This window comes from Paenibacillus sp. FSL H8-0175, from assembly GCF_045040615.1.
In the GTDB taxonomy this organism is placed as follows: domain Bacteria; phylum Bacillota; class Bacilli; order Paenibacillales; family Paenibacillaceae; genus Paenibacillus_AQ; species Paenibacillus_AQ odorifer.
Genome location: NZ_CP150299.1, coordinates 7,033,696 through 7,149,038, shown reverse-complemented (window position 1 = coordinate 7,149,038; position 115,343 = coordinate 7,033,696). Strand labels below are relative to the sequence as shown.

The window sequence follows — 115,343 nt, the reverse complement described above, 5'->3', positions numbered from 1 at the left end:
GAACTTGCAACGTGAAAATTTAAACGCAATGGAAATCGCAGTTGCTTATCAAGGTTTGATGGATCAATTTTCACTCACACAAGAAGAGCTATCACTTAAAGTTGGAAAGTCCAGATCACACATCGCTAACTTCCTAAGATTGCTTACTTTACCGGAAGAAGTAAAAGAATATGTTTCACGTGGAACAATGTCTATGGGACATGCACGAGCTATTGTTGCCCTGAAAGATCCGGAAGTTATTAAACAATTGGCTGAACAATGCGTGGAACAGCAATGGAGCGTAAGAGAGCTTGAAGAAACAGTGAAAAATCTGGATCGAAAGCCAACGAACGGTACGAAGATTAAAGTTGTTAAACGTGATCCCTATATTGATAATGTAGAGGAAGTATTACGTGAACGGTTTAAAACAACGGTTAAGATAAAACAAGGTAAGGAAAAAGGGAAGATTGAACTGAATTACTACAGTGCGCAGGACTTAGAAAGATTGTTAGAATTATTGGGTAACTAAATGGGTATCTATGCCAAGAACATATCCTGAGCTATCCGTAATCGGATGAGTAGGGGTATGTTTTTTCAAAATATAAGGATGTATAAAGTGCAGCTGAATATTATCCTTATATTTTCTTCAGATAAGGTTATTATCAATAAAGGGCGACAACGTTGTTTCTTCTTAATGAAAAAGAGTATGAGACGAGGAGCGGGGTTATGGAAGACTTCGTATATTTGGATCATGCGGCTACGTCCTGGCCTAAACCTCCAGAGGTGGCAGCTGCGATGATGAATGCTTTGCAGTCGGGAGCAAATGCTGGCAGAGGGAATTATTCGCTGGCCATGGGAAGCGGACGGGTGTTGGTGAGAGCCCGGAGTTTGCTGGCGGAGTTGTTTGGGGTTTCTAATGCACAAGACATAGCGTTTACCCAAAACACTACGATGGCATTAAATATGGCGATTAGAGGTACGCTCAAAGCAGGGGATCATGTAATCTCTACAATGACTGAACACAATTCTGTGCGGAGACCTTTGGAATATTTGCGTAAGTCACTGGGGATAAGTGTTGATTATCTGAGGGTGGATCGAGCAGGGCAATTGGATTTGAACGAATTGGGCAAAACGTTTCGACCAAACACTAAAATGGTAATTTGTAATCATAGCTCCAACTTATTAGGTAGTATACTTCCCATTGGTGAAATCGGAGATCTAGCTAAAGCAAAGGGTGCTATATTTCTAGTGGATGCTGCTCAAAGTGCAGGCTCGCTTGATATTGATGTGAAAAAGATGAATATTGACTTATTAGCTTTTCCTGGGCATAAAGGATTGCTTGGACCACAAGGGACTGGTGGGCTCTATATATCACCTGAATTGGATCTTGAGCCCTTAATGCATGGAGGGACAGGCAGTCAATCTGAGAATAGTGAACAACCCTCTGTTCGCCCAGATCGGTATGAAGCGGGAACGCAAAATGCGGTAGGAATTGCTGGTTTACTAGCCGGTGTTCAAAAGGTAAAATCGATAGGGACAAACGTTATCCACGAAAGAGAGTGGAAGCTGACTCAACTGCTGATGGAGGGCTTGTCCCATATTCCAAACATTAAACTATTAGGGCCCACATTAGGGGCTCCGAGAACTGGAATTGTGTCGTTTGTAGTGGATGGGGAAGAATCGGCGAATATAGCCCACCGTCTAGATCGTGAGTATAAAATAGCCGTCAGAGCGGGTATGCATTGTACCCCACTGGCACATAAGGCTGTTGATACACTAGAAAGTGGTGCTGTTCGGGCGAGTGTAGGCGTAGATACAACAGAGCATAATATAAGCAGAATGCTAGCTGCTATGGATGAGTTATATGGCTGATGCCCGCAGCAGATAAATAAAAAGGATGGTCCATTCATGTCTGAAATGAATCAATTAATTAATGAACAGTTGCAGTGGTTTGTGTTTGGTTTCGTAGTAATTATGCTAGTATTGATAGTGACTGTAATCGCCCAGGGAGCTAAGCTGCGGACTATACGGCGCAAATATGAGGCCATGATGGCAGGAAGCGGTGTGGAGGATCTGGAAGGCCTTCTGGTTGATCTGAAGAACCAAAGCGACATGCTGGAAGAAGAACAACGTGAGCAAAAAGCGTTGATAGAAGCTACCCAAGTCAAAATCCGCGGCATGAAGTCAAATATCGCTCTGAAGCGTTATAATGCCTTCGGTGAACGTGGTAATGATTTGAGCTTCTCGGTGGCTTTTCTGGATGACGATAGCAGTGGCATTGTATTAACCAGCCTTCATAATCGTGAGAACTCATATATTTACTCCAAGCCTATGCAAAATGGGGAATCACAATATGCCTTATCGCCTGAAGAAAAAGAAGTTATAACTCTCGCGTTGCAGCAGAAGTAGCATGCAGGTTCCATTGTTTTAAAGCAGAATATAGACTTGTAGCGATAATATCAGATAATCGCATGACTAGACTTAGCCGTGTATTCTGCAATACGAAATACTCCATAAAGCCGCCGACATTAACGATTCCAGTCAAATGGATATCTCCAACCGGCGGCAATTGTTTATTTACGCCAGCTCCTGGTCTGAGGGGACCTTCAACGACTTGGATGCAGCCAACACTAGTAGAGTGACCTAAGCAGGCATCTATTCCGATGACAAACGGGTTATTATATTTCTCATTAATTAGAGACAAAGTCTCTTCAAGATTGACGGCATGAACCGGTTCTTCAAGGGTACCGTATAAATGAAACAATGGACTATGAAAACGGGATAAGGCAGTACCAACAAGAGGACCGAGAGAATCTCCGGTGGAGCGATCAGTGCCTACACAGATGACGATAATTTGAGTCTCTGGACGCGTGCGTGAAAAGTGAAAAAGTAGCCGATGAGTAATTGCGGAATAGATATCGGGATCTGTATGTGATATTTTTAAACAGGACGTTTCTTGCGCTGCTGTAGCCTTGGATAAGGAGTTCATACCATCTTCCTTTCTAAAGGTGATTCTATTTGTTGGTATCTAGTATATGGATAGAAGAGGGGTTTTATACTCCAGCAGCAAGAGATAGGACGATAAACCTATGGAGAGGCTTGACGTATATGCAGGATGAGATGTTAATAGCGTTTGACTCCACCCAGCAGGCGCTTCGTGCTGAAATGCTGCTTGAGTATGCTGAAATAGAAATTGATATATTTCCAACTCCGAAGGAGATCACCGCAGGCTGTGCAATTTCAATTCAGTTTTTTCAAAATGCGCTGGAAGAGGTAAAAAGAATTATAGTTGAGCAGGAAATAGAAATACGCGGCATCTACGGAAAACACAACGAGAACTACATACTGATTTAGGGGTAGGGAGGAGTACATGCGATGAATATGTGGATACTGGAGGCTGATACACCCGGTGCGGATACATTAAAAGATGCCATTCGCTTTAAAGATAAGGTGTGGAATTGGTTTACCGATGCTGATATGTGGGCGGATGTATTATTTGCGGGTCTACGGATTCTTGTTATTTTTCTCTTAACCCGGGTTATTATTAAAATTGTTTCTAATATTATTGATCGTTCGCTTGAGCGTAAAACCGGTGGCAGACTTCTGTCCAACACACGAAGGTTTACTACGGTTGGGGAATTGATGAAAAATGTAGTGACAGTTATCTGTAATTTTGTGATGATCATGCTCGTGCTTTCTGAGTTCCACTTCGATTTGGCACCATTGTTGGCTGGAGCGGGTGTGCTTGGTCTAGCAGTGGGTTTTGGGGCACAAAGTTTGGTGAAGGATGTTATTACAGGTTTCTTTATTATTTTAGAGGATCAATTTGCAGTGGGTGATGTAATTCAAACGGGGACCTATAAAGGAACGGTAGAATTAATCGGACTGCGAACAACCAGACTGTTAAGCACAACTGGAGAAGTATTTATTATCCCGAATGGATTAATCACGAACGTAACCAATTATTCTCTCTCGAATGCATTGGCTGTAGTTGATGTTCCTGTAAAAATGGAGCGGAGCTTGGAGGCCACGCTAGGTTTGATTGGAGAAGCGCTAAAAGGAATAGAAGAGCGTAACTCTAATGTTCTTGCTTATCCTAATGTGCTCGGTATACAGTCCATGAGTACTTCGGAATATGTAATTCGTATAGCGGCTAGCTGTTTACCTAATGCAAAAGAGGTTGCGGAGAGACAGATTCAGAATGATATTAAGCAGGCACTAGAGAAACTAAGCAGTCTAGAGCAGGCCCAAGCTGCTCAAGCCGAAGAGGAAGCGCGTTTGAAGGCAGAAGAAGAAGAAGCAAAGGCTGAAATTGAACTGGCAAAAACAGAAAATGAGCAGGAAGTATCGGATACGCCTGACACTGGATCAAGACGCCAAATCGCAGCTACACAAGAGGGGAAAAAGGGGGAAGGGTAGTGGAACGTAAAGTTTTTCAGCTTGGAGATATTGTACAGATGAAGAAACAGCACCCTTGCGGTTCTAATGAGATGGAGATCATTCGTATGGGGATGGATATCCGCATTAAGTGTACAGGATGTCAGCATAGTGTTCTGATTCCCCGGGCGAAATTCGAGAAGAATATGAAGAAGGTACTGCGTTCTGCAGAGGGAAATACAGACAATAATTAAGCTTGCAAATGGCATGTCTGCATGATACAATTATTTTTGCTGCGGAGAGGTACCCAAGAGGCCCAAGGGGGCTGACTCGAAATCAGTTAGGCGTGTCACAGCGTGCGTGGGTTCGAATCCCACCCTCTCCGCCACTTCAGCATAATATAACATTTTAATGAATCCTTCGTTCCTGTAACGGAGGTTTTTTTGTGTCCACTGAGCTGTTTGCAAAAGATCATAACATGCAAAAAGAAGGGCCCTTTCGGGTCCTTCTTCAAGAGGCAGTACATCAATGATGTTGGAATTTCTCTGTATATAGCGACTAAAGTGATTTAGGCGTTGCTGAGGTTACTGCTTTTTAGACAATAACCCACTACTATTCCCAGCTAACAATAGATGCTGAATCAGATATCCTGTGATTGTGTTCGTCTACGACGGCCAACGGAACCACACCTCTCTTTTGTACTGCCTGAGTATAGTATGTGTAATGTCGTTTTTTTTATACACATTTATTTTTATTTAATGTACACGTGCTTTTTCAACCTTTTTCCACTTCCGATTTTTGTTACTGGTCTCGGGGAAGGTGTCTCCTTTTTCCATTTTAATATGCTGTGGATTCTGAATTTCGGTATGGAAGCTTCGCGCTTCACCTACCTCTGTATACATGCCTGGATTGGGGGCCTTGTCGCCTTTTTCATATTCTGTCTTTTCGCCCATCATTATCGCTCCTTCCTTAAGTGCAGATGAATTCACCGATTATTGTGCGCAGGTAGGGTTTTTTTCATGTAAAAAGAGGGTGGAAGGTTGTCCGGTATTAATATTGCTTGCACTCTGCTGCTCGTTTTGGTATATTAATCAGGTGCGAGTCTATGTTTGTGCTCGTTCCTTGCTCCTGACGTGATTAGGGGCCTCAGACCATAAGGAGGTGAAAATTATGCGCAAATATGAAGTGATGTACATTATTCGTCCTGACATTGAACAAGAAGCTGTTCAAGCAGCAGTCGATAAATTCCAAGGCATCATCTCCAATGGCGGGGAAATTACAAAGCACGAAGTGCAAGGTAAACGCCGTCTTGCGTATGAGATCAAGAAATTCCGTGATGGCGTTTATGTTTTGGTTAACTTCAATGCAGAACCTGCAGTAGTTACTGAATTAGAACGTCTTATGAAGATTTCTGACGAAGTTATTCGTTATCTCATTACGAACGACGTTGCTTAAGATCTTGACAAGCTTTGTAATGAATCGCTCTAAAGGAGGGGACCAGAATTGTTGAACCGTATCATTTTGATCGGACGGTTGACCCGTGACCCGGAACTTCGTTATACTCCCGCTGGTGTTGCCGTAACTCAATTTACGCTTGCCGTAGATCGTAACTTTACGGGCCAGAACGGTGAACGTGAGGCAGACTTCATCCCGGTTGTTACCTGGAGACAGCTAGCAGAAACCTGTGCCAATTATTTGCGCAAAGGTCGTCTGACAGCAGTGGAAGGACGCATCCAAGTGCGGAACTATGAGAATAACGAAGGTAAACGTGTATACGTAACTGAAGTTATTGCTGATAATGTTCGTTTCCTGGAATCTTCACAAAGCCGTGAAGGTGGAAATACTTCAAGTGGTGCAAGTAGTATGCCTGAAGAGCCAGCATATGGTGGCGGTGGTAACGCTGGACGCGGAAATAACAACAATAATTTCTCGCGTAACAACAATACTCAAGATCCTTTTTCGGGCGATGGTAAACCGATTGATATATCGGATGATGATTTGCCATTTTAATTAGGAAGGACTGAAAAGAATATGGCTTTTAAACCAAGAGAAGGCGCTGACAACGACAAAAGACCAGCACGTCGTGGTGGACGCAACAAGCGTAAAAAAGTTTGCTTTTTCACTGTGAACAAGATTACTCACATTGATTATAAAGATACTGAACTTCTTAAGAAGTTCATCAGCGAACGTGGAAAGATTTTGCCACGTCGTGTAACGGGTACAAGTGCAAAATACCAACGCGCTCTTACCATTGCTGTAAAACGCTCGCGTCAAATCGCGTTGCTTCCTTACACAACGGAATAGGACGTTTTATAGAAGCAGTCGGGAAACCGGCTGCTTTTTTGTTGTGAAAAGCCAGCGTGTGGATTACGTTGACGTTCCATCTGGAATGTGTTAAATTACAGCTATCCTATAACAAAAGGGGAAATATTGATGTTGGTGACCGTTCTTAACTAGCAATTTCATAACACTGGATTAGGAAAGCTTTAGCAGGCTCGTCTTTTGGCGTTTACGTGCTCTATTTGAGTTCGTTTCGCGCAGAGGTCTGTTGTTCCTAACAGTGGATGATTTAGTTAAGAACACACGAAGCGTCATATGGCCTCTTTACGGCTGTTGTTCTCTTTGTAATTAACCGTGCTCTTAGAGCACGGTTTTTTTGTTTTTCGGCCACCCTGGCTTTTATGGGGACCTTAAGACGCCAGAGAACAATAGCTCAAAAAGAAGGGCAAGGACTGCCATAGTGGCATTCTTTGTCCTTTTTGCGTTAGGGAGATTTAGTTCCAAAAAAGTTAGATCAATAAGGAGGATTTGCTGTGAATTTACAAAGTCTAAACACGTTGGAATACGAAATTATTAAAACCGAGCTTAGCCGTCATGCGGTATCTTATGTAGGAAAGAAAACTGTAGAAGAGCTTATGCCTATGACCTATTTACCTTCGATTCAAAGAGCGATGGAGGAAACGTCTGAAGCTAAAGAACTGCTCGAGCGGGGGTCCAGTGTACCGATTCCTTCATTGGAGGGGATTGAGTGGATCATGTCACTAATGGGGACTGGATATTTGTACAGTGAGCAAGACTTCACTGCAGTGGCTACATTTCTAAAGAGCTGTAGTCAATTGCGCAAATATATGGCTTCTAAAGAGCAAAGTGCTCCCCGGATTGCTGCTTATGCTTCCTCGCTGCTGGAATTAAATCATGTGCGGGAAGCAATTGATCGTTGTATCCGCTTTGGGGCGATTGATGATGGAGCTAGTAAGGGGTTAGAGCGGGTTCGTAAACGGATTGGCGTAGCTAAAGAACGTCTTCATAAAAAAATTGACGGGATCATGTCGCGCCATCAATCGATTTTGCAAGAGAATATTTATAGTCAGCGTGGTGGACGTTACGTTATCCCCGTAAAGCGGGAGTATCATAAGCAAATAAAGGGATCGGTACTTGATCAATCCACAAGTGGACAGACGGTGTTCATCGAACCAGATGAGATCGCCTCCATGCAGATTGAGCTGGATTTGTTATTAGGAGAAGAGGCGCGTGAAGAAGCTGTGATCCTCAGTATGCTGACCAGCATGGTAGAACAGGAACAAACTGCACTGCGCCTAAATATCGAGGTTACAGGTACCTATGATTTTATTTTTGCCAAAGCAAAATATGCACGAACGCTGGGAGCATCTGAGGTTACTCTAAATGATAGGGGTTTTCTAAGGATGAACGGAGGCAGACATCCCATGCTGCAGGGCATGATTCCAATTAGCCTGGAGATAGGGAAGGGATATAGATCCCTAATCATTACAGGTCCAAATACAGGCGGGAAAACGGTGGTGCTCAAGACCCTCGGGCTGCTGACCCTCATGGCTCAATCCGGGCTGTTGATTCCGGTCGAGAAGGGGAGTGAGTTTACGGTCTTTACGGATGTGATCAGTGTAATCGGAGACGGACAAAGTTTGGCCCAATCACTGAGTACATTTTCGGCACAAATGAAGAGTATTGAGGGAATGCTGAGAGATGCCTCTAAAGGGGTGCTGCTGCTCATTGACGAGCTGGCGGCAGGTACAGACCCTGGTGAAGGAATCGCCCTCTCAATCGCCATTCTGGAAGAGCTGAGCCGTAAAGGGGCCAATATTATCGTCACAACCCATTTTAATGAGCTAAAAGCCTTTGCCGCTGCGACAGCCGGTTTTCAAAATGCACGAATGGAATTCGACAAAGAAACGCTGCAGCCGTTGTATCGTCTGACTATCGGAGAAGCGGGGGAGAGTTACGCTCTGCAAATTGCCAAAAAGCTGGGTATCCAGGATAACGTTATCAAGCGTTCGTGGGAGATCGTTGAGGCGCAGCAGCAAAGGCTGCAGAAAGGTGATGGGTCGGCATGGGCAAGTCTTTTTAGCAAAGAGGGGGAGAAAGGGAAGACTGCACCTGTTATAGAGGATTTTGAAAAAGAAGAAAAGTCTGCGGAATCACTGAGCGATAAGGAGAAGCAGACCCAATATGAAATTGGTGATGCCGTCCTTGTAACTTCACTGGGGCGGATAGGCATTGTTTATGAGAAAAAAGATCACTTAGGAATGGTCGGAGTGATGATCCAGAAGCAAAAAATGCGGATTAATCATAAACGTTTAAAGCCATATCTATCCAAAGATGAGCTATATCCTGAGGAATATGACTTTGATATAATTTTTGAGAGCAAGGATACCCGTAAAAAGCGGAAATTGATGCAGCGTAAGCATGTCGAAGGCCTGAGAATTACGCATAAGGATGAAGAATAATGTAATAAAAGGATCTGCCTATGAGGTAGGTCCCTCTTTTTTTATAAATACTATGAAATATGCGTAAATTCAAGCAGGAGTATAGGCCTAAAGCTTAGAAGTTATTGTAACCATTCTAAAACTTTGTTACAGTAAATATTTATTCCATAGCTTATATGTAGATATACGTTCAACTAGAGAAGGGAAGGAACACATGAAGAATAAGAAGATATGCGGGTTCTTGTTAACAATGCTCGTGATGACTACTGTATTGTCAGCATGCAGCAGAGCAGGTACCAGCAGTAATTCATTATCTTTACATCACAATGAGGTGGTCGAAAAGCCACAGACTGGCGGAGTAGTTACTTATGGATACTCATCGCCGTTTATGGGCTTCTTTGAGCCTGCTTTTTATGAAGGTGAAGATGACTTTCATGTGCTGGAGTTTATTACTGAGGCCATGTTTACGATAGATGATGATTTATCAACGGTTCCTAATATCGCCACTTGGCAGGAGTCCGAGGATCATAGAATATTTACCTTTAAAATTAAACCGGGAATCCGTTGGCATAATGGAGATGAACTGACCGTAGAGGACTGGAAATTTGCGATGGAGACTATTGCTAGTCCAGACTACACCGGATCGCGTTATTATAGTGTGGAAATGATTCAAGGTGCAGAAGCCTATCATAAAGGTGAGGCGAAGAATATAACAGGTCTTAAGGTTATAGATCCTTATACTTTGAAAATAACAATGACAGCTGCCCGCGTAAATACGATTGATAATCTATGGCCGTATCCGATGAATAAAAAATATTATACTGGAGTCGCTGTTAAGGATATGCCTGAGAGTGATCAGATGCGAAAAAATCCGATTGGGATTGGCCCCTTTGAGGTGAGCCTTATTGAACCTGGCCAGCGGGTCGAGATGAAGCGCTTTGATCAATACTATAAAGGTAAGGCTTTATTGGATGGTGTGTTGTATAAGGTATTTGATGACAAGGAAATCATCAGCCTGTTTGAACAAGGCGTAATTGATATAGAGAATGCCCCACGAGATACTTATGAAAAGCTGAGCGAACTCGATAATATTAATATTTTACAATCAAATGAGCTTGCTTATGAGTATATAGGGTTTAAATTTGGGTATTGGGATAGTGAAGCTGAAAAAATCGTAATGGATAACCCTAAATTTGCGGATAAAAGATTACGTCAGGCGATGTATTATGCACTTGATCGGGAGGGGATCATTCAATCATTTTCTCATGGGTTAGGCAAGCCTATAGAAACTCCGGTTTCCAGTGCAAGCTGGGCGAAGATCCCTGACAGTCAGATTAACACGTATCCCTATGATCCGGAAAAAGCGAAGCAGCTGCTTGATGAGGCTGGTTTTGTAGATGTTGATGGAGATGGGCTGCGTGAGGATCAAAAAGGAGAAAAGTTAGTTATTCATTATGATTCTATGCTAGGCAGTCATTCAGCGGAGTTACGAACTGCTGCTATTCTGGAGGATTGGCGAAATGTGGGACTCGATGTGCAGCTTAATGGTGGGGCGTTAAAAGAGCTCAATACCTTCTATGAAGCAGTAGAGGCTGATGATCCGTCCATTGAGTTGTTTAACGGGGTATGGGGATTAGCTAATGATCCTGATCCTTCAGGTCTCTGGAGGGAGAATGATTTGTGGAACTACCCACGTTGGTCCTCGGAGCGGAATGAAGAATTGATTCGCGATGGCACAAGTATGAAGGCATATGATAGAGATTATCGACAACAAATCTATTATGAATGGCAGAAGCTAGTGAATGAAGAGGTTCCAATGATCTTTTTTGCAGAAAGAGAAAGCATTACTGCTGTCAATAAACGTCTACAAGGTGTGCGTGTTGACTCTTTGGGCTCCATAATTGAGCCTAATAAATGGTGGATAAAGGACTAAATTAAAAAAAATAAAAAAAATTACGCAAAAAGTGAAATCAAATTGCTGTTTCATTCGTCATATATATTATGGAGGATGACAACGATGAAGAGACGGATATTGATATGGGCTGGTGCAGCTTTGATAGTCGTTGTCTTAATTACGGTGTGGAGGCCTATCGAGCTGGGCTTTAAACCGGATATTGACGCGGGTTCAGCAGTGCTGCTAGATATGGATAGTGGAGATATATGGGTTAATATCAACGGCGATGTGCCTATGCCACCGGCCAGTGTGTCTAAATTAATGACTGAAATGATTGTGCTGGATCACATAACCTCTGGAACCCTTAGGTGGGAGGATAGAGTCCCTATTAGTGCTTACGCCAGTCAAATGGGAGGTATGAGTCTCTCATTAAAACGAGGAGATTTCTATACAGTAAGGGAGCTATTCGAAGGCATCACCATCTATTCTGCTAATGATGCTGCAGTTGCATTGGCAGAATATATGGCAGGATCAGAGGATTCTTTTGTACTTATGATGAATGATAGAGCACGTAGTTTAGGTTTATCTCCTAATACTGTATTTACCAACGCCTCTGGATTGTCGAGCAAGGATCTTGGTATCATTCGTCAGCCTACGCATATCGGTGGCCAGACGATGATGACAGCGAGGGATACAGCCAAATTGGCAGCTGCGCTAATCCATAATCATCCTGATGTACTGAATATTTCCGGTCGTACACAGATGCAATTAAAGGATAAAGGGTTATATGTTAGTAATAGCAACCTTATGCTTCCAGGTATGGGCGGCGCTTACGCATACGATGGAGCAGATGGGTTGAAGACTGGATATGATAGCCAGACGGGATATTGTATTGCGGGATCAGCCCAGCGAGAGGGGCACCGGCTTATTGCGGTCGTTATGGGGGCAGAGACCTATGGCAGCCGATTTGAGGGTGCTGCTAAATTGTTCGATTATGGGTTTTTCCGCGGTTTACATTATGGAGAACGGGTAAAACATATTATACATGCCCTTGGAATTCGAAGTTAAATTTGGAGCATCATACCAGTAATTATTACTTGGTATGGTGCTTTTTCCCTATTCATGTCGGTATTTGTTGTTTCTTTTTATCCATTTAGTGATTACAATAGAAATATTGTTTTATCCCATATTATTTTAGAAACGCAAAAAAACTTTTTTCTATAATTTAGAATGACCCGAATTTCCTGAAAGGGGGGACAATAAGATAATGGAATAAGGGACAGTAAATTCGCCGCCGAGAGAAATAAAACCATGACTGCCTGAGAACGATCAGGAGGCATTGTAAATATATGGTATGTGTAATTATTCTACAATAAAGAAGGAATCAAAGATGAAAAAAATAAAGAAAAGATACATTGCGCTAATTGTTCTCGTCGTTGTTATAGCGGGAGGCTTTCTGTTTCGGAATTCTTTGGCCGTATTAGCCTTTGACCTCTTTTTGTCCGATCGGGTAGAAAGCAAGCTGAAAGAAGAATCTTACCAGCCACTTAAGGATGAGAATAAGGTTAAGCCAGAGCCGGTTGTATACAAAAGCGATCCATTCTCGCTGATGCTGCTCGGGACTGATCAACGCGACAATGAAACCGCACGTTCAGACACTATGATGTATGCTGTTGTTCGCCCTGAGGATTACAAAATTCTGCTTATTTCTATTCCACGTGATACGTATACCGAGATTATTGGGCATAACGATAATAAAAAAGATAAGATTACCCATGCTTATGCTTTTGGTGGGCAGCAAATGGCTAAGGATACTCTGGAAGCACTGCTGGAGCATGATATTCAGTATTATGCCACCATTAACTTTCAAGGGCTCAAGGATGCCGTTGATGCTATTGGAGGCGTTCCGCTGCCAATCAAGAAGGATATTGTAAACAAGGGTAAGGACCATGAAAAGTTTACGATCGAGGGTGGAAAGTCGAATTATAACGGTCAAGAAGCACTCAACTATACACGCTACCGTGAAGATAGTGACTTTAACCGGACCAAACGCCAACAGGTTTTTATTGATGTCGTAGCTAATAAAATGTTATCGATCAGCCAAATCGGCAATATTCCTAAGCTGCTGGATATTATGGGCGATAATTTTAAGACTGATATTGAGCCTTCAATGATTATTAGTCTGGCCAAGAAATTTATGGGCGGCAAAGATATGGATATCTCAAGCTTTACGGTAATGGGCGAAGGAAAACGTATTGACGGACTTTATTATGATATCGTTGATGAAGAGGACTTGCGCGAAGCTAAGGCGCTGATTGATAATTGGATGAATGCAGGAACACCTGTAGATCAACTGATTGAGCCGGGAAAAGCAAGTAATGCACTCGAGCCCAAAGCAACAGCAGTTACGCAGTAATTCTAATTGGAAAGCTAAACTCATATAAATAAATTGCAGCAGCCATAAACATTCTCATGGCTGCTGCTTACTGTCTTCATGTTATAATGAGTTGGAACTATTATTTAGCTGCTACGTATAATCACATTGGCATGGCAGTAAAAGGAAGTTAAAGAACCGTAATTCCTTCGGAACTCTTTGAGGAGGATCAAGAGATGAATATTGCATTTTTTTTACTTCCGAAACAGGAGGTGGCCTGCGTAACGCTCGATTCTACGCTGCGCCAAACGCTTGAGAGGATGGAGTTTCACCGCTATACAGCAGTCCCGATTCTTAACCGTAATGGAGAGTATGCTGGCACGGTAACGGAAGGTGATCTGCTCTGGTACATGAAAGAGTCGGAGGGTAAGGTTTCGTTTGAGAACGCTTCAAAATTTTTGCTGAAGGACGTTCCATTACGTATGAATAACAAGCCGGTCTCGATTGATGCGGATATGGAAGATCTAATTAATTTGGCTAAGGTGCAGAACTTTGTACCTGTGGTCGATGATATGAACCGGTTTATTGGAATTGTTCGCCGGAGTCAAGTCATAGAATATTGCGAGAAATTTGTAACAAGACAATCACAGGAATCATTATAGTCCCAGTGTATTCGCGGTTATAGAAGCTATCGGAACAAGGCCTGTATTTCCGGCGATAACGGAATGCGGGTCTTTTTTAAAGAAAGCTCCTCTCCAAAAAGAGGCATAGTCAGTATGGATTGAAGCATACTTAAGGGGCGCGGGGCGTCCAGTGTGACACCGAATTTTTTATGCTATAATGGAGAATAAAGCTTTTTGCCGGAGGTAGAGAGACGTGCCCAATGTGCCGAAGGATCTGGATGTAGCCAAGCGCGCCAAGGTAATTGAATGGCTGAAAACCGAAGTGATTGATCAAGTTTCAAGGTTATTTAAAGCGTTATGGGAAGGCAGTACTACCCGTGTCGGTGACAGTCTGGCTAGCTTGATTATGAGCTCTTATATTTTGGGCCGCAGACTAGGGATTCCTTATCGTTCTTTAGATGACTTGCTACTGGAGAAGCTTAGAAAGCACAAGCAGGAAGGGCATCAACTGGAAGATTGGTACCAAGATATATCTGCTTTAGAAGAACATATGCGTAAGAGGTGAATACTGTTGAAATTTCGCTGGTCATCTGTGGCTTGGAGCGTAGCATACTTACTTTTGCTGCTTAGTTTAACGACTCCACTCCTCATCATCACTACCCTGTTTATGATTGTTCCGGCAGTAGTGTTGTTTACTACCCTGAACACGAGACAATTTGTGCTGCATGTATTGCCGGTATTGCTGATTGTAGGCTTGATTACACCAATTTATCTGTTGATAGCTGCGTATTTCTTAATACCGGCTCTGGTTATGGGGCGCTGGTATAAAAGACATGCCCCGGCCATGTCTACCGTGATCGCAGGTACGGTTACGATTCTTGCACAGTTCCTGCTGCTTTTGCTGCTGGGTACGGCATTATTTAATTTTGACCTGTCTACCTATGTGAACGATGTATTGCAAATGGTTAATTCACCTCTGTCCGAGCTCGGAACTACCAATCCTCTGCTCACTGATATTGGATTTTCAACTGAGGATGTAAACAAGATAAGTCATATGACGGTCCAAATGATCCCTATGACTCTAATCGTAAGCTCCTTCATGATTGCTGTGATTACGCATTCTATTGCCCGCCCGATTCTGAACAGTATGAATTATGCAGTGCCTAAGATGAAGCCTGCACGTGAATGGAGACTTTCGAGATCGTTTATTTGGTACTATCTGATTGGTGTTGTTCTACAGCTCTTCTTCTCAGGGTCGGAGAACAATTTCATCCTCATGATTTCTGCCAATCTTCTGCCATTGCTGCGAATTGGCTTTATGATTCAGGCCATCGGATTTTTCTTCTTCCTGGCGCATGAACGCAAATGGAACAAGATGTCTGCCGTTTTGTTAGCGATACCGGTTATTTTACTGCCGCCGCTGCGCATTATTGGTATTATTGATCTTGCGTTCCCACTGCGGGAGTATGTGACCAAATCGAAACGATAGGGTGAGAGTTCATGCCTAAATTTCTGCAAAGACGCTGGCACGGCTATCATACCGTATGGGCGTTCATGCTGCTGTTGGTCCTTATTATAATTGTCAGTGTTTATAACTGGGCGCTTGGGGTCGCCGGCCTGTTTCTGTCAGGTACTTTATGCTTCTATATGTTGAAAGCGGAGATCTCGTTCCGCCGTAATCTGGTGGAATATATTAATGGGCTATCTTTCCGCATTAAGCGGGTAGAGGGCGAAGCAGTCAGCATGCTGCCGCTTGGAATCATTCTGTTTAGCGAGGATCGAACGGTGGAATGGAATAACCGCTATGCCGGCGATATTTTCGCACGCAAGTCTTTAGTTGGGGAATCACTGCAAGAATTATTGCCTGATATGCAGTCTTTTTTCACAGGTGCTGCAGCGGGTAAGCGGGAGGTCGCCAAAGAGGGTGTGCTCCATGACACCCGCCTTGAGATCACCGTGGATGAACGATTTTATCAAGCTGTCATTATTCCGAGTGAGCGTATTCTTTACTTGTATGATATCACTGAGCTTGTGGTGTTACGTGAGCGGTATGAGGATGAGAAGCTGGCAATCGGCATAGTGATGATGGATAACCTGGATGAATCCGCTCAAGGGATGGATGATCAACAGCGAACCTCGCTGATTGCTAAGGTGACGAGTGAAATCACTGAATGGAGTAAGCAGTTTGAGGTTTATCTGCGGCGGTTGTCCTCGGAACGTTATCTAATGCTGCTTAATCATCGTAGCCTGCAAGCGTTGGAAGAGAGCCGCTTCGTGATTCTAGATGAAGTCAGAGAAATGACTGCTGATCTTAAGGTACCCATGACACTGAGTATTGGTCTGGCCTTTGGCGCAGACTCAGCAAGTGAATTAGGGGCATTGGCCCAATCCAGTCTAGATATGGCGCTTGGCCGAGGTGGTGATCAGGCAGCTGTAAAAGCAGGCCAACGGTTATCCTTCTACGGCGGCAAGAGTAATGCTGCTGAGAAGCGTACCCGAGTGCGGGCGCGGGTCATTGCGCATGCTTTGCGGGATCTGATGCAGGAGAGCGATCGTGTGCTGATCCTCGGTCATCGGACACCGGATATCGACGCTGTGGGTGCTGCAATCGGCCTGTTAAGGGCTGCGCAGATGTATAATGTAGAGGCTAGCATTGTGATGGAGACTCCTAATCCATCGATAACTAACATGATGGAGCAGATTCGTAAGGATGATGAGTTGTATAAGTCATTCATCACAACGGAGCAATCCCTACAGATCATGACAGAGCATACCCTGCTTATTGTTGTGGATACACATAAGGCGTCTATGACGATGGAGCCGCGGCTAGTGCAATATGCCAGCAGAATTGTAGTGGTGGATCATCACCGAAGAGGTGAAGAGTTCATTAACGATGCTGTATTGGTGTATTTGGAGCCTTACGCTTCATCGACTTGTGAGCTGGTGACAGAGCTGCTTCAGTATATTCATGAGAAGGTAAAGATCAGTCCGCTGGATGCTACAATGTTGTTAGCGGGGATCACGGTGGATACGAAGCATTTTGCGCTTCATACGGGGTCGCGTACCTTTGAGGCCGCAGGCTTCCTGCGCCGGAATGGTGCCGATACCGTACTTATTCAGCGTATGCTCAAGGAGGATTTACAGGAGTATATTTCCAAAGCCGAAATTATCAAACATGCGCGGATGGTGTATGACCAAATCGCGCTTGTAGTTACGGCACCAGGCATGAAAATTCCGCAGCTTCTTATTGCTCAGACTGCGGACACGCTGCTTGGGATGACCAACGTAGTTGCTTCATTCGTCATCAGCGAGCGGCCTGACGGCCTGATTGGCATTAGTGCCCGATCACTAGGACGTATGAATGTACAGGTCGTGATGGAGAAATTAGGCGGCGGAGGGCATCTGTCCAATGCCGCGGTACAGCTTGAAGGAACATGTAAAGAAGCAGAAGCCAGATTACTGCAGGTGCTGGCTGAAATCGAATCGAAAGAGGGGTTATTCGAATGAAGGTCATATTCATAAAAGATGTTAAGGGTCAAGGTAAAAAAGGTCAGGTTAAAGAGGTATCCGAAGGTTATGCTTCTAACTTCTTATTGCCACGTGGATTGGTTCGTCCGGCAACGGAAGGTAACGTGAAGACGCTGGAGAATCAAGCGGCTGCTGAACAACGCCGTAAAGATAACGAAAAAGAAGAAGCACAGCAATTGGGTAAGAAGCTTGACGAGCTAACACTGACAATGAAAGCAAAATCAGGTGAAGGCGGACGTTTATTCGGTGCTATTACAAGCAAACAGATTGCTGAGACACTGGCTTCCACCAAAGGAATTACTATTGATAAGCGCAAGATTGAATTAGGTGAGCCAATTCGCCATATAGGAGTATTTCAAGTAAGCGTAAAATTGCATACTGAAGTAAAGGCCACACTTAAGGTTGAGGTAACGGAGGAGTAACATGGGTGGAGATCTCTTTTTCGATCGGGTTCCCCCGCAGAATCTTGAAGCCGAGCAGGCGGTAATTGGTGCGGTTCTGTTGCAGGATGAAGCGCTCATTACTGCAATGGAACGGGTGAATACCGAAGACTTCTACGATAAAGCGCATCAAATGATTTTTGAGGCGATGGTGCAGCTCGGAGAAGAGAGCCAGCCGATTGATCTTGTTACACTTACGTCCAGACTGCAGGACAAAGGTGAGCTTGAAGATATTGGTGGGGTTAGCTACTTAGCTAAGCTGGCGCATGCCGTGCCTACTGCTGCTAACGTAGAATACTACGCCCAGATTATCGAAGAGAAAGCCATGCTGCGCCGTTTGATTCGCACAGCCACGCAAATTGTGAGCGAAGGTTATACTGGCGGTGAAGATGTAGCCGATATGCTGAGTGATGCAGAGCGGCGCATTCTTGAAATCTCCAACCGGCGGAGCGGCAGTGGATTTATTGCGATCCGCGATGTCTTGATGGAAGTGTTCGACAAGGTTGAGTTGCTTCATCAAAATAAGGGGGGTACCTCAGGTATCCCAACCGGATTTGTGGATTTAGATCATATGACTAACGGATTCCAACGTAACGATCTGATCATTGTTGCGGCTCGTCCATCTGTTGGTAAGACTGCATTCGCCCTGAATATTGCACAGAACGTGGCAGTACGTGCTAAAGAAACTGTTGCGATATTCAGTCTGGAAATGTCAGCGCCACAGCTGGTACAGCGGATGATTTGTGCTGAAGCCAACTTAGATGCCAATATTATGCGTACCGGTGACTTCAAGAGTGATGATGATTGGTCCAAGCTGACGATGGGTATTCAGTCTCTATCTGAAGCGGAGATTTATATCGACGATACACCAGGTATCACGGTAACCGATATTCGTGCAAAGTGCCGGAGACTGAAGAAGGAAAAAGGACTTGGCATGATCGTCATCGACTACTTGCAGCTCATTCAGGGCCGCGGTAAAGGCGGAGAGAACCGTCAGCAGGAAGTATCGGATATATCTCGTACACTGAAGCAGATTGCTCGTGAGCTAGATGTGCCGGTTATTGCCCTGTCGCAGTTAAGCCGGGGTGTAGAGCAGCGCCAGGATAAACGTCCAATGATGAGTGACTTGCGTGAATCGGGTTCTATCGAGCAGGATGCCGATATTGTTGCGTTTCTGTATCGTGATGATTATTACAATGCGGATACGGAGAAGAAGAATATTATTGAGATCATTATAGCTAAACAGCGTAATGGTCCCGTAGGCACGGTAGAACTGGTCTTTCTTAAAAATTTCAACAAGTTCGTTAACTACGAGCGAGCACATGCGGAACCATTTGCTGGTTAAACCTGACATGTATAATTCCCGAACGATTGCACATTTCTTTGTGTAATCGTTCGTTTTATTTGACTTTGAAAAAAACCGCTGTTACACTGAGAATTGTCCTTTAGCGGGTTAAATCTGCTTGGCGTCCGGAGGGCCACGTACATAAGAATGACGTATAGGGTCCATATTATGAAAAATAATGGTGCTAAGTAGCACCTACGGAGGAATGAACATGTCAACGGTAGTCGTCGTGGGAACACAATGGGGAGACGAAGGTAAAGGGAAAATCACTGACTTTCTAGCGGAAAGTGCAGATGTGGTCGCCCGTTATCAAGGGGGCAATAATGCCGGTCACACGATTCTGATTGACGGTGAGAAGTTTAAGCTCAGCTTGATCCCTTCGGGTGTATTTTATAAAGAGAAAACTTGTGTAATTGGTAACGGAATGGTTATTAATCCGGCTGCCTTGATCCAAGAAATTAATTATATTCACGAGAACGGTTTTGATACTAAGAACTTAGTGATCAGTGATCGTGCTCATGTCATTATGCCATACCATATGGTGCTGGATGCTCTCGAAGAAGACCGTAAGGGTCCGAACAAGATTGGTACTACACGTAAAGGTATCGGACCTTGTTATATGGATAAGGCAGCACGCAACGGTATCCGTATTGCTGACTTGATGGACGCTGAGGAATTCGAACTGAGACTCCGCCCCTTGATGCAAGAGAAGAACCAAGTGATTACGCAGGTCTATGGTGCCGAAGCTCTTAACGTAGAAGAGATTGTGACTCAATACCTGGAATATGCAGAAGTGCTGCGTAATTATGTAACAGACACCTCTGTTATTCTTAATGATGCCATTGATGCGGATCGCAAAGTGTTGTTTGAAGGTGCGCAAGGAGTAATGCTTGATATCGATCAAGGCACGTATCCGTTTGTTACTTCATCCAACCCATCTGCCGGTGGGGTGTGCATAGGTTCTGGTGTGGGACCGTCCAAAATCAAACAGGTTATTGGGGTTGCAAAAGCCTATACCACTCGTGTTGGAGATGGCCCGTTCCCTACAGAGCTGAATGATGCAACAGGTGATTATATCCGTGAAACAGGTCATGAATATGGCACAGTTACCGGACGTGCACGCCGTGTAGGCTGGTTCGACAGTGTAGTTGTGAGTCACGCTCGTCGTGTAAGTGGAATCACAGGGCTATCTCTTAACTCGCTGGATGTACTTAGCGGACTTGAGACTGTGAAGATCTGCACAGGCTACAAATACCGTGGTGAGGTAATTACTCATTACCCTGCTAGCCTCAAAATGCTGGCAGAATGTGAAGCGGTATATGAGGAGCTTCCAGGCTGGAGCGAAGATATTACTTCTGCAAAAACGTTGGATGATCTTCCAGCAAATACACGCAGATATGTTGAACGTGTATCTGAGCTTACAGGTATTCCGATTGCTATCTTCTCAGTGGGTCGTAACCGTGAGCAGACGAATCAAGTATTGCCAATTTATATCTAAAATCTAGTTATAATAAGGAGCCCCGTTAGAGGCTCTTTTTTTTGTTCTGAGGACTATATCTCTCTCTTTTGGGGCCTAGATTTATACCTAGACGTTTCCCAAGGCCGGTTCTAGTCAATACTGGATGTATAGAAGAACATGTACATGATCTACCAGATAGACTTGAACATAGGTGAGAGGAGAAATGAAGATGAAGATCGTGAAGCGTGCACTTAGCGTATGTCTGATTGTGGTACTTGCCAGCACTCTTTCAATTCTAACAACGGGCGTGGTTGTAAATGCTTATATTCAGTCGGTACTGGCTAGCTTCGATATTAAAGTGAATACTCCCGGTCCGGGATTTGGAGGAATGATTCGGAGCATCATTGGCATGGATAACAAATCTGACTCGGATACAGCCAATAAAGAAGTAACCACAGGGAGTACAGTTAGCAAGGAGACCGACAAAAGCACGGATTCGCCAGCTAAAGGCAAGGGTGAGCCCGTAGATGATAATACTCCGACTGATGCCTTACCAGTTATGGGGCAAGTTACAACCGAAAGTTCAGCTGATAACGGAAGCGGAAGTGTTGGTGACCAACAATTAGTAATGACACCTGAGGCACTCAGTGACTTCAAAGATAATCTTCCATCGGAAGAGAAGGTAAATATATTCAATATTTTGATGTCCAAACTACCCCAGGATGAGATGGCAAAAATTTCAACAGCGATGGAGGATGGATTAACAGAAGATGAGGTTAAAGAGCTGCAACAGGTAATTGCAAAATATGTTGATGCAGACGAATATGAGAGCATAATGAAAATGCTTACACCAACTACAGAATCTACGCAATAGCATTTGTAATTGTCACTTTATAGACACATGAAAAAGGTTAAAATTTCATATTTGCGCAAAAAACCCGCCAAATACGCGGGTTTTTTGTTATGTCTAAAGTTGAAATTTTTCTCTAAGCTATGGTACAGTAAACAAGGACCTCAAGAGGTTAATTTTTTGTAACCTCCTTAACAACCTTTTTATAGGTTCATTAGAAGCAGGAATTAAGCACTAGTATACGCAGAAATTTACATGGACGTAATCTATATAATCGAGGTCGTACAATTAGCTTGGCCGCTTTTGTCGGAAGTAAAAGCGGACTGAAAGGGAGAGTTTCATGAAGGGATTTAAGTTCATGCGTCGGATGAGCAAGCTGCAGGATGGACATCCAGCAGCATCCGAGGCGAATGTTCAACAGAGCCACAATTTCGATCACGACTCCAAACACTTTCAACAAGAGAAAGGTACTCGCAGATTTCGGCGTGCTTGGATTTTGGGATCTGTCGGCCTTGTGCTTCTAGCTACGGTGTTGGTTGGAGCAGAGAAAAAGTATGTAGCCGCTAACACGGTTACCTATTATCAAGTGTTGGTGAAGGGTGAAGAAGTCGGAAGACTTACCGATCAGACGCAGCTTAACCAGCTATACGATAAGAAACAACGAGAATATCAGGAGAAATATCCGAATTCAACCATGGTGCTGCAAACAGAGGGCATAACAATAGAAGAGCAGAAGGCATACAAGCCAGAAGTTGATAGTGAGGCGACACTTACTAAACTAGATGGAATGCTGAAAGCTTATGCGGTAGGCGTGCAATTGATGGTAGATGGCAAGGCCGTTGGCATAGTTAAGGATCAGGAAACTGCTAATGCTGTGCTCGAAGGGGTAAAAAATCATTATGTCCCACAAGCAGAAGTAGCAACGACGGCTAGTAAGCTAACAAGAACGGCTGCTTCCAGCTCATCTGCTGCAAAAGCGAAGGCTCCAGAGCAAGTAGAGTCGGTAGAGATTAGCGAGGATATTTCTATCGTTCCTATCAAAGCAGATCCTAATAAAGTGTTGGATGTGGAAGCGGCGGTCCAGACACTTACCGAAGGCAAAGAGGCGCCTCTTCTTTATACCGTTCAAGAGGGCGATACGATTTCGGGGATTGCCAAACGGTTTGAAATCACCCAAAAAGAGATTTATAGTAACAATCCTAACGTGAAAGAGCTGACGTTGAAGATTGGAGATACACTGAAGCTGAAGGTACCCCAACCAGATGTTACAGTAGTAACTGTGGAAAAAGTGACTGAGCAGATAGTGACTGAGCCGGAAGTGGTTGTGCGTTCGAGCGATCAGCTAGCGGCAGGCAAAAGTAAAGTGGTTCGCCCAGGGCAAACTGGACTTAAGGAAATGGAGTATCGGGTAACGAAGGAAAATGGTACGGTTGTCCAAGAAGAATGGTTAGGCCAGACCGTTATAAAAGCCTCGCTGCCAGAAGTTGTTTATCGGGGAACGAAGGTTGTTGGTGAAGGAACAGGCATGTTCAGTTGGCCGGTAAGCGGCGCAACCCTGACAAGTAGCTTCGGTGAGCGTTGGAGCCGTGCCCATAAGGGTATTGATATGGTATCTAGCAATCGGAATATAAAAGCTTCTGATGCCGGGACCGTAATCTTTGCAGGGGTGCAGAGTGGATACGGGAATGTAGTTATTGTGGACCATCGCAACGGATATCAAACCTATTATGGTCATTTAAAAAGTATCTCGGTTTCTACAGGCCAACGTTTGGAGCAGGGTGGCAAGATTGGCGTAATGGGCAGCACCGGACGTTCGACGGGTACACATCTGCATTTTGAGATTCGGAAGAATGGCACTGCTGTAAATCCAATGAAGTATTTGCAATAATTCATACTTAATCCTTTAACTGCTCGATTTTAATCGGGCGGTTTTTATTTTTTTTAATCTACGAGTGACGGCAAAGCCGGTTCTTTTTGCTGGGCAGGGGGATTGCTTATTTCGTAGGATGTGACGGTTAGACAGGTATGTTAAAATAAAGGAATGATCATTAAGTAAGGATAGGAAGGTGAAGCTGGGACATGCAGATGGGAACGATTCTGGTAGTAGATGATGAACAGCCTATTGCTGATATATTGAAATTTAATTTAGAAAAAGAAGGCTACGAGGTTATTTGTGCTTTTGATGGCAACAGTGCAGTGGAGCTGGCATTGTCCAAAAGGCCCGATCTTATGCTGCTTGATCTTATGCTGCCCGGCAAAGATGGCATGGACGTCTGCCGCGAGGTGCGTTCTGCGCACTTGGACATTCCTATCATTATGCTTACAGCCAAGGACGGAGAGATTGATAAGGTACTTGGCCTGGAGCTTGGTGCTGATGACTATGTGACCAAACCTTTTAGTACACGTGAATTGCTGGCCCGAGTTAAAGCCCAGATGCGGAGACAGCATAAACCGTCACCACAGGGGATGGCGAGTGAACCAGCAGAGAATAAGCAGGGCATTTATCATTTTGATCTGTTTATAGATACAGATATGTATATGGTCTATAAGGGCGGGGAGCCACTTGACTTGACCCATCGTGAATATGAGCTGCTCTACTATATGATCAAACATGCCGGTAAGGTGATGACTCGGGAGCATTTGCTGCAGGCAGTGTGGGGATTTGAGTATTTCGGTGATGTGCGGACCGTTGACGTGACGATCCGTCGTCTAAGAGAGAAAATTGAGGAGAACCCCAGCAAGCCCGAATATATTTATACTCGGCGTGGACTTGGCTATTTGATGCATAGCCCTAAAAATGGAGGACTGTGATGAAGTGGCGGTCCTTTATCCGGACAATTCAGGCAAAACTTATTATTATTTACGTGTTGCTGATTCTGATAGCTATGCAGTTGATCGGGGTTTATTTTGTCAGCTCGATGAAGAACTCGTTAACAGATAATTTCACCAAGGACCTTAAAGCACGTGCTGAGATGTTGTCCATCCTGACTGCTGATAAATTTGGTAGTGAGGCTGGAACGGCTGATGAGGAAACGGCTGTGGAAAGTCTGCGCGGGATGGTCAATAATCTGTACATTAACGGGGCTGAAATTCAGGTACTGGATGCCAGCGGCAAAATCATCACCACTTCTGTTCCCTCGCAGAATGACTATGTCGGGCAGCGTAACACCCAGACAGTTGTGAATCGGGCCTTGCAGGGCATCAGTGATAACGAGGAATATATTATTGCGGATGATAATGTGCGGAAAAAGGTTGTGGCTAAGCCTGTGCTCTCGGGGGACAAGGTAGTGGGCGCAATCTATATTGCTGCTGACATGAAGGATCTATACGCCACGATGGGCCGGATCAATAGTGTATTTATCTCAGGTTTGCTGTTAGCTCTAGCGTTAACGGTTGTTTTATGCGTCATTCTGGCGCACACTATCACGCAGCCTATTAAGGAAATGACGAGGCATGCTACGGCGGTCGCTGAAGGCCGATTCAATCGTAAAATGCCCGTATTGGGCAATGATGAAATTGGACAACTCAGTCAGGCGTTCAATTATATGACCGGTAGATTGCGGGAAGCACTCTCGCAGAATGAAGAGGAGAAGGAGAAGCTTACCTCTATTCTGACGAACATGAGTGATGGTGTTGTGGCTACAGATGAGAACGGAGTAGTGATTCTGATGAATCGGCGGGCAGCGTTGATGCTCGGAAATGAAGGTCCGTTGCCGGAAGGCGCTCCTCTAGATAAACTGTTGGGCTTAGATTACGAACAAAGCGGATCTCTGGCTAAAGGCAATGCCCAATCTGCAATGCTTCATCTGACCCATATGGGTGGAGAAGATTCTAATATCGTAAGAGTGACGTTTACTCCCATTCATCGTCGTGAGGGGGGCATTGCCGGCACAATTGCTGTGTTGCAGGATGTCACCGAACAGGAGAATCTGGAGGAATCACGCCGGGAGTTCGTGGCGAACGTTTCGCATGAGCTAAGAACACCACTTACCACTATTAAAAGCTATGTTGAAGCACTGGATGATGGAGCACTTGAAGATCCGCAGCTGGCGGTTCGGTTTGTTGGGGTGATTCGCAACGAAACGGAACGGATGATTCGTCTGGTTACGGATTTGCTGCATCTTTCCCGTCTGGATTCCAAGGAAGCTCTTCTTCGAATTCAGCAGACGGATATTACCGAGATGCTGGAGGATGTGGCGGATCGTTTTTCTTTTCAAATTCGGCAAAAGCGTATCGATATCAGTACAAGGGTCCGCAAAGATGTTACTACGGCGTGGCTTGATCGTGATCAAATTGACCAGGTCTTGGGGAATTTGGTCTCCAATGCGCTGAAATATACGCCAGAAGGCGGTACAATTGAATTGGAAGCGTTGAAGAATGAGGATGGAATGCTCTCCATTTCTGTACGTGATTCGGGGATAGGGATTCCGAAAAAAGATATCGAGCGGATCTTCGAACGATTTTATCGCGTGGATAAGGCACGTTCGCGGAACATGGGAGGCACGGGACTTGGCCTTTCCATTGCCCGGGAAATTGTGAAGGCACATGGAGGCTCCATTTCCCTGCAATCCGAGCTAAATGAAGGTTCAAAGGTAACCTTTACCCTGCCTTTGAACGAGCAAAGGGGGAGTGAGGCGTGAAGGAACGAATCAAATCATGCATTCTAGCCTTGCTCGTGCTCGGAAGCCTGGTTGAAAGCTATTATTTGATCTACCGCTTGCCTGGTGCTGATTCTGCGGTGCTTTCTGAGAACCTGTATGTGAAGACAGATAATATGGGTCCGGAAGAGAAGGTAGAGAACCTGTTATACCCTGACAAAATGATCATCCATATGGGGGAAGGCAAGCATACGCTTTTTTATCCGGACTCTACGTTCTATAGCTTGATCATGAATCGCTTAAAAGGTCGTGGCTTCGAAAGCTTTCAGCGGCACTCGGTACAGGATTATGATTGGGATAAGATCCGCAATGAGAATCCTGGGATTGAGCTTTCGTTCGGAGCGGGCATTCCGGTAACGTTATTGCAGCGGGTGATGCAGTTATCGCCAGATTCCCTTTTTGAAGGAGAAAGCATCGATCGCATTTGGATCTATAACATTAAGAACGATTCCAAGGCCCATGCTATTTTCTTCAGTACGAGAGGCGACATCATATACGAAGCGGCAAAAGCGGATTTAACGGTTCAGGATGTGCAGCAGCATGTCGATTTTGGTAAGAATTGGACGCCTTACAAGACCGTAAGCGGGGATTATTATGTGCCAGACAGTAAGATTTCTCTGGTTCAGGTAGACATGCCTTCCGGGATGTACACCATAGAGCAAATGCAGAGTAATCTTTTCTTCGATGTTGGAAGTACTAGATATATCCGGGAGAAAAACGGCTCGGAGATTTATACGGACAGCAAACGAAGCCTTCAGGTGGACCAGGGTAAGAACTGGATGAGCTATAGCGACCCTGCGGCTCTTCCAGCTGGAGAAAGTACCCCTGCCAAGGATGCTTTGGAAGCTGTAGAATTTGTGAACCAGCATGGCGGATGGAATGGGACTTACCGTTTGGAGGCTACAGAGGAAGGCAGACAGGAGAGAAAGGTCTCTTTTCAACAATATTATGGCTCCTACCCGTACGGCTCCTATCCGATAATGAGCCATTCATCATTACAGTATGGTGTAATAAATCTGGAACTGCAGCAGGGAACAGTATCCTCTTATGAACGTTCTCTAATCTATATAGATGAAAGTAAGGCCGTAAAAAAGGTAGTGGAGCTATCTGGAGGTGCGGATCTGGAGTATAGGTTGTCTCTGGTCAGTAAAACTTCGGCAGTGAAGGATTTAACGCCTGCTTATGTGCCTGAGGTGAAGGAAGATCATCTGGAGCTGATACCTGTCTGGAAAGTTACACTTAGTGATGGTAGCGTGCTTACTTTGAATTAATGGGCAAGTGGTTCATATAACATTTAGGAGGTTCGGGTATGGATTGGGGAAGAGCTAAAAATGTACTGATTTGCGCCTTTTTAGGTCTGAATCTGCTGCTATGTTACCAGCTGTGGGTCGATTTACGCGATCAGGTTAGTGCTAATCTTGATTTTACTTCCCTGTCTGCTGAGACCCAAGCCGTAATGGAGCAGAAAGGGATTCGTGTATTGTGTCCCATTCCGGCTTCTACCCCGCAGCTTCCTAACATTACTTATCGTTATTCTGCTGAAGAGCAGACTGAACCACCAATTAAATTAGATGTACCTATAGACAGCAAGCTGATCTATTCTTCCTTCTCAGAGCTTAGCAAGGCGCTTGAGGATAAGATTCCTGACATTTCCAATTATCGCTTTGATTCACAGGAAAGTGAGGTTGGGAAGTTCGTTCTTCATCCGCTGGTTCAAAATCAGTGGTCGTTGTTCCGTGTTAGGCTAGAGTTGATTAACAGTGATCAAAAAATCGTAGCTTACCGCTGGCCGAAGATTGAAATAGGGACAAGCAGCAGCGATAAAGAACAGAAGGTGCTTCCAGCATCGCAAGCACTTAGTAGTTTGATAGAGAAGTATTTCCCGGCAGATTCCGTAGTGAAGGAGATTGAGCTGGGGTATTACGGTGAGCTGTTCAACTCGGAAAGTCAGGTAGCTTCGCCGATGTGGCGGTTTATGCTGGAGAACGGCAATGCCTATTATGTGGATGCTATTAGTGCGGACATCATCAGTCCTAAGACAACAGAGTAGAAGGAGTAAGGAAAATGGGGATTTCATTTACAGTACTGTCCAGTGGGTCTACCGGCAATGTAACGGTGGTACGAAACGGGGAGACAACACTTATGATTGATGCAGGTTTTAGTGCCAAGCGGATCGATGAGCTGTTGGCCATGCGTGAACTAACGGGTAATGATATAGACGGGATTCTAGTTACACACGAACATTCCGATCATATCAAGGGACTCGGGGCCATGGCCCGTAAATACGATCTTCCGATTTATGCGAACACCAATACCTGGGGAGCTATCGAGAAGGGAATTGGTAAAATACCGGAGTATAACCGTATGATCATGGAGTCTGGCCAGCACAAGGATTTCGGCAGTATGCGAGTAGAATCCTTTGCGATTTCTCATGATGCGGCGGAGCCAGTGGGTTACAATTTTTATGATGGAAAAGAGAAGTTATGTGTAGCTACAGACCTGGGCTATGTTAGTGATAAGGTAAGAGATGCAATTTCAGATGCAGATGTATTGGTGCTGGAGGCGAATCATGATATCGAATTGCTGAGAATGGGACGTTATCCGTGGAATACGAAACGGCGCATCCTAGGCGACATGGGTCACCTTTCCAATGAGGCAGCTGGAGCTGCGCTTAGCGAAATTCTTACAGGGCGGACCAAACGGACCTATTTGGCGCATTTAAGCCGGGATCACAATATGATGGATTTGGCAAAAATGTCGGTACGCGGCGCAATGGAGGATCGGGGCTGTTTTTTCAAAGATAGTGAGTTCAGACTGTGTGATACGTATTATGATCAACCTACGCCATGGGATAAGCTGAGCCAGTCATAAGCTGATCAAGTTCAGCGGTCTTGCGATCTAATTCTTGGCGGGAGATTAGGCCTTTTTCAATCATCAATTCGATCATTGCGCTAAAGGCAAGGGTCATGTGGTAGTGTTCATCCTTTAAGTCACCAAGCTTACCGATAAACTCGACTAAATCCATACTTGTTGAAAAAGAACTCATAATTAATCCTCCTTTAATAGTGTGAATATATAGTGTAATTAGAACTGAAAACTGTAAAAAATTCGCAGGTGTTTTAGCTGAGGAAAATCCCGAATTGCAGGTTGCCTGTGATACAATTAAAAGCGTGATGAGCAAAGCTAAAATTTTAGGGACACTTCTATTTTATTGTAGTCTTTTAAGTTGCAAAATATTCCTAATAGAGAAGATATATTAAAAGATTATCATAATCTAACGATTGATCGAAACTCTTGTGGGGTTAATGGATAAAGTGAAACTTTTTAGTGATATTTGGAGTCTAATGGTTACAGAGGTTTGGTTCGGACGTGGTTGCTATAGGTTCAGGTCTTACCAACAGTGAACGCTTGGCAATAGAAGGGGGAGATTTTCGGTGGGATTGTTTGATGATGATTTCTATTCAACTAAAGTTTCGCGGTCCAGAGGGGATGAAGCATCAAAGGGATCGTTTGCTAATCGTAGACATTCTGTACGCAGATCGCGTAAGGGTTTATCTACCTGGCAAATATCCGCCGTTTGCTCCTTAGTCAGCGCTGTGGTGGCAGTTTTGTTATTCAGTATGTTTACAGGCCAGATGAGTCATGAGACTGCTCAGAAGCCGGTTGTAGCAACTGGAAATGTTGCCCCAAGCAGCAGTGATCCATTTGACCGGATTATTCAAGCTGCTGCCACGGTTCGCCCTGCAGTAGTAAGTATTATCAATCATAAAGAAGATAATGAAGAATTAAACATTCTGGATGAGTCTGCACTAGGCTCAGGAGTGATCTATAAAAAGACAGGGAATAAAGCATTTATCATTACCAATAATCATGTCATTGAAGACTCCGGTAATCTCGAAGTAGTTACAGTGAACGGAGAGACTCGTAAGGCAACACTCGTTGGAACGGATAAAGTAAGCGACATTGCGGTACTCTCTATTGATGCCAAAGGAATCGATACCATCGCGCAGCTCGGTGATTCCTCTAAGCTTCGTCTAGGTGAAACGGTCATTGCTATCGGTAATCCGCTAGGACTTGGTGATACATTGACCTCGGGGATTGTTAGCTATACTGAACGGATGGTTCCCGTATCCCTTAATCAGGATGGAGTATATGACTGGGAACAAGAAGTGATACAGACCGATGCGGCGATTAATGAAGGAAACAGTGGCGGCGCATTAGTGGATCTGGATGGCAAGGTCATTGGAATTAACACAATGAAGATTTCAGATACGGGTGTAGAGGGTCTGGGTTTTGCAATTCCTGCGAATCATGTGATAGATATCGCTAATGAGCTGGCTGAAAAAGGACATATTGCCCGTTCGTACTTGGGTGTATATTCAGTTGATTTGAACAATCCGTACGTTCCACTAGCAGAAGATCAACGCAATGAATTGAACCTGCCGAACAGTGTTAAGGATGGAGTAGTTGTTCTAGAAGCCGTTGGCCCTGCGAAGGAAGCTGGACTGCAATTCAATGATGTCATTACCAAATTTAATGATCAATCAATCATATCTACCCTTTCTCTTCGCAAGTACTTATATAATCATACGAAGATCGGTGATGATCTGAAAATTACTTACTATCGAAACGGCGAGGCCAAACAGGCAACAGTTAAACTTCTTGAAAAACCACAGGAATAATATGCTGGAAGTCGGTATATAATGATATAGCAGTTACGACAAGTAGAGCGGACTACCCCTTCGATTCCGAGGGGGTACCTTCTTGAAAAAGCGGATAAAAGTAACGTTTTTGGAAAAGCTATTTTTCTAAAACCATGATAATTATGCCAGAAAAAGGATCTATTTAGGGAATAAACACTAAGTGGCAGCCCTTACATTGGAAGGTAATACTTATTAGGGCAAAAACGGATATATTCGGATGCTTGCTTGCCTTTGCTAATCAGGTGTGGTAATATGATATCAATCATACATTTAGTCCCTAATTCTCGCATTGAAAAGGGCTGTCATATTTGGTAATACAACCTTTTTCAATGTGTGAATTTTTTCTTTGTTTGAAGATAAAAAGAACATATTAATTTAAATTTGTGGAGGTAACACACATGCAAACAGGTACAGTTAAATGGTTCAACGCAGAAAAAGGATTCGGATTTATCGAAGTTGAAGGCGGAAGCGACGTATTCGTTCACTTCAGCGCAATCACTGGCGACGGCTTCAAAACTTTGGACGAAGGCCAACGCGTTGAATTCAACGTTGTTCAAGGCAACCGTGGACCACAAGCCGAAAACGTTGTAAAACTGTAATAATAGAAGAAACCGTCCCAGCTTGTGAAAGTTGGGACGGTCTTTTTATATCTAGTTACTCACTATTGACTTACAGGATGGGAGGAACGGCAATGAACTACCGGAAGAAACCTTTGGAAGAAATACCGGAAGAAAATACCGCAATTTGGGCATGTACCAATGAGGGATGCAACGGATGGATGAGGGATAATTTCGCATTTGAACATGCGCCTTCTTGCCGTCTATGTGACTCTCCAATGGTTCGCAGCACGAAGATGCTACCCCAATTGCTTAATTCGAATGGCGATCTCAAATCGCTGAAGAAGGGTATTTCCATCTAACCAATACCTAAATGAGTCAAGCATTTAATAGAACGACGAACCACTCAAGACGGGTAAACCGTCTTATTTTTTTTGCTTTCTTTATGCTAAATTGTGATCTTTGTCACAAATCATTTGAATTTCACCGTTAAATGACTATCTTTATGTGACATTTATCACAAAAAGAAGTTTAAATTTTTGACAGAATATAATTAACGAAAAGGGGAGAAGGAAGGGACAAATATGGATACAGTAATGCTGTCGCGTATACAATTTGCGTCGACGACAATATTCCACTATTTCTTTGTACCGGTATCAATCGGACTAGCGCTCTTGATTGCAATCATGGAGACAATGTACGTTAGAAAAGGTAATGAAGAGTACAAAAAAATGGCGCAGTTCTGGGGAAAGCTATTCCTCATCAATTTTGCAGTAGGGGTAGTTACAGGGATATTGCAGGAATTTCAGTTCGGGATGAACTGGTCCGATTATTCACGTTTTGTTGGTGATGTATTCGGGGCTCCACTTGCAGTTGAGGCATTGGCAGCCTTTTTTCTGGAGTCTACTTTTATTGGGATATGGATATTCGGTTGGGATAAAGTGTCCAAGCGAGTACATTTACTGTCCATCTGGCTGGTAGCATTCGGTACGATGTTATCTGCATTCTGGATTCTAGCGGCTAACTCTTTTATGCAGCATCCTGTGGGTTTTGCGATAAATAATGGACGTGCAGAAATGAACGATTTCTTCGCGCTTATTACGAACGGACAATTGCTGGTTGAATTCCCACACACCGTACTGGCTGCTTATGCAACAGGTGCTTTTCTTGTAACAGGTATTAGTGCTTATAAAATATTGAAGAAACAAGAGGTTTCTTTCTTTAAGAAGTCTTTTCAGATTGCAGCCATCGTAGGGATTATTTCTTCTATTGGTGTAGCTGTTGCTGGTCACGCCCAAGCGCAATATTTGGTTGAAACTCAACCAATGAAAATGGCAGCTTCCGAAGGACTGTGGGGTAAGAGTGGTGACCCGGCACCTTGGACCGTATGGGCAAACATTGATCCAGAGAATCAAATCAGTACTGGAGAATTTCAAATTCCTTATATGCTGAGTTTCCTTTCATACAGTAAATTTTCCGGTGAAGTTAAAGGTATGCTTGAGCTGCAAGCGGAGTATGAGCAAACCTATGGCCCCGGTGATTATATTCCACCTGTACGTACGACATTCTGGAGTTTCCGGATCATGGTTCTAGCAGGAACGTTAATGATTGTATTGGGAATGTATGCTATGTACTTAATGTGGCGCAAAAAAATGGACCGTCCGAACACTTGGTTTATGCGGTTTATGTTATGGGGCTTGTTGCTTCCTCCGATTGCGAATACAGCCGGTTGGGTTATGACCGAATTCGGGCGTCAGCCATGGACGGTATTCGGACTGATGACAACGGAAGACAGTGTGTCGCCTAATATTACAAGTGGTCAAGTTCTGTTCTCCGTGATTTCTTTTACAACGATTTATTTAATTCTAGGATTAGTGTTGGTCGGATTGTTTATTAAAGTGATTAAAAAAGGTCCTTATGCAATGGATAACGATCACGGCGATTCGAATGATCCATATAACGAGGAGGGTTCCCATGATATCTCTTAATGAATTGTGGTTTGTGCTGATTGCAGTTCTGTTTATAGGGTTCTTCTTCCTGGAGGGTTTCGATTTCGGCGTAGGGATGGAAACACAAATTCTCGCTAAAAATGATACAGAGCGCCGTGTTCTGATTAACTCGATCGGACCCTTCTGGGATGGGAATGAGGTATGGCTTATCACAGCTGCGGGTGCAATGTTTGCGGCTTTCCCCGAGTGGTATGCAACGCTGTTTAGTGGATTCTATATACCTTTTGTATTTGCCTTATTAGCTCTGATAGCGCGTGGTGTCGCTTTTGAATTCAGAGGTAAACGTGATTCATTGGCTTGGAAAAGAACTTGGGATGCTTGTATCTTTATTGGCAGCTTCCTTCCACCATTCCTCTTAGCAGTAGTATTTGCAAGCTTTATCAAAGGATTGCCTATTGATGGGGATATGCAAATGTATGCAGGGTTCACAGATATCGTGAATGTGTACACTGTAGTAGCAGGGCTTACTGTTGTCCTTCTGTGCCTGGTGCATGGTCTTATGTTCACAACACTGCGTACAGTGGGGGATCTACAGGTTCGCGCTCGCAAGTTGGCTCAAAAATTGCTAATCCCGCTCGCAGCTTTATTTACTGCTTTTGTGATTATGACTTATAATATGACGGATATTTTCGAGCAACGTGGAACGATTCTTATGATTATTGTAGCCCTGGGAGTTATCGCCTTTGTACTGTCCGGTTACTTCATGACGAAGAAGAAGGATGGCTACGCTTTTGGAATGACAGGAGCGGTAATGGCGCTTTCGGTAACTTCTATCTTTGTAGGATTGTTCCCGCGTGTTATGATTAGTTCAATTGATCAAGCTTTTAATTTGACGATCACTAATGCGGCTTCGGGCCATTACTCTTTGAAGGTAATGACGATTGTGGCACTGACTATCCTTCCGTTCGTATTGGGATATCAAATTTGGAGTTACTTTGTTTTTCATAAACGGGTTCACGAGAAGGAGCATCTTGAATACTAATGGATAAAAACTTGCTTGGGTATAAAGGAATTAAGCCAGTCTTTCTGATTGTAGGCTTCCTTACCCTGGTGCAAAGCTTGTCCATACTTCTGCTGGCTAAATCGCTGGCAGAAGTCATCTCTGCGCTATTTGCGGGAGAACCTCTGAAGGAACAATGGGGCACTGCGCTATTGTTCCTTCTTTCATTTCTTGTGCGCCATGCTTGTGCTATGCTGATGAGCCGTGTCTCTTACCGCTTCGCGGAAGCAACGGGCAGCACTATGCGGAGGGAAATGATGGACAAGCTCTTCCAGCTTGGCCCTAGAATGGTGGGCGGGCGTGGAACCGGGGATCTTGTTACACTGGTGCTGGAAGGCGTAACTAAATTCCGCACGTATCTGGAAGCGATCATTCCTAGAATGGTAGGGATGTCTGTTACACCGATCTTGGTGCTTATTTACGTCTTTACGATGGACACTACGAGCGGGATTATTCTTACGGTAACTATGCCGATTATTATTGTTTTTATGATTTTGATTGGGATGACGGCCCGTAAGCAAATGGATCGGCAATTGAAATCGTATCGCACATTATCTAATCATTTCGTAGACTCATTACGTGGGCTAGAAACATTAAAATTTCTAGGACGCAGTCGTAGTCATAGCGACAGCATTGCTGCTGTCAGCGATCGTTATCGCTCGGCGACCATGCGTACGCTGCGAGTGGCCTTTTTGTCATCGTTCGCCCTGGATTTCTTCACTATGCTGTCTGTAGCTTCTGTAGCGGTAAGTCTTGGTTTGCGGCTTGTAAATGAACAAATGACATTGGTTACGGGCTTAACGATTCTAATCTTGGCTCCGGAATATTTCCTGCCTGTCAGATTGGTAGGTTCAGATTTCCATGCTACTTTGGATGGGAAAGAAGCCGCTGAAGCAATGAAGAGCATTATAGATCAAGATGAGGTGAAGGCTGAAGTAATCGTCCCTAACGGTGATCTATCTGTCAGTTCTGCAGCAAAAACATCGGAACAAATATTCACTTGGCATGAGAATAGCGTGCTCACATTAAATGACGTTAGCGTGAAGTATGAGGAAGCAGGGCTTTCTTCGCTGGAAGCGCTGAACCTGCAATTTAAAGGAGCTAGCAAAATTGGGATTATCGGAGAGAGCGGGGCCGGTAAATCTACTTTAGTGGATATATTAGGGGGCTTCTTACACCCTACTTCAGGAAGTATCACGGTTAACGGTACTACGGTTAGTGCATTAACGGATGAGGCTTGGCGAAAACAGACCTCGTATATCCCGCAGCGTCCGTATATTTTTAGCGGCACGTTAGCGGATAATATACGTTTTTATTACCCTGAGGCTTCTATGGAGGCTGTTGCCGCGGCAGTGAAAGCTACTGGTTTATCGGGGCTGGTGGATACTCTTCCGCATGGCTTAGATGAGATGATTGGTGGCGGCGGCCGTTCGTTCAGCGGTGGCCAGGAGCAACGGGTGGCATTAGCCCGGGCACTGCTTAGCAGCCGTCCGATTATGCTTCTAGACGAGCCAACGGCGCATCTGGATATTGAAACGGAATATGAGCTGAAGGAGACGATGGTGCCCCTTTTTGAAGGAAAGCTGGTCTTTCTGGCTACCCATCGCCTGCACTGGATGCTCGATATGGACATTATTGTAGTAATGAAGCAAGGCCAAGTGGCAGAAATCGGTACCCATCAGGAGTTACTTGCCCGCAAGGGTGCGTATTATGAGTTGATTGGGTCGCAATTGGAGGGAATCCATTGAAACGTGAAGGATGGTTTGCTCCCTATGTATCGTCGTATTTTTGGCGTTTTGTGCTAATTATTGTGCTTGGGGCGTTGACGATTTTTACTGCCTCTTCATTGATGTATACTTCAGGATTTCTGATCTCAAAAGCGTCTACACCGGTCGAAAATATCCTGATGATCTACGTGCCGATTGTTGGTGTACGTACGTTCGGAACAAGCCGGGCAGTCATTCACTACGTGGAACGGCTGATTGGGCATGACACCATTTTACGGATTCTTTCTAAAATGCGTGTGCGCCTGTACAATATTTTGGAGCCACAGGCCTTGTTCCTGTCGTCGCGTTTCCGTACTGGGGATATTCTCGGGATGTTAGCTGATGACATCGAATATTTGCAAAATGTATATCTGAGAACCGTATTTCCAAGTGTTATTGCTTTATTGATCTACGGGGTTGCAGTGATTGCGTTGGGCACCTTTGATATCGGTTTTGCGTTATTAATGGCTTTGTATATTTTGGTGCTGGTCGTGGTATTGCCGCTTATATCTTTGTTGTTCACCCAGAAACGTCAACGTGAAGTGAAGGTAGAGCGTAATCGCCTCTATCAAAAGCTGACGGACGCCGTTCTCGGTATGGGCGATTGGGTCATTAGTGGACGGCAAAGCCAGTTCGTGGAGACCTATGAAGCAGATGAGAAAAAAGTGGCCAAAACTGATGCAGCGCTGCGCAGCTGGGCGCGTCTACGTGCGTTCATCGGGCAAGCAGTTGTTGGGGTTGGCGTGCTTTCGATGTTATATTGGGCCGCCGGGGAGTATGCGGATGGTGCTATTGCAGGTACGTTGATTGCGGCGTTTGTCTTGGTTGTTTTTCCTGTAGCAGATGCTTTTTTGCCAGTATCCGAAGCGGTGGAGAAAATCCCGCAGTACCGTAACTCGCTGGAGCGGTTGTCTGGAGTGGTCGGAGAAGAGCAGAATATAGTTTCCGAACAGGCATCTGTAGTCGATGTTCTACCTCAGGCCATAAAAAGTGCTCATATCAAGCTCGAAAATGTGGGTTACCGCTATGGATCAGAGGATAATTGGTCGGTTCGTGATCTCAGCCTCGACATCCCACAAGGCAAAAAAATTGCCATCATCGGCCGTAGCGGGGCAGGGAAATCGACGTTGTTAAAGGCTATTCAAGGGGTTATCCAACCTTCTGCAGGTTCGGCTATGATTAATGGAATCGCGGCTGCTGCCTATGGCGATAACATTCCTTCTATTATAGCGGTGCTAAATCAAAGCCCACACTTATTTGATACTACAGTAGCGAACAATATTCGTATGGGTGATCCGAAGGCTTCCGAACAAGCGATTAAAGAAGCTGGCACATTAGCCAAAATGGATACGTTGATCTCCTCGTTACCAGATGGATACAATACCTTTGTCCGTGAAGCAGGGCAACGTTTCTCCGGTGGAGAGCGTCAGCGGATAGCGTTAGCTCGTATTTTGCTGCAAAATACACCTGTCGTCATTCTTGACGAACCGACCGTAGGGTTGGACCCAAGCACGGAGCGTGATCTTTTGCAGACGATGTTTGAAGCTATGGACGGTAAATCTCTGATCTGGGTAACGCATCATTTGGTTGGTGCGGAGCAGATGGATGAAGTGATTTTTATGGAAAATGGCTCGGTAGAAATGCATGGAACCCATGCGGAGCTGATGGAAAAAGAACCACGTTACCGCAGATTGTATGAGCTGGATCGTCCAGTGGAGTTTCTAGGGTAGGATGGAGAGTTTGCAGATAACATTTATAGAAATTAGAGAGATATTAGTGAAGAGATTCCTTTTGCCCGTTTGGGGTGGGAGGAATCTTTTATTTCGGTAGGGCAAGAATATAGACAATGGATGAACAGATTGCTGGAATGGATAGATAGGAGTTCCATTTTCGTGGGAAGTATGGTAGAACAATAGAAGGAGTATTAGGCCGCAGCGGCACAGAAAGGGATGCTTGGTTGAATGTATGTAGTATGTAAAGAACATGTAGAGTTAGCCATCGACAAATTTGTGGACGAGTATGAGGATGCACCTGATATTGTGGACTTGAAGGAGACCGAGTTCTCGGACTGGGACCCGCCGGCCAAATGTGCGGAATGTGAGAAGAATGCGGAATATTTAGTGGTCTAAAGGACTGTTAAAATTTATTAAAAACACCTTGCAGTCCCGGAAATGGGCCGCAGGGTGTTTTTTTGCATGAAATAATATATGTGTTAGCCGATTAGGTCTTATGCATCTGCTGCATCTACTATGTCGGTCAGCGAGCTGCTTCGGTTGCCTCGGCGGTAGAGAATAGCTGAGATGATGGCGATCAATGCTGCAATAGAGAGTCCCCAGTAGATATTGGAGTAGGCTGCAGAAAGCGGCAGTCCGCGCTGCCATTCCAGAGCGCTTGCGGCCATAGCTACGCTGAAGGCGCCGCTAAAGAATTGCAGCAGCTGGAACAGGCCCATCCCAGAGCTGATTTGCGAAGAAGGCAGAATCCGAGAGATTTCATTGGATACACTACTGGACAGTGTCGTGAAGGCCAGACTCATAATCATATAGATGAACATGACGGCAATCCATGACCGCCCAGCAAAGAAAGCGAATAGGATGGTAGCGGTCAATACGAGCAATGGTGCAAAACGTAAAATCCCCGCATTGCCATAACGGTCAATGATTCGTCCCACGGAGCGGGAGACAAAGATGGCGAGCAGCGAACCCGGAAAGATCACAAGCCCGGCATGGCTTGCGCTGAAGCCGAAACGGTGAGTCAAAATCTGCGGCAGCAGGAATAACGTGGCAAAGCTGCACAGGTAGGAGGCAACTCCGATCAGAGCCAACACGAGATATGAGCGGTTACGGAAAAGCTCCGGCATCACGAATGGATCAGGTGTGCTGCGGATACGGCCAACAAATAAAGCAATTGCGACAATTCCGGCGATCAAGGCAATCCACAGCCCGCTGGTCAGGAACAGCAGCAGCCCGGTCGTGCCGACGCCCAAGAACAGCCCGCCAAGCACATCAAAGGAGCCACGGGTGGGTACTTCTTTGGGCAGCAGAATAAGGAACAGCGGCACTAGAAGCAGAATAGCTGCCGTTACAGAGAATAACCAAATCCAACCGAGATATTCGACGATGGCTCCGCCCGCGACCGGCCCAAGCCCTAGACCCAGCGAGACGGCTGACATAATTGTCGCCATTGCTTTGCCGCGGCGGGCTTGCGGGATATAGCGGGTAAACAGGACAAGAGATAAGGACATTACCGCGCCCGCGCCCGAGGCCTGGAGAATGCGAACGATAAGCAGGAAGATAAAGTTGGTGCTGAAAAAGCCGGCAACAGCCGCGAGGCCCAGCGTCAACAAGCCTATAACCAACAGACGGCGAATCGGCAGAAAATCAGAAAGACGGCTGTACGTGATTGAGGCAATCGAGAACATAATGGAATACCCGGTGACAATCCAAGAAGCGGACGCAGCCGTAATCCCAAAGGCTTCGGTCACATCAGGCAGCGCCAGATTGAACATAGCCGTATTCATGATGACGAGAACCACAGCGACACTGAACAGCAGGGTCAGCAGGCCTTCTCGTGGAAGAGGCGCTTCCGGAACGGAGGCTTCATGATCCGCATTCGCGGAGAGGTTATTTACAGAAGTCATGTGCGAAGCACTCCTTTTATTATTGTTTAATAGTTCGATTACTTACGAACAATTGAAATATAGCATGCGTTGATATAAAATGCAATTAGGAACACCAATATTTTTTTCGCATTCATCGTACGACAAAAGGGGATAATCATCCGTGAAAATACTATTTCATCCGGACCGCAAGGACATTCAGCTTGCCTCCGTATTGTATGCACTCAGCGATCCGATTCGCTTACATATCGTATCGGATATTCACTTAAATGGAGAACAGGCTTGCAACTGCTTCAACGTCCCTATCGCAAAATCCACCATGTCTCACCATGCCCGTACTTTGCGCGAGTCAGGGGTTGTTTTTACACGAGTTCAAGGAACACAGCGCATGTTGTCCCTGCGGACTGAGGATCTTAATGCACGTTTCCCAGGCTTGCTGGACTCTATATTGAGTGCTTATGAAGCTGGGGAGAAACCGGATTTTGTGATGGAGGAGCAGGGGGAGAGTAAGTAGAAGTAGATTGAACCTGCTGAGGACGGGGAATACATGAAATTCTAGATTCAGGCAATCTAGGAATACGTGGGATCAGATCCAGGGATTGCATGAAAAATAGGACATTTAGGGACTGCGCAAGAGTAGGCCGTTTTAATTGTCGTTTCTTTTCCACCAAATATGTGATAGAACAGAAGGTACTTACTAAAACTACAAGGGACGCCCAGTGCGCGTCCTTTTGCTATTTCTATAGAGGATTATGACAGGAGGCACTTATGCTTATTCAAATTATTGGCGTAGGAAAGTTGAAGGAAAAGTACTTGATCGATGGCATCGCGGAGTATGCAAAACGGCTGACACCATACCTGAAGTTTCAGGTCATTGAGGTGGCAGATGAAAAAGCACCCGATTCTCTAAGCGAAGCAGAGGTCGTGCAGGTGAAGGGACGCGAGGGCGAACGCATCCTCGCGCAGATTAAGAGCGAGGCGCATGTCATTGCGCTCGCGATCGACGGCAAGCTGTGGAGCTCGGAAGAGCTTGCCGCAGAAATTGACCGGCTCGGCACCTACGGGACGAGCCATGTCGTGTTCGTCATCGGAGGGAGCCACGGGCTCTCCGACGAGGTCATGCGCCGCGCGCAGCAGCGCATGAGCTTCGGGCGCATGACGCTGCCTCATCAGCTCATGCGCCTGGTGCTGGTGGAGCAGGTGTATCGCGCGGTGAAGATCAATCGGGGGGAACCTTATCACAAATAGTGGTAAAGCGGAGAACAGAACTCAATATTAGTTTAAATGACTTGAACTGCACAGCATATCGGTTGAAAGCCAATACAATTCAAATAACAAAAATGTAAAAAGGGCCTCCACTTCGATTTTAGTGGAGGCTCTTTTAAGGCTGCTAATCAATGCGCCAGATGCTCGCTCATACTTATGTAAAATTAAATGTTTGCTACTTGGAAATGATAGGCACCCATAATTCCTGCTCAATTTTGGCTCCAGGAGCCAAATAATTCTCTATACATGAGGAGTGAAGAGTTTATGGTTACCTCAGCTGAGAGCGATATTCAGGAGATGCGCGTGGCAAAAAATGTACTTAAAGAATTATAATGAGATACGTCCCTCAGAGCAAATGAGGCCATTTAAAACAAGCGCACAAGCCATTGGCTTGTGCGTTTTGCTGTAGCTTAAGTATATTTCTTATTTTATGATTAATGGAAATAGTCTGAAGTTTGAGGCGTAACAAAAAATATCTTTAATAAAGAAATGTCGCTTTAACTAACGTACAATTTATGGGTCATAGGAGGAAAAAATGTCTGAATTATTAGCTCCAGCAGGAAATATGGAAGCTTTAAAAGCTGCAATATCTAATGGTTGTGATGCAATATACTTAGGAATGCAAAAATTTGGTGCACGTGCATACTCGTCTAATTTTGATTTAGAAACGTTAAAAGAGGCTGTTACGTATGCGCACCTGAGGAACGTTAAAATCTATGTTGCAATGAATACCATCGTTTTTGAAAATGAAGTTGAAGAGATGAAAGAGCAGATACACGAATTAAATGAAATCGGTGTGGATGGCATTATCGTCCAGGATCTGACTGCGTTCGATTATATCGTTAAAAACTTTCTTGATATGGAAGCACATTGTTCAACTCAAATGGGAATAGACGATTTAGACGGAACTTTATTATTAAAAGAACTTGGTGCCAAAAGAGTTGTTCTGTCCCGTGAGGTTGAGATTGAAAAAGTAAAAGAGATCAAAAGAAAAGCTGAGATACCTTTAGAAATTTTCGTTCACGGTGCTTTATGTGTATCTTACTCGGGAAACTGTCTAATGTCAGGATTAATGGGTAATCGAAGCGCAAATCGCGGAAGATGTGTGGGTTCATGCCGTAAGGAGTATGAACTCATGGATAAGACAACAGGTACATCTTTAGGGAAAAACCATATTCTATCTACCAAGGACTTAAACACAATCGACTATATCGAGGATTTAAAAGAAATCGATTCTTTAAAAATAGAAGGCCGAATGAAAGTGCCTACGTATGTTGCTAATGTTGTATCCAAATATCGCATGGCCTTAGATCATAAAATAACCGAAGAAGATAAAGAAAATCTGAAAAAAACATTCAATCGAACATTTACTAAAGGATATTTGTTTCACGAAGATAGGAGAAATATTACAAACATTTTAAGACCTAATCACTTTGGTTATGAAATTGGAACAATCAGCAAGATTGTTAAAGATAGGTATGAAATAACACTTACACGTCCTTTAAATCAGAACGATACCATTCGAATCAGTCACAACAATGAAGATGTTAATTTAACGGTTGCAAAACTGTACGATAAAGAGGGCGAATTAATCAACAAAGCAGAGGATGTCTGCTATATCAAAATCAAAGAAAAGATGTCTACGGGAGATTTAGTATATAAAACGAAGGATTATTTCTATAACAAAGAATTAGAATCATCACTGGAAAAAGAATTTAAGCGGTTTAACCTCGATATTAGAGTATATGCACGTCCAGATTCAAAGTTTGTCATAGATGCGGAGGGCTTAGGCTGTCATTATTCATATGAAAGCGAGGAAATACTAGGCGAAGCCATTAATAATCCAACAACAAAAGACCAGGTAATCAAGCAATTTTCAAGATTAAATGATACGATATTCGAACTTAATCATGTGGATTTTGAGGAATGCAATGCTTTTATTCCAGCTAAACTGTTAAATGCAGCAAGAAGAGATATTGTACTGGGCTTATATGACTTAAAGCTTAACAGCCAGAAGAAAAGAACCAAGGCTTTGGAAGCAAAAGAAAAAATAAGCTTTGCCCCTGAAAAACCATACTTTACGGCCTCTGTAACGACTAAGGAGCAGTATGATGCTTGCGTGAGCTGTGGAATTAAGGAAATCTATTATGAAAATGTTGTTAGAAGAAATCAGAATCGTTATAAGGAAAAAGAAGGGCAGCTACTAATCGGAGGATATGGCGGAATTTATCACTACAGAGAAACGAATCCGTTTGTTACGGACTATTCTCTAAATGTTGTTAATGCTACTAGTTGCTATGAATTATATAAATTAGGTGCAAAACGAGTCACTTTATCTTATGAATTGAATAAGAGCCAAATTGAAGATTTAAGGAATGCCTATTATGAAGAAAATGACGGCTATCCTGCACTGGAAATGATTGTATATGGCAAGGTTCCTTTGATGTTTACAAAATATTGCCCGATGAAAAAAATGAATCAATGCAGAATTTGCAAAACGAAGAGCTATGAGTTAAAAGATGAGCACGGAACGTTCCCTATCATTTCCCATAATGATTGTACAACGACTCTCCTTAATGGGAAGACGCTTAATCTTTTAGATGAGCTACAAAACATCAAAGGAATCGAGGCGCTCAGATTAAACTTCACAGTTGAATCAAAAGAGCAGGTTGTGAAAGTCATTAATATGGCGTCAGGCAAATTAAATGGCTCTATGAATAATGCTGTCTTTAATCAGGAAACAGACACAAGAGGACATTTTAATAAAGAGATTGTGTAGTCGTGGAATTCATTAAATGTTCTAAAATCTTGGGGAATACTATAAGTAAATCCGAGACAGGTGCAATTCAATCCAATCATAAGGATGAACTTCAGATGAAAATATTATTAGTTGAAGATGATAAGACGATCGCGTCGGGACTGGAATATTCGCTGCAGCAAGAGGGTTATTGGACTGTTCTCTGCCATAATGCCGCTTCAGCCCGAAAGGTGCTCGCCGAAGACATCGATCAGTTCACTATTACGAGCTAGAGAAGCTGTCCATCTATTTACGGGAGATTAGCAGCGGCCAGGCCTCCCTTGACCCTCGCGATAATCAAGAAGGTGAGCTTAGCATCTTAAAGAATGATATTTACAAGGTGACACGCATGCTCTCCGAGCATCGTTCTCTATTGCAGCAGGATAAGCTTCAACTGACCGATGCCATCTCCGATATTTCACATCAACTCAAAACACCGATCACCTCTATGACAGTCATGGCAGATCTGTTAAGCGCCCCTGATCTGCCTCCACTCAAAAGAACGGAGTTCACCCATCATATTCGCATTCAACTTGAACGGATCGATTGGCTTGTTTCATCTTTATTAAAGCTAGCGAAAATGGATGGGGGACTATCCCGTTCAAAAAAGATCGAATACACATGAAAACCCTAATCCTAAATGCACTGGAGCCGGTTATGATTCCGATGGATATTAAGGGACAGACCGTTTCCATCACAGGGGATGACAACGTCTCTTTTGACGGCGATTTCCATTGGACTGCTGAAGCGGTTATCAATATTTTGAAGAATGGAGTGGAGCATACACCTGAGGGCGGTGCGATTACCATCACATTTTCCGACAACGTGCTATTTACGGAAATCGTTATTGCTGACAACGGAGAGGGCATTCCGAAAGAGGATTTGCCTTATATATTCAAACGTTTTTATAAAGGAAAGAATGCTAATGAAGGAAGCATCGGTATAGGGCTTGCGATGGCTCACAGCATCATTGCAAGCCAGAACGGCGTGATTGATGTAACGAGCGACAGCGGGACTGGTACAGAGTTTCGGATCAAATTTTATAAGCATGTGATTTAACAGCACTCCATAAGTGACTAAACTGTCACCTCCAATGTCACTGTAAAGTCATTTTGGACAGATAAAATGATATTCATCAGATGAACGATGGAGGTACAACCATGCAAATGAAGCAGCAGCGCAAGATTACTTTTTTTATCACGATAGGCTACACCCTGATTATTCTTTATTTTATGTTTTTTGCTTTCGGCAGAGCGGATAAGGTAGATCTAACCAGTCAGTACACCTTTATTTTTTTGCCGGACGATTTTTTTAGGGTGCCGGGTCTTTCCGATCTTCTACATCCGACACTGATGGACTTGGTGGGTATTGGAAACATTGCAGCCTTCATAGCTTTTGGCATACTGTTTCCGTTGTTATACCGCACCAGCTTTGTTCGCTTCATGACAGGGTTTATCCTGTCCATTCTTGTGGTGGAGACCATCCAGGCACTAACATTCCTCGGCAGCTTTGACACGAACGACGTCATAAAGAACTCATTGGGCGCTGCTATTGGATTCGGGGCCTACAAGATTGGCTTCCGTACAAAAAACTACTGGAGAAATATCACTGCTACGGGAATTGCCAGTGCTGTCTTAATGCTCGGCGTGTGGGGGGTCTTAGGAGTAGTTGATCAAGTGTTCACCAAAGAGTTGGCCCCTTTTGTAGCGATAAACGAATGGGAAGATAGTACCGGAAATCGATTAACGGGAACCAAACAGGACAGTCTTAAGATTGGCGGTCAAGACGTGACACCCCAATATAATGTGTATGGCATCGAAGGTAAAAAGAAGGAAACATATACGTATTCGCTAGGCAATAAGGGAGATCTGTATCTTAGCTTGAATTATGGAATTCCTGATCATAAGGATTTTCAGGGCAGCATTAAGGTTACCGTTGACGGGCATGAGCTCCTGTCTGTATCTGCAGAAGATCAGCTCCATGAGCCGGATATGAGGATCCTTTATCTCACCGGGGCTAATGAGCTTAAGATAACCATTGAGGGGAATGAAACCCTTTGGGATGTTGGATATAGAGAGATGGTATACACCTGGAATTGAGCATCTAGGGAAGGAGGGATGGCAATGGAGATTTTAACAATTGAAAATTTGTCCGAAATATACGGCACAGGCGAATCGGCGGTGAAGGCGCTCGATGATGTTTCCTTTTCGGTCCAAAAAGGTGGATTCGTCGCAATTATCGGACCTTCCGGATCGGGGAAATCGACACTCCTTCATATGCTGGGCGGTGTGGATCGACCGACTGGCGGGAAAGTGTATGTTCAGGATACGGATATGTATACCTTGGACGAAACGCAGCTGGCCATCTTCAGATGCAGGCAAATCGGGATGATCTTGTGAATACGTTGAATTTGCAGCATCGATTAAACCATCTGCCGAATCAGCTATCCGGTGGACAGCAGCAGCGTGTCTCGATTGGCAGGGCGATCATCGGCAATCCTGCGATCATGCTGGCCGACGAACCCACCGGGAATCTGGACAGCAGGAATAGCAGCGAGATCGTCGTTTTATTGAAAATACTGAATAAGACCTATCATCAGACACTGATCGTAATCACGCATGACGAACGGATCGCCCTGCAAGCCGACAGAATCATTTCGATTGAAGATGGGAGGATTGCCAAAAACGAGGTGATAAGGCGATGAATATTGTCAATACATTAACCATCCGGCATCTGAAGCAGAACAAGAGACGAACACTTGTGACTATTTTTGGCGTAATTATTTCGGTATCCATGATGACCGCTGTCATTACGCTTGTTTTTTCCTTTGCGGATTTAATGATCAGACAAACTATCACAGATACAGGGGAGTGGCATATTCAGTATCAAGATATAACCAAGAAACAGCTTGCGGCGATACAGGGCGATGATGCAACCAAAACGGTTGCAATCACAAGAGACCTTGGGTATGCCCCATTAGAAGGGGGACAAAATTCCAATAAGCCGTACTTGTTCATTAAGGAATATGATGTGCAAGGGTTCACACAATTTCAGATTGAAATAAGCAAGGGACGTCTTCCGCACACGGACAAGGAGGTTGTGATCTCCGAGTCTGTTGCAACAAATGGCAAAGTGAAGTACGAAATCGGCGACCGTCTAACGCTTCGCGTCGGCGACCGATTCGAACAAGGGGGCGATCATCCCCTGGATCAGACGGAACCGCTGCGCAGGAAAGACGGCACATTGACCGAGACATTACAGCATAGCATAATTAGGGATTATACGGTGGTAGGCTTCATTAAACGTCCGGTGTCGGAAACGGCTTGGGCCCCGGCTTATACGATCATTAGCTATGTCGATGATCATATCATCGGGGGGGATGATCGGGTCGATGCGTCGGTGGTCTTGCAGCGGGTCAATCCGTTCTTGTTCGCACATGCGGAGAAGCTGGCTGAGAAAAACCAAATTGACACTGTCCAATATAATAACGATTTGCTTCGTTATTATGGCTTGTCCAGCAGCGGGGCCTCATCCAGCATGATGTTCTCATTATCGGCAGTCATTATAGGGACTATTATAATTGGCTCGGTTGGACTCATCTATAACGCTTTTGCGATATCCGTCTCGGAACGTTCCCGCCATTTAGGGATGCTCGCTAGCGTGGGGGCGACGAAAAGGCAGAAGCGAAATTCCGTATTTTTTGAAGGTATCGTCATTGGTTTGATCAGCATTCCCATTGGCATCTTATGCGGTCTTGCCGGAATCGGAATCGCCTTTTTGTTCATGAACACAATGATTGAAGGGGCCTTATGGACTAGTGAAAAGCTGAGGCTTATCGTCACGCCGTTATTGCTCTTGATTACTTGTCTTGTTTCGATGCTGACGATTTTCGTTTCGGCGTATCTCCCGGCGGTTAAAGCATCTAGGGTATCTCCCGTGGACGCGATTCGCCAAACCACTGACGTAAAGCTTACGGCCAAAGCAGTGAAGACGTCGAAGATCATTCGTAAGCTCTTCGGAATCGAAGCAGAAATCGGGCTGAAAAACTTAAAAAGGAACAAACGAAGACATCATGTTATTCTTTTTTCGCTTGTCATCAGCATCGTTTTGTTTTTGACGATATCGTTTTTCACGACTGGCCTGACACAATCTCTGGCATTGTCGCTGGAAGGCATCAATTACGATATTGAAGTGTCGTCCAGTAATGGCGAAAGACTAGATGACCGGTTGATGCAATCGCTTGTATCTCTGGATGGCGTCACGGAATACAACGTGAGTCATGAGTTAGTCGGGAACGCTTGGGTCGATGCAGCAAGCATCGCCGACGAGTTGCAAGAGAAGGTTAAGCAGGATAAGAGTATGCTGCAAGACGGGAAATACCCTTACGAAATTAAGCTCTATGCAATGAATGATTCGAGCCTGCAAGCTTATGCCAGAGCGGTTGGCGCAGATTACGAACAGCTTACGGATCTGGATCATCCCGCCGCAATCGTGATGGATACGATTCATTACAAAGATATAGATACGGGGAAATATATTCAGACGAAGTCCATATATGCGAATATCGGACAACATATCGAGCTAACGAGTTTTATTAAAGCGAGCGGGGAAGAAACGAAGGCAAATAAAGTGATATTTGCCGCATTGACGGATAAGGCACCGATGGGGATGAGCCCAGTAGGCGTAGGCGGGTTAAATATGATCGTGTCGGAACGCGTCATGAATCGGCTGGCAGACGGCGAGGAGCTGGCTAACGCTTCGATGTACCTCCATTTGAAAAGCACGGAACCGGTGAAAACGCAGCAGGAAATTGAAGCGATGAATGAGACCAATCTGAATGTCTACAATGTATATCAATTCAGAATAAGAGAAGAACAACAGATTCTGCTGATGAACGTCTTTTCTTACGGTTTTATCGTATTAATCTCTGCGATTTCTGTTGCGAACATCTTTAATACGATCTCAACAGGGCTGGCTCTTCGCAAACGGGAATTCGCGATGCTGAAATCCGTAGGCGCGACGCCAAAGGGGTTTGCAAAAATGCTGAACTATGAGAGTGTTTTTTATGGGGTCAAGTCGCTCTTGTATGGGCTTCCTGTCAGTTTCGCCGTGATGTTTCTGATCTATAAAGCATTTGCGAACAAATTCAGCTATGGGTTCACCCTGCCCTGGATGAGCATTCTGTCTGTCATTGTGTGTGTATTTGTCATTGTCAGCTCTGCGGTTGTTTATTCCGGAGCTAAAGTAAAAAAGGAGAATATTATTGATGCATTAAAGCAAGAGAATATATGATTCACGTACTTCACCCAGAGGAGGAGACGTTACCCGACGTCACACACAATCATGCGAGTCGACCGATTGCTCTCCATGCTGCTGATCATCTCCGGTAAAGGTACGGTAACGGGCAAGGAGCTTGCCGAGCATTTCGAGGTATCCTTGCGAATGAAGAATTTACACGGCTTGTTTGGCAGGAACGAAGCTTTTAATGACATCATGTTAAAGAAGATTAGCCGGGGTGAAGATGGCAGTAGGACGCTCCAGCTATATTATGATAGAAATGTGTATAAAGTGAAATTTATCTACATTGATCCATTTACACAAGAAGAAAAGCTAATCAATGAGGAAACCTATCGTTTCGGCGTACAATTCATGATTCCAAGTAAATCTGTCTGGGGATTAGGAGTGACTGGAATTGGATGGAAGGCGTTAGACGGGGCACCGGAAATTGATGAGTATGCTATGAACTTAGTGCCGGCACAAAATGTGACTTATGAGCTTATCTTGCCTGACGAAGGAAGCGGAGAAGGTGGAGAAGGTGGAGAAGGTGAAAATCCGGGATTTCCAGGTTTTCCGGGATTTCCGGGAAGTCAATTCCCAGGCCTTACGGGTTTTATAAAGTTCTAATGTAGCTGTTATCATTTAGTTGGTTCTTATGAAAAGGTTCATCGTGGCTGACTGCTGCGATGAACCTTTTTTGCTGACTGTTCTATCACTCAGACCACTTAATTTGCCGTCTTATTGATAAAATCAATCTCATTTCTGATCCCTTTATGGGCGTCATTCCACAGGCCCTTTGTCAGGCGAATGCGCAGCAGGCATGTGTTAGGATCTTCGTCGTTATTGGCTTCGTTATACCACCCGGCGAATATTGTGCGCAGCTTTGTCATCATCTCCGCGTTTTTCTCGTCACATACCCAGCCCAGGTTTTCACCGATACCATCGGCCGTAAAGTTTTCGACGATGATACAAACAGCGACTTCGGGGTTTTGGGCGATCTGCTGCATCTTGCCTGAGGTCGCGTAAGTAACGGTGTAGAACGCACCGTCCTCATAATAGGCGTCTACAATGCGGGCGGAGGGACGGCTTTTGCCATTAGCCCCCGGTTCCAGTGCGATGGTGGATAGTGAGATCAGGCCGTCCTTGTTACCCGCTTGTTCTTCCAGCAGCTTCATGGCTTCGTCGTACTTGCTCATTATATTACCTCCTAAAGTGTCATAAGGCATACATGATTAAGCTTATCATTGTAAAATCTTAGTGCATGTGAAGAATAATACGATAAAATATTAAATCGCCATCAATCCAAGCTTATACTCGATGGTCTTTTTTTTATGCCATTTAATCTCCAGTCTACAAATATATCTATTTTTTTTATGTAATAGACATTGTAAATTACCCTGGTCCTATTGTAGAATCAAGAAGTTGTCGAATAATGGTGTAAAATGCCATCCTTGGAACTCACTAGGACGACAGACTCATTGATATTTTTAGAGTAAGAAGGGGGAAGAAACAATGTTATTCCAAGCAGCACGCCGTAAACTCAGTCTGATGATTGTGTTTGCCCTATTATTAAGCACTCTTACGCCACATATGGTGTTTGGTGAGGCCGCGCAGTTCAAAGACATCACAGGCTCTTATGCGCAAAAGGAGATTCAATCATTAACTGAAGCAGGAATAATCTCAGGTTATGAAGATAACTCTTTTAAACCGAAAAAGGCTATGTCACGTGCCGAACTGGCGAAAATCATAGTCCTGTCGTTGGGGCTAGAAGCAAATGCTGATCAAGCCGCACCGTTTAAAGACGTTGCCGCGAACAGTTGGTATCGCGGTTATGTAGGTGCATTGGTAAAGGCAGGCATTACGGAGGGGACATCGGCCACCACCTTCAGTCCTAATGCAAATGTCACCCGTGAGGAGCTGGTCGTGTTTTTCATCCGAGCTTTCGAATTGGATGAAACAGCGAAGAAGCTTCCGGTTGATAGCAAGCTGTCGGATATCTCAGAGGTGTCCGAATGGGCAAAAGCGCAAGTATCCCTTGCCTTCAAAAATGGTTTCATCAACGGGGTCCAAGGCAGTGACGGCACTCTGAAATTCAAACCGAAAGAGCATGCGGAGCGCCAGGCTCTGGCTCGTCTGGCTTATGAGTTCAAAACCAATAAGTCAGTATATGTCGAGAAATCCAAACAGCTTCTGGCTGAAGAGGTTAATAAGGGCAAGAGTCCTGAGGTAACACCGACTGCCACCCCGGCAACAACTGACCGCGGGACATCTGTGACAGCACCGGCGCCGGGAGCTTCAGGTCCGGGAACGCCAGCATCGGCAACCCCAGCACCGGCAACCCCAGCACCGGCAACCCCAGCACCAGTGACACCAACACCAACACCAACACCGACACCGGCACCGACACCGGCAACCCCGGCACCGGCAAATGCTCTCCAGGTTGTGGTGAAGGGGGAGAGTTCAGATGCCATTTATGTGGAAGAGCCAACAGAAGTTATATTCCGCTCATCGATTAATGCGCCAGGAACGGTAATTGCTAGTGTCTATCAAGTAGATGACAGCGGCAAAGTGATTTCGCAAATCATTTCGTTGTACGATGACGGTTTGGAAGCCCATGGAGACAGTCTTGAGGCAGACGGACTGCACAGTGGGAAAGCAGTATTGACTGAAAGTACGGAGGGTTACATAAATCTGCAGGCGTTTGTGGGAGATGTGCCAAGCAGCACAGTTTTTAAATTATCTGTAATGAAGCATCTTACGGATGAACAGCTTGCACAAACGGAAATCATTGAAAATAATACACAGAGTAAGCTTGATCAACTGGCTACTTCATATGGTAATTTGCAAAAAGCAAAGGAAGAAACTGTGGCTTGGCTCCAAACCCAAGCAGAAGTAGAGCATGCTGGGATTTCGGGTGAAGGAGGAAGCATCTGGTATTTGCTGGACAACGGGATTCTAGGGGGGATCTCCGCAGCTCCTGAGAATACAAAAGGGTTAAGCAGCACCGTAGAAGAGGCTGCGTCCAGTGCTGCATTGGCGGCTGAGGCGCTAACGCAAAATGTGGAACAAACCGTAGCCACCATAGGAAGCCAGCGGGTTGCTGTAATTTCTCCGTTCTCCGGCACACTTCCATCTTCGACTGTATATGACGCTGTATATGACAGCTTCGACCAGTCGAGTTACCCTTTCCTTGTGGAAAGAGTAAAGGACACCGCAGCGGGCGTTAATTTCTTTAAAGGGCTGAATCAGTATGGCGTCGTGGTCTTGGATACCCACGGAGATACTTATTATGATGAAATAGTGCTACAGAAGCTCCATAATAAATACGGCATTGATTTCAAATACGCTGGACCGCAAGTTATGTTCCTGACAGGAGAAAAGGCAACGACAGAGAGCAAAAAGACCTATGAGTTGGACTTGAAAAAGGGAAGATTGGCTATTATATCCGGTTATTATGCTATTACACCGTCTTTTATTACAAGGTACAATGATATGCTTCCTGATACCATCGTATATAATGGCAGCTGCCGCAGCGCGTACAACGATTCCATGGCAGATGCCTTCATCAACAATGGTGCTGGTACTTATTATGGATATACCGATTATGTAAAGCTTGCATATGATCAAGCTATTGCTAAATCCGTATTTACCGCTTTAAACGATGACAACATGACAACCGAAAAAGCCTTTCAGGCAGCAGTAGCTGCCCATGGAGCAAACGATGGGTTGGCAGCATTCTTCATGAAAGGAAGCAGCATTGGCACTAAGACCGAAGGGGTCATCAACGGAACCTTTGAAAACGGAACTTGGACCGGCTGGAATGGAAACGGCGATGTTCGGGTGATTTCCAAGCTGGGACCGCTTAAACCGACAGAGGGGAACTACATGGCTATTATCAGCACTGGCCTTGGGTATGAAAACAATGATCAAGGAGGATATGACTACAATTCAGACAGTTATATCGAGCAAAGTTTCATTGTTCCGGCGGGTGCAACAACCCTATCGTTCGATTACAATTTCATTTCTGAGGAGCCTAAGGAATTCGTTGGAAGCAAATTCAATGACACCTTCAGAGCAACGGTAACTTCCAGTGTATACATTAATACGGCTTCCCTCATTACTTCTCACATAAATGGCGGCAATACAGTGACGTCCAGTGTCTATGGTAATGATTCTGTTATTATCGGGGCTGAATCGATTAATGAATCCACGGCCTATTGGATTGAAGAGAACAAAGTAGCGATTGATTTCTACGGCGGGGATCATACAACATACATGACGAATTGGAAGCATGTACAATTTGATGTAAGCCAATTTGCCGGCAAGGGCTCCATTGTCCTTCGGTTCCATGTTTGGGATCAAGGAGATAGTATCTACGATACGGCGGTACTAATCGATAATGTAATATTAAAGTAATCAAAAAACGGCTGGATCAGGGGAACCTGACCAGCCGTTTCTTTTGGAAATAAGCTAATGGGCGTGCGTTTGGATATGGATTCCAAATAAAGTGTGCATATTGCACATAATTTGTGTTATACTTTATTATGTGCAATATGCACATAATATGGGGTGGAAGAAGGGTGTAAATATGAAGGCAGCAATCGTAAAGGTTAAGGGGACGATTCCCGTAATGGGTCATTTTGATTCCCCCGTTGGGACAGAGGGGCTAGTTATAATTAACGTTACGGCCACAGCCTTGAGTCGAGTTAGCAAGTTCCGTTCAATGGGTATGCACTATTCTTCTGAAGATAACTTTCCAATTGTAGCCGGTATCGACGGTGTAGGAACTTTGAAAGATGGGTCTCGTGTTTACTTTGCGCTGCCTACTGCACCATATGGTAGTTTGGCTGAGCAAACAATCGTCAACGAAAAGCTGACTGTCCGTTTACCAGATGGTATTGATGATCTCACTGCTGCCGCTATCGCCAACCCTGCTATGTCGTCATGGGCTGCATTGGTATTTCGAGCTGGTTTTAAATCCGGTCAAACTGTATTGATTAATGGCGCTACTGGTGCATCCGGTAGTTTAGCAGTTCAGATTGCTAAGGGTCTGGGGGCCAAGAAGGTCATTGTAACAGGACGCAACGAATCAAAGTTGCAAGCACTTGAAGCTGATGAGGCCATTGCATTTGATATGACAGCCGACAACGGTCAAAAAATGTTTGAAAACGCCCTAATGCCAGTTATTGCTGAAGGTGTTGATGTTATATTGGATTATCTTTGGGGCGACAGCGCACTCGCCATCATGTCAGCTCTTGCTAAGGCGAAAACGGATCGTTCAACCCGTTTTGTAAGCATTGGAACTTCATCTGGCCAAGAAAGCATTCATTTACCTTCATCTCTTTTACGCTCATCAACAATCGAACTCGTAGGTAGCGGAGATAAGAGTGTTTCCAAAGCTGATATGCTATCCGCTGTTAGAGGTGTCTTTGAAATGGCCGCCGAGGGGAAGATAAAAATTACCACAAAAGAGTTCGCTCTAGAAGATATTGAAGAGGCCTGGAATGCCCCGCTAATGCCTCGTCCTGTTGTAAGGGTGAAATAAAATGGAAAACGATATTTTTAAAGCGCTGATCGATTTAGTTTCCATTATCAATAGGCCAGACCGCGATAAGAAGATGATTGCTAATGCTGGCGTAAATTTGGAGGCAGCAACCTTTCGTGTCTTTGTGGGCATCGTGCATCTCCAACCGACTAGTGTTGGTGATTTGGCCGCCATGATGGGAAAAAACTATTCGAGTGTTAGCCGGCAAATCGATAAGTTAGAAAACGCGGGGTTGGTTCATACGTATCCATCAAGTGCAGATTCCCGCATTCGTGTGTCTGAATTGACGAAAAGCGGGGAGAAAATCAATACAATGATTAGCCTCACCCGTGAACGAATTTTGCATGAAGCTTTGGATGACTGGACTCTGGAGGAAAAAAACAGCTTATTGAATAACTTAAGGCGTTTATTTGAATCGCTGCAAAGATTCGACTAGTTGCAGATTATGACTGTTCACACACAGTTCGATGTTTATTGCGATGGTGGATATTCGGGTAAAAGGAATTACGGATTCAATGGGGAACCATTCTGAAATCGGATTTACGAGGAAGCCACAAAAATGCTAAAACGCTACTGACACAACGTTGTCAGTAGCGTTTTTGTATATTAGGTGTATAGCGAGTAGCGCATTGTTTTGGAGATAGGTGACCTTGCTCATAATCTTATTATAGAGGTGGAATTTATTCATGAGTAATATCAAATGGGAAGTGGATCCGGACCACAGCTCTGTCGAGTTTTCGGTGACGCATTTAATGATTAATAAAATCAAAGGAGTATTTGAGCGTTTCCAGGCTATCTTAAGTTTTGATCCCAACGAGTTAACAACCATGGGTATTCAGGCTTCCGTAGACGCAAATAGTATCACAACTCGCCAAGCGCAACGAGATGAACATTTGAGGGGCGACGATTTCCTTCATGCTGCCAAGTATCCAACCATTGCATTTCAAAGCACCAACTGTGTCTTTGCTGGTGAGCGGCAATATGAACTTACAGGCAATCTAACTCTGCATGGAGTAACCCAATCTGTTACTTTTCATACTGTTTTTGAAGGACTAAACAAGGACCCCCGCGGACGGGAACGTGTAGGATTTCACTCAACAGCCAGTATTGATCGTAATGAATTTGGATTGAAATTCAACTCGCCTCTGGAAACGGGTGGAATTATAGTCGGAAATGAAGTGAGGATCGAGCTTTGTATTGAGGCAATTAAAATAAATTAGTGACCCTAAAGACTATCCTTTTATCGGGATGGTCTTTATTCAAAACTTGCTGTTACAGAAATTGCGCTGAACCGTATTACTAATTAATGTACTCTTGCACCGAGCGGAGAAGCTGCTTGGGCTTTTTTTTATGTGCAGAAATGACTAGAAGATGCCTTGACTAATATTTGCATTAAATGACCGGGAGGATGGCATGCAATTTCAACCAATTTATTATAATGGGGAATTATTTCTACCGAAGATCGAATTAAATATGACACCGAACCAATCGGTTGGCATCATAACGGACTTGAAGCGAAAGCAGCTTTTAATGAATCAATTAGGTGATCATTCCCAATATTATTTATTTCGGGCTGGGCAAAACGAGTATATGCGTTTATCGGTGGAGGAACTAATCACTTTTCTAATCAGAATAACGGAGAGGAATGAGCGTGCCGCTTCGTTGATAGATTATTTTGCTTTAAAGGAAGAACGGAAGGTAAAGATCAAGGATCTAAGCTCATCGAAAAGGATGTACGTGACATTGCTGCGTGTATTTTTTGCGCATCAGCCTACACTTGTACTGGAGGAACCCTATTTTTACTTGGAAGAGCAAGATTGTCGTCAACTCAAACGGATTCTTGATGATCTTTCACAAGAAAAGCAGATCTTAATTTTAACTTCGAATTTAGAGGATGCCCTTATTTCCTGTGATGCCATTTATCGGTTGAACGAATCGGGATTTCATCCATTGGATATTCGGGACTTCGACGAGGATAAGCAGGAAGTACAGAAACAAGACGAGGCCAATATAACCTTGCAGAAGATCTCTACCAAAAGAAATGACAAAGTGATTTTATTTAATCCGCCTGAAATTGATTTTATAGAAAGTGTAGAGGGGTCAATCCTTGTTCATGTGGGCGGTGAAAATTATGACTGTGCGCTAACGCTGACCGAGCTCGAGCAGAGATTATTAAATTTCGGTTTTTTTAGGTGTCACCGATCCTATATTGTTAATCTGCAAAAAGTAAGAGAGATTATTACATGGACGAAAAATAGCTACAGCTTGCGATTAAATACAGGTCAAGATGCCGTGGTTCCGTTATCCCGTTCAAAATTGTCTGAATTAAAAGCTCTTCTTAACATTTAAAGGGTACCATTCAGGCGCTTACAGCTACATTTCGGCGCGTTTTGATGGCAGGAAGCATGTAATCTGTATATGTTTAAGCCATCAACACTAAGGATGTGGAGTTAATGAATGTTATTCGGGTAGAACGTATCCGTAAGAGATTTGGAGAAAAGGATGCGTTAGCAGATGTTTCTTTTTCAATTCCTAAGGGTGAAATTTTTGGTTTCCTTGGCCCGAGTGGCTCAGGCAAAACAACATTAATCAAGATTCTAACGGCACAGTTAAATCCGACAAGTGGACAGGCAAGTGTATTTGACCAGCCGGCGGAAATGATGCAGCAGTCTGCTCAGAAGATGCGTTTTGGCATTTTGACCGATAACAGTGGTCTATATGAGAGGTTAAGTATTGAGGAAAATCTGGAGCTGTATCGTAAGTTATATGATCTTCCCAAATCTGCGGTCGACAAGGTGCTGCAGTTTGTAAACTTAAGCGGGGAGCGCAAAAAGAAAGCCAATCTCTTATCCAAAGGGATGCGTCAGCGTGCCATGCTGGCATGCGCGATTATCCATGAGCCGGAATTATTATTTCTGGATGAACCAACTTCGGCTTTAGATCCGGTAAACACAGCACATATTTATAAAGGCTTACGCTACTTAAATGAGAAAGGAACAACGATTTTTCTGACTACGCATGATATGTCTGAAGCAGAATTGATATGCAACCGTGTAGCGATTCTGTATCAGGGACAAATCCAAACCATAGGCTCACCAAAGGAACTTAAGCGGCAGCACCGGGAGAACGTAATTTGTGTGGACTTAATCAATGGGGAAACCTACGAGCTCCCGATCGATGAGGGGACGGCTGTTCAAATCGCGGATTGGATGAAGCGGGGGCTAATTGACCGGTTAGAGACGAAAGAACCAAGTCTAGGTGATATCTTTATTAAAATGACAGGAAGTGAGTTACTATGAGTATCTCATACAAACGTGCCCGGGCGATATTTGTGAAGGATTACAAAGAGTTTTCACGTAACTACGCGCTGTCCATTATGCTGATTTTTCCTATTATTATCGCTCTGATTTTCAAGAGGGCAGGTGCGTCTTTACCTGGAGCCAGCGGTTTTCTTTTTAATAGTTCGTTTGTATTGCTAACATGTTTCGCACAAGCCTGCTTGATTGCGGAAGAGAAGGAGCGTAACACTTTACGGTCATTAATGATGACACCGGCTACAACCATGGATGTACTAATCGGTAAAAGCAGTTTGGTCTTTGTCATGTCTGCTGTTGTTCTCGCTATTTCCACATTATTATTTGGCTATGAGCCAGCTAATATATGGGCGTTTGTGGCAGTAATCATTCTTTCGATTATTCTGTACACTGCAGCCGGGACGATCTGCGGCTTATTCTCCAAGACGTTGCTTGAAGCCTCATTATCTATACTCCCTGTGGCGTTCATATTTATGGGGGCACCGTGGGGAGAAGTACTAGCGAAGGATTATCCGGTCTTCAAAGTGCTGGATTACATGCCAAGCAGTCAGCTTGTGCATCTGCTGGGTCTAAGCAATACAGGTTATACGACGGGCGATGTATTGAAACCACTCCTCATTAATTTGGTATGGACGGTTGTGCTAACAGTAGTGTCTGTCATTTTGTATCAGCGGCGGTTGAAGGACGAGTAAGGGAGCTCTGAAGGGACTTTAGCCAGCCTTCGGTGGGTCTTTGGTAGGGTTGAAACAAGCGGCCGACTGAGACTATACGACGATTATTTTCCAATTGAGGCTGTGATGTTGTCATGACGGGGCCTGCCGGGTAATAAAGATGATTAGAACTTTCAAATTTGGCTGATTTTGGATTGGGAGCCAAGGAAACGGGGGGAAAGATCATGGCGGCACAGACAGTATCAGGCATCAGCTCCGTGCAGACCATTGCGGCCTACGGCGGTACACAGAGTGATGTCAGTTCTCTGGAGAAACAGCGAAACCGGTTGATGATGGAACTGGATAAAGTGAATGCGGCACAAGGAAGTGAGATGCAGACGCCTTATCGCCGGGAGCAGCTGCAGCGGCAAATCCGGCTGCTGGAGTCCCAACTGGTACAGAAAAGCGGGAGCAGCACCTCCGTAAATTTTGTGCCGGCTTCTCCGCTTCAGGATCACCTCCCCCTTTGGGGAAATGAAGGAAAGGGAGGCCTTAAAGGCATCGGCCTGACTGATCCCCGGACGGCGACGGTGGACGCGGAGGGTCATTTCGACGCGTTAATTTAGGCAAGCGAGCGAAGGTCCGGAAAGCGTCAGGTGATGAACTGACGGCCCATAATCATGAGGCTAGCTAGCCGAGCTTCCACCGAGAAGACCTGCAGCACGGTAGAAACAACAAAATAGGCGAGAGGGAAGCTTCAACACTTCCTCCTCGCCTATTCGTGTTCATGCAGTTGCTTAGGGTTCAACTACTTTATTCTGGTGTTCCTTGGGTTACCCCATGGATATACGAGAGCGTTGGGGAATCGACGGCCCCTTGTCCCGGATTATAGGTGAAGGAGTACTCGATGGTATCCCCGTGTTGCAGGTGATTTACAGGGTAGGTATAGTTACCGTCCCCTGCCGGGGTCATGGCTACGTTTAGCTGCCCACCATTATTTAGCTTATAGTGTAAGTCGGCAAAGGTTGCGCCGTTCACATAGAACAGCAGGTCGTCGCCTATTTTCTTCAGACCCCGCACCTCATCGCCGACGATGATAACATCGGATGATGATGCCGGTACAACAGTGATGGTGGAGAGGGCTGTTTTATTGCCGTCGGCTGTTGTAGCCGTTACGGTTGTTGTGCCTGGAGTGAGTCCCGTCACGAGACCGTTCGGATTCACGGAAGCGACGCTGGTACCTGATACGGTCCAAGTGACCTGCTTATTGGTTGCATTAGACGGGGCAATATTGGCGTTCAACTGCACAGTCTGTCCGACCTCCACCTGCGCAGTAGTTTGATTCAGAGAAATACCGGTAACCGGTACGTTTACCGGATTCTCGCTGTTGCCTTCTTTATAGACACGAACATAATCTACTTGCATTGTTGCAGGAATATCGGACGGATCTGGGGTATTTCCGCTGTCGAAGTGCCCGCCGATCGCCAGATTCATAATGATGTAGAAGGGTTGATCGAATGGGGCATTCGGATTGTTAGGTGCAGCTACGGAATACCATTGATCTCTACTGACTTTAAAGAAGAACTTGCCGTCCACATACCATTTCATATTATCTTCTTCCCAGATCATGGAGTACACATGATAATCATTGGCGAAGGTCTGGCCTTCAGGGAAGTGATATTCACCAGCAATATATCTGTTTACAGGCCATTGTCCGCCAAAGTGTATGGCCCCGCTGGTCGTGCCGGGCAAGCGTCCTTTGGCTTCCATAATATCAATTTCTCCGGATGCGGCCCACGCTCCATAAGCGGCATCTTCCGGAAGCATCCAAAGTGCTGGCCAAACGCCGTTACCTGTAGGCAGCTTAGCACGAATATCTACTCTGCCGTACTGGAAGGACAAGTGATCTTTGGTGTTAATCTTGCCGGATGAGTACTGGGCATACCGGCTTGGGTCCTGTGGAAAGGATTTTGAATCGTTCAAAGCTCTGATATTCAGCTTTCCGTCCTGTACAAATACATTTTGTGTACTGTCTGTATAGTGCTGCAGTTCCGCGTTGCCCCAGCCCCAGCTATTCGGATCGTCAGTAATATAATAACCTTGTTCGTAGCTCCATTTGCTCGTATCGAGTGCTGTTCCGTTAAATTCATCCTGCCAAATGAGATTCATGCCCTCTATCGCCGGGTCGTTTGGTGTTCCGATGGCAATGTCATCATGATCGGATACATCCGGACGTGGGGCATCTGGATTACCGATAAAGGTATAGTTGACGTAATTGTTGCCGACACTTCCGCCCGCCTGTCCATTTAATGGATAGCCAATACGGATTTGCACATCCTCTTGGACAGGCTGGAACCAAAGCCCATAGATGTAGTCAGCCCAATAGCCCCACTGGTTGGCATCGGACATGTTGTTATAGCCATTGCCGGCGTATACAAATCCGCTCTGGCTGGAATCACTCATAGCAACCCATTGTCCGTTGATGTTAATTTGGTATACGTAATTTCCTAGCTCAGTGCCTATTGGAGCGCCCCCATCAATCTTAGGTAGCGGTACACCTATTACACCTTTTGCATCTGCGGTAAAGGTCGTTCCCTCATAAGGAGTTAAGACATATGAATTTCTTACCGGTTTATTAAAGGTGAGGGTATAAACGACGTTAGCCGTTGAGGTTTTCGATTCTAACTTGACGTTGATAGACTCTGTCACGGTGAACCAGTAGCCGCCGCCGCCTTCGGTGAATTGTCCGAAGTTGTTATCATAGATCCAGCCGCTGGCTGCATTATTGTCAATATCAATCCATGTACTGCTGCTTACAGGTTTTACATATACCTTCAGATCTTCAGCTACGGCTTCATAGGTAACGGCCGGATCATTGTTGAAGGTAGGATAAGTAAAGCCTGCACTTCCTGTAAATCCTGCTGTAATCTGCGGCCCTTGTGTAGGGGCCATAGCAGTAATGGTTGTTTTGTTTATGTTTTGAAATACCAGGGTGTACTCAAGTGTAACTCCATTAGCCTTGGAGAATAGCTGAATCTCCGTTGTTGTGGAGAGAGTGAACCAATAGCCATTCAAGCCACCGTCGCTCCAGTGTCCCCAATTTTGGTTGTAGGTATAGCCGCCTGCATTGTCAATATCCACCCAGTTTCCAGCAACTTTTACTTTTACACCGACGTCATCGGAAACATCATTCCAGGTGGCAGAGCCCCCATTAAATGTAGGCATGACGAAACCATAGCTAGCTTGCCCAACCCCTGATTTTGAGATGACAGGACCGTCTGCTGCTGAAAAGTAAGACATAGAGGTAACTGTGGTTCCTGCTGCCTGCACCTTTGAAGTCGGCAATAGGCCAACCCCAGCTAACAGTACTACTGTTAAGAACAAACTAAATACCTTCTGCTTAAAACCACTCTCCGTATTGTAAAGTCGTTTCATACTTGCCCTCCTTTAATAAAATAATGAAGAAACGAAACCGCTTACATTTAGGGACATCTCTATTCTATCGAATATAATAATCAGCTAAAAGGTACAATTATTTTTGTTCTAACCCAATTTTTTGGCTTTTGATTATTTATAGCGCTGTGTCACGGTACTTTTCCCCGCTGTCGTGCTTCCGGCGCATCATTTGCCGATATTCTGTGGGCTGCATATCCATGACATCCCGAAAGGATCGTGTAAAACTTTTGTAGCTTTCATACCCTACCATGGTGGCTACCTCTACAATTTTATGATCGGTTTCGGCCAGTAGCCGCCGGGCTTTATCCAGGCGCACATCGCGCAAGTATTCTGCAAAGCCTTTGCCGATATTTTTTTTGAACAGGTTAGAAAAATAGGCATAATTAAGCGACACGTGATTCGATACCATCGCGAGATCCAGGGGTTTATGATAGCTTTCGTGTATAAAGCGTATGGCTTCATTCAAATCTTGCGAGTTGCGATAGCTGCACTTATATTCATAATAAAATTGGTTCAGCCGAAGCAGCTGTTGTTGCAGCGCCTGAATATAATCGCGAATACCCGGATAATCGAATAGATTACGTAAACATTCGATGTCCAGCGCTTCTTCCCCCATGTACGGGCGGATCACACGCACAGATTCCTCCAGCATCTGTACAATGGCACGGCATAGCTGCTGTGTGTATTGGATGTGATAGCGTTGCAATGTATCTTTGTGAAATATTATAGAAATGCCTTGGGTGATTGTACCGCTGTTTTTGGTGCCGATTAACTGGAACAGGGCATATAACTCCTCATAGGGAAGCTCCCACTGCTGCTCCAGTCGCTCAATATGTGTTGGCAAGATGCAGCTCTTCTCTGGAAACAGGTAACTGTGGCGATAGAGCTCCAACGCTTGTGTATAGCTGCGGGGCAACTCCTTCAATCCTTGCTGCGGGCTGGTCATGGCAGTAATGGCATCTATCTGTTCTGCCTTGAGGGCGGCCGGGAAGGCTCCCGTTTCTACGACCGCATCAACCGCGAGAATCAGGTACGGGCGGTGTTGCAGGCATATACACCCTCGTCTGCCATACACACGGTAGGCAAGGGATTCCATGCTGTGGCTACTGTCAGCCCCCGGTTGGTTAATCCATAATTCCTCCCGCAGCAGACACAGGCGGTAATTACTCCATAACTCTGGATTCTGTTGCTGGGTCTGGGGAACCCACGCCTCATCAATCATTGCACCCTGCATAAACATACTCAGTTCTTTGCGGTCTGTCTCCCGGGCGCGGCGGGAGATATGCTCCATATTACGCGAGAGCGTCTGCCGTGTTTTTATCTCATTTGCTACATGTTCTACTGCGGTTTGCAGATCTTCACGTTTCACAGGTTTGAGCAGGTAGCCCTTTGCTCCAAGTTCGATGGCCTTTTGAGCATAGACAAAATCACTATAGCCGCTAATAATCAGATAATCTACCTCGATGTGCTTCTGTTTGCTCTGCGCCATCAGCGTCAGTCCATCCATATCGGGCATCCTGATATCAGTAATCACCAGTTGGATATTGTGCTGACTCAATATACCCAAGGCCTCAATTCCGTTTACGGCACAGTAAATATTGTCCAGCTGCAGCGGAAATTGGCGCAGCATAGCCTGTAGTCCATCACGAATGTGCTTTTGATCGTCCACAATTAAAATATTGATCATGCCCTACCATCCTCCCAGATTCACATTTTCCCAAGGTAAACGTATGGTTACACAAGTATAGGCGCCCTGCACACTGTCAATCCAAAGACCGCAGTCCTTACCATAATGAAGCTGTATGCGCTTATGCACGTTCTCCAAGCCCAGTCCGTTTTTGCTGGTAACAATCGGTGAATCTGAGTCGCCCCGCAGCACAGCCTGCAGACTGGACAGCATTTCCGGGTCAACACCTGCGCCATTATCTCGTATCTCAATTAACAGAAGGCTGTCATTTTCTACCGATACGGTAATTTGGATACGTACGCTGCCGCCCGAGGGCGCTGCATGATGAACGGCATTTTCGACGATGGGCTGCATGCACATTTTAGGAATTGTATAACGCAGTACCTCCTGCGGGAGATCGGCCGTCAACTCAATGCTGCCATCCTCCATAAAGTTTATGAATCGGACATAGCTGTGTATGTTGGCAAGTTCTTCGCTAAGCGCAACCGTATCGCTGCGCCATTGCATGCTGTATCGCAGTTGTGAGCCTAAAGACACCAACGCTTCCGCGATAGCCGGCTGTCGCTGAACCTCCGCGAGCATACGGATGGATTCCAGCGCGTTATATAAAAAGTGTGAATTGATCTGCGAATGTAGCGAGTGCAGCTGTGCATTTTTGGCGATCAGCTGCTTATCTACCACTTGGGTCATCAGATGTTTGATTTCGTCCAACATATTATTGTAGCTGACGGCCACCTCGTCGATTTCGTCACCGGTTTCGTTTTTATCCAGGCCGGTATCAATTTTCGCATCCAGTTGGCCTTGCCGCACCTTGCGCATAGAAACCAGCACCCTGTCGAGCCGGCGGAAAATGCGCCGAGTGGTATGTGAAACGAGCAGTAACATCAGCAGCAATATACATAATGTGATCGCTACTACGAGCAAATACCAGCTTCGTGGGCCTTTCATCAGCGCTTGATGAGAGGCAATATCCACTACATAGGCGTTCAGTGGGGCGATGTAGCGATACAACGCGTAGTAAGTATGGTCGCCTACCTTTACCTTAATGGGGCTACTCTGCTGCAGCACATCCAACCGCTGGTGAATGCTGCCTAGAATTTTATCCAATTCTTCACCGGCATTTTGAGAAAAAATATGCTCAGGATTGTATACCGATCGGGAAGAGTCGGCTCCATCCATCACTACAGAAAAGAAATCCCCCCCGCTATCCTCAAGCAGGTCACTGAAAAAGACGCTATGCTGGGCGCGGATTTCCATAATGGTAGGGAGTTTCTGCTGTTGCCCCTGAAGACGTACCAACCGGTAATAGGATAGCGTATGCTCTCCATCTTTAAAAGCAAATAAGCGGTATGCCGCACCGCCTTCCTCACGAAGAGTCACCCAGTAGTCCTTCGGCCATAACTTGTCATAATGGTAGATTTCAGGCCAAATCTCAAATAGGTTTGGATTATCGACATAGAAACTGAGCTCGCTGATCATCTCGTAGCTTTGAATGATATTATGCATTTGCTCAAATTGATTTTGTCTAAATTTTACGAGACGCAGGCCATCCCCGCGCATATTGGAGTGAATAAAATCTACAAATGCCTTTTGATTCAGCGCAGTAGAGGAAGCGTTCTCAATAATGCCCATTTTGCTGCGCAGCTGTTCGTTAATTCTTGAGACATGGCTGCTGCCGGTAGCCATAGCGTCCTTGTATAGCAGACTTTCCTGTGTGCGGATAAATAAAAAGGATACCACAATCGCAGGGATGGCAATCATCATGCTAAAGGCCAAAAACAATTTTTGGGAGATGCGGGAATTACGGTACAGCTTCTTCATTTTAGTCAGCAGATACTTCATTTAAGTAGCCTCCTACCCTTGTAATATACCATATATTACAAACTGCCCGGTAGGTAACTAGGCTGTTTTGTTAAATGGTTAAAAGAAGCGAAAAAGGGAATACCGGCCAACCTTTCGGTGGCCGGCAGTAATCTTTATACGGGCATTATTACTCTGCCATTTTGGATTTTCGCACATCCAGTTCAGCCTGGCGGTATTCCATCACCTTGCCAAAGCTGTAATTCTCGCGGCGGTCAAGGAAATTGTCGAAGATTTTATCAAATTCAGCCTCATTCTTGGCCGTAATTAGCTCAGGGAGTACTTCCTCCCAATTTTGCGAAATACGGGACCAGGCTACCGACACATCAGAATCGCCCTGTGGATCTAAGCCCTTATAGATACCGCTATCAATATCGGCCTGCTTATTGGCGAAGTCTTCCATTTGCTTAATGACAGGAGATTTCTCCGGTCTCCACTGGTTGACGATTACAGGGTTTCGCATCATCCAATAGGTATCCATGATGCCGTATTCTTTCTCCAGCTTCTCAATATCAGTGTCGAGTAATTTTACCATTTCAGGCTTCAGTTGCGGCTTGCCATCTACCATCTCCCATGTTTCGCCTTCCTTGCCAAGGAACAAATCTCGCTGGCCTTCTTCGCTGGCCAGATAGGTCAAAAAGCGGATGGCTCGTTCAGGGTTTTCGGTTGATTTGCTAATCATCGTCACCATCCAGCCGTCCATGTTGCCAGGGAATAACTTAGGGTTATCGCCCTTGCTGTTCTTTGGCCCATCGACTGCGATGTAGTAAGAGTCCGGGTTGCTGCTAGCAGCCAGCATAGGATTGACAGCCGACATACCGGTCCACTCACGGACCATCATGAAATAGCGGGCGTTGTTTGTTTTTTCCTCTACCTGAGTATCGGAATCCACCAGGAAATCCACATTAATCAACCCGCGCTCGTAAGCCGTACGGAAGGTTTTTAGCCAGGCAATATAATCGGGATCGGTAATGCGGTCGTATACTTTTCCGTCTTTCTCATGCGGTACGGCCAGTAGGTTCTGCAGATATTCGGTCATCCCGTAAGGGACGTTCCCTTGTGCAAAAAAGGGACTGATGGGCTGGCCTTTATATTGGGAGTACTTATCCTTTACCAGTTGCAGTGCGTTCAGAAAGCCCTCTGGAGTGCTAAGGTCCGGGCTGCCCATCTCCTCATACAAATCTTTTCGCACCAGGAAAGTCTGGTTGGCGGCCGTCATGCCAGTTTCATGCATCAGGTTGGGGCTATATGAATCATTCGGAACGCCATAGGTATTGCCATTTTCTTGACGATACCATTTCAGTGTACCGTCCCCGGCCACCTTGAAGAAGTAAGGGTCATACTTGTCAGCTAATTCATTTAAGGCGTAGACATGATCGCCTTCCCACAGCTTTTTGACAGCGGTTTCCCACGAACCCATTGATATCAAGTCTGGCAGCTTGCCCGAGGTCATCATTAGGGTAATATGCTCATTCGCTTCACCGGAAGGTACCTCAAGCTTGATGTTTACGCCTGTTTTTTCCGTTACGTACTTGGAGGTCAAGCTGTCTCCCCAAGTGTGGGCATACCAGTTAGCACCTACGAACCAGGTCAAATCAACAGGGCTGGTATCCAGCTTCCATGCCGGATCATCGGGATTGAGCTTTGCTTCACTCTGCGGCGGCTGTGTACTATCTGTAGGCTGTGGTGTTGGATTATTTTCACTATTCGCTGAATTGGAACACGCGGCTATGCCTAGCATCAGGCTTGCGGCCAGAACGAGGGTCAACCCCGGCTTAATCAGATTGCGTTTCATGACATTATCATCCTTTCTTTGCTGCTTCTGAATTTTGTATACCAGTTTCTAGACACTCACACTCTTATCCCTTAATGGCGCCAATCATCACGCCTTTGACCAGATAGCGTTGAATGAAAGGATAGACTATCAGAATAGGCAGTGTGGCCACCATCATGGATGCAAATTTAATAGAGTTGCCGGGAAGTCTTGCGCCGAATTGCGCCATAGCTTGCTGCTGCATGAAGGACATAGAGTTCTCCGCAATGATTTTGTACAGCATGGTCTGCAGTGGCAGTAATTCCTGCGAACGGATGTAGATGACCCCCTGGTAATAATCATTCCAATGATAAACGGCTGAAAAAAGCGATATAGTCGCAATGACAGCCATGCTATTGGGCAATACGATTCTGAACAGGACACCATAGTCTGAAGCACCGTCTACCTTCGCAGATTCCTCCAGGCTGTCAGGTATGGTGCGGAAGAAGCTCATGAAAATGACCATATTAAAAAAAGTGTACATAGAGGGAATGATGAATATCCAAAAATTATCATATAAGCCCAGCTTCGTCATCAGAATAAATGTAGGGATCAGCCCGCCTGAGAACAGCATCGTAACCAATGCGATTTTAAGATACAGCTTGCGTCCGATCAGATTAGACTTGCTCATTCCGTAAGCAATAATGGCGGTAAACAACACATGCGTTGCTGTCCCGATCACTGTGCGCAGAGTGGTAATGTAAAAACCGTTCATCATTGTCTTATCATTGAACACAACACTATAGCTGGCCAGCGATAATTCTTTGGGAAACCAGTTGACGGTGCCCAGGGATGCCTGCTGCGGCGCGTTAAGCGAGTTAATGAATACAAACCACATCGGGTACAGTGTTAAAAAGCAAACCGCCAGCATCAGCAGGGTGTTGCAGACCTCAAATACTCCAATTTGCCGAAATCTTTTGCGTCTTTCCATACCTCTGTCCTCTCCTTTCTAAAAAATGCTGTCGCCGGTTAGTTTTTTGGATGTGTGATTGGCCAAAAACAACAAACCTAGCGCCACAATAGAGCGGGCGAACAGGACGGCTGTTGAGAAGGAATGGCGCCCGGAGACCAACCCCATGTTGTAGATATACAAGTCTAGGCTTTCCGCCATCCTCATGTTCATATTGTTCTTCAACATAAAGATCTGCTCAAAGTTACTGCCGAGTATCCCGCTGACAGCGAGGATGAACAAAATAGCGATGGTGGGGCGTATGCTCTGAATGGTGATATGCCACATCCGTTGCCGCCGGTTTGCGCCATCCAGCTCAGCCGCTTCGTACAGCCCCGGATCAATGCCGGATATTGCCGCTATGTAGATAATGGCGCTCCAGCCGGTTTCTTTTAACGTATCGGTAAAAAAGGTGATCCACCAAAAGTACTTAGGGTCGCTGTTAAACAGGATTTCGCGTTCCTGGAGCCCGATCGCCATCATCAACTGATTGATCACACCGCCCTCGCCCAGCCAATTGAGCGCAATGCCGCCAAAAATCGTCCAGGCAATAAAGTGCGGCAGGTACGAAATGGTTTGTACCGTTCGCTTAAATCGAAGACTCCGTATTTCATTCAGCAGCAAGGCAAACAAGATAGGAATGGGAAAACCCAGGACCAGCTTGATGCTGCTCATCCCCAGAGTATTGCGAATCGAACGCCAAAAACGCTCATCCGTCAAAAAATCCTGAAAATGCTTCAGCCCGACAAACGGTGATTCTAGTAAGGGTTTGGCGATGCTGTAGTCCATAAATGCAATAATGAGCCAAAACATAGGGATATAACAAAAGATAAACATCCAGATGATTCCCGGGATAACCATGCTTTGCAATTGCCACTGCTTAAAAAGCGCTTTCATTTGTTCCGTTCTGTATTGGAACATTTTCCGTGCCCCCTTTCTATTTCATCGTATGAAAAAGCGTATAGGAAAAAAAGCCCATGATTATCGACCCTATCCCATTTTTTTAGATTTGTTTGACCAGCCGCAAAAATTAAGTATGCTGTGATTAAATGAAGGGAGTGTGCAAAGGATGAATAAACCTATATGGGAACAGAATTTCTTAGATAGAAATGCCGATTTGAAGCTATGGAATATCCGCCTTGGCAATGACTTGTTAGATAATGAGGGTAATCCCATAGACCCAGGTTGGGGCAACGGAGAGCAGCAGTATTACACGGATCATTCCAGCAATCTGTATATCGATGAATTTGGCTTAAATCTGTGCGCACGCAGTGAATCCATTGGAAAGGATGGGCGTAATTTTGCATATACCTCGGCTCGTTTGGATACAAAGGACCATTTTTCCTTTTGCTATGGGAAGTTAGTTGTGCGTGCAAAGCTGCCGGTGGGGCAAGGGGTTTGGCCTGCCATCTGGTTGCTTCCGCAGGAACAGGCTTACGGACCTTGGCCAGCTTCCGGCGAGATTGATATCATGGAAGCCAAAGGCCGCTTGCCTCAGCAAATATCCGGAACACTGCACTACGGAAAGGATTGGGAACATCAAATCGTCGAGGAGTTCTCGCACCATTTTGAAAGCGGAACCATTAATGAATTCCATGATTATGCACTGGAATGGACCGCCAGTTCGATTCGATGGCTGGTAGACGGACATTGCTTTGCCGAGCGCTGCTTGGAGCCAGGGGTTATGCCCTTTAACGAGTCATTTTATCTGGTGCTGAACCTTGCAGTGGGCGGCTGGTATGACAATGTAGCGGTTGACGAGGCTGTACTGCCAGCGGTGATGACGGTTTCAGGGATATGGCTGTACCCATAATTAAGAATCTTTGTGAGGCTCTATTATCGATTTTCAATACCTACATCCCATCTGGTAGAATAGGGAAAACCATATTTCTCTATATTCTAGTAACTTGATTATAAGCTTGGGAGGTAGACCATGGACAAAGAACTAATCGCACAGCTGACACAGTGGCATGAAGATGATGAACACCAGAAGATTGTAGACACTCTGATGGAGATTCCTCCAGCGGACAGAGATTACGAGATGGTCAGCAGTCTGGCAAGAGCGTATAACAATTTGGAACGTTATGAAGAAGCCCTTGAACACTTCGCGAAGATTGCGGAACAAGGACAGAATGATTATCTGTGGCATTTTCGTGTGGGATATTCCTACTATTATTTGAATCGATATGAGGAAGCGGTGAGAGTGCTGGGTATTGCCCATGACCTCGATCCGGATGATGAGAATACGGCCATGTTTCTGAAATTCAGCCAGCGCAAGCTACGCAAAGAACAACACGCCGCAGCCAGACAGGCAATCAGAGAGCAACATAATGATTCGGGGACGACTGTAACTCCTTTTGAAGGGATGGACCTCTCCGAATTTTGGAAAGATAGCGATTATGCGCTAAAAGAATATGTTTCGGCCCCGCCTACGGATGAGCTGATTGCTTCTGTAGAAGAAGAACTAGGTTACAAGCTTCCTGCCTCTTATATCAGTCTGATGAAGCAGCACAATGGGGGAGTGCCTTATAATACCTGTTTTCCTACGGAGGATGCGACCTCATGGGCTGAGGATCATATCGCGATTACGGGCATTATGGGCATCGGACGTGAGAAAAGCTATTCACTCTGCGGCGATCTTGGCAGTCCGTTTATGATTGAGGAGTGGGGATACCCTGACATTGGCGTGGTAATTTGCGATTGCCCTTCGGCAGGTCATGATGTCGTGATGCTGGATTACCGGAATTGCGGGAAGGACGGTGAACCCGAGGTGATTCATGTGGATCAGGAAGATAATTATGAGATTACGTTTCTGGCCCCAGACTTCGAGACGTTTATACGCGGCCTGGTGAGTGATGAAGAATACGACACCTCTGAAGAAGATAAAGAGGAGGATTTGCGCAAAGTAGCCGTAGGCCAATTCTCACCATTGCTTGCGAAGCTGTGCAGCCATGTGTCTGAAGTAGATCAGCTTGAGCATAAGATCCGTAAAGTATGTACCCGAATCGTTGAAGAGAAGGGACACTTCTCCTTTCATGCGGATGAGCTTTCTACTCTGATGTATGATGTGCAGTTCTGGCTATACACAAGCTCTTATCCAAATACGAGCCGTCAACAATATCTGGATGTATATGAAGAAATGATTGCTTTTGGCGGCGAGTTCGGCCAAGGCGGGTATGCTCCCGGCTGGATCAGCGATTGGCTGGATGGCCGAATACGGGAAGGACTGATCGTTCAGGAAAACGGGGTGCTTAGCTTCACAGATCAAGCTGGCTCAGAGGTCATTGCACGGCTGGAAGCGGAAGCTGCAAAATAGGAGACGTTGATTCGGGATTTATTCCCGTGCGGAGCTCGATTGATCACGATAGTATTCAAGGGTCATCCCACAAGGGATGGCCCTTAAACTTGCCGTTTGAGACAGTGCACTCCGCATAATAAGCGAAAGAAAATTAAAGCGCTTACTCGTGAGTGTTTATATAAAAATGTAATTATTAACATTTTTCGACAACATTCACCTTACTTTTACATGGTAGTTATGATATATTCTGGGCGAATATGGATAACAAAAAAGAGAAAGGGGAATGAGTATGGAAGCGTTGGTGTGGACATCCAATCATAAGCTGGAGCTCTGCGAATGGGAAGAGCCGCAGATTGCAGCACCGGATGAAGTCAAGATCCGGATTGAGATGACAGGTGTATGTGGAACAGATTTAGCAGTCATAACTGGGAAAGAGGAGGGGGTTCCAGGGGTCATTCGGGGTCATGAGGCAGTAGGGACTGTAATCCAAATCGGCAGCAACGTTGACCGTGTTAAGGTAGGCGACCGAGTAGTTATCGATCCGAATCAAAGCTGTGATGAATGCTATTTTTGCTTGAAGAAACAGCCGCACCTCTGTACGGGCATCGATGGAAATGGGATGCCTATTGCGGGTTTGAATCGAAATGGGACATTCACTTTTTTTTACTCAACTGCACAAACGTTTGCACACCGTCTTCCCGATCATATGAGCTGGGAGACGGGGGTTTTGATTGAGCCGCTTGCCTGTGTACTGCACAATTTCAAAGAAGCCAATGTCACAGCAGACGACAAGGTACTTATTCTTGGATCGGGTCCAATGGGACTGTTAAGCCAAATTGTGAGCAAGTCGAAATCTGCGCTCACGGTAGCGACTGAAGTCAATCCCTATCGGCTAGCTTTTGCCAGAGAGATCTCAGATTTTGCTCTAACCCCTGCCCAATTAAATCAAGCTACCGTAGACAAAATCTGTGCGGGACATAAGTTTGATGTGATTATCGATACGGTGGGCACTCAACTCGAAATGGCGGAGAAGTGGATTGAACGTGGAGGCCGCATCGTTCCTTTTGGTATTAATGCGAAGTATCGCTACACCTTTTCCCCTACCAAATTCGTGCAGCATGCAATAAAAATTATAGCAGCAGGTGAATACCGCTACATGTTCGAGGAAGCTTTGCGGTTTGCCGCTGAAACTCCTGAAATGGAGAAACTAGTAACTAGAAAAGTTAAGCTCAGTCAGCATGAAGCAGCGATAGATGAGTTAATCGGCTATGAATTGAACTCTTTGAAGGTGGTTGGGAGTGAAACCGTAAAGACGGTTTTTGTTCCCTAAACGTAAGACTACAATCAATGAGAGGTGGCACTGTTGATGAGCAATGATAGCAAATTCAGATTAATTCAAGATTACTTGTCTACACAAAAGGCCAAAGAGGTAGAGCCAATTTGGATACCCGCAGTGTGGAATGAGTGCCAATATGAACGTGTTCTCTTAGAAAAAGAGGGTGAAATTTGTGTACACCCGTATGATTTTTTGACTGATCATTTGAATTATGTGGACAGGCTTTCGTGGAGATATCTGCTTAAGGAACGCATAAATCTGGACGATAGCGCGATCTATTCTTCGCTTATTCGCTATTCTACGGCTTGGGATTACAACCATGACGGAAAAATTGAATCGGGTACTTTTTTAAGATTCTTTATTCTTCTGCCTCTGCTAAAGAAAATGGGCATCAATATTCTGTACATGCTTCCAGTTAACCAGTACAGCAAGTTGAATCTGAAGGGGGATATTGGGTCCCCTTACGCAGTGCAATCGTTATTCCATTTGGACGAGAACCTGCACGATAGCCTATTGGATGATATGGAGGAGTTTACGATCCACGATGAGCTCAGCGCTCTGGTAGAGGCTTGTCATTTACTTGATATTAAGACTGTTGTTGATTTCATTCCCCGTGTGACGGCGAAAAACAGTGTGTTCATTACTGAGCACCCTGAATGGGTATATTGGATCAAAATGGACGAATTAGAAGGCTTTGCGCCGCCCGCGATTCCCCAGCTTGGATTTTTTGAGGAGTGTACGCCGGACAAATTGGAGACGGTCTACCGCAGCCAGGAGACAGCAGTATTTCTGCGGAAGTTCACGCCACCGCCCAATGAACTCCATCCAATTCTTTGGCAGCACTTAAAGGAGAAAGCTGCTAAAACTGGAGATGAGCTATTAACTTTGGTGGAGCAAGAGATGGGGATAACGACTGCTCCAGCGCATTCGGATTGGATAAATGATGTGCAGCCGATTTGGACAGACATTACGTTCTTACGCCTCTACGAGGATTTCTCTCCGCAAGTGAGACATCTTATAAGTCCGGATCAGGCGCCATATGTCCTTTTTGATACGATTAAATGTAATGACTACCCGGGAGAGGAGCCGAATCTGGAGCTGTGGGATGTTCTGGAGGAGGCAGTACGGGTTAATCTCGAAAAATATGGGATTGACGGCTTCCGCATCGACATCGGACACGTGCTTCCTATTCCGTTGTTGACTCGTATTTTTGACACGATTAAAGAGATGAATCCAAATGCGATCTTAATCAGCGAAGATTTGTTCAATCGCAACCACAAGAAGGCGGCAAACACCGGCTATAACATTATGCTTGGCAGTGGGTGGAACGTCATGACACAAATTACTAAAGACAATCTCGTTTCATTCTTAGAAGAGCTGCCTGAGTTGAATATTCATGTATTTGCTTGTGCAGAAACAGCAGATACTCCTCGGATCACCAGCCGTGGTGGTGTTGAGGTTGCTCGGATGATTGCGGTATTTAATCAATTTCTTCCGAACGCAATTCCATACGTGACGACGGGTTATGAAATGAATGAGGAGCAGCCGCTCAACTGTGGTCTTGGAGACAACACGAACGGAGAGGAGATTTCCCGAGCTTTTTTTAACGTCATGCAAATTAATTGGACCAATCCTACACCGATGCTGCCGCTGTTGGCGGAGCTAAGTGAACTCAAGAGAGATTGGCGCCACCTAGTGAAGCCGGAAAACTTTTTCGTGGCTCAATCCCCGGAAGGTATTGTTCTGTATGGGTATATGCAAGGGGATGAAACGCTGCTGTGCTGCTTTAACTTGAGTGCTGATGCTTTCTGCCAAGTTGATTTGAAGGTAGCCGTACCTGGCCGATGCCCAATGACGGTAACACTGGATAGTTCCTTAACGGGTAGCAGCGTAGGTCAGGCGTTAGACTGCTTGCTGCTTGCGCCTAATCAGGCTTTAGTGCTCGTAAACAATCATAGACAATTTAGGTAAGGGAGAGAGGCTGCAATGGAAAAGAACAATAAGGAAGTCGTGATATGGCATGAGTTTGATGGTCCGGGAGATACCTCGATTGAGGTGCTGGAGGGAATTTGTAAGCTGTATACTGAGCGCTTTGGGGTACAAATTACGCCACAAGTCATGAATATTACGGAGCTGACTGCGCGTCTGAACCAAATTAAGGACACCCAGCAAGGTCCGCATCTGGCGATGGTTCCTGCCGACATGTCCTCCTATGTTGAGAACGGTCTTTACTCCGAAGTGCCAGGCGGGCTTTTTGGCGATACGCTGACTGAGGGTGCCCTTTCAACGATGCAAATGAATGGTGTTCAGTATGGTATCCCGGTATTGCGGGGCAATCATCTGGTTGTGTATTACAACCCGTCGATTTACCCTAGTGCGCCGACGACATGGGACGTGTTCGAAGAGGCAGCAGAAAGGTTATCCGCCCAAGGTATCGTACCGATTGGAGCAGACTTACAGCAAGGCTATTGGTTTATTCCGTTCCTTACAGCTTTCGGCGGCTGGCCTGTACAGAATGGAAAGCCGAATATCGTCACCTCTGAAATGAAGCAGGCACTTCAGTTTATTAGCGACAAGATGGATCAAGGCGTGCTCGTTAGTCTCGACGGCTCGACAGGACTGCTTGAGCAGTTCATTGACGGTAAGATCGGCGCCATTATTTGTGGCGAGTGGATTTATAACCATCTAGATAAGCATATGAACAATAGGCTTGCGGTTTGCCAGCTTCCGAGCATCGAAGGGCGGCAATCGTTATCCATGTCTTCTTCTATTGGCCTGATCTACCCTAATCATTCATTAACGTCCGAGGAGCGGGAAGATATTTTATCATTCACGCGCTTTATGCTGAGTGACGAATGCCAAACGATGTGGACGCTGGGTGTACAGCGGATTCCGGCTCATGAAGAGGTACTGAACCGTCTAGCTGCCTCTGCTGCGCCTAACAAAAAGATGATTTTATCGCTTCTAGATCACTCACGGCCGATGCCGACTTATCCCTTCATGATCCATGTATGGGAGGCGTTAAATGCGGGTCTTATCGAGCTGCCCTTGAGCAATCCTGAACAAGCATTGAACAAAATAGAACAGACTATTCAAGCCTCTTGGGGCGCATTTAAAAGCTAATTAGAGATGGGGAGAGCCAAATGAAAACAACGATATTCAGCCAAATTTCTATTGATGGAAAGCTCACTATGGGCGCTGGTAATTCGAGTAAAGAGCTTTTTTCTTTGTTTTCCAGTGAGGATATGGAATTTATTCATCTGTTCCGGGGGAAGGTGCAGGGAATTATGGTCGGCAAAAATACAATTTTGACGGACAATCCCTTCCTTACTAATCGGTATGAGGAAAATAAAAATCCAATTCGTATCATTCCGACAACTACCTTGGATATTCCGCTAGATTGCAATGTACTCTCGGACCAAGGGAAGACGATTATTGTCACGACCGAGAAAGGACGGGATGAAGAAAAAATCAAACAGATCCGGCAAAGAGGGAAGGAGTGCCTTATCTGCGGCGAGGATAAAGTAGATTTTGTGGAGCTTGAACGTCAGTTGGAGGAGAACTATGGGATTACCAGTCTGCTGGTCGAAGGCGGCGGATTCTTAAACTGGCATATTTTCAATCAGGATATCGTCGATGAGATTATTCTAATGCAGCTTCCAATCATCATAGGCGGCTCCACAAACATTACTTTAGTGGATGGAGACGGTTATCAGCAATTGAACTTTGCGAAAAAGTTCAAGGTTGTAGAAATTCAACCAAAAGATAACTACACGCTCATGCGCTACAAAAAGGTGATCTAACCTCACACTAAGTCATAGACTGCGAATGGCAATGAGTTCTGGAAAAATCGAGAATATGGGGGTTGTGAACGATACATGTCAGAGAAAGAAGATTTCTACAAAAGTGTGTATAAAATCGCTGTGCCCGTTACGCTTCAAAGCTTGCTGATGGCGTTGCTTAATTTGACGGATCAATTGATGGTTGGGCAGCTGGGAGATGTGGCAATTGCCTCGGTGGGGATGTCGACCAAAATATACGGGATCATCGCGGTTGTCTTGGCCGGTTTATCAACGGGTGTATCCATATATGCAGCCCAGTTTTGGGGAAATAAAGATTCCAAAAGCGTCTCTCAAGTACTGGGTCTCGGACTGATCACCGGCTTTGCGTTCTCGTTCCTGTTCTCTGCGGCTGTCTTTATCGACTCGCCGCTCTTTCTGAGCCTATTCACTACAGACGTGAATGTAATAGATGAGGGTTATATCTTTCTCCAGATAATGTCGATCGGTTTTGTGCCTGTCATGCTCACGATGATGTATTCCGCGATTTTACGCAGTACTGGCCATGCCAAATGGCCGATGTATGTAAGTCTAATTGCAGTTGGCTTGAATATTATACTGAATTACGTACTTATTTACGGTCATTTCGGTGCTCCTGCGCTTGGTCTGAAGGGCGCTGCCATTGCTACTCTTATCTCTAGGGTCTTCGAATGCTTGTTGATCATTGGTGCCGTGTACCGGTATCGTTTACCGGGAGCTGTCGGGTTAAAGAACTTATTCAGCGTTCCTAAACCGCTCATTCGCAAGTTTTTTGGAACGACCTATCCGCTGCTACTGACTGAATTGATTTGGGTATTGGGTGAAACGGCATATGCGGTCATTTATAGCCGTATGGGGACGATGGAAATGACTGCAATGACCATTACCTTCCCACTTCAGGGTCTTTGCATCGGTTTATTATCGGGTCTGGCTAGTGCAGCAGGGGTAATGGTTGGCAACCGTTTGGGTGCGAATGAATCTGATATCGCACTCGATCATGCGAAAAGGTTCATTCGCCTAGGCATCATTATCTCTCTGATTGTCGGGGTTATCATTGCGGCAGGCTCGAAGCTGTATGTCTCTGCGTTCAATATCTCCGAGGATGCTAAGCAAATGAGCATGTATATCGTTATCGTGTTTGCTGGATTTCTTTGGGTCAAAGTATCCAATATGATTATAGCCGGCGGTATTCTAAACAGCGGTGGAGACAGCAAGTTCGTATTCGGCATGGAGTCTACCGCAACGTGGCTGATAGGTGTCCCATCCGGGCTGTTGCTGTCATACATTTGGAAGCAACCTGTCTACCTTGTGTATCTCGTCATCTCGCTGGAGGAGGTTGTCCGCTTTGGCTTCGGCTACGCCCGGATTTACTCCCGTAAGTGGATGAGAAATTTAGTTAGCGATCTGGCTGAAAAAGCTATGTAATGTACGACCTGATTGGGTCGATGTGGAGTATTCCCCCCCCTAAATTGAATATCTCTTCACTTAACAATGCAAAAGGTACTGCCTCAAGGTAGTGCCTTTTGCATTGATTTTTAAATATCCAGTTGGGTGGTTTACGATCCATATAGTATTATTTCAATTCAATCTGTCCTTGTTCGGTTCCCCAGAACCCAGTTTGGACATTCAAAAGAAAGCCAGTCATATCTTCTGGGATTTCAAATACTACATTGCCTGTTTGAGCCAATCCAGGATTGATTCCTTCATATAAAAAATAGTCTCCGGAAGTAGTAATCAACATGCCTTTTAGTAGTTTCTTGGTAAGTTTTTAATAGTATTAGTGCAGTGTTTGAGTATTTCTCGGGAGCCGTAGATGAGAGAGAAATAAGCCGCACTCCATGAAAAGAGCGGCCTATTTCTTTTTACATTTACTTAGGTTGCTTACGTCTTCTGAGATAGGCCCAGATCACAAATACCGCTGCTAGAGCAATAATGGCGCTAATGGTGATAGACCTTGTTAGGTGATTATTATCGTCCGGGTAATACACGGAAGCAAGGGTTTCATAAATCTAAAATAGTCTATGGACTGTTCAACAAATTTTGTGAGTGCTGCGGAGATGATTTTATAGGATCAGCTCCGCAAGACGATGAATACCCTGCTCAATCGCTGCCTCATTTACTTTTGCAAACCCTAATACCCATCCTTTTCTTTTGCTATCCAAACAATAGGGCCCAAGAGGGTACACACGTATTCCATGTTGTAGGGCTAACTTTGTCACAGCTTCCTCGTCGAATGTTTCCTCAGCTTCTAATAACATATGTAATCCAGTTTCTACTCCACTGAGCGTGAAGCGCTCCCCTAAACCGCTAGCCATAATAGCTTTTGCCATGACCTCGTGTCTTCGCCGGTACACATTTCTGACTCTTCGCATATGGCGCATAAAATGACCATTTTTAATGAAGTGGGTTAGTGTTAGCTGATCCATAATCGGAAGATGACGGTAAGTCAGCTCCTGCACCTTTGCTAGCTGAGCAATTGCCTCGACTGATCCAATAATAGCCGAAATACGAATGCCTGGTGCAATCATTTTAGAGAAACTCATGAGATACAAAGTATTATTAGATGCCTGACTAAACAGCGTTGGCAGCGGCTCCCCGCGATATCGAAATTCACTATCATAATCGTCTTCAATGATCCAAAATCGTTCTTGAACGGCCTTATGCAGCAATTGTTGCCGGCGGGGCTCCGACATAACGACCCCTACTGCGCACTGGTGGGAAGGGGTGGCAAAGACCAGTTTGGATTGCGGGTGAATATGCTCAACCACTAGACCATACTCATCAACAGGAACGGGTACCACATTCATACGGCGGTATTTCATTGCCATCCAAGCAGCTGGGAAACCTGGATCTTCTACTGAGACAGTGTCCTCATCAGCTAAAAGTGACTGTGCGATTAAGTCAATACTATGCTGAGCTCCTGAGGTCAACAGAATCTGATTGGTTTGGACATGTATGCCCCGTTCAAGTGATAAATAACGCTGTATTTGCTCACGTAATGGTGTGTACCCGTAGCAGTTACCGTAAGCCCAGCTTGATAAATCCATTTCAGCGGATGCCTGGAGCAGCGATTGCCGCCAGTTTTTTTGGAATTGTTCGTCCAAATAGGGTTCATGGGGACTGAAATCAATATCCACTTCTAGCGGCTCTTTACCTCTGAACCAGTCATGTAATTGATCAACAGCTGAGTCTAGCAAGGAGAGTGAAGGAGGTGTGGGGCCCTCTGTTTCTATTTCCTTCGTTGATATAGCGACTTGCTTCCATGTACTAACTCGCGTCCCTCCCCGGCGGGAGGTAACTGTATAACCCCGACTTAACAATTCCTCATAGACGATCTGTATAGTTGAGCGGGAGACACCTACGATGTGCGCAAGTTCGCGGGTAGGAATCAGTAGTTCTCCTGGTGCCCAGACTCCGCTAGTAATATTATGGATCGCTTGATCAAGCAATTGCTGCCAGATCGGTCTCTTATCATTACGAATTACTTTCATCATCGTACATACCTCCAAATAGAAACTCCAATCATAAAAAGCTGATTATGGATTGCTCTAAACAGCGAATTATGGATATTTTAATGCAATCCATTCATTGATATACTACCGTAACAACGCTGGTATCCGCAATTTAAATAAAAGGAGAGATTCGATATGAATTCGGTTCGTTACAAGACCAGGGAATGCCTAGATCAAGAGAAGATTGAAAGGTTCCTTCACCAAACGAGATTAGGTTATCTGGGGTTGGTTGATGGGAACCTCCCTTATGTTGTGCCACTTAATTATGTATGGACTGAAGGGAAACTGTATATTCATGGGGCTGGAGATGGAAGACGTAATCAGGTCATGCGTGATAATCCGGAGGTATGTTTTACGGTATGTGAGGAATACGGAACTATTACAGATCCGGTACCAGCCAAAACGGATACAGCTTATATGAGCGTAATGATTTTTGGACAAGCAGAACCGATTTCAGATTTGGATGAAGCCACACACGTACTTCAGGAATTGATCAATAAATACGTACCGGGTTATTATAATCGCCCCTTGTCCAAGCAGCATGTGGAAAAGTATAGATCGGCTGTATTTGGCGGTCCGGTTCAAGTTTATCGGGTAATTCCGTATCATATCACGGCAAAAGAAAGTCCTATTGAAGCAGAAAAAATGTATAAAAGGGGCATGGGTACTGGACGAGATGTTTAGCCGCAAGATACCATTACAAATGGTGTTATGCTAACGAGGTCTTTGGCAGCCTTTATGTCCTAATCATATGGGGAGAGGGAGGCTTTTTAGAGGTACTATCTATCAAAGTAGGCCGCAATCCAATGAAGGAGGGCGGCCTACTTATTTTTACATTTATTTAGGTTGTTTACGTCTTCTGAGATAGGCCCAGAACACAAATACCGCTACTAGAGCAATAATGGCGCTAATGGTGATAGACCTTGTTAGATGATTATTATCGTCCGCATAATATGCGGAAGCAATGGTTCCCGACCCATCCTGCTCGTCATCGGAAGAATCGTTCTGCATCGTTTGTAACACATCAATTAAATGCCCGGGTGCTTGAGGCTCCGAAATATTGCTTAGTCCTTTTGTTTCTGCTGATGAGGCTTGTTGTGGGGCGATGATTAGTTCCTGATTGTCTTTCTTGAAGGCAGCTATATATTCGTCCCGCTCACGGATAAGTGTAGGCTCACTCACTTCACCCTCAGCTTCTAGTGAATGAATAGCATAGGCCAAAGTATTAGGATTTCCTCCAAACTCAGTAACTTGATAGGACCCGTTTGAATCCTTTTGAATGATCATTTTAGATTTGGGTATTCCGCCCGATAAAATAAGAAACTCCCAGTTGTCTTGGGGTGTGACCGTTTCAATCAGACTATTGGAAGCCGCCCTAAGCTTAGCGCCATCAATAAAATGAATCTGCATTCCTTGACCTACGGTAATTTCACTAATCTCTGCTTCATTGTTGTAACCATACCCTTCAGGATCTTTAGATAGCCCTTCTTTAATCAATGTTAATCCTTCTGTATTTGCAAAAGAAACAACATCTTCAGTTACGGTCTGAGCCCATACAGGTGAGAAAAAAGTCAGAAATAAAACGAATGAAGTTACAGTTAACAGCAGCGTTTTCTTAATGGGAAGCCCTCCTTAAATATATTTGTTGAAGCCATGAAGTCCCCATCTCCAGGTTCTATCGTAGCTGGAGCCACCTTTAACGTTGGTGTATAACATGGAGGTTTTTGTGCCCCCACTCGGGTTCATGTGTTGAATCCAATCATTTCCACTATATGTGTCGTACCCATAGATAACTACTGCGTGCCCGCCACCGGTAGCACTATTCCATTTCCAGCTTACATATATAGGACTGCCAACATTATCAATCTGGTTTTTTACATCGCTGTAAGATAGTGCTCCTGTATGATTCCAACTGGAGACACCATAATCATGAATGCCTTCTTGAACAGTTCCATAAGATTCACTCTCGTCTGTTGTACAGCCGGAGGTTCCCTTCACATGATCATAAAAAGAACATTGGCTTACAGAGATTCCGTAATATTGAAGTATGGTAACGCTAGTCGCAGCCCAGCACCAATTATTCTTAGCTTGTGTAGCTGTAGGGTAGCCAATTAAATTAGTCGCATATGCTTGGGAAACAAAAGAAAAAAGAAAGACTGAAACAAAGGTTCCAACAAGCATCAATCTCTTTTTTAAAGATAATTTCATGAATGGAATCAGATCCTTATTATGGATTAATATTCCTTTTAATAACACTATTAAAATACCGTATATTAACTTATGTGTAAAGTTTACATATTTTTTCGTTTTTATAATACAGTCTACACATTTGATATGGAGAGGGGGATACTGATATGGATAAGGAAATATTGATGCTCGTAGGAATACGTGCTCCAATGATCCAAAGCAAGCCATTCATAACAAAAGCCACTCCGCTAAGGAATGGCTTTTCTTCATTTACTCTGCAATTACTAGTTACAACTGAGGTTCTTCCTTGCTAACTAGGTTTGCTTTCTTTTCAATCATGAGCTTGTTTTTCGTGGGCATAAATAAGGTTATAACAAATGCGGCAATGGATAAAATCATCATGAAGTAGTAGGCGTCACTTGCCCCAAGAATTGATGTAAGGGATTTAAGAATGTCAGGAGTAGTGGAGGGATTGTTCAGCATCACTGTAGTTGCATGACTTGTTGCCTGCACTGTATAAATTGTAATTACGACAGCAGTACCAATGGCCCCGGCAATTTGGCGAACGGTATTGTTCACAGCTGTACCATGAGTGCCAAGTTGTTTGGGCAACGCATTTAGTCCGGCTGTATTGAGTGGCATAGTAATGAAGCTTAATCCAATTCGCAGGCCAATGGTACGAATCATTAGATACGTATACGTAGTTGATTCAGATAAATCTGTTACCGCCCACATAGATGGAATAATAAACAATAGACCAATGATGAACAGCGGCTTCGCACCGAAACGGTCGTATAGTTTACCGGTGACGGGTGACATGAACGCATTTACGAGTGCGCCCGGCAACAATAGTAGTCCTGCATCAAATGCTGTAAACCCGCGGCCATTCTGCAGATAAATAGGCAATAAGATCATATCTGCGTACATCATCATCGTGATTAATACGTTAATAAGAGACGTCATCGTAAACACTTTATTTTTGAAGACCGACAGGTTTAGCAGCGGATCATCCGATTTGATTTGTCGAAGACAGAATACGGCTGTTACCACGACCCCAATCCCTAAGGTCAGGATCACGATTACATCATCCCAGCCTTTACTGCCTGCACTACTGAAGCCGTATAAAATTAAGCCAAATCCGACGGTTGATAAAAGAACACTTATGACATCAAGCTTCGACTTAGACGTCTCAGATACATTCACTAAATACTTGAGTGCCAACGCTATAACAATGAGGACAAGTGGAATAAGCCCGATAAATAACCAGCGCCAAGAGTGGTATTCGACAACAAATCCCGCCAGCGTTGGCCCAATAGCAGGAGCGAATATCATCGCCAGTCCAAGCAGTCCCATAGCGCTGCCACGTTTTTCAACGGGGAAGATCGCCAGCACAACACTCATCATGAGCGGCATTATAATGCCAGCACCGGCAGCTTGGATCATTCGTCCGATTAAGAGTAGACTAAAGCTCGGCGCTGCTGCACAAATTATAGAACCGATTAATAAAAATGACATGGCACTTATAAATAATTGCCGTGTTGTAAAACGTTTCATTAAATAGGCCGTAATCGGAATCAAAATCCCGTTGATCAGCATAAATCCTGTTGAAATCCATTGTACGGTTGTTGCCGTGACATCAAATACATCCATCAGACTACTTAAGGCGACATTTAAAAGCGTCTGATTGAGTGTGGATAAGAAACAACCAAAGATTAAGATGGTTAGTAAGATCCCTTTATTTATTTTCTTAATGTCTTCTTGCATGTTGCAGTCCTCTCTTCATTGCTTTTTCGACATAGTGTCAATAAAATAAATCATATCAGGATTTAAATAGTATTCCTATTTGCAATTTTATTGAAAATGTCGACTAATCGACAGAATAGGCAAATTAGTTGATGAAAGGCCATTTAAACGATAATAGAGGGATGAAATGACTGAACATAAAAGAGTTGACCCACGAGCTATTCGCTCAAAAAAGATGCTTAAGAACGCCGTTTTTTCATTATTGGCCGACAATGTGGAGATTTCGCAATTGACCGTCCAAAAAATCGCCAACCGCGCGGAACTAAATCGTGCAACGTTTTATTTGCATTATGAGGATATTAACGATTTATTGCGCCAGATCGTACATGAAATCTTCGATGACCTGTCCATGAAGGTTGAACCGCTATTACAAATGAAGAGCAACAACGAACAGGAGCAGCTGGTCACCTTTTTAAATTATTTTTTTGAATACCGGAAAGTTTTTGCTGTATTGATTGAGCATAAAGGCTTCAAAAAACACTTGACCAACCTGTTAAAAAGTACTGTCGAAAAACGAAGAAACGCGAGGAACATTGACCTTACTAAGGAGGTAGTCTCCGTTGATATTATTGCAGCCTCACTACTGGGGATTATTATGTGGTGGATTAAGGATGGCAACCAATATAGCGCTGAATACATAGCGGGGCAAATTACCTTGATGTATAAAAGAAGGTATTTATAAGAGCTTTTATGATATATTCAAGTAAAGTTTGAGTCCCTAGCCAATAATCTAAAAAGGAAGTGCGAACAATGGATTTAGAAACGGTCATGCAAGAGCTTGAAGCTCTCGGCAAGGAACGCACCAAGAAAATATATCTATCCAATGGCGCGCACGAACCGCTTTTTGGTGTGGCCACAGGCCAGATGAAGCCTATCTTCAGAAAAATAAAACATAATCAACCCTTGGCCGAGCAGCTTTATGCTACGGGAAATTACGACGCTATGTATTTTGCCGGGGTGATCGCGGAGCCTAAAGCAATGACCGAGTCGGATTTTGAGCGGTGGATTGATGGCGCTTATTTCTATATGCTATCGGACTTTGTGGTGGCAGTAACGTTGGCGGAGACGGATATTGCGCAAGAGGTTTCTGATAAATGGATTGCCAGTGAGATAGAGCTGAAAATGTCGGCGGGCTGGAACTGTTACTGCTGGCTGCTCGGAAATCGCCCGGACAGTGAATTTTCCGCAGAAAAATTGGCCGCTATGTTGGAGCTTGCTAAAAATACGATTCATGATGCTCCTGAGCGAACGAAATACGCAATGAACAATTTCATCTACACTGTGGGCGTATCCTATCTGCCGCTTCATGATAAAGCGGTTGAGATTGCAAAGGAAGTTGGCCCGGTGGAAGTCCATACCGGTAGTGCAAAAAGCAAGATTTTGAATGCTTCAATTAATATTCAAAAGGCAGTTGATAAATCGCAGCTCGGCTTCAAACGAAAACATGTAAGGTGTTAGTCAATCATGGACATCAATGACCTTATTGCTGTATGGAATCACGCGAATTGCAAAGTAGTTGATATTCGTCGGATGACCCTTAGACCTGGCGAATCTATACCTTCCTATTACGTCCCCTCAAGGCTGTTTCTTATGTCGATTCACGGTAATGCTACAGTTAACCTGGGAAGCCAAGTTCACCGTTTACAGCGCTTTACAGTGCTTCATGTAGGCAAAGGAACTGTGCTCAACATTGACGCAGGCAGCGAGGGGCTGGATTACTATAGCATTTATTATAAAGTGAGTATGCCTCCCTCACTACCCTTAGAGATTGCTACGCTATACGAGGGCGCTAAATCCTTTGATCATTCGTACAGCATGACGCCTGACAATTCTGTAGCGCTGTATCGCATAGTGAGCGAGATGTTTAAGGAGTGGGAGAAGCCGCAGCCGCTTGCGCGGTTGCATGTTCGCACTTTACTCCATCAGTTTGTGTATGAGCTATTTCATCAAATGTCGGTGCAAGGGGTTAATACGACTAAGCGTGATCTGGCCGCCCGGATTGCCGACATTATCCATGAACATTATACGGATAACATTACGCTGGAATCATTATCGGAAATCCTGAACTATAGCGTAACCCATTTATCTTCCTACTTCAAAATCCGTACTGGACTTAGCCCGATTGATTACTTAATTAAGGTGCGCATCGAAAAAGCGGTGGCACTTCTGCTGGAAACAGATGCTACGCTGAAGGAAATTGCAGTGGGCGTCGGTTATCAAGACCCTAGTTATTTGGGCAGGCTGTTCAAAAAGTATAAGGGTGTTTCCCCGATTAGCTATAGAGAATTGCATTCCAGAAAGAACAAACTAGAAGATAGTCCTGCCACAAACATAGAATCCTCCATTGTTGCCCTTGAATCATTTGACTATACTGATTATATTGATAACGATTATCAGTATCATTTTGATCAAGAGGGAGATTCATTCATGTTTAAACATTCAAGGCCTACGCTGGCATCGGTATTGCTGTTAAGCTTCATTTTGGTACTGAGCGCATGTGGTACAAACGGTGCTACGGAGAATGCTGCCTCACAGCAGCCGAAGACCAAAATCGTTAAAACGGTTAACGGTGAGGTGGAGATCCCCCTTCATCCCAAAAGAATTGTTGCAGGTGAATATCTCGGCAGCTTAATTGCGCTTGGCATTACACCTATCGGAACCTCCGAACATCATATTAAAAATCCATATTTTCAGGAGTATTTGAAAGACGTTGAGAATATAGGGGACGGAAATGGAAATGTAGAGAAAATTCTGTCGCTTAATCCCGATTTGATTATTATGGATGATTTCTATCCTGAGCTAAATGAGCAGATGTCAAAAATCGCACCTACGGTCGTTATTCCATACGCTTCCTTAAAAACGGTACATGAGGAAGTGGGTTATTTCGGTGAGCTGCTTAGTGAAGAAGATAAGGCCAAAACCTGGCTTGCAGACTATGACAGCCGTATGGCCAATGCCAAGGAGAGCGTATTGAAGGTTGTGCCTGCAGATAGCACATTTTCCATTATTGAATGGTCTGAAAACAGCTTGATGGCCGTCGGAACAGACTTCGGCAAAGGTGGACAACCAATCTATAATGGATTGGGATTTAAGCCTCCTGCGGATATCGCCGCCGAAATGGCCGATCCGGGCTGGGCTTCATTCTCTGCTGAGGTCTTACCAAAGTATGCCGGTGACTATATTATTCTTACCTCCGACTCGAAAAAGCTGGATGAACTTAAAGCCGACCCGATCTGGGGCGCACTGCCAGCAGTCAAAAATGATCACGTATTTCTTTGGACAAGCGATCGCTCCGGCTACTGGGACCCAATAGCTATTCTGAGTCAGACAGAAGAGTTGGCGGCTTGGCTGACAAGCCACTAATAGAGTGTGTTTCAAAACATAAAGGGGCTGTCTCAGGAGTAGAATTCTACAATGAGATAGCCCTTTTTTCATATTAATCATCAGCCGATCTTGGTCTGTTGGTTGCGATGTTTCCGAAGCAATGCGTGATATTCGCGTATTTCGCAGTTTAAATCCAGCGGTAATTAATGTTATTGACAAAATATTTGACAATGATTAGTATTGAAAAATATTAAAAATGAAGTTAGCGGCATAACAATTAAATAATTCGCAAGCTATGATTGCTATGGATCACACTATAGCAGGAGCAGCTTCTGGAGAGACCGTGGGGGATTCCCCCGGCGCCGAAGGGTTCACAATCTCAGGCAAAAGGACAGAAGAGTACTAGATAATTCATTTGTTATTCTGATCATCGTCAGAGTAAAGGAATGTATTTTATTTATTATTCTTAGACCTAAGAGATTGGAGCGTATCCAATCTCTTTTTTGTTATCATTTTTACTTGTACATTTTTTCACATAAGGGGGAGTTTGAAATGGCAGCACAAGAATTAAAGAGAGATTTAGAGAATCGGCATGTTCAGCTCATTGCGATTGGTGGAACCATCGGTACCGGATTATTTTTAGGATCAGGTAAAGCTATACAACTGGCAGGACCATCCATCATTTTTGCTTATTTAATCGTGGGTATCGCTATTTTTTTTGTGATGAGGGCATTAGGAGAACTTCTGTTGTCTAAAGCAGGTTATCAATCTTTTACAGACATTGCCGAAGACTATCTTGGACCGCGGGCGGCGTTTGTAACTGGATGGACCTATTGGTTTTGTTGGATCATGACGGCTATGGCCGATATTATAGCTGTTGGGGTCTATGTACAATATTGGTTTGATATCCCGCAATGGATACCCGCAGTCATTTGTTTGATTATTTTATTAGGGCTCAATTTATTAACGGTAAAAAGCTTTGGCGAATTGGAATTTTGGTTTGCTTTAATTAAGGTAATCACTATTCTCGCATTGATTGCTATCGGGGTAGTCTTACTGGTGATTGGATTCAAAACAACTACCGGAACGGTTGCGCTCAGTAATATTTGGGCACATGGGGGAGTATTTCCAAACGGGATTTCAGGGTTCCTGCTTTCATTTCAAATGGTTGTGTTTGCTTTTGTGGGTGTGGAATTGGTAGGCGTATCGGCAGCAGAGACCTCCAATCCAGAAAAAACTATCCCATCGGCGATTAATAAAATACCTTTACGAATTCTATTTTTCTACGTGGGTGCTATTATTGCCTTATTATGCATCAACGCTTGGACAGAACTAAACCCGGCAGAAAGTCCTTTTGTTAAAACATTTAGTTTAGTGGGGATTCCGATTGCCGCGGGGGTTATTAACTTCGTTGTATTAACTTCAGCTGCGTCCGCTTGTAATAGCGGGATGTTCTCAACAAGCCGGATTCTATACAATCTAAGCAGAAATGACCAGGCTCCAGCCAACTTTGCAAAGCTTAATAAAAATCATGTACCAAGTAATGCTTTATTCATATCCACGCTTGTCTTATCTGTAGGCGCTTTGTTGAGTAAGCTGATTCCGGAGACGGCTTTTGGCATCGTGACAACAATTAGTGCCATTTGTTTCATCTGGGTTTGGGGCGTCGTTCTAATTTGCCATTTGCGATATAAAAAGACGAAGCCGGAATTGCAGGCCAAATCAAAATTCAAAGCACCGTTTACACCCTTTGTGAATTATGTTGTTCTAGCTTTGTTTGCAATCATACTCATAATTATGCTATTTGCTGATGAAACTCGTCCGGCCTTATTGTTGACGCCTTTATGGTTTATATTATTATTTGTTTTGTATTCGATAAATAGAAGAAAGAGGGAAAGAATAACGCCTGATCCAAGAGCACGTCTCGAAGGTATTCGGACTAACACGGAGATCCGGCATGATTAGTCGATGAGGGTGCTTGCTGATATTACAGTTGGATAGGCAGACATAGAAATCCACCACCGCATACGGTGGTGGATTTTCTCATTAATGTGGTCGATGCTCTTTTTCGAACTTGTGTATGCTATCGGGATATTCTTCCATGTTTTTTAATCAGTCTAAAATTATCGTCTATTTAAAATCAACTTTGATTTGTGCTATCTCACTATTCGTGCCAATTCGTAATGGCGGTCCCCAAGTCCCTGCACCAGATGTAACGATGACGTGAGGGCTGTTAGGATTCTTCTGATAGTGGCCATAATCTACTGTAAACATAGCATTGGTGATCAGATTTGCAGGGAATACTTGTCCTTGATGCGTATGTCCGCTAAGTATCAAATCAACGTCATCTGCGTATTCAATCCTATTGGTTGGTTGATGATCCATTACGATAACGGGCATATTTGTATCAATGTCACTCATCACTTCTGAAGTAATTGCTCGAGGGTTCCCTTGATTACCAATCGGTGATGAATCCCTTCTGCCAACAACAACGAATTGATTATCAATAACGACATGCTCATCATTTAGAAGTTTGATATTACTCTTATCTATAAAGTTCACGATCTCATCGTATGAGCGTCCTGCATCATGGTTACCTAAACAAGCATAAACTCCATAGGTTGACTGAATAGTACTTAATAACTCTATTCCTTTGGAAGGGTTAGAGAGCGCATAGTAGTTACCATTAAATATATCTCCTGTCATCAACACTATATCCGGCTGTAGTCCATTAATACGATCAACAACGTCTTCAATAAACTTTACATCATTTACGTAGCCTAAATGTAAGTCGCTGATCAGGACGATATTTAACTGATCTAATGAAGTGTTTTTATGTATTTGGAGCGGATAGGTGACTTCTTTTAAATGATTTGCATTATAAATCCCATAGGACACCAATCCTATGACTAGAATTAATACTATGGACCTTGTATGAAAAATAACACGTGCTGGTATAGGAGAAGGGAGGACCTTGATCCATTTACTAATTAGTAAGATTACATCTGAAAGGATCAAAAGCAAGAACAAATAGAAGTAGATACCCATCCAATAGTCCCCGAATTGACCAATAAAATTAACAATATTTGAATTGGTCGTCATAGCTGAAGAAGACAATAGTAAATTAATAATGATTGATAACGCACATAAGCTGTAGATGACTCCATATATGATCCCGTTTATATGTGAAAATATATGTTGTAACCATTTAAAAATCTTTCTCGCAATGTAATAGTTAGTTGCCGCGTACATAGCGAATATAAATAAAAATGCAAATACCATAGGGTACACCATCCTAATGCTTTAGATATCAGAACTAAAGTGAATACATTAATTATAGCAATAATTACTAGTTTCAGAAATTAAATGGGGTATTGAGTTTACTGGTTTTTTCAGTTATTGTTTATTACTATTTCAGCTGATATAATTCTTATTTCGACAATCAATTTAAAAGTGGTGAATTCATGAGAGAGTTCTACAGTCGGGTGAATCGAAAAACCTATTACATATTAATGTTAATGATCATCGTTCTTATGATGTCTGGATTAATACTATCTACTCTAGAGTTAGATGGAATTGATTTTGGTTATATCATTCATTTTTTATGTGTGGCGTTTCTAACGGTTTGTTTATGGATTTACCCTAAGCATGAGACACATACTTTTAGAAAGATTATCATTCTATTTGGATTTGCGTATTTTTATACGCTATTCTTTTTATATCCTCAAACTTGGACTACCTATATCCTCATTTGTCTTATTCCTGCACTCTCTATTCTATTTTTTGATTTAAAATTGTTTTATTTTTCCTTCATTATAAATGGAATACTGATGGTAATTACATTTGGCTATATCCTCTTGATTGATAGAGGGGATCTATATACATATTTACATTATGATATTCTAGGGAATTTCATTAATATAATAGCGGTTCAAGTGTTATTATTTTTCATTTTTCAAATATCATTTAAACGGATGAAAAAACAGCAGCTTTATTATGAACAATTACAGCAATCTGAGCGTTTAAAGATGGTTGGACAATTAACAGCTGCCGTTGCGCATGAAATTAGAAATCCAGTGACAGTGGTTAGAGGTTTTTTGCAGTTTTTTGATGAGGATCCTTCATTTGATGATCCTATGAAAAGAAAATTTAAATTAATGATTGATGAATTGAACACAGTAGAACAGATTATCTCGCAATTTCTAACCCTTTCAAAGCCAAATGGAGAACAAAAACTAGAAAAAGTAGATGTGAAGGATGTTATTGAAAGTGTCACAGGATTGCTCCATTCCTACGCAATGTTATCTGATAATCAAATTGTTACCTATGTAGAAGAAGACTGCATGATCTCTATTAATAAAATTGAATTTAAGCAGCTGCTTATTAATATAATAAAAAATGCTTTAGAGGCTTCGGATGTTGGTAAATCTGTCTCTATTATGGCGAATAGGAACAATAATTTTATTGAGATAACAATCATTGATGAAGGAAGCGGGATGTCGGAAGCTGAGGTTAAGTCGCTAGGGACTCCTTTTTATTCATTAAAAAGTAATGGAACAGGTCTAGGATTAATGATTTGCTTTAATATCGTAGAAAAGTACGGCGGCGAAATTTATTATAGTAGTTCTGTAGGTAAGGGGACAACAGCTACTATCCGCTTTTTAGCTATAAATGACCAGTAAAACGGGACATTCTTTCCGTTGAAAGAAGGGGATTACCTCAAGCCTTCGGCCGGAGAGGTAATCCCCTTTTCCTAGATAAATATGTTTATGTTTGCTACGCTAACGATTATTTTAGAGGGATTTTGATCTCCAATTGCTTGTTGTAATTTTTAACTACATTGCCTTTGGCATCTACTTTATAAGCCCCGGTGTTGCCTTTTTCAAATACGGCTTGATACGGTCTGATAATCAGATATTCTGCCGCTGAGCTAGGTGCTTCGAACAATAAATCTTCAGAAACCGTATTTTGAGTTGCTGCAACAGAATCCCTTGCAATAAATTCTAATTCATTTCCCAGATTATCATAAATGTCATATCCTAAAGCCTGTGCTTGGGTGGCAACCCCTTTAACCGCTAAAGCGATACGCACAGAAGTCTCTCCTGCAGCAACACGGGTGGTTTTGATTTCAAATTGGTTGTCTTTCTTTATAGCAGGCAGCTGAATGTTACGCACTAATCCTGCTTGCTTGAGAGAAAATTTAAGTACATACGGTTCATCGATTCCGTTAAGCTTCACATGGATACTCAATTCAGAGGAAGCCAGGTTTGCCTTTTGTTGCTCAGTTAACCATCCGGTCTGCAATACAACAACCGCCTTGTTGGCATCACCGTCACTGATCCAGCGTGGTGTTTTTAAATCAATGCCTCCTGGTTGAGTGAGCTTAGCGTCTATTCCCACAATAGTACCTTCTGCAAGATAGGGCTCACCTTTATCATTTAAAGTTACTCCTGCGAGCATTCCTGAAAATAGCGATCCCTCACGGCTCAGGTCGATCTTAATATAGTTACCATCAAACTGCGCACTGCCCTTTAAAGTAAGCTGATCGTGTGAATCGGCCACTTTTGTTGTATTCAGGGAAGCTTCAACAGCGGGTTGGGCACTGGATGCTTGAGTTAAAGCTGGCATTCCCAACGCTCCTAGGCATACAGCAGCACTTAAAATTACAGACATCTTCTTAGTCATTTTTTTCATGATATTATCAAGCTCCTTAATTTTTATTTAACTAGCACGTTTATCTCTAGACCATCAATATAATGCTTCACTGGGTTTCCAGAACTGTCTGTTTTAAATGCTCCATTCTTACTTTGTGGGTTCTCAAACTCATAAAGATAGCCACGGATTGTGAGCATATTAGGGTGTTTCTCAAATGGCTCAGTAAGCAAATCGACATTAAGTGACCTATTGGAAGTCGAGAGGACTTTCTGTGAAATATCTTTCAGCACCTGTCCTTGTTGATCCTTTACTTCAAAGCCCACTAAACTCAATGCTGCATGATCTTCGTCTGTATCCTGTTCCAGCATGAGCGACAGGCGTGTCGTTAATGGACTATATTCCAGCTTTTTCAGGATCAAACTCCATCCTCCAACTTGTGCGCGTATATCAGGTGTGGAAATTTTATTAATCGTAGCCTTCCGCGCAGGAATTTGGAGAACAAACGGTTCATCCATACCGTTTAAGCCAAGAGTTACGGTCAATACAAATCGATCAGGAAAAGGTTTGTTGGAGATTCCGGAATTCGAGGAATCCACTAGTCTAAAAATAGCTGTGTTGCTTTCCGCACCTTCTATCCAGCTTAGAAACGGCATAGCTTTCCAGAGACCATCTGAAAATTGCTCCAGGGAAGCGCCGTCGATCAATACTTCTGCAGAGGTTATTGCACCTTTCGCTAAAAAAGGCTTCCCATCCGCTCCAATCGTTACTCCAGCTAGCTTACCTTCCAGTTCTTCTCCCTCACGCTTCACCGAGAATGCCAACCGGCTGCCATCAAATACAGCCTCTTCGGCAGACAAGGTAATCCCTTCATGCGTATCACTACTGTTTAGACGGGAAGTCAGTCCCAGACGCTGGGCCGCTTGTAACCCTATATCATCTGCCCGTTCAAAAATACCGCCTATCAAGGGAAGCTGCTTGAGCGCATTGGCCAATGTAGGCGGATAGATAGCCGTTAGCATAACACTTAACAATATCGCCGCAGTCACAGCAGCTGTGATTTTTGGATATATCCGCTTTTCCTTTTCCACAGGATCCTGGACAATGGTGGCCAGCGATGCATAAAGCGAATCCTGCCGTGATCGTAGTAAAGGAGGAAGCTCCTGTATATTAGCTTTCCCTAGCTCCCTGATCTGCTTTTCTAAATTGTTATTATTCATTAGCAAGACCCTCCTCCCGCACAGGATGTATCTGTTTGGACAACAATCTCCGTGCGCGATGAAGTCGTGCCCTGACCGCTCCCTCGGAGATGTCGAGCACATCTGCAATCTGCTTAATGGATAAATCGTCATAATAAAAAAGCACGATAGCAAGCCGCAGGGATTCGTCCAACTGATTAATGAAGCTTTGCAGGTCTACGTTGCCTGAATCTTCAAAATGCACATAGGAAACGACCGGTTCCTCGGGAATTTCCGCCACAGCTATAGTTCGTTCTCGCATACGAAGTAACTGATTGCATTCATTAATCAGGATGCGTATAACCCAGGTTTTAAAAAACTTAGGCTGTTTAAGGTTGGCCAACCCTTTATACACCTTCAGTGTTGTTTCCTGAAGAGCATCCGCGCAATCTTCATCTTTTAGCAGAATGGTTTTGGCTAATCTGTACAACTGGGATTCCAGTTGCCTGAAAAGACGGGTAAACGCCTCGTGGTCGCCTTTCTGCGCTTTTTTGATATCCAGTTCGTTTTCCAGCAAATGATTTTTCCTCCTTGAGGGCCCTCTGTATAATTAGATGGAGAAGACATCCAAAAAGTTATATTTAGGATAAAATTCATTCTCCTACACAAATCACTTACCTCGGTAGTAGTATAAAATCCATGCAATTCATTGTTTTTGGCAAAGATGGAGAGGTTAATAGAAAGGGGGGGACTTCAAGTGGATAAACTGAAATAAATTCAGGAATTACCACCTTATCAGAAGAGAAGTAGTGGGGTAATCCTGAATTAAAAAGTGTATACATATACCTTGGTACGCAGTGTGTCCGTGCATGTTATGGTACGGACAGGCTGCATGCCTGGAAGGGCAAAACAAATGCTAATGACCACTGCGCCCGGCAGTAGCTCACGCTTGAACTTGTCCCCCAGCCGTTTCATCGCTCCGGGAAATAAGTAACAAAGAACAATATCCGCATGCTCGTAAGAGCTGCTATAGATATCCCCACGTACATAACGAAGCCTTCCGTGGAGCAGATTCTGGCCTTCGTCTGCTCGCAGCATACGTGTGCCGAACCTAGCAAGCAGCTGGGATGTCCACAAGGGAATACTGGAATTTTCAATGCCTGTCAGCCTTTTGCCTGGACATTGGCGAATAACATCCATGCCAAGTGTTCCCCAACCCGATCCCGCCTCCACAATGCTGCTATATCCCGGAATCCGATTCACCTCAACGGCAACAGCCGAGCGTACAGATTTTGACGTAGGCATCGGCGATATCCCGTTCCTCCAGCTCACCAGCACAATCGACACCATGGATAACAAGGCTGCGAAGGCGATGAGCCAAGCGATGACTTGAATCACGATCAATACTATCATTCCTTCTTCATCTGCTAGAAGCAGGATTCAATTCTCTTACTTTCTCCCAGCATTTCGTTTATTAACTTCATATGGATAAAGATCCTGAATTTCCTTGCTTTCAATATCTTGACCTACATAAAAAATCAGACTGGGATCATTTGCTGGATGGGCATAAGAAAGATAAGTGCGATGTATAAAATCAAAGTCCATCTTACCCAGCTGGAAATCGATTTGATATTTATCTTCTAAATAGACTTCAAATTGCTTTTTTAAAGCCAGAGACTTCCACGGAAGTCCAAAGAATAAAAAGTAGACTCCTATAAGAAATATCAAAAAAATTAAGAGGAAAAGCGACCTTTTACTGAGAATGGTATGTTTTATAATTCATAACCCTCCCTAGCGTTTATTCTACATGAACTTTGCTGGACATTTCAAAATCAACCTCTTCAAGAAATTCGATAACTTCTCCATTGGGACTGTGAATGATCGCGTTTTTTATTAGAAGAGGCGGTTCGCCCAGAGACAGAGAATCCGGTGCTATAAAAGCCTTTGCCCCATGTGCAAGGGCTTTTTGATACATCTCCTCTACATTATCCACATAGAAGGCAAGATGTAATAACGCTCCGTGTGCTATATTTTCATCAGACAAGGCTTTTTTTCCTTGAGCGGCGATGACTGCATCATTATCAAAAATCTCAATACAGGTTCTGCGGTCAGGTGAAATCAGCATGGAGGCTTCTTTGATCTGAAAGGATGGCAGACTCCAATGATGACCTAGCTTGAATCCTAAAACGTCAATATAGAAAGAAATAGTTGCTTTATAGTCTTTAGCTTGAATCGCTACATGTGCAAGGCCTTTTACACTCATTTATAATCGCTCCCAACTTTAATATATACTTATTATAGTTGTATTAAAATATGAGATATATATATAAGATAAGTGTTTTGTAGTAATATGGTTATTAAATTTAAGGTATTTTAGTGGAATAAGTTTATTTTATAAAATGAGTTTAGGAGGCGCTTGCTATGGAACAACTTGTGGATGACATTGATAAAAAGATTATGCAATTACTTCAGTACAATGCCCGAATGTCCATTTCACAAATCAGTAAAGAGGTTTCGATGTCACAACCCTCTGTTAAAGAACGAATGATCAAGCTGGAGGAAAGGAATATCATTTCTGGGTATCATACAGCTTTTAATCTACGAGATCTGGATCGGGGCACAACTACGTTTATTCTATTAAAAACAGAACATTGCCAAGAGATTACGGATTTTTGCAAATATGCTATGGAAGTTACCGATTTATATCGGATTAGCGGAGAATATAATTACCTCATAAAGGTGCAAACCGCGTCGATTGAGGAGTTAGCTGAATTCCAAGACAACCTTATAAAGTTTGGACCTTCAAAATCTCATATCAGTCTGAAAAATATATTGGAAAACAGGGTGTTGCTCTAAAGCCCATTTTCCAAACACAATACCTAGTAACCGCTTTCATTCCATTGTAGAATGGATGAAAACAACGTTAGCATTAACTCGGATACAAGGGAGCATGGGTATGGAGAGGTTTTTATTCAGTAAAAAGTATATTCCGTTCACCTATAAGATGATGATACCGTACCTCATTCTAGTATTGCTGACAGATGTATTGGTGGGTTATATAGCTTATACGATGCTCGTAGAGTCCAGAACGGAAATGGCGGAAACGAATGTCCGGACAGCTTTGAAGCAGACGAGGAACAATATCGAATATCAGACAGATGAAATCAAACGAATGACTAACTCGCTGTTTCTCAATACGAATTTTCAGAATGCTCTGCAGTTTAGGGGAGATGCATTGGAAAACATGCTCAAAATGAGGGATGATATCGTTCCTTATATGAAAGCCCCTCTGCAATTGTATGGGAACAATCTGAGACTTGTGCTCTATACCGCGAATGAGACGATGCTTGAAATCCCCGGTGATGATATGTCTGTACCTATCGGTAGAAGCGATTATTATATTCTTTCTGATCAGGTTATTGAAGATAAGGAATGGTTCAAGTCGATTGTTGCCAATAACAAAGACAGCTTGTGGCTTCAGGCGGACAGCGACAGTGAACTAAGCAATATTTCGTATTTCCGCAAGCTGGTTTCTTCTAAGGGAGGCCCATCGATTATTGGTTATATTCGCGTCACGGCGAGAATTGACGAGCTTTTTGGCAATTTCGATACCTTTCCGATTGAACAGGGTATAGACCTTCGTCTAGTGGATCGGGTTAGTGGATTAACGCTTTATGAACAAGGTATTGTCGATGAACATGCGAAGCAAGATGCTTATCTGATCATTAGTGAAGATATTCCGTTGTCTGACTATGCTATCGAGGTACGGGTGCCGCATGCCTACTTGAATAAAGATGCTAGCCGAATGCAGAAGGTGATCACCACGGTTTGTTTGATCAGCTTTTTAGTCATGGCGGTGATCGGCTTCCTCGTTGCCCGCATATCAGGCAAAAAAATTAAACGGATCGTATATTTGGTCCGGTCCTTTCAGGAAGGGAATTTTTATAAAAGAATTGGGTTTGCCGGGAATGATGAATTTGTCTACATTGCTAATAGTTTTAATCAGATGGCGACTAGTATCCAGGACCTGATCCAGAACGTCTATGAGCAAGGGATTCAGAAAAAGCAAGCAGAACTGGATGTGCTTCAAGCTCAGATCAGTCCGCATTTTTTATACAATACATTGTCGACCATTGGCAGCTTAGCCAATTTGGGCGAAGTTGAGAAGGTTACACAGATGGTACAAGGTCTTTCTAAATTCTATCGCCTCACCTTGAATGAAGGACATGTCTATATCTCTCTTGAAAAAGAGCTGGAGCAGGTAAGGATGTACCTTGAAATTCAGAGGGTAAAGTATGCCGATGCGTTTGAGGTTTATTATGATATTGATCCTGATATTTTACAGGTTCCTATCATCAAGCTGATTTTGCAGCCATTTGTAGAAAATATATTCAAGCATGCTTGGTTTGGGGAGACGATTGCGATCCGGATTACCGGAAAACGGCTGGGTGAACGCATCGAGCTCAAGGTCATCGATAACGGAATTGGTATGCGGGCGGAGACACTGCGAAATATGCGTTCAAGCTCATTCCATTCGAGCAGCTATGGACTGAGAAACGTGGAGGAACGAATCAAGCTGAGATACGGCCATGATTTCGGCATTCATATCGGCAGTTACTTTGGGGCAGGAACGACCGTTCAAATTATCTTACCGGTGGATAATGCGGAAATCCGGGAAGTTATGGGGGAGTAAATAGTATGGCGATGGAGATCAACGTTCTGCTGGTGGATGATGAAGTGATCGATTTGGAATGGCTTAGACGGCGGGTGGCGGGCAGTGATCATTTGCCTTTGCATAGCGTGAGAACGGCAACTAGCGGTTTTTCCGCTTTAAAAATGATGGAGCAGCACCGCATTGACATCATTCTCTCCGATATCCGCATGCCGATTATGTCGGGCGTGGAATTTGCCCGGAAAGCGAAGGAGATTAACCCTGAGGTCCATCTGCTTTTTATTAGCGGACATCAGGATTTCAACTATGCCAAAGAGGCCATTCAATTAAATGCCTCCGGTTATTTGCTTAAACCCGTCGATGATGACGAGTTAAATAAGACGCTGACTGAACTCTGCGCCAAGATTGAGAAGGAGAGGAAGCAGCATATTTCCTTATCGGAAACACTGACGCTTGTGAATCAGGAGCTGCTGCTGCGCTGGTTTAATGAGACTGCCCCGGGGCAGGTAGAGACGCATATTCACAACGTTCTTACGTCTTACTTACAAGGCGCGTCGGCGGTTGCCATCGTCGAGATCGACGATATGGCACGGAAAATCCAAACTTGGACGGAAGAAGAGCGGAGTTTATGGAGCAGCACAGCTAATCAGTTTATCCGGAAGTTCGCGCAAGATCAAAATTTAGGCATGGTCATCACAACCTATGACTATCATTTTGTGATCCTTGCTGCGGTTCAGGAACAATATTTTACCACTTTGATGGAAGAGCTCATTCGGTCATTCTATCAGGAGTTTTCCTGTTCAATTACGATTGGAAGAGGGATGTACACAACAGAACTGGGTAAGCTGCATGATTCCTATCGGCAGGCTCAGGCTGCTTTAAGTATTAAATGGATTGTTGGGAAAAATAGAATCATCCAAGATGCCTCGGAATGGAGCCCGAAGGAAAAAATCGCCTCAGATTTAGAGGTTATTGTGGACCGGATGCTTAAAGCGATGCTTGATTACGACCTTACCACCATTGATGATTGTTTGCTGCAGCTGTTTGCCGGGGACAGTCCGCTCTCCCAGAAAAATGACATCTACGATATCATTATTCGAATTACCTCCAAGCTTCATGCCGATCTGCAGCAAATGAACGAGCATCTATACGAGATTTTGAATTGGGATTCACATCATCCCTTTGTGCTGTTTCAGTTTGAAACGGTGCATGATATTCTCTCTTGGCTGAGAAGAAGATTTTTTGAGTTGTCGGAGCTGCTTTATTTGAAACGGCAAAGACAAAAGCGGAAGTTAATTGATGAAATCACGGAATATGTGAAAGAAAGATTAGATCAAAAAATAACGCTGAACGAAGTGGCCGCCCATTTCGATTTTACGCCTAACTATCTCGGTCATTTATTCAAGGTTGAAACCAACAGTTTATTCAGCGATTTTTTAAGTGAATTACGGATGAAACGGGTATGTGAGCTGCTCGAAGATCCGACTAAGAAAGTGTATGAGATTGCGGAACAAGCCGGATATAAAAATATTATTTATTTCAACAGACAGTTCAAGCAATGCATGGGCATGTCGCCCGGAGAGTACCGGAAGAAAAATAAAATCTAACAAAAAAGCGGTGAAAATGAAAACCCGGCGATGATTTTTCGGTTATTGGAGAATCGCTGCCGGGTGTTTTTGGTCTGCCGGCTAACCTTTTTTTGTCGAATCGTTGAATTAGTATTATGTTTAGTTGTTTCGCTGAATTATCTAGGCGCCTTCGCCCTTTTATAATAAGAGATATAGAGAAGAGAGGGGTGCAAAGATGAAAGGGCATACATTTTGGAGCGATTTAAAGAATTATAGGGTTCTCTTGCTGATGCTGGCTCCGGCGGTTGCTTTTTTCCTTCTGTTTGCCTATGTCCCGATGGCGGGCATTATTATTGCCTTCAAGCATTACGATTATGCGGGCGGTATTTTTGGAAGTGCCTGGAACGGGCTCGACAACTTCCGCTTTTTCTTTGAATCAGGTGATGCTTGGCGGGTAACACGAAATACAGCACTATATAACATTGCGTTTATCGTCGTCAATAACAGTTTGCAAATTTTTGCAGCGATTATGTTGTTTGAGGTCGGTGGTAAATGGTTCCGCAAAATCACACAATCGGCGTTGTTCCTGCCTTACTTTATCTCATGGGTCGTTGTCGGAGCGATTGCTTATAACCTGCTCAATTATGATATTGGCACCGTGAATGCTTTGCTCAGAGGTATCGGACTCCAGCCTGTCGATATTTATAATACACCTTCCTATTGGCCGTATATTCTGGTTATAGTTTCTGCCTGGAAAAGTCTCGGATACGGAACGGTGATGTACTTGGCCGCGATTACGGGGATAGATACAGAAATGTATGAAGCAGCCGAAATCGATGGGGCTAATATTTTTCAGCGAATTATGAAAGTAACCATTCCGAATTTGTATCCAACGATTATTATTCTGGTGCTGCTGGCAGTCGGGAACATTTTCCGTGGTGATTTCGGGATGTTCTATAACATGATCGGCAACAACGGCTTGTTGTTCTCCTCGACAGACGTTATCGACACTTTCGTATTTAGGTCACTGATTACTTCGAATGATATCGGCATGTCAGCTGCAGCTGGTGTTTTCCAGTCCGTTCTTGGCTTCGCGACGATCATGTCAGTGAACTATGCTGTCCGTAAATACGACAAAGACCGCGCTCTGTTCTAATCGTATCAGGAGTTAAGTCTTTCATAATGGAGGTAACGATATGAAGCAACTTGATCGTAAAATATTTTCAGGTATTGGTTATGTATCCCTGATTTTTCTCTCAGTTTTATGTATTTTTCCTTTTATACTTGTCGTATCTTCATCCTTTACGGAAGAATCCAAAATCCTAACGGATGGTTATCAATTTATACCGACTGCCTTCTCAACTGAGGCCTACAGCATTTTGTTTAAGTATCCCGAACAGATGATTCAAGCCTATATAGTGACAATAGGAGTTACTATACTCGGCACGGTGCTTGGCTTGTTTCTGACTTCGATGACTGCTTATGCGCTATCCCGAAAAGATTTTAAGTGGCGCAATAAATTTTCATTCTTCTTTTTCTTTACGACTTTGTTTAGCGGCGGTTTGGTTCCGTGGTATCTGCTTATGGTCAACTACCTTCATATGAAGGATACGCTGATGGCCTTAGTGGTTCCGATGATGCTCAATGTCTTTTATATCATTGTTATGAAGTCTTTTATGGGCAGCATTCCAGAAGCAATTGTAGAATCAGCAAAAATTGACGGCGCAGGCGACTTTAAGATCTATGCTCGTCTAATCCTGCCGCTGTCCAAGCCGGCGTTAGCTACCATTGGATTGTTTCTAGCGCTGGCCTACTGGAATGACTGGTACAATGCATTGCTGTTTGTATCGAATGAAAACTTGATGCCGCTCCAATATTATTTGTATAAAATGCTAGGCAATATGGATGGCATGCGCAAAGCGATGATGGGTGCAGGGGCAGTCGTAACGACATCGATCCCAACCGAGAGCTTGAAAATGGCGATGACAGTTGTGGCCACTGGCCCGATTTTGCTGGCTTATCCATTCGTGCAGAGGTATTTTGTCCAAGGTTTGACGATTGGTGCTGTGAAAGGATGAACCCGGGGAAACTCGGTTTATCAATATAATTAAACACAAGGGGGAAGGCTTGAGATGCTGAAGAGAAATAGATTGATGATGCTAGCGCTCGTTTTAACCTTCGTAATGATTCTAAGTGCATGTGGTGGTGGCAATAACAATGCTAATACGTCTGCACAGGCTACAAATAATGCGTCAGAGGGAGGAAGCGACACTACGAACACCTCAGAACCTGCAACTACCTCAGACACCCTTGATACCTCTAAAGAAGTGAAGCTGAAAATGATTTTTGTTGGCCCTAAACCGATAGACTATGATAGCGTTTTTGCTGAGATTAATAAAAAGCTGAAAGAAAAAATCAATGCTACTGTAGAGGGCGAGTTTCTGGATTGGTCGGACTGGGCACAAAAATATCCGCTGAAGCTGGCAGCTAATGAGGATTTTGACCTCATCTATTCGGCAAACTGGGCTGGTTACAATGACCAGGCGCTGAAAGGCGGATTTCTGGAATTGACCGATGAGCTGCTTACCAAATATATGCCGCAGACTTTAGCAGCTATGTCTGATGTGAGCTGGGATCAAGCTAAGGTAAACGGCAAACTGTATATGGTTCCGCAAAACAGAGGGGAATCCGTTGAAAAACTGATTTTGTACCGCGAGGATTTGCGTAAGAAATACAATCTTCCGGAGATCAACAGCCCAGAAGCGTATGCTACTTACTTGAAAACCATAGCACAAAACGAAAAAGGAATTACACCGTTCACCCCGGAAACAGGAGACTGGAAATATCATAATTTGGACCGTGTATTGCTGAAGCAACAAAACGAATGGAATATGTTTGATCTCGACCTTCCGTTTGCTTTCAAATTGACGGATGAAAAAGGGCAAGTATTTAACGTATATGAAACGCAAGAGTTTAAAGATCTACTCGTATATTACAAAGATCTCGCTGATAACAATGCATGGTCGAAAAACGTTCTAAACAGTAAAAATGATCATCAGGCCGATTTTAAAGCAGGCAAAACAGCATCAATTACGCACAACAACGGAACACTTGGAGCACTTATGGCTTTGATGCGCCAAGAGAATTCCCCTTATGAAGTAGCATTGGCTGACATCAACCAAGGCAAGAAGAAATCAGTGGCGATTTCCACCCAAAACGGTACTTCGATCCACGCTACTTCCAGAAATGTGGAACGTTCCTTGATGTTCCTCGATCTGATGCAAAATGATAAAGAACTGCACGACCTGATGATGTACGGCCTTAGCGGTGTACATTACGAAGCGGTTGGCGATGACAAATATAAAGCCCTTGAAAAGAATCCGAACTATACTGGCTTCTCTAACTGGAACTTCAACTCGCCACTTAACCGTGACAATGAAGCATTCCCGCAAGAAGCAAACGATCTGGCTAAAGGCTGGGAAGCAAATGTCTATCACTACGCGCTGGAAACCTTTGTATTTGATAACAGCAAAGTGAAAACGGAAATTGCCAATGTTGGTAACGTAATGCTCCGTTATGCGATTCCGCTCGAATACGGCGTAATCAAAGATATCGACAAAGGTCTTGAAGATCTGAACAAGCAACTGAAATCCGCGGGCATTGATAAAATCCAAACCGAACTGCAAACTCAAATCGATGCTTTCTTGGCAAACAAATAAGCTACAGAATAAGGGAGACCTAACAGTCATCAAATGGCTGTTAGGTCTCCCTGTTTAATTGGGCTCATCCGCGGGTGAAGCCGCTATCGGACACAGTTGACCCTAATAGCAGCATTATCGCACTTTTGGAATACTAACGGACCTCATAGTCGCTATTAGCCTAAAACACGCCTAGAATGAAGTTCAGGATAAAGAATAGCTGCACTGGAGTCCGAAAGTCTGCTTTAAAGGCTGAAAATCAGTAAATAAAGTCACCTCGGTCCGTTAGGCAGACCAGAAACAAAAGGCAGCAACCCTTTTGCTAGGGAAATGGATACTTAGGGAGAACGGCTACTCTTTGTGAAAAGGAATAAAAAAGAAGAACCGGCATGAGCTGCCGGTTCTTCTTAATATATAATTTGCGCGCAATGAAATAACGTGATATTATGAGAAGACCACTGTTAATCTGCGTATTTCAGACAGATTTATTACATCTTATTTATACATTAATAATACCACGCGGATTGGCAGTTTGTCAAATTTGTATTTTTGCTTCTTGATAACAACCTTGAAAAGGAGCGTGTTAGTAAAAATGTTAAACGAAAAAGATTGGCAGGGAGAACAGAAACGGCTAGATTCGGTCACGGAAGAATTGCAATCAAAGATTGGCGAGCTGGAACCGGAAGTGATAGGATTACGTGAACAGGTGACGGACATCCGCAAGCAGTTTTGGGAGGAAGTTACGGTCAATACGAGCACACATGAGGATTTCGAGGAGACCTTTTACAGTATAAAACAGCAAGAAGCGTTGTTGTCTGAACGGGAACGTAGCCACCGCCAACGGCTGCTGCGTTATAAAAACATGAAACGGCTGCTGCCGTCACCCTATTTTGGACGAATGGACTTTCAAGAAGATGGGTTGAACTCCAGTGAGCAAATCTATATCGGGGTGGCGTCTTTCATCGATGCAGAAGGTGTAAACTTTCTGGTATATGACTGGCGGACACCTATTGCAAGTATGTATTATGACCATTCGCCAGGCCCCGCCACTTACGATACACCGGGAGGACAAATCTCAGGAACGATGATGCTGAAGCGGCAATACCAGATCCGTCAGGGTCAGCTTCAGAACGTGTTCGATACGAGCTTAACGATCGGTGATGAATTACTTCAGCAGGTGCTTGGTAAGGGTGCGGATTCACAAATGAAGAGCATCGTGGCGACTATTCAGAAGGAACAGAACGCTATTATCCGCAACGATAGTAGCCGTATGCTCATTGTGCAGGGGGCGGCGGGCAGCGGAAAAACATCCGCAGCGCTGCAACGGGTAGCCTATTTGCTATATAAACACCGCGATAGGCTCAAAGCGGATCAGATTGTTCTTTTTTCGCCTAATCCGATGTTTAACAGTTATGTATCTACGGTGCTTCCCGAGCTTGGCGAGGAGAATATGCAGCAAACAACCTTTCAGGAGTATATTGATTATTGGCTTGGATCTACGCTTCGTCTAGAGGACCCGTTCGAGCAGATTGAATATGTACTGACGTCCAAAGCTTCTCCAGAGTATGAAGCACGGCTAACTGGAATGCAGTATAAAGCTTCAGAAGCTTTTCTGCATGCTTTGCAAAACTATGCGTTGTGGTTAGGGCAGGAAGGGATGTTGTTTCATAGTATCCGTTTTCGGGACCGCGAGTTGATTACTGCGGAGCAGATGAAATCGCAATTTTACAGCTATGATAGCTCCATCCGTTTGGCTAACCGCATCGTTTTATTGCGTGAATGGCTACTGCGTCAGTTGGCTTCGCTGGAGCGTCAGGAACAGGAGGCATTCTGGGTTCAAGATGAACTCGATTACCTCGATACCGATCAGTATGCCGAAGCCTACAGTGAGATACTTAAGAAGTATCGGCGGGAGGAAGCCGTCTTTGATTTTACGACTCAGTATCTTGAGAACTATGGGGATTTTCCTAATCAGGACCAAGGGGAAGAGAATGTTTTTGACTTTGGTCTGCAGGAAGAAGAACTGCTGCGCCGCATGATTGTGAAGGAGCACTTTACACCGCTGAGACGCGATGTCAAACGGTTCAAGTTCATAGATACGATTGGGTTATACGATCAGTTGTTTAGTGCCGACGCCAGTTATCGGCATATGACGAACGAGACTGAGATACCTGCTCAGTGGCAGGAAATTTGTAAGCAAACAAAGGAAAAACTGAGCCGCGATGAACTCTTTTGCGAGGATGCCACTCCATTCCTGTATTTAAAAGAACTTGTCGAGGGTACTCGTATGAACACAGAAGTTCGGCATCTGTTTATCGATGAAGGCCAGGATTATTCGCCGTTCCAATACGCGTTTCTCAAACAGCTGTTTCCCCGCGCGCGCATGACTGTGCTCGGCGATTTCGGCCAAGCAATTTTCCCTCAAGCAACGAATTTGCACGAGGTGGATTCACCTTTGATCCGGCTTTATGGTGAAGATGAAACGAGCCTGATCCGTCTAATTCGAAGTTATCGTTCAACTCGTCAGATTGTGGAGTTTACGAAGGCGTTGCTGCCTAATGAGGAGATCGTACCTTTTGAAAGAGAGGGTAAGAAGCCGTTCCTAGTGAAGGCAAGTAGCGACGTAGAGCGGGCAATAAGAATTAAAGAAGATCTCGCGGCGTTGATGGCTGAAGGGCTTGACTCTATTGCCGTGATTACCAAGACTGCAGCTGAAAGCCGTGCGGCCTATGAAGAATTAAAGTCACAAGGATGCGAAGCTCTGCGGCTTATTACGAAGGAGACGCTCACTTTTGAGAAGGGCATTTTAGTAATTCCCGCTTATCTCGCAAAAGGGGTTGAATTCGACGCCGTACTGATTTATGATGCTTCCACACAGACGTATGATCGGGAAAGCGAACGCAAGCTTTTTTATACAGCCTGTACGCGTGCGATGCATCGGCTTCTGCTGTACACAACAGGTGATTGGTCACACTTTATTCAGCCGTTAGAGGGATTTTTATATGAGGTCGTGCAATGAGATTGGAGAGATAAATGAAAAGCATATTGTATAAGTATATGAGTAAATTTACATCTCTTAACGAAGTGGAACAGCAGGATATTGTTGAAGGTATTCCTATTGAGGAATACAAGAAGGGAACGGTACTCCTTAGACAAGGAGACGTTCCCTCAAAATGTTTTTTTGTGTTAAAGGGATGTGTGAGGCAGTCCTCGATAGATGAATCGGGCAAAGAAGTCACATCTAATTTTTATACGGAAGAGCAAGCGGTTTCGATTTTTAATCGGCATCAGGAGAGTAGACCCTCAGCGTACACCTTAACCTGCCTAGAAGACAGCTTATTGGTGGTTGGCGATCTTATTGCGGAACAGGATATGCTCCATAAACACGCTCAGCTGGAAACCATGATACGCAAAATGGTAGAGGAAAACTTGGGTGAGGTTCAGGATGAGTTGATTTCCTTTATTGCTTCCAATCCTGAAGAACGTTACAAAGCCTTGTTACAAAAAAGACCTCATTTACTTACCCGTGTCCCCCAACATCAATTAGCCAGTTATTTGGGGATTACGCCAGAGTCATTAAGTAGAATTAAGAAGCGGGTTCATTCCGGTGATGAATAGCAAAATGGTTATACACTTTTGGGGATTTTTCCACCTCTAAGCAGTAGCCATATCCCAAAGCCTAGTTCTCCTACAATCATAGGAATAGTAAAAATAAAATTAAGTGTTGTAATGACTGCCTCATATTGTGGGAGAAACATTTTGCTTAGATGAATGATAATATAGCCTATTGAAGCAAGCAGCAGCAAGATGCTGATTACTTTAGGAATGACATCGGATTTTAAAGCCACATAGCCCACTATTAACAAATGCCCGCCAAAAACGACCAGCCCCATAGACCAAATGAATTGAAATGCATCCAGAAATAACATCATAAATGCTTGAGTTTGTTCGATTGTTAATGAGGAAAAGCCATTTGTGTTTCCCGTGAGCAGCAGCACAAATATCAAAGTTAATATAGAGATTGCCAATATAGCGGAATAGGTTAGACGGAGCCATGCGCCAAGTAATGAAAGATTTTGGTTGATGGGTTCTAGAAACACATAAAACGCCCAGGCGACCAGAATGTCAGTAATCATAATGATGATCCAGCCCAAGATTTCCCCTTTGAAAAGATTGTTGGAAGATACAATGTTAATAAATGTGGCACGGGCATCGCCTTGCACAACAAGAGTCCCATGGACAAAGCCATATGAAAAAAATGAAGCGAGGGTCATGATGATCAGTGATATTCCAGCTGTTAAAGCGGACTTACGCTGGTTCGATAGGTCTTTTTCTGAGATAGCCATAAGATAGCCTCCTGAAGGACTTTTATTTCATTGTAATTAGGAGTACTATGGCGGGCATTGACTTAAATCAAGACTCTGAATCAATCAAGCGAAGTAAGTATCATTGTTATCGCGTTATCAACAAAGGATCGCTCCGGGCGGGATTTCAAGAGTACAGTAAGCCCAATTAGCGATACGATTAGTGCCTGTGCCAAGGCCTTCGCATTTACACCACCCTTAAGCTCACCTGATTGTATACCACGTTCAATAGTTTCTTGAAATATGACCGATAGATACATTTGGTGTTCTCTTGTAAGAATCTCGAATTTCTCATCATGAGGTGCTAGCTCAACCATTGTATTGATGCAAAAACATCCTCGGTTCACACTGCCTGCATACTCCTCCGCCACCACATCTTCAAAAAAACTACGAAAGACTTTTTTTACGGATGGATTGCTTTGAAGTTGGGCTCGGACACGGGAAGCATGGGACATCGTGTATTTACGTAGCGCAGCTTCGAACAATTCTTTTTTGTCTCCAAAAGCTGAGTATATACTGGGGCGTTGAATGCCCATTCTGGAAGTTAAATCGCTTAATGAGGTAGCCTCATATCCCTTCTCCCAAAATAGCTCCATAGCTGATTCTAATACTTTTTCCTCGTCAAATTCGCGGGTTCGAGCCATTATTAACACCCCTCGTTATATTTGATTTCAATAATTTATTACCGAACAGTATTTTATAATACTAGAACTAGTCGTCTATATTGTCAAATCAAAGTCGGTAGCATCAAATATTTATGTTGACACACGCCATATTGTAAGATAAATTTACTGAGCATAATAACATACTGATCAGTATGAAATGTGTTTGCGATTTAAATTTAACAGAGAAAGGGTGTGTCCAAAATGCAGGGGACTAAAGAAAAGCTTTCGTCACAAGAGACGCATACGCCATCTGATTCTATTCATGCTTCCTCGATGCCTCGGTATATGACACTTTTGTTTGCCGTTGTCTGCGGGATGTCGGTTGCAAACATCTACTTTGCTCAACCGTTGCTTGATCATTTGTCGAAAGAATTTGGTATTGATTATTCAACCATTGGTATTCTTATTACTATCACGCAGATTTTTTATGCAGTAGGGCTGTTACTGCTCGTGCCACTAGGAGATTTACTGAATCAGCGCCGCCTGATTATCGGCCAGATGTTATTATCTGTGGTGGCTTTGATTATCGTGGGTACTGCCTCTTCCAGCACGGTACTATTCGTAGGTATGGCTTCAGTGGGACTACTCGCTGTTGTAACGCAGACGCTTGTTGCGTTCGCGGCGACAATGGCTGCCCCTGCCGAACGCGGGCGAGTCGTAGGCATGGTCACAAGTGGAATTGTGATTGGAATACTTCTTGCGCGATCCATTTCAGGAATACTTACAGATCTTGCAGGTTGGCGTTCCGTATACCTTTTTTCTGCTGCTTTAATGCTTTGTATGGTGTGTACATTATTTAGGGTGTTGCCAAATGTGAAACGTGAGGTAAAAACACTGTCATACGCTCAGCTGCTTAGCTCAGTGTTTATGTTGTTTGTACAAGAGAGAGTATTGCGTATCCGCGCTATTCTGGCTTTGCTGATTTTTACTGCTTTCAGTATTCTGTGGACTTCTGTGGTCTTGCCTCTTAGTGCTCCGCCGTTATCACTTTCACATACTGCAATTGGGGCATTTGGTCTGGCGGGAATTGTGGGAGCATTAGCTGCTGCACGGGCGGGAAAGCTAGCGGATCAGGGTCATGGACAGAGAACGACAGGCATAGCTTTACTTCTATTGTTGATTTCATGGTGGTTTATCAGTTTTACGGAGCAGTCGCTGTTGGCATTGGTCATTGGTATTGTTCTGCTTGATTTGGCAGTGCAGGCGGTGCATGTCACCAATCAAAGTATAATACTTACCTTGCGCATGGAGGCACGTAGTCGGCTCACCGCAGGGTATATGGTTTTTTACTCCATTGGAAGTGCTACCGGATCGATTGCCTCCACTCAAATCTATTCTCACTATGGCTGGAACGGGGTATGTTGGCTTGGAGCTTCTGTTAGTGCTGTGGCTTTTTTATTTTGGGCTTTAACCTTGCGTGCTACGAATGCCGCGTTGCAACGGCGCCCTGCTTGGAAATAATCGGGGCAAGTCAATAAGGGTTGAGGTTCCGCTTTCCGGGCATGTTATTTAAAACAGGTTTGGGAGGGGATAAGGATGTCTAGAAGGAACAGGAAATATGCAGTGCCGGGAGCCAGCCGCGGAATGCAAATTTTTAAAGCGGAAGTGATGCGGCGCGAGGGGTATGATGTAGATCCGGAGCGGCCTGATGATGTGAAATACGAAGTTGCAAAAGAACTGGGTGTCCCTTTGGAGCGCGGTCAAAATGGTCATTTGAGCACAGAATCGGTGGGCCAGATCGGCGGTAAAATTGGTGGATCGATGGTCCGCGAAATGATTCGTCTCGCACAGCAGCAATTGGTGGATCAGGAAAGGCAGTAGCATTTTTCTAATTTATGTTGCAGAGATCGCGGGAGGCGGTTTTCGTCCTATATTGTATGGGACTGAGACCGTCCTTTCGGTGTTTGCGTTATTTTATATTTGTATAGTAAAAAAATTCCTGGAATTCCCTAAAACAACCTGATTCATGGTAGAATTTTACCGATGTTCCACGGTATAGTGGAGAAGGATATATCATCATTCAAGTCTGTAGTGGGAGAGGAATTATCAGATGAATCAGAGATATCGCAAACGCAACACGGCTGCTTTTACGGGGGCATCGTATTTTGCATTGGGGGCAGGACTTTTTCTATTCTGTTTGGGAGTGTACAACGACACTTGGGAGCTAAACGTAAAAGGGTATTATTTGCTTTGTATGGTGTTAATTACGATTTCCTGTATCGTTGTGCAAAAGGTGGTTAGGGACAATACAGAGGATAAAGAATTTCGTTTGGATAACCCTAAACACAGGATGAGAAACACAGGGGCCTTCACAATTATGGCTTTTGTGGGTTTGATTATCGGGTATGCGATGTTTTTTATTGGCCTTTACAATGCTCCATTTGAATTAAATGTAAAGGGGTATTACATAGCTGTTATTCTCTTGATTTCTTATAGCGCTATTGGCGTTCAGAAAGTGACGCGGGATAACGCGGAAGATAACGAGATTCTTGCCGAGCAAGAGGCGAGACGGGACATCCAAGGGTAAAGAGGAATATAGCCAGCTTTCTCGCTGGCAACAGCAGGCTGCTTCAACTTTACTTACCATCATAAATTGTAAACAGGAGCTTCGTGAATTTACGGAGCTTCTTTTTATTTTTTGAAATAGCAGCAATAATCTCACCGATCTGAACATTATGAGGACTATTTGTTAGAACAACATCCTTAGTTTGGATTGTTTTTTACTATACGGTTCTCTATACTCTTCATAATACTTGAAGTAGGAGTGGATAATAGATGATCCGTCTGAAGGATATAGGGAAGTTCGAGGAACTGCCGCAAATGGCCATGCATATTTACAAAGGAAATATTCCGGAATTAGAGGCTGCCATTAGAGCAGGCTGGGATATTGAAGAGGGCATCGTCCTTAGCAAATATACCACGTTAACCCCGTTAGATTTGGCGCTTATATCAGAGAGAATGGATGTCATAAAGCTGCTGGTACAGCACGGGGTAAATCTGAATGTGAAGAATAATCCGGCTTTTTTGCTCGCGGTTCGCTATTGTAAAGAAGATATCGTCCGCTATATTGCAGCACAAGGGGCCAAACTGGACAAGCTTAATCAGGTCAAGTCAGGTGCATATTCGCAGGCCTACTATGGCAACAAAAACAATATCCCGCTCATACATGAGCTAGGATTAGATATTAAGCAGCATGGTGGGGCTGTATTACGCAAAGCGGTGTCAGATCACGACCTTAAGACCGTTGCTTATTTATTGGATCATGGGGTGGACATTAATTACAACAATTCCGATATGGTCTATCCTTATCAAGCCACTCCGTTAACGGTTGCCACAAGAATGGGTAATCAAGCGATGGTACAATATTTGATTGAACGTGGCGCAGACGTTACCTTGGCGGAAAAAGATGGCGATCGCCCTTACACCATTGCTGTGAGCAATAAGAATACAGCTTTGGCTGACTTTTTGAAATCGTTAGAGCCGGCTGAATTTCATGATATCGAGAATAAGAAGTTTGAGCTGAGAAAATATAAATTGTCTGATGAATTGGTTAGCTTTCTTACTGGAACAAAACTGCGTCTTGAGCTAACACAAAATGAATATGAAATTAGATATATCGACTTTTTCACATTAACTGATACCATTGAAATAAAAATCGGCCGGCAAAAGCTGCTCCGTCTGTCAGCCGATATAGATAATTACTCTGATCTGCTGCTTATGTGGAATCCGAAGAAAAAAGGCCTGATAGGCTGTTACGACGTGGAACATCAGACGTACGCGGATTTATGTAGTTTTGCAGATTTTCTCACACAACCGGAGATATACCTCATTAATTTTCTTGAAGGAACATAGTTGTTAATATCTCATGATCTGTCTATTTCTTTTGCAGGAATCATTCTATTCGTCGTTGAATATATCCCGGTAACCGTATTACGTATTCAAAATACGTAGCCACAGGAGGAGAACAACATTGAAATCGATTACCGTTCAAAGCCTTACGGAAACGTTTAAGCTGGAAGTGCTTGCGGGTGCTAGCTGCATGGACCGCGAGATCACTCGCTCTAAGACACATAGACCTGGCCTGGAGTTCGTGGGTTACTTCGACTTTTTCCCCATGAAGCGAGTACAAGTATTGGGCCGTAAAGAAATCAATTATCTGCTAAAGCTAAGCGTTGAGCAACGCAAGTTACATATTGGCAATATCGTTAAGTATCATCCCCCATGTTTTATTGTGACGACGGGTCAGCAGGAGATTCCCTATTTGACTTTATTCTGCGACCAAGAAGGTATACCACTACTTCGGACGGAAGAGACGACGTCAGAGTTCATCGCAAAGATTGATACTTATCTGGTGAAGGCGCTGGCGCCAGAACTTTCAATTCATGGAGTGTGTGTGAACGTGTCTGGCATAGGTGTCCTATTAAGAGGCAAGTCCGGGATCGGAAAAAGCGAAACCGCTCACACGCTCATTAGAAGAGGCCATCGGTTTGTGGCCGATGATGTAGTTGTGCTTAAGAAGCTGGGACCGGCGACGCTTCTCGGCACGCATAATGAAACGACCCGTGAATTCCTAGCGCTGCGCAGTATTGGTCTGATCAATGTTGTACGGCAGTACGGGCGTAGAGCTTTTCAGGAAGAGACACGAATTGTACTCGACATCGAGTTGTCACCATGGCGGGAGAATTCCTTGAATAATGAGCTCGAAATCGAACCCCAGTTCACAGAATATCTTGGCGTGCAAATTCCGCATATTGAAATTCAGCTTCAGCCTGGCCGCGACGTGGCTGGCCTGATCGAGGCGGCTGCGAACAATTGGTACCTTAAACAGCTTGGCTATAGTGCCGTTGAAGAGTTCCTGCAGAGGATCGAAAACGGGATGCAGTCGTAAAGGCAGGATAGAAAGCAGCAATTATAGTTACCATAATTAAAATGGTTTTCTGTATACGAAAAACAGACCGCAGATAAACGCTGCGGTCTGTTTTTCACAGCAAAAAGGGAAGTTGCTTTTTGATTGATAGGGCTAGGACATGCGTTATTGGCTGGGCATAGGTTAGAAATGGTATAATTTCTAATAGGTATTTTGAGTGATCGTTAATAGGAGGTATTAATGATGAGTGATGAGTTATTGGCAAAATTGGATGAATGGCATGAGGAAGATGAATTTCAAGAAATCGTGGATGCAATCACGGAAATTCCTGAAGAGGAAAGAGATTATGTTCTAACTAGTCATTTGGGCAGGGCGCTTAATAATCTCGGGCAATATGAAGAGGCTTTAGAGCAGTATTTGAGCATTGAAGATGAGGGTGAAGGTGACCCGCTCTGGCATTACCGTATCGGGGTTTCTTATTATTATCTGAAAAGATATGACGAAGCTTTAAAAGCGTTTACGATTGCCGATCAGCTGGAACCTGATGATGAAGACACATTGGAGTTTCTGGGCTGGATCAAACGTAAATTGGCTAAAAAAGCTGCGAAAAAGCCTGTAAACAAACCTGCTAAGAAGCCTGTAATAGCGTTGGATACCACTAATTTCTGGGATGACAGCGAGTATGCGTTCTCAGAATATATTTCTGACCCGCCTTCAGATGCATTGATTACTTCAGTACAAGAAGAGCTGGTCTTTAAGCTGCCTGCTTCCTATGTGGATATGATGAAGTTACATAATGGGGGAATTCCTCATAACAATCGTTATCCGATTCCGGGAACAGGAGAATTTATTACGATTTCTGGT

At 44.2% G+C, this 115,343-nt stretch carries 101 protein-coding genes, 1 tRNA gene, 4 pseudogenes and 1 riboswitch (2 of these 107 only partly in view); of the genes and pseudogenes, 81 read left to right on the top strand and 25 right to left on the bottom strand.

Annotated elements, in window-relative coordinates; genetic code table 11:
* The 3 genes from MHH46_RS31740 to MHH46_RS31730 all read left to right on the top strand — a co-directional run.
* Positions 1 to 508, top strand: partial view of a ParB/RepB/Spo0J family partition protein gene (locus MHH46_RS31740; protein ID WP_036677764.1) — the 3' portion only. The gene continues 335 nt to the left of window position 1, outside the view; the window shows 508 of its 843 coding nt (coding positions 336-843); its start codon lies beyond the left edge, outside the window; it ends in the stop codon at positions 506 to 508.
* 197 nt (positions 509 to 705) lie between these two features.
* Entirely contained in the window at positions 706 to 1,851 is a 1,146-nt protein-coding gene (locus MHH46_RS31735; protein ID WP_076191457.1) for an aminotransferase class V-fold PLP-dependent enzyme, read from the top strand.
* Positions 1,852 to 1,887: 36 nt separating this feature from the next.
* Entirely contained in the window at positions 1,888 to 2,388 is a 501-nt protein-coding gene (locus MHH46_RS31730; RefSeq protein ID WP_076191460.1) for a DUF4446 family protein, read from the top strand.
* On the opposite strand, the gene yyaC is transcribed toward MHH46_RS31730, so the two are convergent.
* A complete protein-coding gene (gene yyaC / locus MHH46_RS31725) occupies positions 2,360 to 2,968 on the bottom strand; it encodes a spore protease YyaC (protein WP_076191462.1) in 609 nt (202 codons plus the stop codon). The two genes, MHH46_RS31730 and yyaC, sit on opposite strands and share 29 nt — an antisense overlap.
* Before the next feature lie 119 nt (positions 2,969 to 3,087).
* Here yyaC and MHH46_RS31720 point away from each other — a divergent pair, with 119 nt between their 5' ends.
* From MHH46_RS31720 to MHH46_RS31705, 4 genes are all read left to right on the top strand, one after another.
* On the top strand, positions 3,088 to 3,333 hold the full coding sequence (locus MHH46_RS31720) for a DUF3343 domain-containing protein (protein ID WP_076124321.1): 246 nt from the start codon (positions 3,088 to 3,090) through the stop codon (positions 3,331 to 3,333).
* A gap of 21 nt (positions 3,334 to 3,354) precedes the next feature.
* On the top strand, positions 3,355 to 4,398 hold the full coding sequence (locus MHH46_RS31715; protein WP_076191465.1) for a mechanosensitive ion channel family protein: 1,044 nt from the start codon (positions 3,355 to 3,357) through the stop codon (positions 4,396 to 4,398).
* A complete protein-coding gene (locus tag MHH46_RS31710) occupies positions 4,398 to 4,610 on the top strand; it encodes a DUF951 domain-containing protein (protein WP_036677772.1) in 213 nt (70 codons plus the stop codon). Before MHH46_RS31715 ends, MHH46_RS31710 begins: the two co-directional genes overlap by 1 nt.
* Positions 4,611 to 4,653: 43 nt before the next feature.
* Positions 4,654 to 4,744 (top strand) — tRNA-Ser (locus MHH46_RS31705).
* A gap of 367 nt (positions 4,745 to 5,111) precedes the next feature.
* Here MHH46_RS31705 and MHH46_RS31700 read toward each other — a convergent pair.
* Positions 5,112 to 5,309, bottom strand: a complete 198-nt coding sequence (locus MHH46_RS31700; protein WP_036677774.1) for a YjzC family protein — start codon at positions 5,307 to 5,309, stop codon at positions 5,112 to 5,114.
* 217 nt (positions 5,310 to 5,526) lie between these two features.
* Here MHH46_RS31700 and rpsF point away from each other — a divergent pair, with 217 nt between their 5' ends.
* From rpsF to MHH46_RS31595, 21 genes are all read left to right on the top strand, one after another.
* A complete protein-coding gene (gene rpsF, locus MHH46_RS31695) occupies positions 5,527 to 5,811 on the top strand; it encodes a 30S ribosomal protein S6 (RefSeq protein ID WP_036677776.1) in 285 nt (94 codons plus the stop codon).
* 48 nt (positions 5,812 to 5,859) lie between these two features.
* Entirely contained in the window at positions 5,860 to 6,366 is a 507-nt protein-coding gene (gene ssb / locus MHH46_RS31690; protein ID WP_036677780.1) for a single-stranded DNA-binding protein, read from the top strand.
* Between the two features lie 21 nt (positions 6,367 to 6,387).
* The gene (gene rpsR / locus MHH46_RS31685) at positions 6,388 to 6,660 is read left to right on the top strand and encodes a 30S ribosomal protein S18 (RefSeq protein ID WP_036651767.1); all 273 of its coding nucleotides are present in this window, start codon (positions 6,388 to 6,390) and stop codon (positions 6,658 to 6,660) included.
* A 509-nt stretch (positions 6,661 to 7,169) separates the two neighbouring features.
* Complete coding sequence (locus tag MHH46_RS31680; protein ID WP_076191468.1) at positions 7,170 to 9,119, top strand: endonuclease MutS2; 1,950 nt, start codon at positions 7,170 to 7,172, stop codon at positions 9,117 to 9,119.
* Between the two features lie 193 nt (positions 9,120 to 9,312).
* The gene (gene opp4A, locus MHH46_RS31675; RefSeq protein ID WP_076191470.1) at positions 9,313 to 11,031 is read left to right on the top strand and encodes an oligopeptide ABC transporter substrate-binding protein; all 1,719 of its coding nucleotides are present in this window, start codon (positions 9,313 to 9,315) and stop codon (positions 11,029 to 11,031) included.
* Positions 11,032 to 11,115: 84 nt separating this feature from the next.
* On the top strand, positions 11,116 to 12,060 hold the full coding sequence (locus MHH46_RS31670) for a D-alanyl-D-alanine carboxypeptidase family protein (RefSeq protein ID WP_036677789.1): 945 nt from the start codon (positions 11,116 to 11,118) through the stop codon (positions 12,058 to 12,060).
* Positions 12,061 to 12,382: 322 nt separating this feature from the next.
* Complete coding sequence (locus MHH46_RS31665; RefSeq protein WP_076099795.1) at positions 12,383 to 13,408, top strand: LCP family protein; 1,026 nt, start codon at positions 12,383 to 12,385, stop codon at positions 13,406 to 13,408.
* Positions 13,409 to 13,602: 194 nt separating this feature from the next.
* The gene (locus tag MHH46_RS31660; protein ID WP_036677795.1) at positions 13,603 to 14,028 is read left to right on the top strand and encodes a CBS domain-containing protein; all 426 of its coding nucleotides are present in this window, start codon (positions 13,603 to 13,605) and stop codon (positions 14,026 to 14,028) included.
* Between the two features lie 223 nt (positions 14,029 to 14,251).
* Positions 14,252 to 14,554, top strand: coding sequence for a MazG-like family protein (locus MHH46_RS31655; RefSeq protein WP_170914153.1), 303 nt, complete (start codon positions 14,252 to 14,254; stop codon positions 14,552 to 14,554).
* A 6-nt stretch (positions 14,555 to 14,560) separates the two neighbouring features.
* Entirely contained in the window at positions 14,561 to 15,478 is a 918-nt protein-coding gene (locus MHH46_RS31650) for a DUF2232 domain-containing protein (RefSeq protein ID WP_076124314.1), read from the top strand.
* 11 nt (positions 15,479 to 15,489) lie between these two features.
* The gene (locus tag MHH46_RS31645) at positions 15,490 to 17,496 is read left to right on the top strand and encodes a DHH family phosphoesterase (protein ID WP_076124313.1); all 2,007 of its coding nucleotides are present in this window, start codon (positions 15,490 to 15,492) and stop codon (positions 17,494 to 17,496) included.
* Positions 17,493 to 17,939 (top strand): 50S ribosomal protein L9, encoded by a 447-nt coding sequence (gene rplI, locus MHH46_RS31640; protein ID WP_036677804.1) that lies wholly within the window; start codon positions 17,493 to 17,495, stop codon positions 17,937 to 17,939. Before MHH46_RS31645 ends, rplI begins: the two co-directional genes overlap by 4 nt.
* 1 nt (position 17,940) lies before the next feature.
* Positions 17,941 to 19,302 (top strand): replicative DNA helicase, encoded by a 1,362-nt coding sequence (gene dnaB, locus MHH46_RS31635; RefSeq protein ID WP_036677807.1) that lies wholly within the window; start codon positions 17,941 to 17,943, stop codon positions 19,300 to 19,302.
* Positions 19,303 to 19,513: 211 nt separating this feature from the next.
* On the top strand, positions 19,514 to 20,800 hold the full coding sequence (locus MHH46_RS31630; RefSeq protein ID WP_076191475.1) for an adenylosuccinate synthase: 1,287 nt from the start codon (positions 19,514 to 19,516) through the stop codon (positions 20,798 to 20,800).
* Between the two features lie 190 nt (positions 20,801 to 20,990).
* Positions 20,991 to 21,635: a hypothetical protein gene (locus MHH46_RS31625; RefSeq protein WP_076132908.1), complete on the top strand. Its 645-nt coding sequence runs from the start codon at positions 20,991 to 20,993 to the stop codon at positions 21,633 to 21,635.
* Between the two features lie 316 nt (positions 21,636 to 21,951).
* The gene (locus MHH46_RS31620; protein WP_076191477.1) at positions 21,952 to 23,499 is read left to right on the top strand and encodes a M23 family metallopeptidase; all 1,548 of its coding nucleotides are present in this window, start codon (positions 21,952 to 21,954) and stop codon (positions 23,497 to 23,499) included.
* A 191-nt stretch (positions 23,500 to 23,690) separates the two neighbouring features.
* Entirely contained in the window at positions 23,691 to 24,422 is a 732-nt protein-coding gene (yycF, locus tag MHH46_RS31615) for a response regulator YycF (RefSeq protein ID WP_076124308.1), read from the top strand.
* The gene (walK, locus tag MHH46_RS31610; protein ID WP_036677817.1) at positions 24,422 to 26,251 is read left to right on the top strand and encodes a cell wall metabolism sensor histidine kinase WalK; all 1,830 of its coding nucleotides are present in this window, start codon (positions 24,422 to 24,424) and stop codon (positions 26,249 to 26,251) included. Before yycF ends, walK begins: the two co-directional genes overlap by 1 nt.
* On the top strand, positions 26,248 to 27,540 hold the full coding sequence (locus tag MHH46_RS31605) for a YycH family regulatory protein (RefSeq protein WP_076124306.1): 1,293 nt from the start codon (positions 26,248 to 26,250) through the stop codon (positions 27,538 to 27,540). The genes walK and MHH46_RS31605 overlap by 4 nt, the downstream gene beginning before the upstream one ends.
* A 38-nt stretch (positions 27,541 to 27,578) precedes the next feature.
* A complete protein-coding gene (gene yycI, locus MHH46_RS31600) occupies positions 27,579 to 28,319 on the top strand; it encodes a two-component system regulatory protein YycI (RefSeq protein WP_036677823.1) in 741 nt (246 codons plus the stop codon).
* A gap of 14 nt (positions 28,320 to 28,333) precedes the next feature.
* On the top strand, positions 28,334 to 29,140 hold the full coding sequence (locus MHH46_RS31595) for an MBL fold metallo-hydrolase (protein ID WP_036677825.1): 807 nt from the start codon (positions 28,334 to 28,336) through the stop codon (positions 29,138 to 29,140).
* Here MHH46_RS31595 and MHH46_RS31590 read toward each other — a convergent pair.
* Positions 29,109 to 29,315, bottom strand: a complete 207-nt coding sequence (locus tag MHH46_RS31590; RefSeq protein ID WP_036677826.1) for a hypothetical protein — start codon at positions 29,313 to 29,315, stop codon at positions 29,109 to 29,111. The two genes, MHH46_RS31595 and MHH46_RS31590, sit on opposite strands and share 32 nt — an antisense overlap.
* Before the next feature lie 388 nt (positions 29,316 to 29,703).
* Between MHH46_RS31590 and MHH46_RS31585 the strand changes: the two genes are divergently transcribed.
* The 8 genes from MHH46_RS31585 to MHH46_RS31550 all read left to right on the top strand — a co-directional run bounded on the left by MHH46_RS31585 (position 29,704) and on the right by MHH46_RS31550 (position 38,433).
* Positions 29,704 to 30,951 carry a S1C family serine protease gene (locus MHH46_RS31585; protein WP_076124305.1) on the top strand — a complete coding sequence of 416 codons (1,248 nt, stop codon included), beginning with the start codon at positions 29,704 to 29,706 and terminating at the stop codon, positions 30,949 to 30,951.
* Between the two features lie 419 nt (positions 30,952 to 31,370).
* Positions 31,371 to 31,571, top strand: a complete 201-nt coding sequence (locus MHH46_RS31580; protein WP_019914582.1) for a cold-shock protein — start codon at positions 31,371 to 31,373, stop codon at positions 31,569 to 31,571.
* Between the two features lie 92 nt (positions 31,572 to 31,663).
* Positions 31,664 to 31,891 carry a cold-shock protein gene (locus tag MHH46_RS31575; RefSeq protein WP_036677829.1) on the top strand — a complete coding sequence of 76 codons (228 nt, stop codon included), beginning with the start codon at positions 31,664 to 31,666 and terminating at the stop codon, positions 31,889 to 31,891.
* Between the two features lie 222 nt (positions 31,892 to 32,113).
* A complete protein-coding gene (locus MHH46_RS31570; protein ID WP_076105177.1) occupies positions 32,114 to 33,517 on the top strand; it encodes a cytochrome ubiquinol oxidase subunit I in 1,404 nt (467 codons plus the stop codon).
* Complete coding sequence (gene cydB, locus MHH46_RS31565; protein ID WP_076191480.1) at positions 33,504 to 34,520, top strand: cytochrome d ubiquinol oxidase subunit II; 1,017 nt, start codon at positions 33,504 to 33,506, stop codon at positions 34,518 to 34,520. Before MHH46_RS31570 ends, cydB begins: the two co-directional genes overlap by 14 nt.
* Positions 34,520 to 36,286 carry a thiol reductant ABC exporter subunit CydD gene (gene cydD / locus MHH46_RS31560; RefSeq protein WP_076191483.1) on the top strand — a complete coding sequence of 589 codons (1,767 nt, stop codon included), beginning with the start codon at positions 34,520 to 34,522 and terminating at the stop codon, positions 36,284 to 36,286. Before cydB ends, cydD begins: the two co-directional genes overlap by 1 nt.
* Entirely contained in the window at positions 36,283 to 38,034 is a 1,752-nt protein-coding gene (gene cydC, locus MHH46_RS31555; protein WP_076191486.1) for a thiol reductant ABC exporter subunit CydC, read from the top strand. Before cydD ends, cydC begins: the two co-directional genes overlap by 4 nt.
* A 231-nt stretch (positions 38,035 to 38,265) precedes the next feature.
* A complete protein-coding gene (locus MHH46_RS31550) occupies positions 38,266 to 38,433 on the top strand; it encodes a CxxH/CxxC protein (protein WP_063829780.1) in 168 nt (55 codons plus the stop codon).
* A gap of 98 nt (positions 38,434 to 38,531) precedes the next feature.
* Here the strand turns inward: MHH46_RS31550 and MHH46_RS31545 are convergent, their stop codons facing one another.
* Complete coding sequence (locus MHH46_RS31545; RefSeq protein ID WP_076191488.1) at positions 38,532 to 39,944, bottom strand: MFS transporter; 1,413 nt, start codon at positions 39,942 to 39,944, stop codon at positions 38,532 to 38,534.
* Between the two features lie 142 nt (positions 39,945 to 40,086).
* On the opposite strand from MHH46_RS31545, the gene MHH46_RS31540 reads away from it, so the two are divergent.
* The 9 genes and pseudogenes from MHH46_RS31540 (at position 40,087) to MHH46_RS31500 (ending at position 49,890) form a co-directional block, all read left to right on the top strand.
* Positions 40,087 to 40,437: a helix-turn-helix transcriptional regulator gene (locus MHH46_RS31540; RefSeq protein ID WP_076181727.1), complete on the top strand. Its 351-nt coding sequence runs from the start codon at positions 40,087 to 40,089 to the stop codon at positions 40,435 to 40,437.
* Between the two features lie 254 nt (positions 40,438 to 40,691).
* Positions 40,692 to 41,171, top strand: a complete 480-nt coding sequence (gene rlmH, locus MHH46_RS31535) for a 23S rRNA (pseudouridine(1915)-N(3))-methyltransferase RlmH (protein ID WP_036677839.1) — start codon at positions 40,692 to 40,694, stop codon at positions 41,169 to 41,171.
* A 553-nt stretch (positions 41,172 to 41,724) separates the two neighbouring features.
* A complete protein-coding gene (locus MHH46_RS31530; protein ID WP_076191491.1) occupies positions 41,725 to 43,968 on the top strand; it encodes a U32 family peptidase in 2,244 nt (747 codons plus the stop codon).
* Positions 43,969 to 44,063: 95 nt separating this feature from the next.
* Positions 44,064 to 44,210 (top strand): annotated as a pseudogene (locus tag MHH46_RS31525) (DNA-binding response regulator); the annotation flags it as partial.
* Positions 44,207 to 45,045: pseudogene (locus MHH46_RS31520) on the top strand (sensor histidine kinase); the annotation flags it as partial. The pseudogenes MHH46_RS31525 and MHH46_RS31520, both read left to right, overlap by 4 nt.
* A gap of 101 nt (positions 45,046 to 45,146) precedes the next feature.
* Positions 45,147 to 46,085 (top strand): VanZ family protein, encoded by a 939-nt coding sequence (locus MHH46_RS31515; RefSeq protein ID WP_076191493.1) that lies wholly within the window; start codon positions 45,147 to 45,149, stop codon positions 46,083 to 46,085.
* An 18-nt stretch (positions 46,086 to 46,103) separates the two neighbouring features.
* Positions 46,104 to 46,690 (top strand): annotated as a pseudogene (locus MHH46_RS31510) (ABC transporter ATP-binding protein).
* On the top strand, positions 46,687 to 49,278 hold the full coding sequence (locus MHH46_RS31505) for an FtsX-like permease family protein (RefSeq protein WP_076191496.1): 2,592 nt from the start codon (positions 46,687 to 46,689) through the stop codon (positions 49,276 to 49,278). The pseudogene MHH46_RS31510 and the gene MHH46_RS31505 overlap by 4 nt, the downstream one beginning before the upstream one ends.
* A gap of 51 nt (positions 49,279 to 49,329) precedes the next feature.
* A complete protein-coding gene (locus MHH46_RS31500) occupies positions 49,330 to 49,890 on the top strand; it encodes a hypothetical protein (protein WP_076191499.1) in 561 nt (186 codons plus the stop codon).
* 98 nt (positions 49,891 to 49,988) lie between these two features.
* Here the strand turns inward: MHH46_RS31500 and MHH46_RS31495 are convergent, their stop codons facing one another.
* The gene (locus tag MHH46_RS31495; protein WP_076191502.1) at positions 49,989 to 50,459 is read right to left on the bottom strand and encodes a pyridoxamine 5'-phosphate oxidase family protein; all 471 of its coding nucleotides are present in this window, start codon (positions 50,457 to 50,459) and stop codon (positions 49,989 to 49,991) included.
* Positions 50,460 to 50,775: 316 nt separating this feature from the next.
* On the opposite strand from MHH46_RS31495, the gene MHH46_RS31490 reads away from it, so the two are divergent.
* The 8 genes from MHH46_RS31490 to MHH46_RS31455 all read left to right on the top strand — a co-directional run bounded on the left by MHH46_RS31490 (position 50,776) and on the right by MHH46_RS31455 (position 59,398).
* The gene (locus MHH46_RS31490) at positions 50,776 to 53,679 is read left to right on the top strand and encodes an S-layer homology domain-containing protein (RefSeq protein WP_076191504.1); all 2,904 of its coding nucleotides are present in this window, start codon (positions 50,776 to 50,778) and stop codon (positions 53,677 to 53,679) included.
* A gap of 172 nt (positions 53,680 to 53,851) precedes the next feature.
* Positions 53,852 to 54,808 carry a zinc-binding alcohol dehydrogenase family protein gene (locus MHH46_RS31485; RefSeq protein WP_076181750.1) on the top strand — a complete coding sequence of 319 codons (957 nt, stop codon included), beginning with the start codon at positions 53,852 to 53,854 and terminating at the stop codon, positions 54,806 to 54,808.
* A 1-nt stretch (position 54,809) separates the two neighbouring features.
* On the top strand, positions 54,810 to 55,244 hold the full coding sequence (locus MHH46_RS31480; protein ID WP_076181752.1) for a MarR family winged helix-turn-helix transcriptional regulator: 435 nt from the start codon (positions 54,810 to 54,812) through the stop codon (positions 55,242 to 55,244).
* Positions 55,245 to 55,494: 250 nt separating this feature from the next.
* Positions 55,495 to 56,028, top strand: coding sequence for a YceI family protein (locus MHH46_RS31475; RefSeq protein WP_076181754.1), 534 nt, complete (start codon positions 55,495 to 55,497; stop codon positions 56,026 to 56,028).
* 193 nt (positions 56,029 to 56,221) lie between these two features.
* Entirely contained in the window at positions 56,222 to 57,157 is a 936-nt protein-coding gene (locus tag MHH46_RS31470; protein WP_076181756.1) for a LytTR family transcriptional regulator DNA-binding domain-containing protein, read from the top strand.
* 104 nt (positions 57,158 to 57,261) lie between these two features.
* Complete coding sequence (locus tag MHH46_RS31465) at positions 57,262 to 58,107, top strand: ABC transporter ATP-binding protein (RefSeq protein WP_076191507.1); 846 nt, start codon at positions 57,262 to 57,264, stop codon at positions 58,105 to 58,107.
* Positions 58,104 to 58,814: an ABC transporter permease gene (locus tag MHH46_RS31460; RefSeq protein ID WP_076191510.1), complete on the top strand. Its 711-nt coding sequence runs from the start codon at positions 58,104 to 58,106 to the stop codon at positions 58,812 to 58,814. The genes MHH46_RS31465 and MHH46_RS31460 overlap by 4 nt, the downstream gene beginning before the upstream one ends.
* Before the next feature lie 203 nt (positions 58,815 to 59,017).
* Entirely contained in the window at positions 59,018 to 59,398 is a 381-nt protein-coding gene (locus tag MHH46_RS31455; protein WP_038573907.1) for a FlxA-like family protein, read from the top strand.
* A 187-nt stretch (positions 59,399 to 59,585) separates the two neighbouring features.
* On the opposite strand, the gene MHH46_RS31450 is transcribed toward MHH46_RS31455, so the two are convergent.
* The 6 genes from MHH46_RS31450 to MHH46_RS31425 all read right to left on the bottom strand — a co-directional run bounded on the left by MHH46_RS31450 (position 59,586) and on the right by MHH46_RS31425 (position 69,458).
* Entirely contained in the window at positions 59,586 to 62,207 is a 2,622-nt protein-coding gene (locus tag MHH46_RS31450; RefSeq protein ID WP_076191512.1) for a family 16 glycosylhydrolase, read from the bottom strand.
* Positions 62,208 to 62,343: 136 nt separating this feature from the next.
* Positions 62,344 to 63,915 carry a response regulator gene (locus MHH46_RS31445; protein WP_076191515.1) on the bottom strand — a complete coding sequence of 524 codons (1,572 nt, stop codon included), beginning with the start codon at positions 63,913 to 63,915 and terminating at the stop codon, positions 62,344 to 62,346.
* A 3-nt stretch (positions 63,916 to 63,918) separates the two neighbouring features.
* On the bottom strand, positions 63,919 to 65,757 hold the full coding sequence (locus MHH46_RS31440; protein ID WP_076191518.1) for a sensor histidine kinase: 1,839 nt from the start codon (positions 65,755 to 65,757) through the stop codon (positions 63,919 to 63,921).
* Positions 65,758 to 65,905: 148 nt separating this feature from the next.
* A complete protein-coding gene (locus MHH46_RS31435; RefSeq protein WP_076191521.1) occupies positions 65,906 to 67,570 on the bottom strand; it encodes an extracellular solute-binding protein in 1,665 nt (554 codons plus the stop codon).
* A 64-nt stretch (positions 67,571 to 67,634) separates the two neighbouring features.
* Positions 67,635 to 68,519, bottom strand: coding sequence for a carbohydrate ABC transporter permease (locus MHH46_RS31430; protein WP_038573901.1), 885 nt, complete (start codon positions 68,517 to 68,519; stop codon positions 67,635 to 67,637).
* An 18-nt stretch (positions 68,520 to 68,537) separates the two neighbouring features.
* The gene (locus MHH46_RS31425; protein WP_076124267.1) at positions 68,538 to 69,458 is read right to left on the bottom strand and encodes a sugar ABC transporter permease; all 921 of its coding nucleotides are present in this window, start codon (positions 69,456 to 69,458) and stop codon (positions 68,538 to 68,540) included.
* Between the two features lie 148 nt (positions 69,459 to 69,606).
* Here MHH46_RS31425 and MHH46_RS31420 point away from each other — a divergent pair, with 148 nt between their 5' ends.
* The 7 genes from MHH46_RS31420 (at position 69,607) to MHH46_RS31390 (ending at position 78,414) form a co-directional block, all read left to right on the top strand.
* The gene (locus MHH46_RS31420) at positions 69,607 to 70,350 is read left to right on the top strand and encodes a glycoside hydrolase family 16 protein (RefSeq protein ID WP_076191524.1); all 744 of its coding nucleotides are present in this window, start codon (positions 69,607 to 69,609) and stop codon (positions 70,348 to 70,350) included.
* Positions 70,351 to 70,470: 120 nt separating this feature from the next.
* The gene (locus tag MHH46_RS31415; RefSeq protein ID WP_076181774.1) at positions 70,471 to 71,853 is read left to right on the top strand and encodes an SMI1/KNR4 family protein; all 1,383 of its coding nucleotides are present in this window, start codon (positions 70,471 to 70,473) and stop codon (positions 71,851 to 71,853) included.
* 265 nt (positions 71,854 to 72,118) lie between these two features.
* Positions 72,119 to 73,165 carry a zinc-binding dehydrogenase gene (locus MHH46_RS31410; protein ID WP_248548889.1) on the top strand — a complete coding sequence of 349 codons (1,047 nt, stop codon included), beginning with the start codon at positions 72,119 to 72,121 and terminating at the stop codon, positions 73,163 to 73,165.
* Positions 73,166 to 73,201: 36 nt separating this feature from the next.
* A complete protein-coding gene (locus MHH46_RS31405) occupies positions 73,202 to 75,142 on the top strand; it encodes an alpha-amylase (protein ID WP_081387810.1) in 1,941 nt (646 codons plus the stop codon).
* 15 nt (positions 75,143 to 75,157) lie between these two features.
* A complete protein-coding gene (locus MHH46_RS31400; RefSeq protein WP_076191528.1) occupies positions 75,158 to 76,294 on the top strand; it encodes an extracellular solute-binding protein in 1,137 nt (378 codons plus the stop codon).
* Positions 76,295 to 76,314: 20 nt separating this feature from the next.
* On the top strand, positions 76,315 to 76,974 hold the full coding sequence (locus tag MHH46_RS31395; RefSeq protein ID WP_076191531.1) for a dihydrofolate reductase family protein: 660 nt from the start codon (positions 76,315 to 76,317) through the stop codon (positions 76,972 to 76,974).
* Between the two features lie 75 nt (positions 76,975 to 77,049).
* Positions 77,050 to 78,414 carry an MATE family efflux transporter gene (locus MHH46_RS31390; RefSeq protein ID WP_076124257.1) on the top strand — a complete coding sequence of 455 codons (1,365 nt, stop codon included), beginning with the start codon at positions 77,050 to 77,052 and terminating at the stop codon, positions 78,412 to 78,414.
* Positions 78,415 to 78,562: 148 nt separating this feature from the next.
* Here the strand turns inward: MHH46_RS31390 and MHH46_RS31385 are convergent, their stop codons facing one another.
* Together MHH46_RS31385 and MHH46_RS31380 are read right to left on the bottom strand one after the other, a co-directional pair.
* Complete coding sequence (locus MHH46_RS31385) at positions 78,563 to 78,730, bottom strand: DUF4352 domain-containing protein (RefSeq protein WP_081387811.1); 168 nt, start codon at positions 78,728 to 78,730, stop codon at positions 78,563 to 78,565.
* A gap of 322 nt (positions 78,731 to 79,052) precedes the next feature.
* Positions 79,053 to 80,483 (bottom strand): PLP-dependent aminotransferase family protein, encoded by a 1,431-nt coding sequence (locus MHH46_RS31380; protein ID WP_076191533.1) that lies wholly within the window; start codon positions 80,481 to 80,483, stop codon positions 79,053 to 79,055.
* A gap of 153 nt (positions 80,484 to 80,636) precedes the next feature.
* On the opposite strand from MHH46_RS31380, the gene MHH46_RS31375 reads away from it, so the two are divergent.
* The gene (locus tag MHH46_RS31375; protein ID WP_036682364.1) at positions 80,637 to 81,185 is read left to right on the top strand and encodes a pyridoxamine 5'-phosphate oxidase family protein; all 549 of its coding nucleotides are present in this window, start codon (positions 80,637 to 80,639) and stop codon (positions 81,183 to 81,185) included.
* A gap of 153 nt (positions 81,186 to 81,338) precedes the next feature.
* Here MHH46_RS31375 and MHH46_RS31370 read toward each other — a convergent pair whose 3' ends face one another.
* The 3 genes from MHH46_RS31370 to MHH46_RS31360 form a co-directional block, all read right to left on the bottom strand.
* Positions 81,339 to 81,998 (bottom strand): hypothetical protein, encoded by a 660-nt coding sequence (locus MHH46_RS31370; protein ID WP_076191536.1) that lies wholly within the window; start codon positions 81,996 to 81,998, stop codon positions 81,339 to 81,341.
* A gap of 135 nt (positions 81,999 to 82,133) precedes the next feature.
* Positions 82,134 to 82,709 carry a C39 family peptidase gene (locus MHH46_RS31365; RefSeq protein ID WP_076124249.1) on the bottom strand — a complete coding sequence of 192 codons (576 nt, stop codon included), beginning with the start codon at positions 82,707 to 82,709 and terminating at the stop codon, positions 82,134 to 82,136.
* A gap of 267 nt (positions 82,710 to 82,976) precedes the next feature.
* Positions 82,977 to 84,452 carry a DHA2 family efflux MFS transporter permease subunit gene (locus MHH46_RS31360; RefSeq protein ID WP_076124247.1) on the bottom strand — a complete coding sequence of 492 codons (1,476 nt, stop codon included), beginning with the start codon at positions 84,450 to 84,452 and terminating at the stop codon, positions 82,977 to 82,979.
* A gap of 166 nt (positions 84,453 to 84,618) precedes the next feature.
* Between MHH46_RS31360 and MHH46_RS31355 the strand changes: the two genes are divergently transcribed.
* From MHH46_RS31355 to MHH46_RS31340, 4 genes are all read left to right on the top strand, one after another.
* Positions 84,619 to 85,173, top strand: a complete 555-nt coding sequence (locus MHH46_RS31355) for a TetR/AcrR family transcriptional regulator (protein WP_076124245.1) — start codon at positions 84,619 to 84,621, stop codon at positions 85,171 to 85,173.
* A gap of 68 nt (positions 85,174 to 85,241) precedes the next feature.
* Positions 85,242 to 85,949: a DNA alkylation repair protein gene (locus tag MHH46_RS31350; protein WP_076191538.1), complete on the top strand. Its 708-nt coding sequence runs from the start codon at positions 85,242 to 85,244 to the stop codon at positions 85,947 to 85,949.
* Positions 85,950 to 85,955: 6 nt separating this feature from the next.
* Positions 85,956 to 87,854 carry an AraC family transcriptional regulator gene (locus MHH46_RS31345; protein ID WP_076191540.1) on the top strand — a complete coding sequence of 633 codons (1,899 nt, stop codon included), beginning with the start codon at positions 85,956 to 85,958 and terminating at the stop codon, positions 87,852 to 87,854.
* Between the two features lie 283 nt (positions 87,855 to 88,137).
* Positions 88,138 to 88,220: riboswitch (glycine riboswitch) on the top strand.
* A gap of 147 nt (positions 88,221 to 88,367) precedes the next feature.
* Positions 88,368 to 89,780: an amino acid permease gene (locus MHH46_RS31340; RefSeq protein WP_076191542.1), complete on the top strand. Its 1,413-nt coding sequence runs from the start codon at positions 88,368 to 88,370 to the stop codon at positions 89,778 to 89,780.
* A gap of 165 nt (positions 89,781 to 89,945) precedes the next feature.
* Here the strand turns inward: MHH46_RS31340 and MHH46_RS31335 are convergent, their stop codons facing one another.
* Positions 89,946 to 91,097, bottom strand: coding sequence for a metallophosphoesterase (locus MHH46_RS31335; RefSeq protein ID WP_076191544.1), 1,152 nt, complete (start codon positions 91,095 to 91,097; stop codon positions 89,946 to 89,948).
* A 251-nt stretch (positions 91,098 to 91,348) separates the two neighbouring features.
* Here MHH46_RS31335 and MHH46_RS31330 point away from each other — a divergent pair, with 251 nt between their 5' ends.
* A complete protein-coding gene (locus MHH46_RS31330) occupies positions 91,349 to 92,497 on the top strand; it encodes an ATP-binding protein (protein ID WP_405132546.1) in 1,149 nt (382 codons plus the stop codon).
* 106 nt (positions 92,498 to 92,603) lie between these two features.
* Here the strand turns inward: MHH46_RS31330 and MHH46_RS31325 are convergent, their stop codons facing one another.
* The 6 genes from MHH46_RS31325 to MHH46_RS31300 form a co-directional block, all read right to left on the bottom strand.
* Positions 92,604 to 93,509, bottom strand: a complete 906-nt coding sequence (locus MHH46_RS31325; RefSeq protein ID WP_076124237.1) for a DUF5643 domain-containing protein — start codon at positions 93,507 to 93,509, stop codon at positions 92,604 to 92,606.
* Between the two features lie 23 nt (positions 93,510 to 93,532).
* Positions 93,533 to 94,687 carry a DUF4179 domain-containing protein gene (locus tag MHH46_RS31320; protein ID WP_076191547.1) on the bottom strand — a complete coding sequence of 385 codons (1,155 nt, stop codon included), beginning with the start codon at positions 94,685 to 94,687 and terminating at the stop codon, positions 93,533 to 93,535.
* Positions 94,680 to 95,222 (bottom strand): sigma-70 family RNA polymerase sigma factor, encoded by a 543-nt coding sequence (locus tag MHH46_RS31315; RefSeq protein WP_232061486.1) that lies wholly within the window; start codon positions 95,220 to 95,222, stop codon positions 94,680 to 94,682. The genes MHH46_RS31320 and MHH46_RS31315 overlap by 8 nt, the downstream gene beginning before the upstream one ends.
* 248 nt (positions 95,223 to 95,470) lie before the next feature.
* Complete coding sequence (locus MHH46_RS31310) at positions 95,471 to 96,058, bottom strand: class I SAM-dependent methyltransferase (protein ID WP_076191549.1); 588 nt, start codon at positions 96,056 to 96,058, stop codon at positions 95,471 to 95,473.
* A 36-nt stretch (positions 96,059 to 96,094) separates the two neighbouring features.
* Positions 96,095 to 96,373, bottom strand: coding sequence for a hypothetical protein (locus MHH46_RS31305; protein WP_076191551.1), 279 nt, complete (start codon positions 96,371 to 96,373; stop codon positions 96,095 to 96,097).
* Between the two features lie 70 nt (positions 96,374 to 96,443).
* Positions 96,444 to 96,908 (bottom strand): VOC family protein, encoded by a 465-nt coding sequence (locus MHH46_RS31300; RefSeq protein ID WP_076191553.1) that lies wholly within the window; start codon positions 96,906 to 96,908, stop codon positions 96,444 to 96,446.
* A 158-nt stretch (positions 96,909 to 97,066) separates the two neighbouring features.
* Here MHH46_RS31300 and MHH46_RS31295 point away from each other — a divergent pair, with 158 nt between their 5' ends.
* From MHH46_RS31295 to MHH46_RS31260, 8 genes are all read left to right on the top strand, one after another.
* Positions 97,067 to 97,501, top strand: a complete 435-nt coding sequence (locus MHH46_RS31295; protein ID WP_076191556.1) for an Lrp/AsnC family transcriptional regulator — start codon at positions 97,067 to 97,069, stop codon at positions 97,499 to 97,501.
* Positions 97,502 to 97,601: 100 nt separating this feature from the next.
* Complete coding sequence (locus tag MHH46_RS31290) at positions 97,602 to 99,338, top strand: sensor histidine kinase (RefSeq protein ID WP_076191558.1); 1,737 nt, start codon at positions 97,602 to 97,604, stop codon at positions 99,336 to 99,338.
* 5 nt (positions 99,339 to 99,343) lie between these two features.
* A complete protein-coding gene (locus tag MHH46_RS31285) occupies positions 99,344 to 100,924 on the top strand; it encodes a response regulator (RefSeq protein WP_305953987.1) in 1,581 nt (526 codons plus the stop codon).
* A 196-nt stretch (positions 100,925 to 101,120) separates the two neighbouring features.
* A complete protein-coding gene (locus MHH46_RS31280) occupies positions 101,121 to 102,041 on the top strand; it encodes a sugar ABC transporter permease (RefSeq protein ID WP_036682339.1) in 921 nt (306 codons plus the stop codon).
* Between the two features lie 40 nt (positions 102,042 to 102,081).
* A complete protein-coding gene (locus MHH46_RS31275) occupies positions 102,082 to 102,963 on the top strand; it encodes a carbohydrate ABC transporter permease (protein ID WP_076124225.1) in 882 nt (293 codons plus the stop codon).
* Positions 102,964 to 103,017: 54 nt separating this feature from the next.
* Positions 103,018 to 104,604 (top strand): ABC transporter substrate-binding protein, encoded by a 1,587-nt coding sequence (locus tag MHH46_RS31270; protein WP_076132834.1) that lies wholly within the window; start codon positions 103,018 to 103,020, stop codon positions 104,602 to 104,604.
* Between the two features lie 571 nt (positions 104,605 to 105,175).
* Positions 105,176 to 107,602, top strand: a complete 2,427-nt coding sequence (helD, locus tag MHH46_RS31265) for an RNA polymerase recycling motor HelD (protein ID WP_076191561.1) — start codon at positions 105,176 to 105,178, stop codon at positions 107,600 to 107,602.
* A 14-nt stretch (positions 107,603 to 107,616) separates the two neighbouring features.
* A complete protein-coding gene (locus tag MHH46_RS31260; RefSeq protein WP_076191563.1) occupies positions 107,617 to 108,201 on the top strand; it encodes a Crp/Fnr family transcriptional regulator in 585 nt (194 codons plus the stop codon).
* A gap of 8 nt (positions 108,202 to 108,209) precedes the next feature.
* Here MHH46_RS31260 and MHH46_RS31255 read toward each other — a convergent pair whose 3' ends face one another.
* Together MHH46_RS31255 and MHH46_RS31250 are read right to left on the bottom strand one after the other, a co-directional pair.
* Positions 108,210 to 108,929: a DUF4386 domain-containing protein gene (locus MHH46_RS31255; protein ID WP_076179253.1), complete on the bottom strand. Its 720-nt coding sequence runs from the start codon at positions 108,927 to 108,929 to the stop codon at positions 108,210 to 108,212.
* Between the two features lie 80 nt (positions 108,930 to 109,009).
* Complete coding sequence (locus MHH46_RS31250) at positions 109,010 to 109,591, bottom strand: TetR/AcrR family transcriptional regulator (protein WP_076191566.1); 582 nt, start codon at positions 109,589 to 109,591, stop codon at positions 109,010 to 109,012.
* A gap of 294 nt (positions 109,592 to 109,885) precedes the next feature.
* On the opposite strand from MHH46_RS31250, the gene MHH46_RS31245 reads away from it, so the two are divergent.
* The 7 genes and pseudogenes from MHH46_RS31245 to MHH46_RS31215 all read left to right on the top strand — a co-directional run.
* Entirely contained in the window at positions 109,886 to 111,073 is a 1,188-nt protein-coding gene (locus MHH46_RS31245; protein ID WP_076124378.1) for an MFS transporter, read from the top strand.
* A gap of 75 nt (positions 111,074 to 111,148) precedes the next feature.
* Complete coding sequence (locus MHH46_RS31240; protein WP_076179251.1) at positions 111,149 to 111,433, top strand: alpha/beta-type small acid-soluble spore protein; 285 nt, start codon at positions 111,149 to 111,151, stop codon at positions 111,431 to 111,433.
* A gap of 229 nt (positions 111,434 to 111,662) precedes the next feature.
* Positions 111,663 to 111,845 (top strand): annotated as a pseudogene (locus MHH46_RS31235) (YiaA/YiaB family inner membrane protein); the annotation flags it as partial.
* Positions 111,846 to 111,902: 57 nt separating this feature from the next.
* Positions 111,903 to 112,139, top strand: coding sequence for a YiaA/YiaB family inner membrane protein (locus tag MHH46_RS31230; protein WP_305953524.1), 237 nt, complete (start codon positions 111,903 to 111,905; stop codon positions 112,137 to 112,139).
* A gap of 248 nt (positions 112,140 to 112,387) precedes the next feature.
* Positions 112,388 to 113,464, top strand: coding sequence for an ankyrin repeat domain-containing protein (locus MHH46_RS31225; RefSeq protein ID WP_076124213.1), 1,077 nt, complete (start codon positions 112,388 to 112,390; stop codon positions 113,462 to 113,464).
* Between the two features lie 118 nt (positions 113,465 to 113,582).
* Complete coding sequence (gene hprK, locus MHH46_RS31220; RefSeq protein WP_076124211.1) at positions 113,583 to 114,500, top strand: HPr(Ser) kinase/phosphatase; 918 nt, start codon at positions 113,583 to 113,585, stop codon at positions 114,498 to 114,500.
* 222 nt (positions 114,501 to 114,722) lie between these two features.
* Positions 114,723 to 115,343: the 5' portion of an SMI1/KNR4 family protein gene (locus MHH46_RS31215; protein ID WP_076124209.1), read on the top strand. Its footprint extends 261 nt past the window's final position; only the first 621 of its 882 coding nucleotides appear in the window; it begins with the start codon at positions 114,723 to 114,725; the stop codon falls past the right edge of the window.

Bases quoted from the DNA above. Each gene is read 5' to 3' on its own strand.
- MHH46_RS31735 (WP_076191457.1), top strand. From the start codon at position 706: ATGGAAGACTTCGTATATTTGGATCATGCGGCTACGTCCTGGCCTAAA.
- MHH46_RS31730 (WP_076191460.1), top strand. From the start codon at position 1,888: ATGTCTGAAATGAATCAATTAATTAATGAACAGTTGCAGTGGTTTGTG.
- yyaC (WP_076191462.1), bottom strand. From the start codon at position 2,968: ATGAACTCCTTATCCAAGGCTACAGCAGCGCAAGAAACGTCCTGTTTA.
- MHH46_RS31720 (WP_076124321.1), top strand. From the start codon at position 3,088: ATGCAGGATGAGATGTTAATAGCGTTTGACTCCACCCAGCAGGCGCTT.
- MHH46_RS31715 (WP_076191465.1), top strand. From the start codon at position 3,355: ATGAATATGTGGATACTGGAGGCTGATACACCCGGTGCGGATACATTA.
- MHH46_RS31700 (WP_036677774.1), bottom strand. From the start codon at position 5,309: ATGGGCGAAAAGACAGAATATGAAAAAGGCGACAAGGCCCCCAATCCA.
- rpsF (WP_036677776.1), top strand. From the start codon at position 5,527: ATGCGCAAATATGAAGTGATGTACATTATTCGTCCTGACATTGAACAA.
- rpsR (WP_036651767.1), top strand. From the start codon at position 6,388: ATGGCTTTTAAACCAAGAGAAGGCGCTGACAACGACAAAAGACCAGCA.
- opp4A (WP_076191470.1), top strand. From the start codon at position 9,313: ATGAAGAATAAGAAGATATGCGGGTTCTTGTTAACAATGCTCGTGATG.
- MHH46_RS31670 (WP_036677789.1), top strand. From the start codon at position 11,116: ATGAAGAGACGGATATTGATATGGGCTGGTGCAGCTTTGATAGTCGTT.
- MHH46_RS31665 (WP_076099795.1), top strand. From the start codon at position 12,383: ATGAAAAAAATAAAGAAAAGATACATTGCGCTAATTGTTCTCGTCGTT.
- MHH46_RS31660 (WP_036677795.1), top strand. From the start codon at position 13,603: ATGAATATTGCATTTTTTTTACTTCCGAAACAGGAGGTGGCCTGCGTA.
- MHH46_RS31645 (WP_076124313.1), top strand. From the start codon at position 15,490: ATGCCTAAATTTCTGCAAAGACGCTGGCACGGCTATCATACCGTATGG.
- rplI (WP_036677804.1), top strand. From the start codon at position 17,493: ATGAAGGTCATATTCATAAAAGATGTTAAGGGTCAAGGTAAAAAAGGT.
- dnaB (WP_036677807.1), top strand. From the start codon at position 17,941: ATGGGTGGAGATCTCTTTTTCGATCGGGTTCCCCCGCAGAATCTTGAA.
- MHH46_RS31630 (WP_076191475.1), top strand. From the start codon at position 19,514: ATGTCAACGGTAGTCGTCGTGGGAACACAATGGGGAGACGAAGGTAAA.
- MHH46_RS31625 (WP_076132908.1), top strand. From the start codon at position 20,991: ATGAAGATCGTGAAGCGTGCACTTAGCGTATGTCTGATTGTGGTACTT.
- MHH46_RS31620 (WP_076191477.1), top strand. From the start codon at position 21,952: ATGAAGGGATTTAAGTTCATGCGTCGGATGAGCAAGCTGCAGGATGGA.
- yycF (WP_076124308.1), top strand. From the start codon at position 23,691: ATGCAGATGGGAACGATTCTGGTAGTAGATGATGAACAGCCTATTGCT.
- walK (WP_036677817.1), top strand. From the start codon at position 24,422: ATGAAGTGGCGGTCCTTTATCCGGACAATTCAGGCAAAACTTATTATT.
- yycI (WP_036677823.1), top strand. From the start codon at position 27,579: ATGGATTGGGGAAGAGCTAAAAATGTACTGATTTGCGCCTTTTTAGGT.
- MHH46_RS31595 (WP_036677825.1), top strand. From the start codon at position 28,334: ATGGGGATTTCATTTACAGTACTGTCCAGTGGGTCTACCGGCAATGTA.
- MHH46_RS31590 (WP_036677826.1), bottom strand. From the start codon at position 29,315: ATGAGTTCTTTTTCAACAAGTATGGATTTAGTCGAGTTTATCGGTAAG.
- MHH46_RS31580 (WP_019914582.1), top strand. From the start codon at position 31,371: ATGCAAACAGGTACAGTTAAATGGTTCAACGCAGAAAAAGGATTCGGA.
- MHH46_RS31575 (WP_036677829.1), top strand. From the start codon at position 31,664: ATGAACTACCGGAAGAAACCTTTGGAAGAAATACCGGAAGAAAATACC.
- MHH46_RS31570 (WP_076105177.1), top strand. From the start codon at position 32,114: ATGGATACAGTAATGCTGTCGCGTATACAATTTGCGTCGACGACAATA.
- cydB (WP_076191480.1), top strand. From the start codon at position 33,504: ATGATATCTCTTAATGAATTGTGGTTTGTGCTGATTGCAGTTCTGTTT.
- cydD (WP_076191483.1), top strand. From the start codon at position 34,520: ATGGATAAAAACTTGCTTGGGTATAAAGGAATTAAGCCAGTCTTTCTG.
- MHH46_RS31550 (WP_063829780.1), top strand. From the start codon at position 38,266: ATGTATGTAGTATGTAAAGAACATGTAGAGTTAGCCATCGACAAATTT.
- MHH46_RS31545 (WP_076191488.1), bottom strand. From the start codon at position 39,944: ATGACTTCTGTAAATAACCTCTCCGCGAATGCGGATCATGAAGCCTCC.
- rlmH (WP_036677839.1), top strand. From the start codon at position 40,692: ATGCTTATTCAAATTATTGGCGTAGGAAAGTTGAAGGAAAAGTACTTG.
- MHH46_RS31530 (WP_076191491.1), top strand. From the start codon at position 41,725: ATGTCTGAATTATTAGCTCCAGCAGGAAATATGGAAGCTTTAAAAGCT.
- MHH46_RS31515 (WP_076191493.1), top strand. From the start codon at position 45,147: ATGCAAATGAAGCAGCAGCGCAAGATTACTTTTTTTATCACGATAGGC.
- MHH46_RS31505 (WP_076191496.1), top strand. From the start codon at position 46,687: ATGAATATTGTCAATACATTAACCATCCGGCATCTGAAGCAGAACAAG.
- MHH46_RS31500 (WP_076191499.1), top strand. From the start codon at position 49,330: ATGCGAGTCGACCGATTGCTCTCCATGCTGCTGATCATCTCCGGTAAA.
- MHH46_RS31495 (WP_076191502.1), bottom strand. From the start codon at position 50,459: ATGAGCAAGTACGACGAAGCCATGAAGCTGCTGGAAGAACAAGCGGGT.
- MHH46_RS31490 (WP_076191504.1), top strand. From the start codon at position 50,776: ATGTTATTCCAAGCAGCACGCCGTAAACTCAGTCTGATGATTGTGTTT.
- MHH46_RS31485 (WP_076181750.1), top strand. From the start codon at position 53,852: ATGAAGGCAGCAATCGTAAAGGTTAAGGGGACGATTCCCGTAATGGGT.
- MHH46_RS31480 (WP_076181752.1), top strand. From the start codon at position 54,810: ATGGAAAACGATATTTTTAAAGCGCTGATCGATTTAGTTTCCATTATC.
- MHH46_RS31475 (WP_076181754.1), top strand. From the start codon at position 55,495: ATGAGTAATATCAAATGGGAAGTGGATCCGGACCACAGCTCTGTCGAG.
- MHH46_RS31470 (WP_076181756.1), top strand. From the start codon at position 56,222: ATGCAATTTCAACCAATTTATTATAATGGGGAATTATTTCTACCGAAG.
- MHH46_RS31465 (WP_076191507.1), top strand. From the start codon at position 57,262: ATGAATGTTATTCGGGTAGAACGTATCCGTAAGAGATTTGGAGAAAAG.
- MHH46_RS31460 (WP_076191510.1), top strand. From the start codon at position 58,104: ATGAGTATCTCATACAAACGTGCCCGGGCGATATTTGTGAAGGATTAC.
- MHH46_RS31455 (WP_038573907.1), top strand. From the start codon at position 59,018: ATGGCGGCACAGACAGTATCAGGCATCAGCTCCGTGCAGACCATTGCG.
- MHH46_RS31450 (WP_076191512.1), bottom strand. From the start codon at position 62,207: ATGAAACGACTTTACAATACGGAGAGTGGTTTTAAGCAGAAGGTATTT.
- MHH46_RS31445 (WP_076191515.1), bottom strand. From the start codon at position 63,915: ATGATCAATATTTTAATTGTGGACGATCAAAAGCACATTCGTGATGGA.
- MHH46_RS31440 (WP_076191518.1), bottom strand. From the start codon at position 65,757: ATGAAGTATCTGCTGACTAAAATGAAGAAGCTGTACCGTAATTCCCGC.
- MHH46_RS31435 (WP_076191521.1), bottom strand. From the start codon at position 67,570: ATGAAACGCAATCTGATTAAGCCGGGGTTGACCCTCGTTCTGGCCGCA.
- MHH46_RS31430 (WP_038573901.1), bottom strand. From the start codon at position 68,519: ATGGAAAGACGCAAAAGATTTCGGCAAATTGGAGTATTTGAGGTCTGC.
- MHH46_RS31425 (WP_076124267.1), bottom strand. From the start codon at position 69,458: ATGTTCCAATACAGAACGGAACAAATGAAAGCGCTTTTTAAGCAGTGG.
- MHH46_RS31420 (WP_076191524.1), top strand. From the start codon at position 69,607: ATGAATAAACCTATATGGGAACAGAATTTCTTAGATAGAAATGCCGAT.
- MHH46_RS31415 (WP_076181774.1), top strand. From the start codon at position 70,471: ATGGACAAAGAACTAATCGCACAGCTGACACAGTGGCATGAAGATGAT.
- MHH46_RS31410 (WP_248548889.1), top strand. From the start codon at position 72,119: ATGAGTATGGAAGCGTTGGTGTGGACATCCAATCATAAGCTGGAGCTC.
- MHH46_RS31405 (WP_081387810.1), top strand. From the start codon at position 73,202: ATGAGCAATGATAGCAAATTCAGATTAATTCAAGATTACTTGTCTACA.
- MHH46_RS31400 (WP_076191528.1), top strand. From the start codon at position 75,158: ATGGAAAAGAACAATAAGGAAGTCGTGATATGGCATGAGTTTGATGGT.
- MHH46_RS31395 (WP_076191531.1), top strand. From the start codon at position 76,315: ATGAAAACAACGATATTCAGCCAAATTTCTATTGATGGAAAGCTCACT.
- MHH46_RS31390 (WP_076124257.1), top strand. From the start codon at position 77,050: ATGTCAGAGAAAGAAGATTTCTACAAAAGTGTGTATAAAATCGCTGTG.
- MHH46_RS31385 (WP_081387811.1), bottom strand. From the start codon at position 78,730: ATGTTGATTACTACTTCCGGAGACTATTTTTTATATGAAGGAATCAAT.
- MHH46_RS31380 (WP_076191533.1), bottom strand. From the start codon at position 80,483: ATGATGAAAGTAATTCGTAATGATAAGAGACCGATCTGGCAGCAATTG.
- MHH46_RS31375 (WP_036682364.1), top strand. From the start codon at position 80,637: ATGAATTCGGTTCGTTACAAGACCAGGGAATGCCTAGATCAAGAGAAG.
- MHH46_RS31365 (WP_076124249.1), bottom strand. From the start codon at position 82,709: ATGAAATTATCTTTAAAAAAGAGATTGATGCTTGTTGGAACCTTTGTT.
- MHH46_RS31360 (WP_076124247.1), bottom strand. From the start codon at position 84,452: ATGCAAGAAGACATTAAGAAAATAAATAAAGGGATCTTACTAACCATC.
- MHH46_RS31355 (WP_076124245.1), top strand. From the start codon at position 84,619: ATGACTGAACATAAAAGAGTTGACCCACGAGCTATTCGCTCAAAAAAG.
- MHH46_RS31350 (WP_076191538.1), top strand. From the start codon at position 85,242: ATGGATTTAGAAACGGTCATGCAAGAGCTTGAAGCTCTCGGCAAGGAA.
- MHH46_RS31345 (WP_076191540.1), top strand. From the start codon at position 85,956: ATGGACATCAATGACCTTATTGCTGTATGGAATCACGCGAATTGCAAA.
- MHH46_RS31340 (WP_076191542.1), top strand. From the start codon at position 88,368: ATGGCAGCACAAGAATTAAAGAGAGATTTAGAGAATCGGCATGTTCAG.
- MHH46_RS31335 (WP_076191544.1), bottom strand. From the start codon at position 91,097: ATGGTATTTGCATTTTTATTTATATTCGCTATGTACGCGGCAACTAAC.
- MHH46_RS31330 (WP_405132546.1), top strand. From the start codon at position 91,349: ATGATGTCTGGATTAATACTATCTACTCTAGAGTTAGATGGAATTGAT.
- MHH46_RS31325 (WP_076124237.1), bottom strand. From the start codon at position 93,509: ATGAAAAAAATGACTAAGAAGATGTCTGTAATTTTAAGTGCTGCTGTA.
- MHH46_RS31320 (WP_076191547.1), bottom strand. From the start codon at position 94,687: ATGAATAATAACAATTTAGAAAAGCAGATCAGGGAGCTAGGGAAAGCT.
- MHH46_RS31310 (WP_076191549.1), bottom strand. From the start codon at position 96,058: ATGATAGTATTGATCGTGATTCAAGTCATCGCTTGGCTCATCGCCTTC.
- MHH46_RS31300 (WP_076191553.1), bottom strand. From the start codon at position 96,908: ATGAGTGTAAAAGGCCTTGCACATGTAGCGATTCAAGCTAAAGACTAT.
- MHH46_RS31295 (WP_076191556.1), top strand. From the start codon at position 97,067: ATGGAACAACTTGTGGATGACATTGATAAAAAGATTATGCAATTACTT.
- MHH46_RS31290 (WP_076191558.1), top strand. From the start codon at position 97,602: ATGGAGAGGTTTTTATTCAGTAAAAAGTATATTCCGTTCACCTATAAG.
- MHH46_RS31285 (WP_305953987.1), top strand. From the start codon at position 99,344: ATGGCGATGGAGATCAACGTTCTGCTGGTGGATGATGAAGTGATCGAT.
- MHH46_RS31280 (WP_036682339.1), top strand. From the start codon at position 101,121: ATGAAAGGGCATACATTTTGGAGCGATTTAAAGAATTATAGGGTTCTC.
- MHH46_RS31275 (WP_076124225.1), top strand. From the start codon at position 102,082: ATGAAGCAACTTGATCGTAAAATATTTTCAGGTATTGGTTATGTATCC.
- MHH46_RS31270 (WP_076132834.1), top strand. From the start codon at position 103,018: ATGCTGAAGAGAAATAGATTGATGATGCTAGCGCTCGTTTTAACCTTC.
- helD (WP_076191561.1), top strand. From the start codon at position 105,176: ATGTTAAACGAAAAAGATTGGCAGGGAGAACAGAAACGGCTAGATTCG.
- MHH46_RS31260 (WP_076191563.1), top strand. From the start codon at position 107,617: ATGAAAAGCATATTGTATAAGTATATGAGTAAATTTACATCTCTTAAC.
- MHH46_RS31255 (WP_076179253.1), bottom strand. From the start codon at position 108,929: ATGGCTATCTCAGAAAAAGACCTATCGAACCAGCGTAAGTCCGCTTTA.
- MHH46_RS31250 (WP_076191566.1), bottom strand. From the start codon at position 109,591: ATGGCTCGAACCCGCGAATTTGACGAGGAAAAAGTATTAGAATCAGCT.
- MHH46_RS31245 (WP_076124378.1), top strand. From the start codon at position 109,886: ATGCCTCGGTATATGACACTTTTGTTTGCCGTTGTCTGCGGGATGTCG.
- MHH46_RS31240 (WP_076179251.1), top strand. From the start codon at position 111,149: ATGTCTAGAAGGAACAGGAAATATGCAGTGCCGGGAGCCAGCCGCGGA.
- MHH46_RS31230 (WP_305953524.1), top strand. From the start codon at position 111,903: ATGAGAAACACAGGGGCCTTCACAATTATGGCTTTTGTGGGTTTGATT.
- MHH46_RS31225 (WP_076124213.1), top strand. From the start codon at position 112,388: ATGATCCGTCTGAAGGATATAGGGAAGTTCGAGGAACTGCCGCAAATG.